Here is a 96,686-nt window from a genome sequence, read left to right as displayed (position 1 = left end):
AAACCTCTAATTTATAATTAATAAATTTAACATATTTAAAGGTTGAAAGCTAGATAACATCTAACTTTCAGTCATCGAAAATTTTATACTTTCCTGTACTTTAAAAAAAAGAGACGCTAAGCATCTCTTAAAAACAATTATTTCCAACTCATTTTATTCATGTAATTTTCAACGTATTCATTACTTATTGCTGGATTAATAGTATCTTCATGTGTAATAGTAATTATTGACATTGCAATTGCATACTTTAATGTTTCAATTATAGATAACCCATTCATATATCCTAATCCTAATCCAGCTACAAACGAATCTCCAGCACCTGTTACATTTTTTATGTCTATCTTATCATTTTGGCATATAGTACCTTCTTCACCTTTTGTAAGATAGTAAATCCCATCTGCATCTAAACTTATAAATACATTTTCAACACCTTGCTCTAAGAAGTATCTTCCTGCTTTTTGCAAATCCTCATAACCATTGATTTTAAAACCACATAAAGCTTCAGTCTCTAATCTATTTGGTTTTATTGTATGGAAATACTTCATCAAGTGGCTTATTTTTGTTGCTTTATTTGCTGAAACTGGATCTAATATAAATTTAGTTTTTCCTTGAAATTTCTTTAAAACATACTCTAATAATTCAGGGTTGTCTGAATCTACAATAGTATACTCAGCATTTTCAAAAATTTCAGCTTTTGAATCTATAAAACTACTTTCCATTTTATCTAAGCTATCCATATCTACTATTGCAGACTCCATTTCACCATGCTCATTTAGTATTGCCATATATGTAGGTGTACATTCATCTTTTAATATTAATGAATTGTCCATCTTATAACCTATTCTCTTAGAATGTTCTAAGATATTTCTCCCATTAGCATCATCTCCCAATATAGAAATGAATTCTGTGTTTATACCTACCCTAGCTAAATTCTCAGCAATATTTCTGCAAACTCCCCCAAGCGAAATCTTTATAGATCCTGGAATTGAATCCTTTGCCTTAAATTCTCTCTTACTAAAACCAATTATATCTACTATTGATGCCCCCAGTACTAGTATATATGGATTATTTTCGTTCATATTATCTCTCCTGCCATTAATTTTCCCTTTAAAACATACATACATTATAGTCAAAAGTCCGAAAAAAATAAAGAGAAAAATAAAAAAATGTCGTATCTTTTTTATTTTTCTCTTATTTCACTGTTAATTATTTAATTTTATTGCAACTTCACTTACTGCTTCTTCATTAATTTCATACTTTTCACTATACTTATTTTCTAAATCTATATTTTTAAATGCCACAGCCAGCATAAGTTTAATTCTATTGATCTGATTTACCTCTGATGCACCAGGATCATAATCAACTGCTACTATATTTGATAAAGGATAAAGTTCCTTAAGTTTCTTTATCATTCCTTTACCTGTAACATGATTAGGTAAACATGCAAAAGGCTGTACACATACAATATTATTTACACCTGTATCAATAAGTTCTAGCATCTCTCCTGTAAGAAGCCACCCTTCACCTGTTTGGTTGCCTAGAGACAATACTTTTGATGCTTTCTTCCCTAAATCCTTTATATGCATTGGATATTCAAATCTCTTACTCTTGCTTAATTCTGTTTTAATTTTCTTTCTATATAACTCTATTATCCTAATTGCTAATTTATTTAACTGCATGGATTTATAGCTTCCAGAAAGATATTTATATTTAAATTCAGCATCATAACATGAATATAAGAAAAAATCTAGAAGATCTGGTACAACAGCTTCAACACCTTCCTTTTCTAATTGTGAAACTATGTCATTATTTGCTGTTGGATGAAATTTAACAAGAATTTCTCCTACTACTCCCACCTTTGGTTTCTTTATATCTAATAATTCTAACTCATCAAAATCTTTTACTATATCTTGAACATTTTTGCTAAATTCTATCCATTTTCCGTTTTTCACATTTTGGCATGCAACATCTTTCCATTTCTTATATAAAGTATTTGCTGCTCCTTTAACTTTTTCATACGGTCTTACCCTATATAAGACTCTCATAAATAAATCTCCATATAATATAGCCATAAGCCCTCTATTAACAAAAGCTGGTGTTATTTCAAATCCTGGCTGCTTTTCCATACCCAAAGCATTTAATGATATTATTGGAATATTATCAAAACCTGCTTCCCTTAAGGCTTTTTTAATAAATCCTATATAATTTGTAGCCCTACAACCGCCTCCTGTCTGACTCATTATTACAGCAGTCTTATTTAAATCATATTTTCCTGACATCAAAGCACGAATCATTTGTCCTACCACAATAATTGACGGATAGCAGGCATCATTATTCACATATTTCAATCCATACTCTATTGCTTCCTTATCAATGGATGGCATTACTTCTACATTATATCCAATACTCTTAGCTGCTGCTTCAACAAAATCGAAGTGTATTGGTGACATTTGAGGACAAAGGATTGTATAATCTTTCCTCATTTCCTTAGTAAAAATATTTCTTTTATTCACTTGTGTCACCGGCTTTAGCTTAATACCTTTTCTTTCTCTTTCTTCAATCGCTGCTTTTAATGACCTAATTCTAATTCTTACTGCTCCAAGGTTACTTCCTTCATCAATCTTTATAAGGGTATACATCTTTCCTGCTGATGATAAAATTTCATTAACTTGGTCTGATGTTATGGCATCAAGTCCGCAGCCAAAGGAAGTAATTTGAATAAGTTCTAAGTTTGGATTATTTTTTACATAAGATGCTGCCCTATATAATCTACTATGATACATCCATTGATCCACAACCCTAAGAGGTCTTTCAACCTTATCTAAATGAGCAACACTATCTTCTGTAAGAACTGCCATCCCATAAGAAGTAATTATATCTGTTAATCCATGATTAATTTCTGGATCTACATGATAAGGTCTACCGCTAAGCACTATCCCTTTTATATGATTTTCTTCAATATATTTAATAACCTCTTCACCTTTTTTCCTTATATCTGTTACAAATTTTTCTCTTTCTTCAAAAGCCTTCTTAACAGCTTCCTTAGCTTCCTTTATAGACACACCAAATTCCTTAAATACTATATATATTCTTTTTGCTAATTTTTCTTCATTGCTTAATGAAAGGAAAGGTGAAATAAAGTTTATTTCCTGCTTCTTTATTTCATCAATATTATTCTTAATAACCTCTGGATATGATGTTACCATTGGACAGTTATAATGGTTGTCTACTGTAGGGTCTTCTTTGTATTCATATGCTACACATGGATAGAATATATTTTTAATTCCCTTTTCTATAAGCCACAATATATGTCCATGAGATATTTTTGCTGGATAACATGCTGATTCTGATGGAATTGTCTCAATTCCTTTATCATATATCTTCCTACTGGATAATGGTGATATCTCTACTCTAAATTTTAAACTTGTTAAAAGAGTAAACCAAAATGGATAATTTTCATACATATTAAGTACTCTTGGTATACCAATTACCCCTCTTTCCGCTTGACTTTCTTCTAGAGGAGTATAGTCAAAAGCTCTTTCTAACTTATATTTAAATAAGTTAGGGATTTCTCTTTTTCCTTTCATATTTCCCAAAGGCTTCTCGCATCTATTTCCTGTAATGAACTTCTTACCATTGGAAAACTTATTAATTGTTAAAAGACAATTATTACCACAGCCACCGCATCTCATAGTATTGATTGCTATTTTTATATCTCCTAGCTCCTCTTTTGATACTAATGTTGTCTCTTTACCTTCTATATATCTTTCCCTACTTATTAATGCTGCACCAAAAGCTCCCATTATACCTGAAATATCTGGACGTACTACATTTATTCCTGTTATCTTTTCAAAACTTCTAAGAACACCATCATTATAAAATGTTCCACCTTGTACAATAACTTTTTTACCTAACTCTTCAAAATTGCGTATCTTTATAACCTTATATAAAGCATTTTTTATTACTGAATAACATAAACCTGCTGATATATCTGCAACTTCATAGCCTTCCTTCTGTGCCTGTTTAACTTTTGAATTCATAAATACAGTACATCTAGAGCCTAAATCTACTGGTTTCTTAGCTTCAATAGAAAGTTTCGCAAACTCTTTAATAGGAAGGTTCAATGATTTACTGAAACTTTCTATAAATGACCCACACCCTGAAGAACATGCCTCATTTATCAAAATATTATCAATATTTCCTTCTTTCATCTTCAAGGCTTTCATATCTTGTCCACCAATATCCAAAATAAAGTCTACCCCTGGCAAAAAAGCCTCTGCTCCTTTAAAATGACATATGGTCTCAATTTCTCCAATATCTATTCCTAAGGCTGTCTTAATTAGTCCTTCACCATAACCTGTTACTGTACTTTTTACTATTTCCACTTCTTTAGGAAGCTTTTTATATAAATCCTTTAATATTTCTATACTCTTATTTAAGGGACTACCTTCATTACTATTATAATATGAATATAACAGTTGACCTTCCTCACCAATAAGAGCTGCCTTAGTAGTTGTTGAACCTGCATCAATTCCCAAAAATGCCTTACCTCTATAAGTGTTTAAATCAGCTCTCTTAACCTTATCATCTTCATGTCTTTTCTTGAACTCTTCATAATCATCATTGTCATTAAATAAAGGCTCCATATGCCCCTTCCCATCATCTTCTACTTTTATGGTACTGATTTTTCTTATTATATTATCAAGCTGTACATACTTTTCGTCTTTTGCCAATAACGCCGCTCCTATGGCCACATAGTAGTGGGATTCCTTAGGGACTATGTACTCACCTTCTTTTAAATTTAAAGTCTTAATAAATCTATTTCTAAGTCCATCTAAGAAATGAAGTGGTCCTCCTAAAAATGCTACTCGTCCTCTTATAGGTTTACCACATGCTAATCCGCTAATAGTCTGATTAACAACTGCTTGGAAAATTGAATCAGCAATATCTTCTTTTCTTGCACCTTCATTAATTAATGGTTGTATGTCTGTTTTAGCAAATACCCCGCATCTAGAAGCTATAGGATAAATTATCTCTGCATTTTTAGATAATTTATTAATTCCTATAGCATCAGTATTTAAAAGTACTGCCATTTGATCTATAAATGCTCCAGTACCTCCTGCACAACTTCCATTCATTCTCTGTTCTATCCCACTGCTAAAATAAGTTATCTTTGCATCTTCTCCCCCTAACTCTATAGCTACATCTGTTTGAGGTATAAAGGTTTCTATGGCTTTATTACAAGCAATAACTTCTTGTTCGAAAGATAACTCTAGCCATTTAGATACAGCTAGTCCACCTGAACCAGTCACCATCATTTTAACATTGCTATTACCTATAAATTTATAACATTGTTCTAGGCTCTCTTTTAAGGTAGTTTTTATGTCTGAAAAATGTCTTTTATAAGTGCTATATTTAATATTATTATTTTCATCAATTACTAATACTTTAATAGTAGTTGAGCCTACATCAATACCTACTTTATACTTCCCCATAATATATCTCTCTTTCTATTTTATATTTATATACAATTATGTATATTATATTCCATTTTTACTATATTATAACATATTTTAATGAAAATTTTTCATTCTATTTTTTTATAATTTTCATAATATACCCTGTAAAATAATATAATTTAATGAATAATATTCCCATATGGAGAACATAATTAAAATATATTTATAAATCATAGGAGGGAAAAATGAATCACTTCAATGAAGGTAATAAATTCTATACTGAAAAACAGTTTCAAAAAGCAATAAATTCATATAGGTTGTCAATTGATTCAAATGTCAATGTTCCATGCTCTTATTATAATATTGGTGTGTGCTATATAAAATTAAGAGATTTTGATTCTGCTATAAAGATGATAAAAAAATCTTTGGAATTTCAAAAAGAAAGTAAATACTATTTTAACCTAGCATATTGCTATGCTATGAAGCAGGAAAGCAACAAAGCTCTAATTTATTTCAATTTAGCTTGGGCCTTAGATAGCTCTGACCTTGACTGCGAAAAGGCAATAAAACTTATTCTTTCCAAAAATAAAAAAGCACTTTAGCTAAAGTGCTTTTCTTATTTACCATTCACCGGCAATTTCTTCTTCTATATGATCTTCTTCAAATAAATTGCTATCAAAATAATCTCCAGAAATATAAAAGGTCGTATCAACATTTATCCATCTTCTTTCATCTGACAGATAAACTTGATTCCAAGCATGAGAACCATAACTCTTACCATCAAATGCCTCTCCCGTAACTAACCTTACCTTTAATCCTGCTGCCCTTGCCATTGATACATAAAGACATGCATAATCAAAGCATATTCCTTTACCACTATGCCAAGCAGTAATTGAGCCACTACCATCTAGCTCCTCTTCATTTAAAGCCTTTGATGCCTTTTCTGAATCATACTGGATATTGGTACCTATCCATGTATATATCCTCTTGGCCTTACTTCTATCATCATCACAAAATTTTATTATTTCTTTAGCCTTATTATCGATTTCCTCATTAGATTGTATACCTTCTTCTAAGGTTACTCCATTATAATAGATAATATTATTAGCTGTAGAAATTGTGTTGTCATTCATCGGATACATATCAGTATTGAAACTACTATTGGTAAATATAATAGTTTTTATTTTATTATAGGATGAAAAATCACTAAATAAATCTATTTTATTATTGGCTCCTATGGTTCTATTGTAAGTAATTACACCAACAAAAACTATTAGTATAATTACTAATCCTTTAATAAACCCTAAAAATCCTGAAATAATGCATAAGGATATAGCCCTCTTTTCATTGCTTTTAAATGCTGAAATAACATGTTGAGATAATAGCTTTAACAATACATAAATAATATTCTGGCTAATACAGAAAAATATAATTAGTATAATGCTATTGGTATACTTTGTATTATATATAAAGGTCAAGTATTGCAATTTAAATCTTATAATTACAGTCATTACTAAATTTAAATTAACAATTACCAGAAAAAATGTCAGCAAAATAGAAAAATAATATAAAACTTTGTATACTGAATATTTCAAAGTTCTTTCTTCAAATGCTGTAAGTATACTTTCCCTTATACCATATAATACAATTATAGCACAAATAATATATGCTACTAACTCTCTCATAAAGGCTCCCTTCATAATTATTCTTAATTAACTATTCTCTTCACTACCCTAGAGACTAAATCATATCCATATCCTCTGCCCATTAAATATCTAGTAAGCTTTTGATATAATTTATATTTATCATTTTCCCTTTTACTTAGAACTTCGTACTTCTTTAATGCTAAATTATAAGCTATATCTTCTAAATCATCATTATTAACCTTATTTAGCTCTCTATAAATAAGCTCCTCACTTATTCCTTTTTGCATCAAACTATACTTTATCTTTTTTTCTCCTTGATTTCTTAATCTATCTTTTACATACATAGATACAAGTTTTTCATCATTTATTAAATTATATTCTTTTAAAAATGATAAAGTCCTATTAACAGTATTATTATCAAATTCCTTTTTTAATAATTTATCTTTTATTTCCTTTTCACTTTTATAAAACCTTTCAATTATTCTTATGGCAGCATTTTTACATTTAATATAATTATCTTCTTCAATAATCTTCTTTAATTTATCATAATCTACTGAATCTTTAACTTTTAATCCTTCTTTATATACAATTTCCATATCCACTGAAAAAGCATATTCTTCATCAATATATATATTAACTCTATTTTTATTACGATTTCCACATTCTATTTTTGTAATTATATTCATAATTATATCCACCTTTTAAGATTTTAATATATGAATAGTTGGATTTTTTAAGACTTTATTAGCTACCTCATAAATTTCATCACTTGTAATATTATTAATTCTCTCCATATCATGTAAAAACTCATAAATATCCTCATCTTCTATGGATTGATTTAAAATATAACTGCATAATTCAGAAGAATCATCTAAAGTTGAAATAACAGCTGTTTTATGAACCTTCTTCATTATATCAAGGTCCCTTTCTCCAATTTCTATCTTCTTCTTCTTAACCCCTTCTAAAATTTCATTTATTGCTTCTATTGTTTTATTAACATCTTCTTCAGCTACAGCGGTATAAATGTATAATGACTTTATATGATTGGTCATATCAAGATGTGAATATATATCATAGGCAAGCCCTCTAATTTCCCTTACTTCTCTAAATAAAAGTGAATTAGAACTTTCTCCTAATCTATGATTAAGTATTCTAAGTGGTAATTCTAAATCCTTTTCTAAATCGTAAAAAGTAAATAGATACATTATAGTACTTAATTCAATATTTTTCTTATAAGTTGTTTTCCTAATGGCCTTATTCTGCTCATCAAATATTTCTACTGCAACTAATTCTTTTGATTGCCAATGCCCAAAGTTTTCTTTTATTTTCTCTAAAGCTTCTTCATGCTCTAAAGATGAAACCATAGTTATTAATGTATTATTAGGTATATAGTGCTTTTCATAATAACTAATAATATCTTTTCTAGTAAATTTCTTTACATTCTTTTCTGTTCCTGCCACATCATATCTTAAACAGCTTTTTTCAAAGGCAATTTCATTAACTCTCTTAAAGCTTAAATCTTCTACACTATCCATACTTGCTTTCATTTCTGCAAGAATTACTCCTCTTTCTTTTTCTATCTCCTCTTTTAAAAATACAGAATTAGTAACCATATCTCCCAATAACTCTATTGCATTTCCCAATTCCTCTTCTAAGCAACTTATAGAGTAAACAGTAATGGAATAATCAGTGTATGCATTATATTCTCCGCCTAATGATTCTAAATCATCATTTAACTTTTCAAAACCTCTTTTAATTGTTCCTTTAAACATCATATGCTCAATAAAATGTGAAATCCCTTTTTCATCCTTACTTTCATTTAATGAGCCAACCTTTATTCCTACATTAATAGAAGATATTTGTGTATCCTTTTTTATTGTTAATACTTCTAACCCGTTTTCTAATTTGTGTTTTTTAACATCAAAATTTAATTTTATCATCTGATAATTTCCTTTCCCATCTCCTATAATTGTTTTAAATGCCTTTATGGACAGCTAAAATCCATTTTTAATCCACTTCTTTTTATAATAATATGTTTAAATATTAATTACAATAATATATTAACATGTTTTTATTTTTAAGTTTTTAGACTATAATTATTATTAAGTATATAATGGAGGACTTATTTATGAATAAAACAATACTTATTATTGAAGATGAAATTAGAATACGTTTTTTACTGAAAGATTATCTATTAAGTGAAGGATTTTCTGTGATTGAAGCCTGTGATGGTGAAGAAGGTCTTAAGGTTTTTAAAAATAATAATGTTGACCTTATCCTTTTAGATATAATGATGCCTAAAATTGATGGCCTAACTGTTCTTGAAAATATTAGAACAGTATCTGATATTCCAATAATTCTTCTTACTGCCAAAAGTCAGGAAGAAGATAAACTTTATGGCTATGATATAGGAGCTGATGATTATGTAACCAAACCTTTCTCTCCTAAAATTCTTGTAGCAAAAGTTAAAGCACTTTTAAAAAGAACTGCTGATCTTTGTGAAAATCAATCTTCTACAAAAAATTATAATGGTCTTACAATAAATAAGCTTTCTCATGAAATAAAAGTTAATAATGTTCAACTTGCCCTTTCACCAAAAGAGTACGAGCTTCTTGTTTATTTATCTGATAATATTGGCATTGCATTAACTAGAGATACTATTCTAGATAATGTTTGGGGAATAGACTATTATGGAGATCTTCGTACAGTAGATACAAATATTAAAAGGCTAAGAGAAAAACTTGGAGAAAAAGCAAATTACATTATAACTGTAAGAGGAAGTGGGTATAAATTTGATGTTAACCAATAGTAAAAGTATCAGCAAAAAATTATTTACCATAACCTTAGGGTTAATATTAGGAGTATTTTTTATAACTTTATTCTTTCAACTTGTTTTTTTTGAAGAATTTTATCTATATAAAAAGAAAGACTATCTTCTTAATCAAGCTAATGAATTTAGATATATGTATTCTTATCAAATACATAATAATGAGGTATTATCTGATGCACTAACAAATTATGAAGAAAAAAACTCTTCTAGAGTTGCTATTATTCCATTAAATAGAAATGATGTTGTTTATGTATCCAATAATCAAAATTCAGATAATACTTTTTCTACACTTACAAATTTTTGTGCTGAACTACTATATAATACTAAACTTATTAATACAGTATTAGATGAAAATGCACCCCTTGCTACTATTTTTACTAATCGCTCTAGCAATACAAAACAAATTGGTATTATTTCACCTATGTCATTACAAAATAACAATGATGCATTATTTATTTCTGTATCATCAATACAGCCAATAAAAGAAGCTAGTTCAGTTATAAAAACCTTTTACTTCTATATGCTGATTGGATTCATTATTGTTGCAACATTTCTTTCAATAGTTTATGCCAATCTTATAGCTAAACCATTGAAAAATTTAAATAATATTGCAAGGAAGATGTCAAACTTGGATTTCAGTGTAAAATGTAATGTATCCTCTGATGATGAAATTGGAAGCTTAGCAATGACACTGAACTTTCTATCAGCTAATTTAAAAAAATCTCTTGATGATTTAAAAGAGAAAAATATAAAATTAGAGGCTGACATAGAAAAAGAACGTGAACTTGAAACTATGCGTAAAGATTTTGTAGCCAGCGTAAGCCATGATTTAAAAACTCCTATTGGCATAATCAGTGGTTATGCCGAAGGATTAAAAGATGGTATTGTTTCTCCTGAAAATGCCCAAATATATCTTGAAACAATTATTGATGAAGCAGGAAAAATGAATACGCTAGTTACCAGTATGCTGGAGCTTTCAAAGTTAGAGTCAAATTCAATGCTTTTACAAATAGAAAGTTTTAATATAGTAAGACTGATAAGTGCTAAAGTTAAAAATCTTAACTTAGAGCTAAAAGAAAAAGACATTACAGTAAACTATATAGCTGTTCCTGACTTTGCTTATGTACAAGGTGATATCCTTAAAATTGAACAGGTAATTCAAAACCTAATTACCAACTCAATAAAATATACTCCCTGTGGAAATTATATAAATATAAGTATCATTGAAAATACTGATAACTTTGAAATATCTATTGAAAATACTGGTACTCATATTCCTGAAGAAGAACTTTCTAATATATTTATTAAGTTTTATAAACTTGATAAATCTGGTGATAGATCTACCAATAGCTTTGGGCTTGGACTTGCAATTGTTCAGAAAATTTTAGAACTTCATAATAGTGCTTATTCCATGACCAATAGCTTAAATGGAGTGTTATTTAAGTTTACCTTATCAAAGGCTAATGATAAACTTAACTAAAAATAAAAGATGCTAAAATCTTAAGCATCTTTTATTCTTCTATCAATCTTTTTAAATACAACTTCTTTTTTTAGCTCTAGTGTTTCACTATCTATTTCAACCTTGAAAATATCTGGACACTCTTCCTGACGCCATTTCTTCATATACTTTGCATTTATCTCAAATGAATAATAATATTTTTCATCATACCTATCTGAAAATTCATAAAATGTATTTTTACTATATCTATCAACCTTTAAATTTTCTTTTTTTATATTCCTGATAATAGGCATAAAAAACCTAAGAGGAATTTCATATTTAAAACTTCCCTTTATCTCCCTGCCTTCCATTAATGCTCGCTTTAAAAACCTTTCTTCTCTTTCATCAATCTTCTTAAAATGTAATTTGAAATTAGGCTCACCTTTTTTATTTTTGTCTATCTTTATTTTTATCATAATATTCCACCATATATTCCTACTATAATTTAAATAAATCCACCATCTATTCTTATTATTTGTCCAGTAAGATATTTACATTTATCCTCACATAAAAAGCTAACCACTCTTGCTACTTCATGAGCCTCACCGAATCTCATCATCGGTATTTCATTCTTTAAAACTTCCTTATCTTCACTATCAAGTACATTATTCATTTCCGTATTAATAACTCCTGGTGCTACTGAATTTACCCTTATATTAAATGAAGCCACTTCTTTTGCTAAAGCTTTAGTAAATAAATTAAGCCCTCCCTTAGTTGCTGAATATATAACTTCACATGATGCTCCTACTTCTCCCCAAACAGATGAAATATTTATTATATTACCACCATTTCTCATCATATTATTAATAGCTAGTTTAGAAAGATATATTGCTCCCATCAAGTTGGTGTTTACTAAATCATTTATTTCTTCTAAAGACATATCCATCAATAATCCAAACTTTGATATTCCTGCATTATTTACTAATACATCTAACTTACCAAAAGTCCCTATAACTTCATCAATAAGCTCTCTGCAATTGTTATAATTAGAAATATCTTTTTTAAAAAGCTTACCATAACCTCCATTCTTAATAACATTTTCCAATGTAGCCTTTGCTCCTTCATCATCTTTTGAGTAATTTATTGCTATTGCAGCTCCCTTTGATGCAAGTTCAATGGCAATAGCTCTGCCAATTCCTCTTGATGCACCTGTAACCAAAATAACTTTACCGCTTAAATTCATCTTCTGATTCTCCTTACATAATTTTATTTATTTTTTCTTTCTTCCTCTTCTGCTCTTCTTAACCTATCTCTTTCATTCCTTGCCCATAACAAATAGTTTTCAATGGATACAGGACCCCCAATAATTGCTTTCTTCACCCAAAGTATACCCGTCTCCTGAGCCTGTACGCTCCACTTCACCAAAGATATCTTTCCTCCTGAAATTTCAATGGCAGTTGCTGCATCTGGAAGTACACAACATCCATCATTAAAATATGGTGGTTCATGAATATCTGGAAAATAACTATTATGAGTATGCCCACATATAAGCATTTTACCATTTTCTTTAACCCATTGTTGTAATTTATTATCAATAAGTGTTCTTTTATTTTTACTTTTTGCTGAATTAGTTGGATCACGAAAACCTGCTATTCCATACATAAATTTCCAAATATATCTCACTAATATTTTGCTTATATCTTTAAATGTAGAATTAGTAATATCTATTTGATGTCCATGGGTTACAAGAAACTTTTCATTTAGTGGATTATATAAAAAATTAATTCCTTCATAAAATATATTATTATCTATAAATTCCATAAACTCATTGCCATATTTTGTGCCAATTTTATTTATACATTTTTCTTGCTTTAATTTAAAATTTTTTTTACTCTTTATTATATCATGATTTCCATATATAATAAAAATCCTATCTTTCTTGCTAAATTTATTAAATACTCTAAATACTGATTCATATGCATATGCTATTTCAGTAAAATCCCTATTTTTCCATAGTTCATCACCATCTCCCACTTCTACATAAATGAAATTATTTCTAAGATAATATCTAAGTGCTGTCAAATATATATTTCTATTATTTAATAAGGCATCGTAATATGTTCCATCACCACGATGCACATCTGACATAAAAACAATTTTATCCTCATCATTAAAAGGTATCGTAAAGGCATTATCATATAATCTACTTAAATCCTTTTTTGACATAATCCTACTCCTTTATATTTAACTTTAATTATTTTATGATTTTCCATTTCCATATTCCACATCATTTACAAGATTAATTTAACACCTATAAAAATTCTATAATTGCATAAAATATAATTAAATATTTGAATTCATTAGTATTTTTCATTCTAAAATGCTATAGAAAGGTTTGATATCTTTGAAAATTAGTTTATTAGTTAAATTAATCTCTTTCTTTTACTTGCTTTTAAATATGTGCTCCATTCCTTGCTACAGTTATAATATACCTAGAGATGATATTACTACCCTGGAGGACGAAAATAATCTCATTGAAGATAACAAAGATTTAAAGTCTCAGTTTAAACCCTTACTAGATAACTTATTTCTCAATAGAAATTCATCTATCTTATCTAATGATAGTGAAGGTTTAAAATCTTTTTATAATTTGGATAAAAAAACTGGTCAGTGGGCTTATGAAAATGAAATCAAGAAAATTAAATACTTTTCCAACTGGTGTGAAAAACAAGGAGCTAATTTTAGTAGGATTAATTCTATTGTGAATATAAGTAAAGCCATTGAAAAAGAGAAAAATTTATATGGAGTTATTTGTTATGTTTCCACAGAATTTTTCTACAAATATGAAGATGAGCCATGTATAGAAAATAGATTTAAACTAGGCACATGCCATTATTTGAATTTAAAAAAAAGTGATGATAACAGATTTATCATTGAAAAAGAATGGTATACAGACCCTTTAGCTGATTCACTAGATTTAAACAACATAAAATCTAATGAAATTAAAAATTACATTTTATCACATAAAGCACCTAAATATACACCTGATGAAAGAACAAAAAAAGCTATTGATTACGCCCATACTTATTGTGGTGTATCCGATGATGAAGAACATTTATTTAAGTATAATAAGAATTACAAAAACTTTAATCCTGATGGTGGTGATTGTGCTAACTTTGCTTCTCAAATACTATATGAGGGAGGAGAATTTAAGAAAAACTCTTCTTGGAGTTATTCTGGAAAGTCTGGTACTAAAGCTTGGGTTAATGCTCAGGAATTTAAAAATTACATGGTTAATAGCGGTAGAGCATCATATATTGCCAAAGGAAGCTATAATGATATCTATAAAGCAGCCTTTAATTTAAAGCCTGGAGATTTTGTAGGTTACGAAAAAAAAGGAAGAATTACACATATTTCTACAGTCACTGGATTAGATTCTAAAGGTTATCCTCTAGTTACATGTCATAATACTGATAGACTACTGGTTCCATATGATTTAGGATGGAGCAATGACAACATTAGATTTCATTTTTTAGATGTTCATTATTAATATTATAAAGGGAACAATATAAAAATTGCTCCCTTTTCACTTAATGATTAAAAAATTGAAAACTTAAGTATTACCATACCAAAAACAATTGCTATTACTGACATAAGCTTAATTAAAATATTTAAAGCTGGTCCTGAAGTATCTTTAAATGGGTCTCCTACTGTATCTCCTACTACTGTTGCCTTATGATTTTCTGAACCTTTTCCTCCAAAATTACCTGCTTCAATATATTTCTTAGCATTATCCCATGCTCCACCTGAGTTTGACATCATAACTGCTAAAACAAAACCACTGGTAGTTGATCCACCAAGCAAACCTGCCACCCCATTGGGCCCTAGGATAAGACCAACTGCAATTGGTGTAATAAGTGAAATGGCTGCAATTATTACAAGTTCCCTTAATGCTGATTTAGTACATATATCAACACATGATGCATAATCTGGATCTACTTTACCTTCCATTAATCCTTTGATTTCCTTAAACTGTCTTCTTACTTCAATAACAATCTTACTAGCAGCCCTACCAACTGCACTCATAGTGAAAGAAGAAAAGGCAAAAGTAACCATGGTACCTATAAGCAAACCTATTAAAACATTAGGGTTTAAAATTGAAAGGTCAAACTGAAAACTTAAATCAGGGTTACTTTCTACTAGTTGCTCTATTGAATCTTTATAAGCTGCTATAAAAGCAAGTGCTGTTAAGGCTGCAGAGCCAATGGCAAATCCTTTTCCTGTTGCTGCTGTAGTATTTCCTAAAGAATCTAGTGCATCTGTCCTTTCTCTTACAGATGGATCTAATCCTGCCATTTCAGCAATTCCTCCAGCGTTATCAGCTACAGGTCCATAAGCATCTGTGGCCAAAGTTATTCCTAAAGTTGAAAGCATTCCCACTGAGGAAATCCCAATACCATAAAGCCCTAAACTATAGCTATCAAGCCCTCCTGCCACCACATAACTTATAAGTATTGATAACCCTACTACTATTACTGGAAAAGCTGTGGATTTCATTCCTACAGATAATCCTGTAATAATTACTGTAGCTGAACCTGTTTCTGAGGATTCTGCAATAGCTCTAGTTGGTTTATAATTATCACTGGTATAGTATTCAGTTAAGAAGCCAATTAAAATACCTGCTATAAGTCCTGAAAGTATAGAAAAATATATGCCTATATATTTACTTCCTAAAACATTAGAAACTAAAAAATATGCTACAATTGCAATAATTATTGCAGAAGAATATGTCCCTCGTCTTAAAGCTGCAAGAAGTGATTTTTGAGACACATCTTCTTTTGCCTTAACAAAAAAAGTACCAATGATTGATGCTATGATTCCAATTGCTGCGATAATAAGAGGAAGTGCTACACCATTACCTTTAAGTCCTGCTGAAATAGCCAGTGCTGAGGAGCAAACTATTGCACCTAGATATGATTCAAATAAATCTGCTCCCATTCCAGCAACATCACCAACATTATCACCAACATTGTCTGCTATAACAGCTGGATTTCTTGGATCATCTTCTGGTATTCCTATTTCTACCTTTCCTACCAAGTCTGCACCTACATCAGCTGCCTTAGTAAATATACCTCCACCTACTCTGGCAAAAAGAGCCATGGCAGAGGCACCCATTCCAAATGTAAGCATTGTTGAAGCAATAGATGATGCATCACCATTATAATACCAATTTAAAATATAGTACCATGCACTTATATCTAAAAGTGCAAGCCCAACTACTACCAAACCCATTACTGCTCCACTAGAAAAGGCTACTCTTAGACCACTGTTCAAACTCTTAGTACAAGCATTAGCAGTTCTTGCATTAGAATTAGTAGCTATTTTCATTCCAAGATATCCACTAAGTGCAGAGAAAAATCCTCCTGTTATAAAGGCATATGGAATAAATATAGATACATAATCAAAATAAGAAAGAATTAAAAGCAAGACAAAAATTGCTGCAAAAAATTTACCTACAACAATATACTGCCTTTTTAAATAAGCATTTGCCCCCTTACGTATACTTTCTGCAATATGCTTCATACTGTCAGTGCCTTCATCTACTTTAAAAATTGTATAAGTAAAATATGCTGCAAATAATAATGCCACCGTTGCTCCTACAGGAGCTAAAACTATTAAATTCATATGATTCCTCCCATTTAAACTTTTTTACAATATAAATATATGTTTCATATTTCCTCATATTACATAGTTGGTAAAAAATATTACTTAACATTTATTTTGTATCACAAAAAAGCTACAGCACTAAATATTTAGTACTGTAGCAATAGCTATTTTAAAATCCTCTTCTTTTAGCTTCTTCTCCACTTTCATTTAAAGCTGGTTCTTGAACATTATTATTAAAGCTGTTTTTTGCATATTGATTTTGTCTCTTAGTTCCATTTCTTAAGTAATTTTCCTTGTTATATGTCCTCTTATTATCATTCTGCATTTTTCATCCCTCCTATATATTAAAAATGAGGATTTATTTCATCTCTTTGAATTCTCTTTAAATCCTTCAATCTTAAATGAGTTTCATCCATTATCTTTTCCCAGGGTTCGCCATCAACAATCATTCTCTTTGCTACTGTCTTTTGCAACGCAATGTCAATCTTTTTCACATCATCATCTCCTTGCTATCATAATAATTTTATTTTGCTTAATTTTCATATTTCTTATTCAATTATTAGATAGTTATGAATATACTTTAAAGAACACTTTTACCATATTAATTAAATTTAAGGAGGTGATACTATGGCAAAACAAAGAAGAGGAAAATATCTTAAAGCAACTACTCCTGACTGGAGAGGTACATGCCCTCTTTGTGGTAGAAAAAGAGTAAAACTTGCATGGACAGCTAATGATAGTGCTGGCAACAAGGTAAATGTATGTAAGCTATGTTTTACTAAAAACACTGATAAATAGCATATAACAAAACTTTTATATAGTAACTAAAAAGGGCTTGCTAAACAACAAGCTCCTTTTTTAATATCTCATTACCTATTACCATCTGCCCTATACTTATTCCTTCATCATTGGCAGGAATTTGTTCATTTATATAGACCTTAAAGCCTTTTTTAATTAATTTTTCATATATATTGATTAGTAGTATTTCATTTTGAAATACCCCACCGCTTAATACAACTGAAGATAAATGATATTCTTTTCTTAATATTTCACATAATACAGTGGTAAATTCAATAACAGTATTATGAAATCTCCTGGCTATAAGTTCTTTATCTATGCCATCTATTATATCAATTACTACAGATTTAATTATTGGCTTGCAATCGATTATATAGCTTCCTTCTTCCAAGCAAATATTATATTGATAAAATGACTCATCATCCTTGCAGGATATATTCTCTAAATCTATAGCTGCTTCTCCTTGAAATGTTATTTTATCGTCAAATCCTAATAATGCTGCAACTGCATCAAAGAGTCTTCCTATACTGCTAGCTTTAGGCGAATTGATATCCTTTTTTATTATCTCAGTAATAATTTTATGTTTCTTTTGTTGTAAATGCTTAGGCAAATAAACAGTATAATTTTCTTTAAAAGTATCATATAAATAACTTATGGCCATCTTCCACGGCTCTCTAATCGCGCCTTCGCCTCCTGGAAGGGCAATATAATTTATATGGGCAAGTCTTTTAAATCTTTCTCTATCACAAATAAAAAACTCTCCTCCCCATAGCTTTCCATCAGTGCCATAGCCTGTACCATCAAAAGCAACTCCTATTACCTCTTCCTCTAAAGAATGTTCTGCCATACATGATACTATATGTGCATGATGATGCTGTATTCCAATTTTCCTAATTTCTATTTCTTTTAATAGTTCATTTTGATAAAAATTCGGATGAAGATCATAAAAATAGCTTTTAGGATTAATCTTATAAATTTTTTTCATATGTTCTAATGAGTTTATATAATGCTGCCAAGTATTATAATTTACTAAATCACCAATATAATTACTTAAAAAAACATTTTCTCCATTAGCTATAGCAAATGTATTATTGCTATTAGATCCTAAGGCAATAGTATATGCCATATTTTTTATTTCCATTGCTTTAGGTGCATATCCACGGGCAATACGCATAACTCTTTCCTTGCCTAAAACTACTCTAGAAACAGCGTCATCTATGGGAATATAGATATCACGATTATTCATTAAATAAAAGTCTGCAATTCCTCTTAGTTTTTCTATTGCTTCATGATTTTTATACACCATAGGCTCACCATTTATATTAGCACTAGTCATTACTAATACATCAATATCCTCGCTAAATAAAATATGATGTACTGGCGTATATGGAAGCATTACACCTAATTTTCCATTTTGATAATTAGTAAGCTCCCTTGGTAAAAGAGAATTTCTTTTTTTATCTAAAAGTAAAATAGGTTTTTTATTACCAAGCAATATTCTTTCTTCCAATTCATTTACGTGACAATATTTTTTAACTGTCTCAATATCTCTCATCATTACAGCTAAAGGCTTACCAGGTCTTTTCTTTCTCTTCCTAATTTCATTTATAACTTTAGCACTTTTTGCAGCACAAGCTAGATGAAACCCACCAATTCCCTTAATAGCTACAATCTTACCATTCTTTATTTCTTTTGCAATATCCTTTATGGGATCTTTAGAGATAATTTCCTGTCCTTCTTTATCACAAATAAAGACTTTTGGACCACACTTAGAGCATCCATTGGGCTGAGCATGAAAACGCCTATCTATAGGATTAGTATACTCTACTCTACAAACAGTACACATTTCAAAAACACTCATGGTAGTATTACCTCTATCATAAGGAACTTTCTTAGTAATTGAAAATCTTGGTCCACAATTGGTGCAATTAGTAAAAGGATATCTATAGCGTCTATTATTTACATCACTGATATCTCTAAGACAATCATCACAAGTAGCTATATCTGGTGAAAGTAACGTTATTGCTTCTTCCTCTTCCACACTTTCAATTATTTTAAAATCCGTGTATCCCTCTATTTCCTTATCTATTATCTTTATATCTGTAACCTTAGATAAAACTGGTGGTTTTTCTCTTATTTCCTTAATAAAAGAAATTATATCTTCATGGTAACCTTCCACTTCAATAAAAACACCTTTACTAGTATTGTTTACAAAGCCCTTTAAATTATTTTTAAAGGCATTCTTATAGATAAATGGCCTAAAGCCAACTCCTTGTACTATTCCCTTTATAACAATCTTTTTAGCTATAATCATTTATACTATCCTCACTTTAATTTTTCAACTTCATATTATTCTCCATTTCTCAAATAATTAATTGCTCTTTGAGTATAAGAGAATAGATTTATTTATTTATTTTAGACTATTCTCCCAATAGACTAATAACATATAGATTATTCATCATATTTCTTCTTATTTTTAATTAATTATACCATATTTTACATTATTTTGTTGTAATTATAAAATACAAAACAAAAAAGACACTATATATGAAAGTCATTTTTCAGTTGACATTCATATGTAGTATCTTTTTGTTATCTGCTTCTTCTATTTTTTGCAGCCTGTCTTTCCTTAAAGCTTCCTCTTGATTTCTTAGGTGCTTTAGTATCTCTTGAATCTCTAGGATTTCTATTATCCCTTGTATCATTTGATTTTTTATTTTTTGAATTTTTTGAGTCTTTATAATTTTTAGAGTTTTTACTTCCTCTGCCGCTATTATCTTTAGACTTTCCTTTGCTCTTTCCTTTGTACCCTAAGCCATGAACATCCATATATCTTTGCTCTTTTGATCTTATTAAGCACTTAGGTCCATTACCAATTAAGTCTTCTCTTCCAGCCTTCATTAATGCATCATAAACTATATTATAATTTTTAGGATTACTGAATTGAAGAAGTGCTCTCTGCATAGCCTTTTCTTCCTTAGTTTTAGGTATATAAACTGGCTTCATAGTTATTGGATCAAGTCCTGTATAAAACATTGTTGTTGATAATGTTCCTGGTGTTGGGTAGAAATCTTGTACTTGCTCTGGTTGATACTTAATATCTCTTAAGTATTCAGCAAGGTTTATTGCTTCTTTTAATGTGCTACCTGGATGGCTTGACATTAAGTATGGAATTATATATTGTTTCTTTCCCAACTTTTCTGTTATCTTAAAGAACTTTTGTCTAAAATCTTCATATGTTCTACCAGCTGGTTTACCCATATATTTTAATACTTCTTCAGATACGTGTTCTGGAGCTACTTTTAACTGGCCACTAACATGATGTTCTACTAATTCTTTGAAGAATGTATCATCCTTATCTGCCATTACATAGTCATATCTGATACCTGAACGTACAAATACCTTTTTAACCTTTGGCAAACTTCTTACACTTCTAAGAACACTTAAAAATTCTTTATGATCAACTTCTAAGTTTCTACAAGGACTTGGACTTAAACATTGTTTAACCTTACATGCACCTATAGTTAATTGATGCTTACATGCTGGCTTTCTAAAGTTAGCTGTAGGACCTCCAACATCATGGATATATCCCTTAAAGTCTGGCATTTCTGTCATTTCTTTAGCTTCTTGAACTATAGACTCTTCACTTCTACTTTCTACAGCTCTTCCTTGGTGGAATGTGATGGCACAAAATGAACAATTTCCAAAACATCCTCTTGAACTCATAATACTGAACTTTACTTCTTCTAAAGCTGGAATTCCACCTGCTTCCTTATATGATGGATGATATTCTTTAGTATATGGAAGTGCATATACTGCATCAAGTTCTTCTCTATTTAAAATTACTTCTGGCTTGTTAACTACAAGTATCTTGTCGCCTTGATCTTGAACAATAGTTCTTCCTCTTATAGGATCTTGCTCTTGATATGTAACTTTAAAAGCCTGTGCATAAACTATTTTATCGGCAGTCACTTCTTTATATGATGGAATAACTATATGTTCTTCGTAAACTTCATCCATTGAGTCTACTAAATAACACGTTCCTGGCACGTGTCGTATGTACTTAGCATCAAAACCTTCATTCATGCATCTAGCTACTTCAACTATTTGCTTTTCACTCATTCCATAAATTAAAAGGTCTGCACCACTATCTATTAAGATTGATTTTCTAACTTTATCAGACCAATAATCATAATGAGCAAATCTTCTTAGGCTAGCTTCTACTCCACCTATACATATATTTATTTTGCCATAAGCCTCTCTAATCTTGTTACAATAAACAATAGTAGCTCTATCTGGTCTTAATCCCATTTCACCACCTGGTGAATAAAGATCCTTTTCTCTTCTTCTTTTACTTACAGTATAATGATTTACCATTGAATCCATATTTCCTGCATTAACAAGGAATCCTAGTCTTGGTTTACCAAGCTTCATAAAATCATCAGTGCTATGCCAATCTGGCTGTGCTATTATCCCTACTTTATAACCTTCATTTTCTAAAACTCTTGAAATGATAGCAGTACCAAAGCTATGATGGTCTACATATGCATCACCAGTTACAATAATAAAATCACACTGCTCCCAACCTCTTTCATTCATATCTTCTTTAGAAATAGGTAAAAATCTATTTTTATCCATTTAATCACATCTCTCATTTCTAATTTTTAATAAAAGTATCTCTAATACTTTATATAACTTATATTAATATACCATTTTATTTTGTTCTTGTTAATATGCAATATCTATTTACCTTCATTATTCATATAAAAAAACAAGAGATATTTATTAATCTCTTGTTTTTTACTAGAATGTAAGCGTATTATTTAAATAAGTATTGAGTTTTTTTAACATAAACATATTCTTATCTATATTTTCAAACATTGATAATATTTCATTTTTGTTTAAAGCCATATTTTCTTCCAAGTCATCGAGCATATTTTCCTTTTCATATTCATCTATTAACCCTTTACCAATCATATTTACATTTTTATAAAATTCTAATTCAAGAAATATTTTGCTGTTTTTATCATTGTATTTATTAATTAATTCTAAATACTTTTTAACTCCTTCAATTCCTAAATTACATTTTTCAACTCTACTTAAAAAATCATATTCCCTATTTACTCTTCTTAATAATTCTCTTTTATCAAAAACACTGGCTCTTTCCAAATACTCCATACACTCATATTTATCTAAAGCATCTAGAAATATTGTATTTTCATCTTTGCCAAATGCCTTTGTTATATATGTTGAAGGTATTACTACACATTTTAAGAAACTTATTAATTTTTCCACTTTTGCAAACGAATACCAATTACAATAATAATCATAACTATATTTATTTACTATACAAAACTTTATAACGTATGCATTAGGTTTAAGTGAGACATCATCTTGATTAGCCAAGAAGTTTTGCCAATAATAAATTAAATTATACCTTTTCACCAAATACCTCCTATACATTATTATTTTGGAAAATAATATTTATCTTATATTTTATCCTCTTTTTATATTTTTATTCCTATTTTTATGCTTTATGAAATAAATTTATCTTTTTATCATAACATTTTGATATTCATCTATTGCTTCAGATACACAATTCATAATCTTTTTTTGATAATTAGGATTAGATAGCATAGTATCTTCATTATAATTACTCATAAACCCCATCTCTAAAATTATAACTGGTACCTTAGACCAATTGAATCCTGTTATATCCTTTCTTTCAAATACTCCATTCACCTTAATATTTCCTTCTTTTAATTTTTCCTGTAGTATTGTAGCAAATGTATAACTATTTTCATATATCTCTTTTGTCCATTCACATTCTTTATTAGGCACAAGAATTGTAGCTCCAGTCTTACTGCTATCTAGTAAACTATCACAATGTATCCTGATGGCAATATCTGAATTATTTTCATTAGCTATCTCTGCACGTTCTATATTGCTAATATTTACATTGTTATTATCCCTTGTCATTATTACATTATAACTTTTATTATTAAGCATTTCTCTTAATAATAATGCTGCTTCCAAATTTACTTCATACTCATTCTTCTTAGTGGCAACTCCTTTTGTACCTGCTGACACTCTAGCTTTCTTTGTACTGCTTCCAGGTGCCACTGGCTCCCCCCTAGAATCATATTTAGCTTGATGACCTGGATCAATACATACTTTAAAATTATTATTAACATTTTCATTAGAAGCTTCTGCAGGCTCATAGGCATATGTAAAAAGAGAGCTAGTACTTACTATAACCAAAGCCAAAACTATTATGAGTTTCATAAGATTTTTTATGCATACTCCATTTCCTTCTCCCCTAATTATCCAATACATCACTTATACCTCCTTAATTTTTTCAAAATCCTCTACTTATTACATAGTTTCAACAAAATATGTTTTTTTATACTTTTTTCTTTCGTTCCATTGACATTTTCCATAAAAATAGACATAAACTAAATTTTAGCTTATGTCTATTTTGAGTAAATTATTCTATTACTAGTTCTACTGGACAATGATCTGAGCCAAGAACTTCTGTGTGTATATCTGCTGAAACCAATCTATCCTTCATATCTTCTGATACTAGGAAATAATCAATTCTCCATCCAGCATTATTCTTTCTTGAATTAAACCTATATGACCACCAAGAATAAATCCCTGTAACATCTGGCTTAAAATATCTGAATGTATCAATAAAGCCTGCCTTTAATAAATCAGTAAGCTTTTCTCTTTCTTCATCTGTAAATCCTGCATTTTTTCGGTTAGTCTTAGGATTCTTTAAGTCTATTTCCTTATGTGCTACATTTAAATCTCCACATACGATTACTGACTTCTTTTTTGAAAGTTCTTTTAAATACTCTTTAAAATCATCTTCCCACTTCATTCTATAATCAAGTCTAGCCAGTTCATTTTGTGAATTAGGAGTATAAACAGTTATAACATATTCATCTTCAAACTCTAAGGTAATTACCCTACCTTCATGATCATGTTCTTCAATTCCAAGACCATATTTTACACTTAAAGGTTTTTTCTTTGTAAATATTGCTGTTCCTGAATATCCTTTTTTCTCTGCATAATTCCAATATTGCTCATAACCTGGAAGATCTAGTTCTATTTGACCTTCCTGAAGCTTACTTTCTTGAATACAGAACACATCTGCATTAACACTATTAAAATATTCTAAAAATCCCTTTTGTACACATGCTCTTAATCCATTTACATTCCAAGAAATTAATTTCATTGTTTCCTCCTATGCTTATATCATTATTAATATAAAGGGTGCTTACTGCATAATGCTTTTACTCTATTTTTTAATGATGATAAGTCTTCATCCTTATTTTCTATTGCATCATTTATTAAAGCTGCCACTTCTTTCATATCCTCTTCATCAAAGCCTCTAGTTGTTACAGCTGCTGTTCCTATTCTTATACCTGAAGTAACAAATGGACTCTTTGTTTCATTTGGCACAGTATTCTTATTCACTGTTATTCCAATACTATCTAAACGCTTTTCTGCATCTTTTCCTGTTATATCCTTATTGTTTAAATCAATAAGAATTAAGTGGTTATCACTTCCATTAGATACTAATTTAAAATCATATTTTACTAATTCTTCTGCTAATACCTTACAGTTTTTCACTACTCTATCTATATATTCCTTAAATTCTGGCTGAAGTGCTTCTTTGAAGCATACCGCTTTTGCAGCTATAGTATGCATTAACGGTCCCCCTTGAATACCTGGGAAAATATTTTTATCTAATGCTTTTGCATACTTTTCCTTACATAATATAAGTCCACCTCTAGGTCCTCTCAGTGTCTTATGAGTTGTTGAAGTAACAAAATCTGCATATGGTACTGGTGAAGGATGTGCTCCTGTTGCTACAAGTCCTGCTATATGGGCCATATCAACCATAAAATATGCTGCTACTTCATCACAGATTTCCTTTAACTTTTTAAAATCTATTATCCTAGAATATGCGCTGGCTCCTGCTACTATAAGTTTAGGTTTATATTCTAATGCTAGCCTCCTTACTTCCTCATAATCTATCCTTTCAGTTTCCTTATTAACTCCATAAGAAACAAAGTTATATAATCTCCCTGAGAAGTTAACAGCTGAACCATGAGTAAGGTGTCCACCATGGCTTAAGTTCATTCCTAATACAGTATCCCCTGGCTGCAATATTGTAAAGTATACTGCCATATTTGCTTGTGACCCTGAATGTGGTTGTACATTTGCATGTTCTGCTCCAAAAAGCTTTTTAACTCTTTCTCTCGCTAGTTCCTCAACTTCATCAACTACTTGACAACCGCCATAATAACGTTTACTTGGATACCCTTCTGCATATTTGTTTGTTAAATATGATCCCATTGCTTCCATTACTGCCTCTGATGCAAAATTTTCTGATGCAATAAGCTCAATACCATCTTGCTCTCTTTCTAGTTCTTTTTCAACTAAACTATAAATCTCTTCATCAACTTTTACTAAATTTTTAAAATCCATATTTTCACCCCATTTTTTATATTTTATTAAAATTATAAATATAATCAATAATATATTCAACTATATTTTTATATATATTACCTATTTATTTTATATGTTATAATACATATAGTTATAAAAAAACAATAGGAGATAAAACCATGAACGAAATTTTACAAGTTGCAACATTTGCAGGTCAAATTATTTTGGAAAGTGGCGGAGAAACTTATCGTGTAGAAGATACTATTTTGAGAATTTGCAAAACCTTTGGAGCGGAACAAGCAGAAAGCTTTGTTACTCCTACTGGAATAATGACCTCTATATTACATAAAGGAGAAATATACTCCTTAACTAAAAGAGTGGTCAGCAGAACAGTTGATTTGAACAAAATAGATAAGGTAAATGACTTGTCTAGAAATATTCTAAGTAGAAATCTAACTGTTGATCAATTTAAAGAAGAGCTCATAAAAATAAATGAAGGGGAAAGATATTCATCTATGGTGACATTATTCTTTTCGGCTTTTGGTGCTGGCTCATGTGCAATCCTTTTTGGTGGCACAATAAAAGATATGTTTTCAGCCTTTATTATAGGGCTATTAATTAGGCTTATTACTCTAAAAGGCAACGAACTTAGAATAAACTTTTTCTTTATTAATGTAATTTCAGGTGCCCTTACTGCCATTTTAGCAGTAATTCTACAAAAGCTTGGTCTTGCTAGTGGTATACATCAAACTATCATTGGCTCTATAATGCTTCTAGTGCCTGGTCTTGCCATTACTAATGCCATAAGGGATACTATAGCAGGTGATTTGGTTTCTGGCCTTACACGAGCAGCTGAAGCATTTTTCATTGCTATTTCTATTGCAGTAGGTACAGGTGCAGGTTTAAGTATTTGTATGAGAGTTCTAGGAGGTATTTAATATGTTATTACGTATGTCTTTTGTTTCATTTATAATAACCTTTGGTTTTGGAATACTTTTTAATATAAAAGGTAAAAAGCTTCTTTTTGCCGCCTTAGGAGGAGGACTAAGCTGGTATTGCTATTCCTTACCGCTATCACTAGGCCTAAGCGAAGTTTCCTCATTATTCATTTCAGCTTTAGTATTTAGTACATATAGCGAAGTTTTAGCTAGAATCTTTAAAACTCCGGTTACTTCTTTTGTAATTTGTGCGTTATTTCCGTTAGTTCCTGGAAGCGGCATGTACTATACAATGCTTGCTACCATTAATGGTGACCTACAAAATGCTGTTCATTTAGGAATAAATACCTTAGCTAATGCTGGTACTCTTGCTTTAGGTGTAATTTTTATATCCACCATTACTTCACTTATTTTCAGAGTTAAAAGAAATCATTCCAGTAAGCGCTTTAATCAGCAATAAGCATTAATGATTTAATAATATAAAATAATGATGAACTATATTTATATAATTCATCATTATTTTATAAATGTATTTATAGTTTTAACGAGCTTTTTTATTCTCGCTTCTTCAATACTATCTTTTTCAACACCCATACAATTATTTGCATAATGCTCTATCATCATACTACCAACTTTATTAATAGCAGATCTTATAGCTGAAATCTGAATAAGTATATCATCACAACAAGCATCCTTTTCTACCATACCTTGTATTCCCTTAACCTGCCCCTCAATTCTCTTAAGTCTGTTGGAAATATCTTTTCTATATTTATCATTATCCATTTTCTTTCACTCCTACACTTAACTATATAGGTTATATTGTATCATTTTTTATTAAATTTACAAATCAATAAAAAATCAATTAATAAATATAGCCCTAGATTTTCTAGGGCCATGGTCAAAAAAACATATTATTTTTTTTTAGTTAATTTCTTATATATTTTAGCATCGGTAATTAAATCTTTAAAGTCTTCTGCCATTTCAACTAATACATTACTTTTTTTCATGTTCTTCTTCATGGCTTTCTTCATCTTATTCATAGAATTGTTCTTCATTATAATCCCTCCTAAGTTTTAGCATAAAAAAGCTTATTAATATTTTTTGCAAATATATTATTTTTATGCTTAAGGATAAAATAAAGAAGCTATGCCTTTAAAGCAATAGCTCCGTTTAAAATTATTCTTCTTTTTTAGCGATTACTAATCCTAATTCTTCAATTTGCTTTTCATCAACTACGTTTGGTGCCTCACTTAAATAACAGAAGGCATTTTGGTTTTTAGGGAAAGCAATAACATCCTTAATATTTTCAGTTCCAGCTAAGAACATTATCATTCTATCTAAACCAAATGCTAATCCACCGTGTGGTGGTGCTCCAAATTTAAGTGCTTGTAATAAGAATCCAAATGATTCCCAAGCTCTTTCTTCAGTGAATCCTAATGCTTTAAGCATTCTTTCTTGGATGGCAGAATCATGAATTCTGATAGACCCTCCACCTAGTTCTTCACCATTTAATACTAAATCATAAGCTTTAGCTCTAACTCTAGCTGGATCAGATTCAACAAATTCTAAATCTTCATCCATTGGTGATGTAAATGGATGGTGACAAGCTTTAAATCTTTCTTCTTCTTCACTGTATTCAAAGAATGGGAATTCAGTAACCCAAGTAAAGTTAAATTCATTTTTATCTTTTATTAAATCAAATTGCTTAGCAAGTTCTAATCTTAATGCACCTAAACTTTGTAATACAACAGAATCTTTATCTGCAACGATGAATATTGCATCACCAGTTTCAGCTCCTATAGTTTTAACTATGTTTTCTGTTACCTCATCTGTTAAGAATTTAGCTAAAGAAGATTTAACTCCCTCTTCTTTTAATTGAATCCATGCAAGACCTTTTGCTCTATAAGTCTTAACAAATTCTCCTAATTTATCAATTGGTTTTCTTCCAAGTGATGCTCCACCTTTTAAGCATAATGCTCTAATAGAACCACCATTTTCTATAGCTGATTTAAACACTACAAAGTCCATATCTTTAACAGCTTCAGTAATATTTGTAATTTCCATACCAAATCTTAAATCTGGTTTATCACTACCGTATTTCTCCATAGCTTCATTAAATGTCATTCTCTTTATTGGTAATTGTACATCTACTCCTACTACTTCCTTAAATACTCTAGCAATTAAACCTTCATTTAATGCCATTACATCATCTTGCTCTACAAAGCTTAATTCCATATCTACTTGAGTAAATTCTGGTTGTCTGTTAGCTCTTAAATCTTCATCTCTAAAGCATTTAGCTATTTGATAATATCTATCAAAGCCAGACATCATCAATAATTGCTTATACAATTGTGGTGATTGTGGAAGTGCATAAAATTTTCCTTGATAGTTTCTTGATGGTACTAAATAATCTCTTGCACCTTCTGGTGTTGATTTTCCTAAAACTGGAGTTTCAACATCTAAGAAATTATTTTCTTCTAAATAATCTCTTATTACCTTAGTAGTTTTGCTTCTTATAGCAAATATTTTATGCATATCAGGCCTTCTAAGATCTAAATATCTATATTTCAATCTTATATTCTCTGCTGCATCTAAATCTTCTTTTATATATATAGGTGGAGTATCTGATTCTGAAAGAATTTTTATTTCTTCACATAATAACTCAACCATTCCTGTTGGCATATTTTCATTAGGAGATTGTCTCTTAACAACTTCTCCAGTAACAGCTATACAGTATTCTGGTCTAACGCTTTTAGCTTTTTCAAAGCTTTCAACATTTATTTCCTCACCAAAAACAATTTGCATTATTCCAGTTCTATCTCTAAGGTCTATAAATTCAAGACCTCCAAGCTTTCTATTTCTTTGAACCCATCCCATAAGAGTAATCTTACTTCCTATGTTTGCTTCTCTAGGTTCACCACACATCATAGTTCTTTTTAAGCCACCTAGTGCCTCACCCATTATAAACTCCTCCTAACTATTTAGTATTGCTACTATTTCTTCTATATTGTTTAAATTCACTTCAAACTGCTCACCATCACTCATTCTCTTAAGCTTTGCATTTCCAGTTTGAAGCTCATCATCACCTAAAACTACAGTAAACTTAGCTCCAATTTTATTAGCGTACTTCATTTCTGCCTTTAAGCTTCTTCCCATATGATTTATTTCAGTTTTTATACCTCTAGTTCTTAAAGTATTTGCCAGCTTAAATGATGCAAGCTTTCCTTCTTCTCCTCTAGCTCCTACATATAAATCATATAATCCTTCACTTGGAATTTCAATACCTTCATTTTTAAGTGTAAGTAGAAGTCTCTCTATTCCAAGACCAAAGCCTACTGCCGGCATTTCTGGACCACCAAGTTGCTCTATAAGTCTATCATATCTTCCTCCACCACAAACAGTAAAATCATCATTTAATATTTCAAAAATAGTCTTTGTATAGTAATCTAATCCTCTAACTATTCCTGGATCTACTGTATACGGTATATTTAATATATCTAAATATTTCTTAACTTCAGCAAAGTGACTATCACATTCTTCACACATATAATCTAATATTATCGGTGCATTTTTTGTAATTTCACCACAATTTTTGTTCTTACAGTCTAAAATTCTCATTGGATTTTTGTCAAATCTACTTTGACACAATCCACATAAATCATCATAGTTTTCTTCTAAGAATTTCTTTAATGCTTCATTATACTTAGGTCTACAGTTAGGACATCCTAAGTTATTTATGTTTAAGCTTAGGCTTTTTAAACCAAGGCTCTTTAAAAATTCCATGGCAAAAGCTATTACTTCAGCATCCATTGATGGCTCTTTAGAACCAAAAACTTCTGTTCCAAATTGGTGGAACTGTCTTAGTCTTCCCTTTTGCACATTTTCATATCTGAAGCATGGTATTGCATAATAAAGCTTTGTAGGCTGTGCCTCATTAAATAGTCTATTTTCAATAAATGCTCTTACTACTGGCGAAGTACCTTCTGGTTTTAAAGTAATACTTCTATTTCCTTTATCATTGAAAGTATACATTTCCTTTTGTACTATATCAGTTGTATCTCCTACACCTCTTAAAAATAAATCAGTATGCTCAAACATTGGCGTTCTGATTTCTCTCATCCCATAAAACTTTGCTATTTCTCTAAATTTATTTTCAACAAAATGCCATTTATACGCATCTTGTGGTAACATATCCTTGGTACCTTTTGGTGCTTGAACTTCCATTTACACTATTCCTCCTTTTATCATATCTACACACTGTGTATATGTTTTTGTCCATAAAAAATCCTCTTATTATTTATATAGGCTATCTAATAACTTAATTTTACCTTCAATCATTTCATCAATTCTACTAATATATTCTCTAAGATCCTTTGCATTACCAAACCTTTCAATTCTATCTTCTTTTAAAAATACAGCTTTAGTAACAGCATCTGCTCCTAGTGCTATGATTGTTTGTTTATCTTCAATCATTTGAATATTATAAATACATTCCTTTCCCTTTTTAGAATACCCTAAATTCTCCATGTTACCTATCATATTTTTTTGTCTATACATATAATATGGCTTTAATCCTAGCTCTGAAGCTAAAATTCTACTTTCTTCATACATATCTGCCAGTTCCTTTTGCTTTTTCACTTGGATACCCTTTTTAAGTATGAAGTTTTCATAAAGAATTGATGCTCTTTTTAATGATAGTCCATGTACTGTAAGACTATCTGGATGAAGCTTAAGTATTTCATCCTTAGTATGCTTAACTTCTTTGATACCTTCTCCTGGAAGTCCTATAATCATATCCATATTTATATCATCAAAGCCCATTTCTCTAGCCATATTGAACTTCTCAATAACACTAGCAGAGTCATGTCCCCTTCCAATCATCTTTAATGTATCGTCATTCATTGTTTGAGGATTAATGCTTATTCTTGTAACATTAAATTTTTTCATTGTTAAAAGTTTTTCTCTTGTTATACTATCAGGTCTTCCACATTCCACAGTAAATTCCACAAGTTTCTTATCTTTCACAAAAGCATCATAAACTTCTGACATTATTTCTTCAAACTCATCATTATTTACTGCAGTAGGAGTACCTCCACCAAAGTATACTGATTCAATTGCTAACCCTTTAAGATTAACATATTCTTTCATTGCTCTTATTTCTTTTGTAATCGCTTCTAGATATGGATTTACCATCTTTTTGTTGCCCATTATTGGGTTAGCTGCAAATGAACAATAGAAGCATCTTGTAGGGCAAAATGCCATCCCAACATAAATAGCTATTTTCTTTTCATCTTTATTTACGAAACTTTCCTCCGCTTTAGCCACTTCAATACATAGCTCTGCTTTTTCTCTTGCTGCTAAATGTTTTTCCTTGAAAATATCTATTATTTCTTCATTGCTTTTTCCTTCATTTAAGTATTTTAAAGCAATTTTAGATGGCCTAATTCCTACAAGTATTCCCCAAGGATATTCTTCGCCTGTAATATCCTTTAAAGATTCAAATACTACCTTTTTAATATCTTCTTTTATATTTTCACCAATTAATCTTTCCTTACAGTATTCCTTAAAAGCAAAGACTATTTTATTTTCTTCAATATTAATTATATATTCACCATCTTCCACAAATTTCAGCTCATCTAAGGCAAAATATATATTAAACATTTGATAAACATCATATCTATATTTATGGTCATTTAACGTTATTTTAATTTCCATTTCTTCTCCTTTGTTTAAAACAAATCATCTTGTAAAAAAGGGTTTCTCATTGCTTCATACATTAAAGTTGAACTTGGTCCATGTCCTGGATATATATTTATTTTTTTATCAAGTATCATAAGCTTTTCATTTATACTGTTAATAAGCTCAGCATGGTTTCCTCCATAAAAATCACTTCTTCCAACAGCTCCTTGGAACAATGTATCACCAGTAAATAGTTCATTATCTATTAGGAAGCACATTCCTCCTAAAGTGTGTCCTGGAGTGTGGATACATTTGATTTTCAATCCTGCAATTGCCAATTCATCTCCATCTTTTATAAAATCATAACACTCTGGTAATTTACCAAACACAGTATTATCATTTTGCATACAAAGGATTTCCTTTTCATTTATATAAACAGGCACATTGAATTTATTTTTTAAATCAACAACTGCCCCTACGTGGTCTGCATGACCATGAGTTAATAAAATCGCTTTTAAGCTACAACCTAGTCTTTCTATATTGGCAATAAGTCTCTCTCCTTCATCACCTGGATCAACAGTAACAGCTTCGTTTACTTCTTCATTTATTATTATATAGCAATTCTCCTGAAGCATCCCTACAGGAAAAGTCTTAATTATCATACAAAACACCATCCCTTTTACTAAAAGTTCTTTTTGCTATCTAATAGTATAGTAACAGGTCCATCATTTTGAATGTCAACTTTCATATCAGCTCCAAAAATTCCTGTTTCAACTTTTATACCATATTCTTTAAGCATTAAAATAAATTTATCATATAATTTTTTTGATTCTTCTCCACCTAAAGCAGCCATAAAATTAGGTCTTCTACCTTTTCTACAGTCTCCATATAAGGTAAATTGTGAAATCACAAGCATTTCTCCACCAATATCCATTAAAGATTTATTCATCTTAAAGTTTTCATCTTCAAAAATCCTTAAATTTATTATTTTATCTTTGATATATTTTAAATCTACTTCATTGTCATCACAACTTATTCCAATAAGCACATTGATTCCCTTATTAATAGATCCTACAATTTTTCCGTCCACCACTACTTTAGAACTTGTAACTCTTTGTACTACTGCTCTCATATTTTTCTTCCTTTAATTATTTACTCTATATACATCAATAACGCCTTTAAGATGCCTTATCTTTCTCATAAGATTCTTTAAAATATCCACTGAATCTATTTTAACTTTTATATTAACATATGCTATTCTACCTTTAGCTGATTTTGCATTTACAGCATTAAGTTGAAGATTAAGCTCTGATATTACTCCCATTATATCAGTAAGTAATTCACCTATATCCTCAGCCTTAACTTGTATTTCAGCAATATAAGCTCTTCCATTTGAACTGCCCCAAGAAACATCGACTACTTTAGCTCCATCTTCCATGATCAAGCTTTTTAAATTTCCACAATCTGCTCTATGTACAGAAACCCCTCTTCCCTTGGTAATATACCCCATTATATCATCACCTGGAACTGGATTACAGCATTTCGCAAATCTTATCATTATATTGTCAACACCTTTTACGGTAATTCCTACTGTATTATCAACAGTTTTTCTTTTTGCCTTAAAAATATTTTCCTCAATAATTTTGTTTGTATTTTCCTCAATAACCTTTTCATCTTTACTTTTATTTTCATCTTTTAGCTTCCATATAAAAGACGATGCTGAAATTGCTCCAAGACCTATCAAAGCATATAAGTCATCCATACAATTAATATTATTTCTCTTAACAAACTTTTCATAAGTTTCCCCTTTTGCAATATCTACAAAATGAACACCTTGTTTCTTAAGTTCTTTTTCAAATACTTCTTTTCCTTTACTGATGTTTTCTTCCTTCTTAGACTTTTTAAACCAAGATCTTATCTTACTTTTAGCCTGATTACTTTTAGCAATATTAAGCCAATCTATATTAGGGCCTTTTGCATTATTTGACGTTAATACTTCAACAATTTCTCCAGTTTTAAGCTTATAATCTAAAGGTACTATTTTACCATTAACTTTTGCCCCTACACATTTATTACCTATATCAGTATGTATTCTATAAGCAAAATCAATTGGTGTTGCTCCATTTGGCAAATCAATAACTACACCTTTGGGAGTAAATAAAAAGATTTCATCAGTAAATAAATCTATTTTAAACCCTTCAATAAATTCCTCTGCATCTGCTGTTTCTTTTTGGAATTCAAGCATATCTCTAAGCCATACTAGCTTGCTCTCAAAGTTCTTTTCCTTAGTTTCACTATTGTTATCGCCTTCTTTATATTTCCAGTGTGCAGCAATACCATATTCTGCTGTTCTATGCATTTCAAAAGTTCTTATTTGAATTTCAAATGTCTTTCCTTGTGGACCAATTACTGTTGTATGAAGTGATTGATACATATTAGGTTTAGGCATTGCTATATAATCCTTAAATCTTCCTGGAATAGGCTTATAAATTGTATGGACTATACCTAAGACTTCATAACAATCTTTCACAGTGTTTACAAGAACTCTTATGGCTGTCAAATCAAATATTTGCTCTATGCTCTTATTTTTATTGACCATTTTCTTATATATACTGAAAAAGTGCTTTGGTCTACCATCAATATCTGAGTCAATTCCAGCTTCTTCAAGCTTATTATACATCTCTTCAATAATATTTTTAATGTATATTTCTCTTTCTGCTCTTTTTTCTGCAACTTGCTTAACTAAGTCATAATATTCTTCTTCATGAATGTATCTAAAAGATAAATCTTCTAGTTCCCACTTAATCTTAGAAATTCCTAGTCTGTGTGCAAGTGGTGCATAAATATCTAACGTTTCCATAGCAGTTTTCTTTTGTTTTTCTTTTTTCCTATACTTAAGTGTTCGCATATTATGTAGTCTATCAGCCAATTTGATTATTATTACTCTAATATCATCAGCCATAGCAAGAAGCATCTTTCTAAAATTATCTGCTTGCTGTTCTTCTTTAGACTTATATTCCATCTTAGTTATTTTAGTTACTCCACTAACTAAATTAGCTACTTCTTCACCAAATATTTTTTTTATATCATCATAAGTATATTCAGTGTCTTCGATAACATCATGTAAAAGCCCTGCTACAATAGTACTTGTATCCATTCCTAATTCTGCCAAAATAGTAGCAACTTCTATTGGATGTATTATGTATGGCTCACCAGAATCTCTCTTTTGTTCCTTATGGGCTTCAAAAGCTAAATTAAAAGCTTTATTTACCATATCCATATTAATATTTACACAGTTTTCTTTAATTTTTTTTACTAACATCTCTAACATTAAGATTTATCTCCTTAAGATAAATTTATTACTCTAAAGTCAATGGCTGGTTAACTAACCAGCCATTTTTTTATTAATATTATATATTATAATTCATTTATTTTCAATAAAATTACACATCATATTGTACTAATGACATAATTTCATAACCTTCTAATTTATCTCTACCTCTTAATTCAGTAAGTTCAATAGCAAAATCTAGTGCTACAACTTCAGCCCCTACTTTTTCAACAAGCTTAGCAACTGCATCAACAGTTCCTCCTGTAGCTAATAAATCATCAACTATAGCTACCCTTTGCCCTTTTTTTATAGCATCTTTATGAATTTCTAAGACGTCAACACCATATTCTAATGAATAATCCACAGAAACTGTTTCTGCTGGTAATTTTCCTTTCTTTCTTACAGGAACAAATCCTACACCTAAAGCATATGCTACAGGCACTCCAAAGATAAACCCTCTAGCTTCTGGTCCTAATATTACATCTACATTTTTATCTCTTAAATGTTCTGCTATTCTATCTATTGATTCTTTAAATGCTTCTCCATCAGCTACTAAAGTAGTAATATCCTTAAAACTTATTCCTTCTTTAGGAAACCCTTCAATGACTCTTATCTTTTCTTTAAGATCCATATAATCTTCCTCCAATATCACTAATATTTATATATACATAATTATATATTCTCTCTGGATTTATTTAAATACTTTGTAATTTGTTGTGCTCGTTCCTTTTTATTTGTTATTAATAATTCAATTATAATACGAGCATTATCCATCATTGTAACTACATTTATTGTTGGTGTAATTACATCCGTTATCTTACAAATAAATTCATCATCTATTTCAACAGTATCATATGCATCCATTATTGCTCTTAACCCATAGTTATTGGTATTTATTAAAAATTTCTTTCCTTCTTTTAATATTACACCATTTTCACCCTTCAATGGTACATTAGCCCATTTTTCTCCAATCAAAATCAAATCTAAATACTTATTTATACTTTTTATATTATAATAAATTGCAATAGCCTGCATTAATTTGAATGTTAGTCCACTTATAGATAAATTTTTATATCTATATTGACATCCTTTTTGACATGGATTTATATATATGTATTCTTTATCAGTATTTATATTTTTATTCTCAATTGAAATAATATCAATTCCAAGATTTTTGCATAATTCTTCTTCTTCTTTTGAATTTAAATCTATTCCTAAATTTATAAGTAACTCTCCACCTAAAAAATGAACATTATTCACTATATCTTGACAATTGATTTTTGAATTTCCCGAAGAATCATCATGGACTACATATTCAATATCTGCATTTAAATATTTCAAAACCAGTATAAGGGATGAAATAGCACATAATCCATCTACATTCGGTATCCCATATAAAACAATTTTTTCTCTAGTATTTATTGCTGATACCATTCGCTCAATTGCTCTATTCATATCTTTAAGTAAAAAGGGATTATATCCACTTATGTAATTTGGACTATATATACTTTCCCAAAACTTACGCATGACAAACTCCTCCACAATATTTAAGAAAACAGTTATATTATAATGTATATTAATGAACTTTACAAATGTTTTATATAAAAAAATAATTTTTTCCCAACTTTCTTACTTATATACTATTTATCTACTATTTTCGCAATAAAAGCAGCCATTCATTTGAACGACTGCTTTTTGTAAATTACCTTAAGTTACTTTTGCTGCATTATGCTTATTCTTTTTTTCCTTAATTAATACCCATAATGGTGATGCTATAAATATTGATGAATATGCTCCTACTGCAATACCAATAAATAATGGGAAAGCAAATTCTCTTACACTTGGCACAAATACATTTACAGCACCAATTATTACTAATGTTGTTAAAGATGTATTAATTGATCTAGATAAAGTTTGATTAATACTCTTATCAGCTATTTCAGTGTAGTTTGATCTTCTCATACCTTTTGAGTTTTCTCTTATTCTATCAAATACAACAATTGTATCATTGATTGAATAACCTACAATTGTAAGCATCGCTGCAATAAATGGAGTATTTACATTTATATCGAAAACTAAATATACAGTTAGTGTTACAAGAACGTCATGTAATAAAGCGATGATTGCTGCAACACCAAAAGCAAGTTGGAATCTTATAGCTATATAAATAAGCATTGCTATACATGATATTCCAACTGCAATTAATGATTTTCTAGTAAGTTCCTTACCAACAGCACCCCCTATTTGATTTTGCTCTACCAATGCTGTATCATCAAGTCCAAAAGTTTCTTTAATTTCTTTTAAAAGTTCCGAAGTTGTTGTTTCATCTAATGCTGTTGATTTTATTTCATACTGAGTATTATTAACAATTTTACAAGATGCGGATGAATCATATTTTTTTATGATTTCATCCAGTGCTGCTGTATCAAGCTTTTCCCCAAGCTCTATCTGTAGCTTAGTTCCTCCTTTAAAATCTATTCCAAAATTTAACCCTCTAGTGAATAATAAAACTAATCCTAATAATATTACTGTAAGGGATATTGAAAACCATATTTTCTTCTTTTCTACAATTTTTATCATTTTCTTACCCCCTCTTTACTCTAAAGTGAGCTGGAGTTTTTAACAATCCCATGTTAACTCCTAATTTCATTAATGTCTTTGTTACAACTAACGCTGTAAACATACTTACCACTATACCAATCATTAATGTAACTGCAAATCCTTTTACAGTTCCAGTTCCCATATAGTAAAGAACTAAACCAGCTATTATAGTAGTGATATTTGAATCCAAAATTGAAGATAATGCATTATGGAATCCTTTATCAACTGCTGTTTTTACTGATAATCCCTTCTTTAATTCTTCTCTTATTCTTTCAAATATAAGTACATTAGCGTCTACTGCCATACCAACTGTAAGCAAGAATGCTGCAATTCCTGGTAATGTAAGTGCAACACCATTTTCTGCAAATATTAAAAGCACTAATGTTGTATACAAAGTTAATGCCATTGAAGCAATAATTCCTGGAACTCTATAGTATACAATCATGAATATAAAGATAATTGCTATACCAATAACCCCTGCTTTAATAGCATTAGGTAAAGCTTCTTCCCCCAATTGAGCTCCAACATTACTAATTGATGCCACTTCTATACTTACTGGTAATGCTCCAGCATTGATTAAACTTGCTAATGTTTTAGCTTCTTCAACATTTGAACTACCAGATATTATAGCTTCACCATCTGTTATTGCACTTTGAACTTTTGGTTTTGATATTAATTCATCATCCATATAAATACTTATTGTTTTACCAATATTTGCAGCTGTTGCTTGTGCAAATTTATTTTTTCCTTCTGCATTAAGCTTTAATGATACTACTGGTTTATTAGTTTGGTTATCCATAACTACACTTGCACTTTCAATATCTGAACCGCTTATAACAACATTTCCATCTGAATCTTTAAATGTTAATTCGCCAGTAGCAGATAAACTGTCAACTAATTGTTTAGAATCATATTGTCCTGGAATTTCTACTCTTATTCTGTTGCTTCCTTCTGTGATAACTGTAGTTTCGGCAACACCCAATTTATTAACTCTTAAGTCAATTAATTCACGAGTTTTTTCTAAATCTTCAGCACTAACATTTTCATTTTTTATTTCCATTAGGACAGATACTCCACCTTGTAAGTCTAGTCCTTTAGTGATACTTTTTTCAAAATTTTTAACTTCCCATCCACCTATTTCAAAACCTTTAAAACCTGCAAATGCTAAAAAGATTATAACAATAAAGGATAGTATAAACAGTATTGTACTTCTGCCTTTTGTTTTCATGTTCTTCCCCCTCTGTTGGTTTCATATCATTATTCATTATATTATGTATATCTTATAATATCAAGCAACATTAATATCTTATGGCATTTTTAGACATTCTATTCTGTAATATTTTAATTTTTTTAAATTTTATTACAGAATATAAAATTCCATCATCTGTAGTTATATCAAATATATCTATACCAATGATGGAATTCATAAAAATTTCAGATAAATTCTATCTACGTTTTAACTAAATGCTGAATAATAAATCTGTATAAGTTGGTAAAGGCCAATACTCTTTTCCTACTACTGTTTCAAGAGCATCAATATCCTCTCTTAAATCATCCATTGCTACAACAACTTCAGACTTATAAGCATATGCTTGTTCATAACTTTCTTCAATACCTTCAACCTTAATAAGAACATTTTCAAGAACTTTTACCTTTTCATCGACACTATTTGTCAAAATACATATTTTTTCTAAAAGTTCATCTTGACAATTTAATCTAAGTGATAATCCAGTAGATTTCATTTCATTAATTCCTTTAGCTAGTTTTCCTGCAAAATTTATTACTGCTGGTAATATCTCTCTCTTAATCATTTGAAGCATAGTCAATGCTTCAATATTAATTGTCTTACTATAGTTTTCTAAGATTATTTCATATCTTGAATGAACCTCTTCCCTTGTAAGCACCTTGTGTTTTTCTAATACTTCAATATTTTTTTTATCTAACAATGACTTTATTGCTTCAACTGTTGTTGCTATATTAGGAAGTCCTCTTTTTGCCGCTTCTTCAATCCAGTCCTCAGAATATCCATTGCCATTAAAGATAATTCTTTTATGCTTCTTAACAGTTTCAATAATTATGTCATTAACTTCAGATTCTATATCATGTGCTCTTTCAAGCCTATCAGCAAATTCTGAAAGTACTTCCGCCACTATAGTATTAAGAATAAAGTTTGGACCAGCTATTGAACCTGATGATGGGCACATTCTAAATTCAAATTTATTTCCTGTAAAGGCAAAAGGAGAAGTCCTATTTCTATCTGTTGCATCTTTAGGAAGAACTGGTAAAGTTGCTACCCCTATTCTTAACTTTTTATTTGTTGTTACTGCAAGCTCGTCCCCATTTTCAATTTGCTCTAGTATATTAGTAAGTTGCTCCCCTAAGAACATAGACACTATTGCTGGTGGTGCTTCATTAGCTCCAAGTCTATGATCATTACCTGCATTAGCTGCTGAAGCTCTTAAAAGTGGAGCATATTCATCAACTGCCTTAATTACAGCCACTAAAAATAACAAGAATTGTTCATTTGCTTCCGGTGACTTTCCTGGCTCTAAAAGATTTATTCCATCATCTGTAGCCATAGACCAGTTATTATGCTTTCCTGAACCATTAACCCCTGCAAAAGGTTTTTCATGTAAAAGACATACAAGACCATGTCTTAATGCTACCTTCTTCATTACTTCCATTGTAAGTTGGTTATGATCTGTTGCTATATTAGTAGTAGTAAATACAGGAGCCAATTCATGTTGTGCTGGTGCAACCTCATTATGCTTAGTCTTAGCATATATCCCAAGCTTCCAAAGTTCTTCATCAACTTCTTTCATATAGTTTGAAACTCTTTCTTTAATAGTTCCAAAATAATGATCTTCTAGTTCTTGACCTTTGGGAGCTTTAGCACCAAATAAAGTTCTCCCGGTTAAAATTAAATCTTTTCTTTGATCATATAATTTTTTATCTATTAAGAAATACTCTTGTTCTGGTCCCACTGTAGTAATAACTCTTTTGGTGTTTGTATTGCCTAACGCTCTAAGCACTCTTACCGCTTGCTTTGAAATAGCTTCCATAGACCTTAAAAGCGGAGTTTTCTTATCTAATGCTTCACCGTTATAAGAACAGAAAGCTGTTGGAATACAAAGTGTATCATCTTTTACAAAAGCAGGAGATGTACAATCCCATGCAGTATATCCCCTTGCTTCAAATGTAGCTCTCAAACCACCAGAAGGAAATGAAGATGCATCAGGCTCGCCTTTAATCAGTTCTTTACCTGAAAACTCTAAAATAACTTCTCCATTACCTGTTGGATTAATAAATGCATCATGCTTTTCTGCTGTAATTCCAGTCATTGGTTGAAACCAATGAGTAAAATGTGTTGCTCCCTTTTCAATTGCCCAATCTTTCATTGCTGAAGCTACAACCTCTGCCACTGATAGCTCTAATTCTTTGCCTTCTTCAATAGTCTTTTTTAGCGCTTTATAAGTAGCCTTTGGTAAACATTCCTTCATTACAGAATCATTAAATACATTTGAACCAAATATTTCATTTAATCTACTCATTACAGTACCTCCATCAAACAAAAAAGGCGTCCTCAAATATTTTAGATATCTATCTCAAAACAAGATACCTAAACATTTGAAAACGCCGTTGTCTTCTAAAATTCTATTCATTTATATTATACTAATATAATATATCTTTATTTTATTAATGTCAATGTATATTATAATTTTTTTATTATAAAAATAATTTTTTCATAAAAGTATACACAATTATTTTTACATCTTAATTATAACAACTTAACTTTAACTATTCTACATATTTTTCTAAGAAATCAACTACACTTGTCCAATACAATTCTGGATTAGTAGAAGAAGCTTTTGCATGTGCTGCACCTTCTATTACAACCTTTTCCTTTTCAGCATTACACGCCTCATATAATTCTTCCTGCATTTCAAAAGGTACAAAGCTATCACTATCTCCATGAATAAATAGTGTTGGAGTCACTGATTTCTTTACTTGCTTAATTGCTGAAGCATCGCTAATAAAATACCCTGCTCTTATCTTACATATAATATCTGCAATATTCATCATTGGAAATTCTGGTAAATTAAACAATACTTTTAACTGATAGGCAAATTGATCCCAAGCTGACGTATATCCACAATCTTCTATAACCGCTTTTACATTTGAAGGAAGCTCTTCTCCTGAAACCATCATCACTGTTGCTGCTCCCATTGAAACACCAAACAGTACTATTTCTGCTTTGCTATCTTCAGCAATTATATAATCTATAAGATTCATGATATCCTTTCTATCATCCCACCCCATACCTATATAATCTCCTTCACTTTCTCCATGTCCTCTTAAGTCTGGAATCATTACATTATATCCCATATTATAAAATTTCTCTGCATAAAAAGCCATCCCAACTCCATTAGATGTATATCCGTGTACTGGTATAACCCACTTATTACTGGTATATTCATTAATAATCTTATAATTATGAAGCTTTAGTCCATCATCTGACGTGATATATACATCACTATATCCACTCTCATCCTCCAGCCAATTTTTTGTTTCTTCAGTAACATCACCACTAGTTTCTTCTTGTGCCACATCATTTTTTGATGAATTAAAAACCATATCTTTCGAAACACTAGGGTTCACAGCAAGATTATATAAATAGTTGCCACCTATTCCTAAAATTAAAGCACAAAGCAATGCTAATATAACAATAATAACCATAATTATTTTCTTCATCCTTATTTCTCCTTATCAGTATATTGTAAAACCTAAACAATGATTACCTTCATAAAAGTAATTATGACTATTATATATTAAAATTTATTTATTTCATAGTTAATTTTATGTTATACTTAAAATCAACCTCATTTATCAAAAATTTTTTCCATAGAATAAAAAAAAGAATATAATTAAGTTTATATTATTTTAAGTTAATAAAATTTTATTGATTAATTAGAAACCATTATATATAATTAAACTACTAATATAATATGGAAAAATTATAGATTTTAATAATAATTATTATAAATTGCGTTAAGAATTGGAGATTATATGAGAACTAAAAAAAGCAAAGTAAAATTAATTCCGTTAGGCGGATTAGGCGAAATCGGGAAAAATATCACTGCAATTGAATATGAAGATGAAATAATTGTAATTGATTGCGGTCTTTCTTTCCCGGACAATGAGATGTACGGAATAGACTTAGTAATTCCAGATATATCTTATCTTTTAGAAAATAGAGAAAAGGTTAAAGGTATCTTTATAACACATGGTCATGAAGACCATATAGGTGCTCTTCCATATATATTAAAGGAAATTAATGTTCCAGTTTATGCAAGTAAATTCACTTTAAGCCTTATCGAAAGCAAGCTAATTGAATTTAATATGGTATCAAGCTGCTCATTAAACGAAATTACCTTAAAGGAACCTATAAAGACAGAGCACTTTGCCTGTGAATTCATCAGAACATGTCACAGTATAGCTGATTCATGTTCACTAGCAATAACAACTCCTCAAGGCGTAATCTTCCATACTGGTGATTTCAAAATAGATTATACACCTGTAGATGGAGAAGTTATCGACTTACAACGTATATCTGAAATAGGTAAGAGACGAGTTCTTTTATTAATGGCTGATAGTACAAATGCTACAAGAGAAGGCTTTACTATATCTGAAACTATAATTGGACAAAATCTTACAAGATTATTTAGAAATGCTAAAGGAAGAGTAATAGTTGCTACTTTCTCATCTAACGTACATAGAGTTCAACAGGTAATTAATTCTTCTATAACATACGGAAGAAAAGTTGCATTTAGTGGTAGAAGTATGGAGAAGATTTCACAAATTGCCATGGATTTAGGATACTTAAAAGTTCCTAAAAATACTATTATAAAACTTGATGATATACATAAGTATCCTGATAACAAGGTTACTATTATCACTACAGGAAGCCAAGGAGAACCAATGTCTGCCTTATCAAGAATAGCATCAGGTAGCCATAAAAATATAGGTTTAAAAGAAGGAGATTATATAATTATTTCTGCTTCTCCTATTCCTGGAAATACAAAACTCATTACAAAGCTTATTGATATATTAATAAGCAAAGGTGCAGAAGTTATCTATGATGCCATGGAAGAAGTCCATGTATCTGGTCATGCATGTAGAGAAGAATTAAAACTTATTCATTCTCTGATAAAACCAAAATATTTTGTTCCTGTACATGGTGAATATAGACATCTTAAAGAACATGCTGAATTGGCAAAATCTTTAGGTATGGACGAAAAAAATATTTTCCTCTTAGATAATGGTGATGTTCTTGAACTTACAGGTAAAAAAGCTGTAAAAGCAAAATCTATTCATACTGGAACTGTTTATGTTGATGGCAGTGGTGTTGGAGATGTAGGAAATATCGTATTAAGAGATAGAAAAGTCTTATCTCAAGATGGTATCCTTACTGCTGTTCTAGCAATAGATAAGGAATCAAAAGAAATCATTTCAGGACCTGACATAATTTCCAGAGGATTTGTCTATGTAAAAGACTCTAATGATTTATTGAGTGAAGCTACTACATTAATAGAACGTGAAGTAGAAAACTGTCTAGCTAATGATATTGTAGATTGGTATTCAATTAAATCTAAGATTAAAAGTTCACTTGGACAATTCCTATATACAAAAACTAAAAGAAAACCTATGATAATTCCTGTAATTGTGGAAAAAGAACAATAAAACAAATAAGTCATATCAAAATAAATTTTGATATGACTTATTTGTTATTAGATTATAATTATATTTATTTCTATTAGCGATTTCAGTTAATAAATAAATATATATAATAATTTATTTTTGTTACTTGTTATCAAATTTCATATTTCCAAGTAAAGCTGCAAATGGATTATCCTCCATTGCTTCCTTTTCTGCTTCTTTTTTCATTTTTGCCATGATTCTTTGAGTCTCTCTTTTATCTACTTTTCCTTTTTTATCAAATCTCTTTTCAAAAGAAGAAGCTTTTTCTCTAAAGTTACAATTAGCTCCCGTACAAACGTATATTTTTCCTTCACCTTGTCCTCTAATTTCTAATTTTTTCTTACATTCAGGACATCTTGCATTAGTAGTTCTAGATACACTTTCTCTATAACCACATTCTCGATCTTGGCAAACGTTCATTGTACCGTTTTTACCCTTAACTTCTAAAAGGTATTTTCCACAGTTAGGACATTTTTTACCAGTCTTATTGTCGTGAACAAACTTAGAATTTGTTGATTTTACATCTTCAACTAAAGCTACAGAGTAATTTTTCATATCTTTAATAAATCCATGATCATTTCTCTTACCTTTAGCTATTTCATCAAGCTGTTTTTCCCATTTAGCTGTTAAAAGTGGTGATTTTAAATCTGCTGGTACAAGCTCTATAAGTTGTTTTCCTTTTGACGTTGGTATTATATCTTTACCTTTCTTTTCTATAACAAAAGAGTTAAATAACTTTTCAATAATATCAGCTCTTGTGGCAACTGTTCCTAGTCCACCTGTTTCACCTAATGTTTTAGCTGCCTCTTTTCCTACATTTATATATTTATGAGGATTTTCCATAGCTGATAAAAGTGTAGCCTCCGTAAATCTTGCCGGCGGTTTAGTTTGCCCAGTCTTTAATTCTACCTTAGTTAAATTAACTTTATCGCCTTTATTAACTTGTGGAAGTACCTGTTCTTTAATATCCTCTTCGCTATTATCCTCCTCTAAATGATCATATAGCTTTTTCCATCCCTTTGATTTAACAACTTTACCTTTAGCTATTAGCTTTTCACCTGATACATTAGCTTCAATGGTAGTTTGCACATATTCAAATGGTGGCAGCATTACACTTAAGAATCTCTTAACTACTAAATCATAGATTTTTCTTTCTTCTGAAGAAAGTAGTGCTAAATTAGGTTTTTGTTCTGTAGGAATAATTGCATGGTGATCGCTTACCTTAGAATTATCTACAAATCCCTTATGACCATTTATCTTAGTTTTAAGTAGTGTATCAGCTGTTGCTCTATATTCTCCAATGGCAATAGCCTTTAATCTATCTGGAATAGTGGCAACTATATCAGTAGTAATATATCTTGAATCAGTTCTTGGATAAGTTAATATCTTGTAATTTTCATAAAGCCTTTGCATTATGCTTAAGGTTTGCTTTGCTGAGTATCCCCAAATCTTATTAGCATCTCTTTGTAGCTCAGTTAAATCATATAAAGCTGGCGCGTATTTCTTTTTATTAGCTTCTGCTATATTTACAATTTTCCCTTCAGCACTTCTTAGCTTACTTTCAATTTTCTTGGCAAATTCTTCATCAAATATTCTTGAGTTATTATCCTTATTAACCCATGATAATTTATATCCATTGGCATTAGCCCCTAAAGTATAATATGTTTTAGGCTTAAAACTTCTAATTTCCTCTTCTCTATTTACTATCATGGCAAGTGTTGGAGATTGAACTCTACCTGCTGATAATTGAGCATTATGCTTACAAGTTAAAGCCCTAGTCACATTTAAACCTACTAACCAATCTGCCTCTGCTCTACAAACAGCTGCTTTATATAGATTGTCATAGTCTCTACCAGGCCTTAAGTTTTTAAAACCATCTAAGATAGCTTTGTCAGTTTGTGATGAAATCCATAATCTTTTAAGTGGCTTATTAACTGCTACCTTTTCAATAATCCATCTAGCTACAAGCTCTCCTTCTCTTCCTGCATCTGTGGCAATAACTATTTCACTAACATCGCTTCTATTCATAAGCTTTTTAACTTCATTATACTGCTTAGCAGTTTTTTTAAGTACGGTAAGCTTCATATGCTTTGGTAGCATTGGCAGTGTTTCCATCTTCCATTCTTTATATTTATTATCATATCCTTCTGGATCCATAAGTCCAACTAAGTGTCCCATTGCCCAAGTAATTATATACTTGTTTCCTTCTATATATGAACCTTTATTTTGATTACATTTTAAAACTCTTGCTAAATCTCTTCCTACTGAAGGTTTTTCAGCTAAAACTAATATTTTACTCATATATTTACCTCTTCGTTACAGTTTTTATTTATTATATCATATTTTATCAATTAGAATCATCAATTAGAACTTTACTAGTAGTATTTATGTAATTAACAATTTCCTTCATGGTTTCATTCATAAATTCATTGTCTATGTATTTTGCTATTTCATTTTTAATTTCTTTTCTTAAAGTACATTTATTTGAACCCATCTCCATATCACATCCTTTATCATTTAACCTTATTATATATTATAAATTATGTTCTGTTATAAACTATATAAAAGACAGCAGTATTTCTACTGCTGCTTCTTATTTATCCATGAAAATACCCTGTTCTTGCATTTACTGTAACATAAGGTACTTCTTTTCCATCCTTTATAACATATGCAGTGTACAAGTCACCTTCTAAATATTCTACTTTACTTATTTTTTCTCCATAAGTACTATTGATTTCTTTCTCAAACATTTCCTGCCAATTATCTGCTATAGGTGCATTAGCTGTTATATATGCTGCAACCCCACTTACATCTTCAACTTCACCTCCATTGGCCACAAACTGTTTATATAAACTATCTATATCAACAGCATTTAAAAATGTAGAACTCCATTTAATCTTAGTTGCTTCTGAACCACTTTGCTCATTAAAGATATAATTTTTTACTTTCTCACTCATTTCTTCATCTAATACAAGTTCAGTGCTTTCCTCAGGCTGAGTATTTTTTATAACTTCACCTCCAGTTGTCTCATTTACTTCTGGAGTAAATCTCTCTTTATCCTTTGAATTACCACACGTACATGTAATCATCATTGCTGCACATAGTATTAAAGATAAAATTGTTTTCTTTTTCATATCCTCATCTCTTTTTTATTACTATGAATATATTATTTTTTATTTACTATTCTTATTCCAATTATTTTTCTTCATAATTGGCTAGTTTTTCAAAGAAAAGTTCAAAAGCAGCATCATCACCTGTAGTACGTGGTATAAGAATTCCACCAGTCATCAGTGCCATGCCTGAATATATTTCACCGGTACCTTTAAGTTTATATTTTGCTAAAGCATCTACGCCCATAAGCTTAATTTTATCTCTCACCATATTAGCTACAGCTCTAAAAACAACTCCTTGCACTAAAACATTGCCATTAGTATTATCATTCCACTGCCATGCTGCTATTCTACTATTATGAGGATTAGTCAAACGATAATAATCTCCATTGTGAATTAATAATTGATACTGACGATACTTTTTAACTTGCTCTTTCATAGTCTCTTTTTCTTCTTCAGTTAAAGTGCTTAAGTCTAACTCATAACCAAAACTACCTGCCATAGCAACTATTCCTCTTGTATCAAGGGAAGTTATTCTGCCAGTTTGATGATTTGGTACTGCTGACACATGCGATCCCACTGTAGAAATTGGATAAAAGAAACTTGTTCCATACTGGATAAAAGTTCTTTCATGAGCATCGGTATTATCACTACACCATATCTGTGGAGAATAATATAGCATTCCGGCATCAAATCTTCCCCCACCACCACTGCATCCTTCAAAAAGAATATGTGGGAAGTCAGTTATTAATCTTTCCAACAGTTCATATAAGCCAAGTATATATCTGTGAGGCTGCTCACCTTGTCTACTGCTTGGTAAACAAGTACTATACCAATCACTAATACTTCTATTCATATCCCATTTTACATATTCAATATTATTGTTTTTTAATATATCACTAATAGAATTATATAAATATTCAATTACCTCTGGATTTGACATATCAAGAACCAATTGATATCTACTTCTCATAGGATTTCTTCCTGGTATCTTAATGGCCCATTCCGGATGTTCTCTATATAAATTACTATCTTCTGAAACCATTTCTGGCTCAAACCAAATACCAAATTTCATTCCTAAATCATTAATTTTAGAAATTAAAGTAGCTAAACCACCTTTAATCTTGTTTTCATTGACATACCAATCACCTAGGCCTGAATTGTCTGAATCTCGTTTACCAAACCATCCGTCATCTAAAACAAACATATCAATACCAATTTTTGAAGCTTCTTTAGCAATATCTAATATTTTCTTTTCATCAAAATCAAAATAAGTTGCTTCCCAGTTATTAATTAAGATTGGTCTTTGAGATAACTGATATTTTCCTCTGCATACATTATGTCTAATTATCTTATGGAATTGCTGTGATAATTTAGCTGTTCCTTCCATTGAACAAGATAATATCACTTCTGGTGTATTAAATCTTTCACTGGCATTTAACTTCCAAGAAAATGTTTCAGGATTTATCCCCATTACAACACGAACTTGCTTTAATTGATCTTTTTCAATTTGTGTTTGGAAACCACCACTATACATTAAGGCTGCTCCTACACAAAATCCACTTGTTTCTGTACATTCTTTTTCACATAAAAGAATAGTTGGATTTTGCTGATGGCTTGATGTTCCCCTGCTACTACTGAATTCTTCAATGCCATGAATTAGCTCACATCTTTCCATTTGACGTTCCATAGCATGTCTTCCATGGAAATGAATGCTTTGCCAGTTTCCCTCTGGTAAATCAAGGCATAAACTATGAGCCTTATTTATGGTAATTGGTGTAGTTCCATTATTGATTATTACCGTACTTCTTGTAATAATATCCTTCTTTGGTAGAACTCCATACATTAATATTACTTCAATATTAGTAGCTGTATCTTCCATCACTATTTCTAAAGTTTCGGCCTCTTCTTCCGTTGCATATACAGCTGGTAAACCATCAATATTATATTTTCCTCTACTTATTTTATGCCCACTGTATCTTAAATCTAACGCCCTACTACCATCATCATGGGTCACAGTAATAGCTGGTATACGAAAATCCCCAACACCGCTAGTTGAATATTCCTGTGGTAATGTATTTAGTGAATAAGTTCTTTGATTTTCTGCTTCATATATATTGCCAGAGAAACCCATATCTGGATAATCTAATAAATAATCCATAGAACATTCAGTTTTTGCACCATACCAAAGATGGGTTAATACGCCATACTTATCTACCTTCATTTGATATGACGTATGCTCTGTTTCAATTTGAAATAATCTATTCTCTATTTTAATAGCCATATATCTTTCTCCCTTACTACTTATTGAATTTCAAATTCATAGTTCATTAAATCTGCTACAAGTACAATTTTATCAGCATTATAAGATCTAGTAATTCTCATTTTTGAGCCTTCACACTGAATCTTAATATCTCCATCTAAATTAAAGGCTGGATGATTGTTTCTTAATTCCATTAATTCTTTTAACTTTCTTACAACAGGTCTCTCTTGCTCAACTTCTATTTCTTCTAACGAATAATAATGTCTATTAATATCACGTCCATTTTTTGTTCTTTCCATAAGCTCTAAATCATTTTCACCAGCTAACATTCCCACATAATATATTTGTGGAATCCCTGGTGCAAAAAAAATAATAGTCTTTTCCAATTTTTTCAATATCATTATAATTTCCAAATGCTTCATCAACTTTATCATAACACATTGGTGCAAAACCTCTATCTGCCGAAGAAGGAAAGAAAGGAAGAATGTGTACTCCTCCCACTGCTTCTTTATAATACTTATCTAATACCGTGTGCAAATCCTTTAAATTTTTTCCTAAGCTATCAGCATAAGTTATCAACATAATTTCATTTTTAAGTTTCATATATTACTTCTCCTTTATCCTTTTACTGCACCATTAGCAACTCCATTTAAAATTTGTTTTTGACAAATTATATAGAAAATTAAAATTGGAATTAAGGCTAATATATATGATGCAAATGCTAAATTATAATTTGTACCAAATTGTGTTTGGAAATTTAATTGTGCTAATGGAAGAGTATTTTCGCCTGTCCCTGACATAATAACTAATGGAGTCATCACATCATTCCATGTTCCAAGAGCTGTTAATATTGCTACTGTTGCATGCATAGGCATCATCATTGGAAAAATAACTTTCCAATAAGTTTTCCAAGTAGTAGCTCCATCTATTTCCGCTGCTTCTTCAAGAGCTGTAGGAATATTCTTCATATATCCTGAATAAAGCAATATATTCATTGGCATATAAAATACTAAATAAAGAATAATAACGCCAGCACGATTTCCTAAATGCATTTGAGCTGTTTGTTTTACGAGAGGCATCATTAAGATTGAAAAAGGAACAAACATACCACTTACTATATAAAAATATGTTAATTTATACCCCTTTTTCTTATTCATACTTCTTCCTATAACATATCCAGCAATACTGTGAATTAATATTGCCAAGATAATAGTTACAACTGTAATCAGAAGACTGTTGGATAAAGAGTGCCAAAAATCTGTTACTTCCATGGCCTTACTAAAGTTACTAAAACTAAATTTTTCAGGAAGTGTTAGCGAACCTGCCACATCATTAGTCATTTCACTAGGTTTCTTAAAAGCAATAATCAATGCCATATATAAAGGGAAGAATACTGTTATAGTTCCTAAAATAAGTACACCGGTTAATAGCCAGTTTGTCTTTCCTATCTTTTTCATTATAGTTGCTCCTCCTTTTTATTTAATACAGTCATTTGAAATAGTGATATACCCACAATAATTAAAAAGAATATCACTGCATTGGCACTTTGGAATCCAAATTGCCCACCTGACATACCATTTTGATAAATCAAATAAGATATAGATTCGGTGCTCTGTGCTGGTCCACCTTTTGTTAAAGACATAATTTGATCAAAGACCATCAGCATATTTTTTGTGCTAAGCACTAAATTTATTGTTACAAAAGGCATTATTAAAGGAAAAGTAACCTTCCAAAATTGTTGCCATTTGTTTACTCCATCTAACATAGATGCTTCATATACCTCCTCAGGTACTGTTTGTAAACCTGAAATATAAATTATTGTATTCATTGCTACAGCCTGCCATACTCCTACAACTATTACTGCAATCCATGCATATTTTTCACTTGCTAAAATACTATTCTGTAGCCATGAAATATTAAATGTATCTCCTACTGCAGGCAATATATAAGTAAAAAAGAAACTAAATATATATCCAACTACAAGTCCTCCTAAAATATTAGGTACAAAATATATTCCTCTTAACGCACTTTTAAAACGAATTTGTGCATTTAATGCTAAGGCCATAATAATACTTAAAACATTTACAAGAACTGTTCCTACTAAGGCATACTTAAAAGTAAATAAATAACTTTTTCCTACTCTGACATCTGAAAATAAATCTATATAATTTCTAAATCCTACAAACTGGTAAGAACCATATCCCTTATAATTTGTCAAACTATATATAAATCCCTTAATCATCGGTAATGTATTAAATATAAAGAAAAGGATTACAACAGGTATAATAATTGCTAAGAATGTTTTTTCTTTATTTGTCATTTTATTCTTCATTATGCTCCTCCTTATAATACTCTTTTACTTTTCTTATTAAATCTCTATTATATCTTTCCCATTCAGAATCAAAACGTTTTAAGAAAGTTTCCACTGCTTCATCGCTTTCATCCATTAAGAAAGTCTGAATTAATGCATCTACACTCATCTCACTTGGATAATGATGATCATGAAAATCTGCTACTTTTCCAGCTTCTATATACTCTCTCATGCCCCCAATCTCATTAGGAACCTTGAAATTTCCTTCCTTACAAGTGATTCCTCCTTGATCATCTAAATAAATCTGAATAGTTTCATCTTCATATAAAAAACTTAATACTTCATAAATTGCCTCTTTTTTCTCACTGCTTTCTTTCATAACAGCAAAGTTAAGATCAATACCTGAATTAAGTACATTGTCTTCCTTTGATTCATTGGCTGGAAATGTAAATGAATTAATATTCATATCCGGATTTACTGATTTAATTTGTGGTACTGCATAACTTCCAATGGTATACATTGCTGCCTCACCTCTTGCAAATGCTGTACATGCATCATTATAACTATAAGCATATGGATTTGGTTCAGCATAATTTAGCAGCATCTTCATTTTTTCAGCAACTTCTTTATATTCTTTTTCAAAAGTGGTGTTTCCCTTATTTACCTGATTATATACATCTGAATCTGTTAATCCAACTGCCAAAGCATTCCATGGTGCAAGGCATGTCCATGTATCTTTAAAACCTAAATAGATTGGTACTATACCTTCCTCTTCTATTGTGTCACATAAAGCTATAAATTCATCCCATGTTTCTGGTATTTCCCATCCATGTTCTACAAACATATCCTCATTATATAAAATTCCTGCTGCATTAGCTGCATAAGGTAAGCCATATATACCTTCATGCGGGGTAAATTCTAGTTCTTTTTCCATATCAAGATAAGACTGTTTTATATTCTTAACTCCTTCAAAATCTGATACATCCATAAATAAATCAGCATCTAAAAAATTGGAATAGTTTACATCACCTCCAATTGCAACAATATCTGGATAATCTTCTTTGATAAATCTTGTCTTTAAAATTGTCATAGCCTCATTAGGTGAATTAATTGTTAAATGAATATTATCATGTGATTCATTAAATTTGTTTTGAATTTCTTCAAAAGCAGCTACAGCTTCTGGTTTATATGATACCATTTCTACTTCAATTACATTATTGCTAATTTCTTGTCCACATCCTATAAATGCAGTAGTTCCCAATAACATTCCTAAAATTGCTATTTTCTTTCTTGCCATATTTACTCTCCTTCCATTATATTTTACCTCTTTTATACATTTTTTCTTTATGATTTTATTTTAACATACCACTATGTGACTTATGAATATCTACATTTTAGATAATTTATACCAAAATGAGTTATTTTATGTTATACTTTAAATTAATGTATCATTTTGGTATATATTTAATTATTACCCATTTAAGGAGGCAATAACATGGAGGATATTTTATTTTCCATATTTCCAAATAAAAATTTTATTGACTTAGGATTATATCAATACGGCTGGGAACATTGTTCTCCTGCTCACTCTTTCGGTCCAAGTTCACGAAATCATTATTTATTTCATTATGTAATTTCAGGCAGTGGAACACTTATGGCAAATGATTCCAAAGGAGTTACTCAAACTTATCAAATTAAAAGCGGACAAGGCTTTTTAATTTTTCCTAAACAAATTACAACTTATATTGCTGATAATGAAGATCCTTGGGAGTATACATGGCTTGAGTTTGATGGTTTAAGAGTTAAAGAGGCTCTTAATTTAACTGACTTGTCCTTAGATAATCCTATTTATAATGATAAATCAACATATTTAAGAGAATCAATGTTCAATGAAATGCTATATATTGTACAACATCCAAAGGAAACTCCTTTTCATCTCATTGGACACTTATTTCTATTTTGGGACTATTTTACTCGTTCTTCAAAATCTAAACGTCTCTTTGAAACAAGCAAGATGAGTGACTACTATATTAAAGAAGCGATTAATTTTATAGAACAAAACTTTCAAAATGATATTTCAATTGAAGAAATTGCTGAAGTATGTGGAATTAACCGTAGTTATTTAGGAAAAATTTTTAAAAAGAACGTAGGTAAAAGCCCCCAAGAATTTTTAATGAATTATAGAATGGTAAAGGCCACTGAATTATTAAAGTTAACAGACTTATCTATAGCAGATATAGGAAAAGCCGTTAGTTATGAAAATCAACTACATTTTTCTCGTGCCTTTAAAACGATTTTAGGTATCTCTCCTCGTCATTGGAGAAAACAAAATAAATAACACTAAGCAAATGAAAAATATGAGACATGTGCTGCTTTCGTACTCCCCTTTCTATTTTAAAGTGATGAAAGCCTCCCATGTCTCATTATATTTTCTTATCTACAAGAAAATCCTCTTTGATTTTAAATAATTTTTCATATAATATTTCATAAAGTCATGCTAATTATAATAATTCTTTATAAAGTCTTAAGACATTTTTAAAAAATATCTTTTCCACTTCATCATAAGTAAATTTATGCTTTAATAGTTCATCTGCCAACATTGGTATATATGAACAGTCTTTCATTTCAATGTTTCCTGGTATTCCATCATAATCAGAACCTAAACCAATACAGTCAATTCCAGCAATATTTCTTATGTATTTTATATGCTCGATGGTATCACTTATAGTTCCAAAAGTATAACCATTCTTTTCTGAGGATATAAAGTCAGCACAAAAATTTATTCCCATAACTCCACCTTTATGAGCCAATTGCTTAATCATCTCATCATCCATATTCCTCACATGGTTACAAATGCTTCTTGCATTACTATGACTTGCTACGAAAGGCTTTTTGCTATGCTTTAAAACATCATAAAAACCTGCATCTGATAAATGTGATACATCTGGTATTATTCCTAAATACTCCATAGCTTCTAATAATTCAAATCCCCATGATGTAAGGCCATTATTCTTATCTGGCTTAGTGAAGTCTGGCTTACCAATTATCTCTCCCTTTTTATCAACATTAATTTTCACGTTGGGATATCCTATTCCATTGGGATAATTCCAATTAAGAGTAATCATTCTAATACCTCTTTTATATATATGCTGCAAATTTTCTAGACTTCCTTCTATTGCTCCACCTTCTTCTAATGTCAAAAGGCTTGATATTTTTCCATTTGCTTCATTTACTACAATATCTTCATATTTTAAAACTTTAGCAATCTTATCTCCATTATCTGATATTTCCTTATCATAGCACTCTATCATCTCCAATAATGTCTTATAAGTATTTTTATATCTTCTAAAATCGATAAACATGGCAAAATTCTGCATAAGATAATTTCCTTGTTCCATCTTATTTATATCAAGGTGTAAATCATTCTTCCTTAAATTACAGACTATTCCCTTACTCCTTTTTTCAAATATTGCACCTATAGTATCACAGTGCATATCAACAACCTTCATAAAATCCCCCTATTTTTCATTATCTTAAATTAATTTAATATTATTTCTTTTCCTGGTCTTCTTTTAACACTCTTGTAATAAATTCTTCTAGTGATGTGCTTCCCTCCTCTCCCATATCCCTACTTCTTAAAGAAATATTTCCATGATTTTTCTCTTTTTCACCTACAATAATCATATAAGGTACTCTTTCATTTCTTGCTTCCCTAATCTTATAACCTATCTTTTCACTTCTATTATCTATTTCACATCTTATACCATATTTTCTTAATTTATCAATAACTTCATGGCCATATTCCATAAAACTATCGGAAATTGGTAGAACCTTTACCTGTATAGGTGAAATCCATACTGGAAATTTTCCTGCAAAATGTTCAATTAGGATACCAATAAATCTTTCAATACTTCCAAAGATTACTCTATGAATAACTATTGGTCTATGCTTTTCTCCATCGCTGCCTATATATTCCAGTTCAAATCTTTGTGGTAATTGAAAATCAAGCTGGATAGTTCCACATTGCCAGCTTCTGCCTAAGCTATCTTCAATATGAAAGTCTATCTTAGGTCCATAAAAAGCTCCATCTCCTTCATTAATCTTATAATCTAGTCCACCTTCATCTAGTGCTTCTTTTAATGATCGTTCTGCCATATTCCATTCTTCATCACTTCCCATGGAGTCTTCCGGCCTAGTTGAAAGCTCTACATTGTATTTAAATCCTAATGTGTCATACACTTCATCAATAAGCTTTATTACTCCGAGAATTTCAGATTTTATTTGTTCAGGTAACATAAATATATGTGCATCATCCTGAGTAAAAGCTCTTACTCTCATAAGCCCATGCAATGCTCCTGAAATCTCATGTCTATGAACCCTTCCAAGTTCTCCTACTCTAAGTGGTAAATCTCTATATGAATGCCCTTCACTCTTATAAACAAGCATTCCTCCTGGACAATTCATTGGTTTTAAAGCAAATTCTTTGTTATCAATCATGGAAGTATACATGTTTTCTTTATAATGATCCCAATGTCCTGATCTAATCCAAAGCTCTTTGTTAAGCATTATAGGAGTTTCTATTTCAACGTATCCTGCTTCATTATGAAGTTTTCTCCAATAATCAATTAAGATGTTCTTTAATATAACTCCCTTTGGTAAGAAAAATGGGAATCCAGGCCCTTCATCCATTATTTCAAAAAGCTTTAACTCTCTGCCAAGCTTTCTATGCTCCCTTTTCTTAGCCTCTTCTATCATATTTAAATATTTCTCTAATTCCTTTTTAGATGAAAATGCCACTCCATAAATTCTTTGCAGCATCTTATTTTTTTCACTGCCTCTCCAATATGCTCCTGCAACAGAAGTAAGCTTAAAGGCTTTAATAAACTTTGTAGATGGAATATGTGGTCCTCTACAAAGATCTGTAAAATCTCCCTGCTCATATAAAGAAATCTTTTCACTTTCATCAAGAGCATTAATAAGCTCAACTTTATAATACTCGCCTTTTTCACTCATAATCTTTAAAGCTTCTTCCTTTGAAACATCATCTCTCTTAAACTTTAAATCCTCATTTATTATTTTATTCATTTCATCTTCTATCTTTTTAAGATCATCCTGAGTAAGTGATATATCTAAATCAAAATCATAATAAAACCCATTTTTAATAGTAGGTCCTATAGCAAGTTTTACATTACCATAAATTCTTTTTACCGCCTGAGCCATTACATGAGCAGTAGAGTGCCTAATTATTTCTATACCATCTTCACTATCTGCTGTAATTATTTCCACTTTATCATCATTTTTAAGGCCATGATTTAAATCTACTAACTTACCGTTAATTTTTGCAGCTATTGCTTCCTTAGCAAGTTTTTTACTTATTGATGCTGCTAGAGAATAACCATTGCTACCTTCCTCTATTTCTTTCATACATCCATCAATTAATTTTACTTTTATCATAATCTATATAATAGCTACCGAAAATAATGATAACTATTATTTTTCACTTCCTTTCTTTTTACAAAATTCTCTTTACCTTTATTTTCTTTTATATTGTTATAACTTTTATTACTTTCTTTTGTTTAATAAATATAAAAAACATCCATCCCAAACAAATGGGACGAATGCTTATATCCGTGGTTCCACCCAAATTAAATTAAAATTTAATTCATCTTATTTTTATAACGGCGTTGCCGATGGCATTTCTCATATGATACTAAACCATAGCTCAAGGATAGTCTTCTTATAAATCATATTTAGAAATGATTTCAGCCAAGTCATTTCCTCTCTGTAAACTGTATTTTTATAATACTCTTCCTTTTCATCGCAATTTACTATTAACTTACTCTTTTATTTATTATTCTCAAAAAATTAATTTTTATAATTATTTTATAATATTATATTATCATTTTTGTATATTTTTTACAATAAATTCTTTATTTTCTTCTCTTTAACTAAATATATTTTATGTCAAGAGTAAATATTTTACTTGAATATTTTAAAATACTTTTGGATATACTTGTAGATAAATTTATTGAAGGAGGGAGAAAAATGAAACATACTAAAATAATTATTGGAATTGTCATAGTCTTAATAATAAGTATACCAGCTTTTCTTTACTTTAATTATAGTGATAAATCGCTTATAAAAAACACTTCATCTACCAGTACTAGTGGAAGTAATGATACTGATACTAATGTTTCCAATAATAGTTCAAATTCTAATGGTTCTAAAAATAATAGCAGCAATAAGAATACTGAACCCACTACCACTGATTCTGAAGCAAGTACCACTGGTTCTTCAGCTTCAACAGTAACAGCTAATATGACTTACCTTTCACTAAATGATTTTGCCTCATCACTTAGTTGTGTAAACTATACAATTAAAGAAGGCGATACACTAACTTCTATATGTAGCAAATATAATACTTACTGCAATTTAAACACCAGCATAAATTTGGTTACTCTTATTAATAATATTACCAACCCTGAAGAGCTAACCATTGGAAATACATTAAAAATACCTGAAAGTACTTTTGTAAGTGGTACTTTATATAAAATTAAGGAAGGGGATTCCTGGTATAAGATAAGAGATACTTATTATAAAAATTATGATATAGATAATTTTATGAACTTTATCATTGATTTAAATGAGCTTCCAAATAATGTGCTTCCTTTAGGAGAAACTATATTTCTACCAGCTTTGAGTGTATAATTTATATTTTTTGTTAAACTTTCTCTAAATATTTTAAGATATTCTTAACAATAGTTGATTAAACTTCTTTTTCCAACTATACTAAGTTATATAAGTATATTAATATATTTAATATTTTAAGGAGAATTATATGAAATATTTATCTGATTTACATACCCATAGTATAGTTAGTGGGCATGCATATACAACATTATTAGAAAATATAAATTATTGTGCAGAAAAAGGTATAAAAGTTTTAGGTACTTCTGAACATGCACCTTCTATGCCTGGTGCTCCACACTATTGGTACTTTGGTAACTTAAAGGTTGTTCCTAGAGTTATAAACGGAGTTACCATCTTAAAAGGTTGTGAAGCCAATATATTAGACATTGAAGGTTCATTAGATATGTCAGATGAAGCATCAAAAAATCTTGATTATATGATTGCTTCATTCCATGAACCTGTATTCAAACCTAGATCAAGGGAAGAAAATACATTAGCCATATTAAATGTTATGGATAAATATGATAAAGTAGAAATCCTAGGACATCTAGGAAATCCTAACTATCAGCTGAATTATGAAGCCATAATAAAAAAAGCTAAAGAAAAAGACATTATGATTGAAATAAATAATAGTTCATTACTTGGTTCATCAAGAATTGGTAGTGATGTAAACTGCAAAAAAGTTGCCCTTCTTTGCAAAGAAATAGGCACAAAGGTAATTTTAACTTCTGATGCTCATATTAACACATGCATAGGGGTATTTAATAAAGGAATTGAGCTTTTAAAGGAAATACAAATGCCAGAGGAACTAGTAATGAATGATCCTGAAAAATTAATAGCGCACCTTAAATCTAAAGGTAGATTGTCAGATTTATAATAACTTGATAACCTCCCTTTTACTTAATATATAAATAAAAAAGATGGAAAAACTTTAATAAAAAGCTTTCCCATCTTTTTTATATAAGCTCTTGGCGGGGGCAGTCGGAATCGAACCAACATTGACGGAGTCAGAATCCGTTGTCCTACCGTTGAACGATGCCCCTATATACCTAATAAAAAAACATAACTTATTACCATTCCATAATAATACATATTTTACATTTTGTAAATATATTTATCTAATTTTATTTACAAAATACAAGATAGCCTAAAAGGCTATCCTATATATTATATTAATCCTCTTTTTTTCTTAAAGATTTTATTGCATGAGTTAATTTTATAGGATTACCATATCTTAAAGTACCCATTCTATATATTTTTGATGCTAATACTCCAACTAATAAAGTTGATACTATTAAAATCAATGCTGAAACTATCATTTCCATTATTGAAATAGATCCTAGAGCTACACGAGTAACTATAGTCATACATGAAGTAAATGGAACATATGATGCCACCTTAACAATTACATTATCAGGATTCATTAATCCAAATAAAGCAATAAAGAATCCAATCACAAATACAAAGTTGATACTTCCAATACTCTTACCAATATCCTCTGTTTTTGATACAAGCGCACCTAATGCTGCATAAATAAATGCATAGAATATATATCCTATAAGCCCAAAGACTGCAAATGTTAGTACTATATTTGCTGGTATAGCAAGAAAGTTATCTAATAACCCATTCCAAGCTACTCCATTGACTTTATAAGTAATAACTCCACCCCCAAGCATTACTCCTACTTGAATAACACTGGCAATAGTACCTGCAATTACCTTCCCAAAAATCAAGCTATTTGTTGATGTACTTGTTACTAATATTTCCATAGCACGGCTGCTTTTTTCTGAAGCAACTGATGTTGCTATAAGCTGTCCATACATGATTATCATAAAGTATAAAACAAACACTAATATATAAGCATAGAAGTAGTTTTCTGAACTATCTTTTCCAAGAACATTAATATCTGATTCTATTGGCATATTATATATTGTATTTATTTCATTAAAATCAAGTCCCTTTTCACTTATAGCTTGTTGCTTATACATATATCCTAAAGCTTGGTCAAAAATAGCTTGTTCTGAATCATGTAATCCTTTATTTTTTACAAAGTATGTATACTTTGTAAGGCTTTCAACTTCAAATCCACCTTCAACTTGTCCATCTTTCACTAATTTTTCCAATTCATCATTACTACTTGCTGTTTGCCATTCTGAATTTGGATAAAAACTCTTTAAATACTCCATATCTATTATATTATTTTCATCATAAATGGCATATTTACTTTTATCTTCCTCTGACTTTGCTTTTTCATCTTCTTCAGCTTTTTCTTCTGTAGCTAGCTGTGGAATAATACCTGATAAATCTACCATTGATGGTAGACATATTCCTACTATCAAAAAAGCTGTAATTAAAACTGTTGTCAGTATATATGCCTTACTTTTAAAATAATTGTTTAATTCAAATCCTACTACCTTAAAAAAATTATTCATTATTATCACCTGCTTTCAAAACAAATATATCAGTAAGGGTAGGCTCATATTCACCAAACTTTTCTATATCTACTCCACTATTTATAAGTGCTAAAAGTAGCTGTTTCTTACTTATATCTTTCTTTAATTCCAATACGATAAATTCCTTTTTAACTTGATTTACACTAACAAGATTAGAAAAATCATTTTCACAAAATTCCTTTAATTTCTCTAATGAATAGTTGCAAGCACTTAATACAAGCCTATTTTCACCAAATTTCTTTTTTATGTCCTTTAGGTTACCACTTAGAATAATTTCTCCCTTATTAACTATGGCAATGTCTTCACAAAACTCTTCTACATAGCTCATTTGATGGCTTGAGAAAATTACTAACTTATTATCTGCAATAAGTTCATTGATACAATCTTTCAATATTTGTGAATTAACAGGATCTAGTCCACTGAAAGGTTCATCAAGTATTACTATTTCTGGATTAGCTACCAGTGTCTGAGCCAATTGCACTTTTTGTTGATTACCTTTTGATAATGTATCTAATTTTCTATCTGCATACTCTTCTACACCTAATTTTTTAAGCCACTTATAAGTATTTTCTTTTGCTTCCTTTTTAGATAATCCTCTTAAAGTAGCAAGATAAATTATTTGTTCTGCAACCTTTCTTTTAGGATATAAACCTCTTTCTTCTGGCAGATATCCTATCTTATAATCCAATGGTTTGAATTTTTTCCCATTTATTAATATTTCCCCACTATTTGCTCTGAAAACATCCATCAATATACGAATTGTTGTTGTTTTACCTGCACCATTTCTTCCTAATAACCCTAAGGCTTTTCCACTTTCTACTGTAAAAGATATTCCATGTAGAACTTCAGTTTCGCCAAAAACCTTCTTTAAACCTTTTACCTCTAATTTTAACGCACTCAAAGTTTTCTCCTCCCTTTTATGTAGTATTGTATAACTCATATTACATTATAAATAACACTTTGTCAACTTTTTCCTAATAAAATTCTATACACATTTTTCAATACATGTATTGAATTTCCATATACTTTTTACATCCATCATAATCATATTTGCCCTCATTGTCAATTTTTCCTATGATTAATTCCCTAAAACACTAAAGCAGCGGTTTGAGATTACTTCCGCTGCTTAATTTTATCTTATGGTATTAAAATTTTTCCTTATTCCTTTTTATCCCATTCCTTTAATGCTTCTTCTACAGACCTTTGCATTTCTTTAGAAAATGGTGCTTTTACCTTAAAATTATAATGCATTTGCGCATAGTTTTTAGCATTATATTTATTCTTTGCAGTAAATAATTGATCCCTTTTTCTAAACATATCATCAATATCTTCCTTGGAAAGCTCATTATATCTTTCTTCAAAGACTACATATTTTTCCGCAAACCTCTCTTTTAATGGCACCATGTAATCTTCTGGATAATATCCTAAAGTAAGCATTGCCACTGGAAACACATATTCTGGCAAATTAAACAATGTCTTATGATATTCCTTTTGTTCCATTATGTCTCCAATATAGCAAGAACCAATCCCAAGACTTTCTGCTGCTATTACTGCATTTTCTGCTGCTATTACTGCATCTTGTACTGCCAGAACAAAGCTTCCAGCAGAAGGCCCAGCAAAGGTTTCTCCTCTATCCTTTTGAAATTCTCTTACACCATTTACTTCATAATATTTATACCATTTGCTATAATCAGCTAAGAAAATCAATATTAAAGGTGCCTTTGCTATAAAAGGCTGATTATCACAGCTTATAGCTAATTTTTTCTTTGTTTCCTCTTTTCTTACAGTAATTATTGAATATGTCATCATATTACCAGCTGTTGGTGCCCTCATGGCAGCATTTAAGATAATATCTAAATGCTCATCTGATATATTTTCTTCCTTATATCTCCTTAAAGAGCCTCTTTTCATTATGGTACAAATTGTTTCATTCATAAATACCCCTCATTTCCTCTTTTAACCACTTATCTATTACTTAAACTAAAAGACATAGTTAATACTATGGCTTTAAATTTTCTGTTGTTAAACTAAATATGCTGTTAATAACTTAATTGTATTCTCAAGAGCTGAAACATGGGTCCTTTCCATACCATGGGAAGCATGTACTCCTGGCCCTATCAATGCCCCTCTAATATCATTTCCACCTCTTAAAGCAGCACTAACATCAGAACCATACATTGGATATATATCCACTGCATAGCTTAATTCATTTTTCTTAGCTAAGTTTACTAGCTCCGTTACCATATTATAGTCATATGGGCCACTTGAATCTTTAGCACAAATTGAAACATCATATTCACTACAGCTTAAATCTTCTCCTATGCATCCCATATCCACTGAAATCATTTCAGTTATATCTGCTGGTATATATGCTGCTCCATGTCCTACTTCTTCATAAGTAGAAATAAGTATCTTGGTAGTATACTTTGGAGTTATATCTTCTCTTTTAAACATTTCAATCATAGCTATAAGTGCTGATACGCTTCCCTTATCATCAATGAATCTTGATTTAATAAAGCCTGATTCTGTTATGGTAGTCTTTGGATCTATAAAAATAAAATCGCCTGGTGCTATACCTAGCTTTTCTACATCTTCTTTTGACTTTACCACTTCATCAATTCTAACTTCCATGTTTTCATCATCTCTTTTTTTAGTGCTGGCATCTTTAAAAACATGGGCAGCAGGACTTGTACTTAAGAAAGTACCAGTATAAAGCTTACCTTCTCTTGTTCTTATAGTACAATATTCTCCATCTAAAGTAGGTACTATAGGTCCACCTAAAAGAGTGAATCTTAATGTTCCGCTACCTGTTATTGAACGAACCATAGCTCCTAAAGTATCCACATGAGCAGAAAGCCCTACAACTCTCTCATTACTTTCTCCTGGTATTGTTATAACTGCACAACCTTTATTAGTTCTTTGAAAATTATATCCATAAGGCTTTAACATTTCTTCAATTTTATCTATTATTTCAAAACAAAATCCTGTTGGACTATTAAAACTTAATATTTCCTTTGACGTATTTAATAGAAACTCTCTATTCACATTATATTTCATAACCATTTCCTCCCAACTCTTCTTTACATAATCTATTTAAAACTATTTTCCTTCTTTGGTCAATAAATATAAATTACATCTATATATTATTTAGAATTAACTAAATAAATCTATTATTTCATCTCTGGAAAGCTTTCCTATGACATTACTTCCTATTTCCTCACCACTTATGACTTTATTAATTAGTTCTCTCTTATCCTCTTGCAGTCTTATGATATTTTCTTCCACAGAATCTTTAGCTATAAGCTTGATTACTTCAACAATATTCTGCTGGCCAATTCTATGAGCTCTATCGGTAGCTTGATCTTCAATGGCTGGATTCCACCAAGGATCAAAATGTAGCACTAAATCTGAAGATGTAAGGTTAAGGCCAGTACCTCCTGCTTTTAAAGAAATTAAGAATATCTTTAAATCTTCACTTTCATTAAACTCCTTCACCATCTCCACTCTTTTATTAGCTTTTGTACTACCATCTAAATATAAATATCCTATATTTTTTTCTGATAATTCACTACCTAATTTCTGTAGCACAGATGTAAATTGTGAAAAAATAAGTACCTTTCTATTTTCTACAATTGCCATATTTACAATATTTAGAGCTGCTTCTATTTTAGCACTTCTCCCTACATAATCATCTAAAATAAGTGATGGATCTAAGCATAATTGCCTTAGCTTAGTTAGATAAGAAAATACGGTAATCTTATTATCTTCTCCGCTATATAACTTTTGCCTCACTTCTTTTATATAAGACTGATAAACGGCCTTTTGATTTTCCTTCATCTCTACCATGAATTTCTTTTCAATCTTATTTGGCAATTCATCAATTACATCCTTTTTTAGCCTTCTTAATATAAATGGCTTAATAAGCTCTTTAAGCTCATCATACATATCTTCTTTAAGATATTTTTCTTTAAATTTTGCCTCACTTAACAAATATCCTGGCATGATATAATCAAAAATTGACCATAATTCCATTAAATTATTTTCCATAGGTGTTCCACTTAATGCTATACGGCAACTAGCTTTTATTGCTTTAACATACTTGGTGTTTTGTGCCTTTGAATTTTTAATATTTTGAGCCTCATCTATAATACAGAAATCAAATTCCTTTTCCTTATAATATTCATAGTCATTTTTTATAAGACCATAGGTAGTTACAATTACATCAAACTCTTTTTCCATCATTACAGACCTGCTTTTTTTATCTCCATGAATTATTCCCACCTTAAGACTTGGTGCAAATTTATTAAACTCATCTCGCCAGTTATATATAAGAGATGTAGGTGTAATAACAATTGATTTTTTACCTTTTTGACTTAATAGAAAAGCTATTATTTGAATTGTCTTTCCTAATCCCATTTCATCAGCTAATATTCCTCCAACCTTCAAGTTGGCAATTTCATTAAGCCAATTAAATCCTTCTACTTGATAGTTTCTAAGTTTGGCATTTAAATCATCAGGTACTTCCCTCTGTTGCCTATTACTTAAGCCTTTATCAAGTTCCTTTATGGTTTCTTCACCTTTATCAAAAGCTGTTCCTTGATTTTTTAAACTTTCATTTATATAAAGCATCTTATTTTTATCTATCGTTATATTATCATCAGATATATCTAAACTATCTAAGATATTTAATATTCTAATTACTGTCTTATCTTTCAAATCAAGATAGTTATTATTTTTTGTCTTATAAAATCCCTTTTTGTTTTTCATCTGGTTTAAAACAAAATTTAACTCTTTAATGGTGAAGTCCTTTACCTTAAAATAATATCCATCCTCCTCTTCAATAAATGAATATTCTAAGTCTTTTCCTTTAATAAGTCTTATATCTTTAAAGGCATTGTTCAGGTATACCTTACCTTCTTTTAAAAGTTCTTTAAATCTAACTGAAAGCAAATCATATATATCTTCATCTTGCCCAATAAATTTAAATTTGTTAGCCTCTTTAATAAATTTAAGTTTTTCCATTTCCATAACAATTTTTTCTTCATATATCTTGTCACGGATAAAACTCAATTTACTTACGTCTTCAAGCAATGTTATTTTTCCTACGGGATAATTTATATCTACCTTGCAATAAATTTCATCATTAGCCTTAATGAAATAAAATTCTGGTTTTATTAAACCTTTAACTAATCTTTTAACTCCTTCTCCTAAGGATATGTCCTCTGTTATATTAGAAAGAATTGTTAAAATTTTCACTAAACTTTCCTCATTATTAGCAATCATAACCTGTCCTTTATCCATCAACGGCTTATAGATTACTTTTAAAAATTTGATTTGCTCTTTAGTAGGAACATATATTTTTCTGTCATATAAAAATACATCTAAAGAATCATTTAAAGGAATTGGCATCTTATTGGTAGTTGTTACTGATATTTTTCCTTCTTTAATCTTTATATTAAAATGTATTGGCAGCACTTTCTTAATAACTTCTGCCTTATAATTAACATAATCATAATTAAAGATGATACTTTTGTTATCCTCTAAAAGCATTAAAAATTCTTTCAACTCATCTGCTTTAATTTCAAAGTATCTTCCTATTATCCTTTTTCCCTTGGAATCTTTGCTGATTATATTTTTATTAATATAACTGATGATTCTTTCTGCCTCTTCATTAAGTATATGTTTATGAGGATTATACACAAAATTATCATTAAGGCTTAAAAATTTCTTATTTTCCATGCAATAAATAAACTCATTAATAGATTTCATAAGTGCTAATGAACTATCACCAATCCACAACTGAGCAATATACTTTTCATGACCATTTTCCTTAATAGCTTTAAGCCTTGGCTCTATTTTAAGGGAAACTTTTTCAATCTTTATAGGCTCCTTACTACCTTTTTTCTTTTCATTCTTTTTTGCTATCATATAAAATTTATAGGCCACAGCCATCATATGCTTACATTTAAAATCTCTATGTACATATTTATTATCTAAGAAATCCTCACAACTACAATTTTCACCTGAAATTTTTTTATTTGGTAAGTCAACTTTTATGTGAACATTATAATACTTCTCAATTTTTTCATCTTTAACTTTTCCATATATATGATATATACTTTCTATCTTCTTACCTTTAATATCACTTACAAATTTATTTTGATAAAGCCTTTTTCCTTCAATTCTACTTATCTTTGATCCTGATAGTAATATAAGGTCAAGCATTTCATTCAAATCCATAAATTTCACCCCGATTCCTCTATATTTTATACACAATTATAGCACAATAAAAATAACTGCATCTACTAATAATCTATCTTATTCTTTATTGGATTCTATAATAAATATATTTTTTTCCATTATATTTTATCAATATACCCTATCTTATTTCTTATAAAAGATTTTTTTATGGGTATTGCATATATATATTAGGTATATTATTTTTTGAGGAATTTAAAATGATTGATATTGTAGTTGAAACAAAACTTATTGCTAACTATATTAAAAACTTAAGGAAATATTTTCATATGTATCCTGAACTAAGTATGCAAGAATTTAAAACAAGTAAAAAAATTCAAGAAGAACTTAAGAAGATAAATGTTCCATATTTAAATGAAGTAAAAACGGAAGTAATTGCTTCCATCGGTAATAATCAAGGTAGAACCATTGCCTTACGCTGTGATATGGATGGTTTAAAAATAACTGAAAATACTGGTGTACCTTATGCTTCAATTAATAAAGGAATTATGCACGCTTGTGGTCATGATGCCCATATGGCTTCACTTATAGGTGCTGCCATCGTATTAAAAAAATATGAAGATCTTCTTCCAGGAAAAGTACTTCTTATATTCCAACCTTCTGAAGAAAATGCCAAAGGCGCAAAACTAATATGTGAACATGGTTATTTAGATAATGTGGATGAAATATTTGGCCTACATGTATTTACTGACATAGACTGTGGAAAACTCTCTATAGAATCTGGTGCTAGAATGGCTGCCTCAGATAAATTCATCATTCATATAAACGGTAAAGCTGGACATGCTGGCACTCCTCACCAATGCATTGACGCTTCTTTAGTTTGCGCTGCCATACTCATGAACCTCCAATCAATTATCAGCCGTGAGATAGATCCTCTTGATAATGCCGTAGTAACCGTTGGCCATATTGAATCTGGCTCAACTCATAATATTATTTCCAGTAAAGCCTTTATTGAAGGTACAGTACGTACTTTTTCCGTTTCCACTGCTAAACATATAAAAGCATCCATTGAGCGTATTAGCTATGCTACTGCCCTAAGTTACGGAGCTACTGTAAATATTGACTATGAATCTTCTGCCCATCCAGCAGTAATTAATGATATAAATGTGGTAAATACCGCTCTTAATGGTGCAAAAAAAATCTTTACTGACAATACTTTCATTAAAACGCCTCCTATAATGCTAGGAGAAGATTTTTCCATATATCAGAAAAAGATTCCTGGTGCTTTTGCCTTTGTAGGTAGTGGCAATGATGAAATTGGCTGTGATCACCCTAACCATAGTGAAAAGTTTAATATAGATGAAAAATCAGTGATTATTGGCACACAATTATACTTAGCTTATGCTTTAGAAGCTTTATCAAAAACATAATAATTTTCAATATTAAAAGGGAGCCTTACTATCTAGGCTCCCTTTTAGAGTATTAAAAAATCATATAGTCATAGCTTTCATATTTTCTATTGTATCCATCATGAATAAGATTTAGTTTTACCTTCATTTCCTCTTCCATTGAAACTTCTATCCTATATTCATTATACTCTCCATTTCTATAATTAAAGCTTTCACCATCATCGCAATAATGAGTATATGCCATATGCTCTACCCCATTATTTGATCCATAGATTTCTAAATGAAGCATATTATTTTCCTTTTCACCTATATAGTTCATTTCCTCCATAATAGGAATTATAGATCCAGACTTTATATAAATAGGACATGTATCTAGCGGTGCATCTTTTATGATATACTGACCACCAGTAAATTCATCCTTAGTCCAATAATCTATCCAACTATCACCTTGAGGTAAATATACAAGCCTCTTCCTAGCACCAGCCTCTACTACAGGTGCTACTAATATATTATCACCAAATAAAAACTCATCATTTATTTCATAAGTATTTTTATCATATTGATAGTTGTATAATAATGGCTTAAATATTGGTGTACCATCAAGCTCGCATTTTCTATAAGCATCATATAAATATGGAATAAACTTATATCTTAATTTAATATATTTTCTATTTATTTCTTCTGTTTCCCTATCAAAAGCCCAAGGTTCCTGATCCCTAGTTGCCAGTGAAGAATGGTTTCTAAAAAATGGTGTAAATGTACCAACTTGCACCCATCTACTTAATAACTCTCCAGTACAATCAAATCCAAATCCACCTACATCAGTACCGCAATATGCTAATCCACTTAATCCTAAATTCATAAGCATTGGTAGTGACATTCTAAGATGTTCCCAAGTACTTTGGTTATCTCCTGTCCATATAGTTGAATACTTTTGTGTACCAGAATAACATGCACGAGTTACGATAAATGGCCTTTTTCCTGTAGCTTTCTTTAAACCTTCATAAGTGGCTTTCGCCATCATATGACCATAAATATTATGAGCTTCTTTGTGGGCCATAGGAACTCCATCATCATTAAACATTACATCATCTGGCAATGGTCCATTAAAGCTTGCTGGTTCATTCATGTCATTCCAGATACCTGATACACCTGAATCTAACATTATTTTTTGATTATTCCCCCACCAATTTCTCACAGCACTGTTCATAAAATCAGGATATACTGCATCGCCTGGCCATACTTTATTAACATAAACCACTCCATCTTTATCAGTGGCAAAATATCCCTTTTTAAGTCCTTCATCATATATACTATAGCCTTTTTCCTTCTTAACTCCTGGATCAACAATTGTCACTACCTTAAATCCCTTTTCCTTTAATTTTTTCATTATTTCCTCTGGATTACTAAACCTGTTATTATTCCAAGTAAAGACTTTATATCTATCCATGTAATCAATATCTAAATATAAGATATCGCAAGGAATATCTTTTTCCCTAAAGCTATTGGCAATTTCCATCAATCTTTCTTCATTGCCATATGACCATCTACTTTGAGCATAACCTAATGTCCAAAGTGCTGGAAGAGGTGTTCTTCCTGTAAGATAAGTATATCGCTCTACCACTTTATTAATTTGTGGTCCATTAATAAAATAATAATCAATATTACCATCTACTGCTGAAAAGTAATAATAATTACTATTTTCCTTACCCATATCAAAATGAGTTTCAAAATGATTATCAAAGAATATTCCATAGGCATTTCCTTTTTCTAATGCTATTAGAAATGGAATAGATTTATATAAGGCTTCAAAGGTTTCTCCATGTGGCGCTGGATTATCTGTATTCCAATTCTTATAATGATATCCTCGCTTATTTAAGGAGCCTGTTCTCTCTCCTAACCCATAAAATAAAGTATCCTCATTCATAGTTTTTTTGACAAATACTTTAAATTCTTCTTCTTTAGCATATTCATGTCCTTCATCCTCTAGTAAAGTGTAATCACCACTACGTCTTATAAAGGGACTTCTTTTTCCTCGATGATCTGAACATATAAGCTCATTTTCTATGGTATATATATCTATCATAAATTCATCATAAACTTTTATTATAAGAGCTTCTGTGATAATGTCGATAACACCTGTTCTTTTCTCCACTGTAAAATTACATATATTATTATCTAAATATTCTATAGCTTTAGATTTTCTTCCCTTGGAAATCTTTGGTACAAAGAAATTTATTATATCTTTCGTAATAATCTTTATATATGCAGTACTTTTCTCATAATTAACGCTTACTGTATTTTCATCAATAGTATAACTTAATAATTCTCCAAATTTTTCTACCATAATACCCTCTTATTCTTATATATTTTCTTTTATTATTTTAGCAGGGTTCCCACCTACCACTACATTGTCTGGCACATCTTTAACAACAACAGCTCCAGCTGCTACAACTACATTATTTCCAATTGTCACACCTGGTGTAATTATACTTCTTCCACCTAACCACACATTATTACCAATGGTAACTGCCTTACCATATTCAGCACCACTACATCTTTTTACTGCATCTAGCGGATGAGTGGCTGTATAAATATGAACACCTGGTGCTAAAAATACATTTTTTCCTATAGTAACTGGACATACATCTAATATTACGCAATCAAAATTGGCATAGAAATTATCACCTACTTTGATGTTATATCCATAATCACACTTAAATGTTGGTTCAATAAATATATTTTCTCCTACTTCTCCCAAAAGTTCTTCTAATATTTCTTTTCTCTTCTCCATTTCAGTTTCAATTGTATTATTATAAATTCTCGTAAGTCTTCTAGCATTTATTCTTTCATTTACTAAAGTTTCATCTCCAGATAAATACATTTCTCCATTAACCATTTTTTCTTTCTCACTTCTCATAATTAGCTCCTCTTTAATAAACAATTTATGTTATTATTAATATAATACTGTAATTATATATTAACTTTTACCTTAATACTTCATTAAAAATTACATTTTTATATAACAAAACTGCTCTAGGAGGATTTATGAATTCAGATTTACTTAATTTAAAAGAAAATAAAAATCATGGAGATTTTAATATTTTGCTTAGCACTTATAAAGGTGAAATAACAGAAGCCTTTCCTCATGTGGTATTGCATTGGCATAAGGAAATAGAAATGACCTTAATCCTAAAGGGAAAAGCTGAATATAAAATAGATTTTGCTACATTTACAGTGAATGAAGGAGATATTGTTATTATTTCTCCTGAAAGTCTTCACGCCATCAATAAAATTAACAGTTATGATATGGAATGGACAACTATAATATTTAGTCTTGATTTGCTTAAAAGTCATCTTACTGATGGATGCTCACTAAATTATATTTCCCCTTTGCTGAATAAAAGTTATAAGCTACCTGTAATAATCAATTCTGAAAGCTCTGGTTATAAAAAAATTTATTCAATTATTAAGGAAATCCTTTCTACATATGATAAAAAAGATATTGCTTATGAATTAGAACTAAAATCCATGCTATTTAACCTCTTTGCAAATTTCTATAAATATAACTATGTCCATAAAGAAAATAACTATAGTGAACTTACTAATGATATTCAAAATAAAATGAAAACCATCCTTAATTATGTACAGGAAAATTACAATAGAGATATTTCTATTAAAGAAATTTCTAAGTTATGTAATTTCAGTGAATATTATTTTATGAGATTTTTTAAAAAATATTCTGGTACTTCTTGTTTAAAATATATTAATAACTATAGATTAGAAAAAGCTGCTGAATTATTAAAATCCACTGCCTATTCTATTACAGATATTTCTTTAGAATGTGGCTTTAACAATTTATCGTATTTCAATAAGTTATTTAAAAGAAAATATCATCTTACTCCAAGAGAGTTTAGGGATAATATATAAATTTTAATATTGCCTTAATATACCTTAATAGGTTATACTAAATGTGCAAAATAAATATACATTTAAATTTGGAGGTACTAAAATGAGTTGTGGATGTTCAAACTTAGGAAATGACGGAAAAGCTGTAGTAGATTTAGTAAGAAGTAAAGGAAAAGCTGATCTTAAATTAAGAAATGCTTATGAGATAAATTGTTCTTGTGGACAAACTTTTACTATGGAAATATTAGTTGATAGATGCCCTCATTGTAATATGACATATGGAGTTACACCATGTAGCCAAGGAGATGTTAATAACATCAAAGCTGCTGGAATTAACTACTAATATTATTTAAGCCCAGCAAATTGTGCTGGGCTTAAATTCATATTGATAAATCTTTTATTTCCTTCATCACCTATATATCTCATAACAATATTAATTTAAAAGATTAAAGTAACTAATTTTAGTTTTTTCGAATATATTAGATATTATATCAATTAAAGGAGTATAAAAATGCATATTTTTTCTTCTATTTTACTTGCATTTTCCTCAAGCATTGACAGTCTGATAATAGGCATTGCCTATGGAGTAAAACAAATTAGAATAAAACTCATCATTAATTTAGTAATTTCCATAATTGTAACGTTAACAACATTTCTTGCTATGTGTTTAGGACACCTTATTTGTGATTATATTCCCACTGGCATTTGCAACTATATAGGTTCAAGTTTATTAATAATAGTAGGCTTATATATTCTTTGGGATTATTATAAAAAAAAGCATAAGCATACGGAAGAAAACTTAGTAGAATTTATTAACTCTTTAGATTATGACGAGATAGTTGATCTTAATAAAACTGCCGACATAAATGGCTCTGGAAACATTGAAATAAGTGAAGCAATAACTTTAGCATTATCCTTAAGCATCAATAATCTTGCTTTAGGAATTGGTGCTAGTATTTCAGGTATAAGCATATTTCTCACCACAATTTTAACCTTTGTTTTTAGCATCATTACAATGAGCATAGGATTAAAACTTGGATCAAGGTACTTATCAAAAATTTTTGGTGAATACTCACCGCTATTTTCTGCAATTATCATAATAGCCATGGGTATATTTGAATTTTTCTTTTAATACTAAAAGACAGCTAATGTAAGCTGCCTTTTTATTTAATCTTTTCCATAAAATTTTTCAGGATATTTTATTTTTTTAAAATTGATAATAGATACTAGATAATTAAATATCTAACTTTCCCCTATATTTATTCCTAGCATTCCTGATAAAAAACCTACTATAACACATAATGCAAATCGTATAAGTTCATAAAGTCCAAACTTTGAGCTGGCACCTAATAATACTCCTGTTATATATAGTGCTATGTAAAAGAATACTCCCACTGCTAGTCCAACTAACCATCCGTTTTTACCATGAAGCTTTGCTGCTAAAATTGTTCCAAATACCAAACCAAGCGAAGTAATAACAACATAAAGGCCACTAAACATAGATTCACTTATTTCAACAAATGTCATAAATAGAGATAATATTGCTGTTAAAATTACTGTTACTGCAATAGAACCTATTAATCCCTTTAAGACACAAGAAAAATAATTCTTCCAGTCCATAAAAAAACACCTCCTATGCTTCATAATATGAAGCAGTAGAAGGTATTATTCCTTACATCTTATGCGTCTTTAGTTATTTTTTGAGCAACAGAATTCTTTGTTACTCTTATTCTAACTCTATCTGGACCACTTTGAATTACTAATTGATCTTCATCTATTGTGATGATTTTTCCAACGATTCCACCTCTTGTTAAAACCTCATCATTAACTTGTAATTCAGCTAACATGTTATTATATTTTTTACTTCTTTTCTTTTCTGGTAATATTAATAAGAAATACATTATTGCAAACATTGCTGCAAAAGGTATTACTATTTGAATTAAAGCTTGTGCCATAATTAAGTTCACCCTTCCGTATTTAATCTACATAACTTTTGTATCACTATAAATCATACTTCATTTTAAATATACTGTCAAATTTAAAATATAAACTTAACATTTTTTTAATATTTATCAAAATATTGCCTATATCATTAATTTAGATATAGGCAAAGTATTTTTATTTATCTTTTTTACATCCCCATGATTCAAGCTTAGCTGCCTTGTATTCTGCAAAAGTACCATTATCAAGATTATCTCTTATCTCTTGCATCATATTATTATAGAAATAAAGATTATGTAATACTGCAAGTCTCATTGCTAGCATTTCTTTTGCCTTAAATAAGTGTCTTATATATGCTCTTGTATAGTGTTTACAAGCTGGACACTTACATCCTTCATCTATTGGTCTTTCATCTGTTTCAAACTTTTTATTCATGATATTTATCTTACCATTGGCAGTAAATAAATGTCCATGTCTACCATTTCTTGCTGGAAGAACACAGTCAAAGAAATCAACTCCTCTTTCCACAGCCTCTAGAATATTTTCAGGTGTACCAACGCCCATTAAGTAAATTGGCTTATCTTCTGGTAAATGAGGAACTACTGCATCAATTACTCTATACATTTCCTCATGTGTTTCACCAACAGCTAATCCACCTATTGCGTATCCATCCATATCTAAACTAGCAAGATGCTTAGCATGTTCAATTCTTATATCTTCATAACATCCACCTTGGTTAATACCAAATAGCATTTGCTCTTTATTTATTGTATCAGGTAGTGAATTTAATCTATCCATTTCTGCTATACATCTATCAAGCCATCTATTTGTTCTTGCTACTGATTGAAGAACATACTCCCTTGTAGAAGGATTTGGTATACATTCATCAAAAGCCATTGCTATTGTAGATGCTAAATTGCTTTGAATTTGCATTGATTCTTCAGGCCCCATGAATATCTTCTTACCATCTATATGAGAACTAAAGTACACCCCTTCTTCTTTTATCTTTCTCATACCAGATAATGAAAATACTTGGAATCCACCTGAATCTGTAAGTATTGGTCTATCCCACTTCATAAATTTATGTAATCCACCCATTTCAGCTACAACTTTATCAGATGGTCTTAAATGTAAGTGATATGTATTTGATAACTCAACTTGACATCCTATTTCCTTTAAATCCATTGATGATACTGCACCTTTAATAGCTGCTAAAGTACCAACATTCATAAAAACTGGTGTTTCTATTGTTCCATGAGGAGTTTCAAATCTACCTCTTCTTGCCTTACCTTCTTTTTTTAATAAAGTATATTTTTTACTCAAAATTTCACGTCCTTTAAATTATGTTACTTTATAATCATCGAATCTCCAAATGAGAAGAATCTATATTTTTCTTTTACAGCTTCATTATATGCATTCATAACTTTTTCTTTTCCTGCTAAAGCAGATACAAGCATTATTAGTGTTGATTCTGGTAAGTGGAAATTAGTAATCAGCTTATCTACTACCTTAAACTCATATCCTGGATAAATGAATATGTTAGTCCATCCACTTTGTGCTCTAACCATTCCATTTTCATCACCAATAGTTTCTAAAGTTCTTGTAGAAGTAGTTCCAACAGAAATAATCTTTCCACCATTTTTCTTTGTATCATTGATAATTTTAGCATCATCATCTTCTAAATGATAGAATTCTGAATGCATTACGTGTTCATTTACATCATCAACCTTTACAGGTCTAAAAGTTCCAAGTCCTACGTGTAAAGTTACATATGCAATATTGACACCTTTTTCTTTTACCTTTTGTAAAAGTTCTTCTGTAAAATGTAAACCTGCCGTTGGTGCTGCTGCTGATCCCTTTTCTTTAGAATATACAGTTTGATATCTTTCCCTATCTTCTAATCTTTCAGTGATATAAGGTGGAAGAGGCATTTCTCCAAGTTCATCTAAAACTTGTTCAAATATTCCATCATAGATGAATTCAATTACTCTATTTCCTTCCTCTACTATATCAACCACTTTACATTTAAGTTTTCCTTCTCCAAAAGTGAATATTGTTCCTATCTTTGCTCTTTTACCTGGCTTAGCTAGACATTCCCATTTATCTCCTTCTATTCTTTTTAAAAGAAGAAATTCTATTTTCCCACCAGTATTCTCTTTTTCACCTATTAGCCTAGCAGGTAACACTCTAGTATTATTTAATACTAGAGTATCTCCTGGATTTAAATAGTTTAAAACATCATAAAAATGTTTATGCTCTATTTCACCTGTAGCCTTATCTAACACCATTAATCTTGAATTATCTCTCTTCTCTAAAGGGTGCTGAGCTATTAGCTCTTCTGGTAAATGAAAGTTAAAATCACTTGTTTTCATCTTTTACTCCTTAATCCTCAAAAAAACTTGCTTGCTGTTTATTCTTCTTATTTACTCTTGTGCGTCCAAGATGTTCATAAGCTTTATCTGTAGCCATTCTTCCTCTAGGCGTCCTTACAATGAAGCCTTTTTGCAATAAATACGGCTCATATACATCTTCAATAGTCCCCAATTCTTCACCTATATAATAGGATAAAGTTTCTATTCCTACTGGACCACCTTTAAAGTTATCTATAATAGCTTCTAATATCTTATTATCAACATTATCAAAGCCTTTATTATCCACTTCCAATAATTCCAGTGCTGCCCTTGCCTCCTTATAGCTTATTAAGGAATCTGAATATACTTGGGCATAATCTCTTACTCTCTTTAATAACCTATTAGCTATTCTTGGAGTTCCTCTTGATCTCCTAGCTATTTCCATGGCACCTTTTTCTGTAATATCACAACTTAAAACAAAAGCAGACCTTACTATTATCTCCTTAAGCTGCTCATCTGTATAATAAACCATATTACACATTACACCAAACCTATCTCTTAACGGAGCTGTAAGCATTCCCACTCTAGTAGTTGCTCCTATTAGTGTAAAATGTGGTAAATCAAGTCTAATAGACTTTGCTGCTGCTCCTTTTCCTATAACTATATCAAGGGCATAATCTTCCATAGCAGGATATAGTATTTCTTCAACATTTCTATTTAACCTATGTATTTCATCTATAAATAAAACATCATTATCTTTTAATGTTGTAAGTATAGCTGCCAAATCTCCTGCTCTTTCAATAGCTGGACCTGATGTAATCTTAAGATCTCCTCCCATCTCTTTAGCAATTATATTAGCTAATGTGGTCTTTCCTAAACCTGGAGGTCCATAAAGCAAGACATGGTCCAAAGCTTCACCTCTAGATTGTGCTGCCTTAATAAATACATTGAGTTTCTCTTTAACTTTATCCTGACCTATATATTCATTGATTTTCTGTGGTCTTAAACTTAATTCACTGTTGCCATCTTCCTTCAATTCAACTGGTGTAATAATTCTCTCCACTATTTCACCTCTATCCCATTAAAACTTTTAAACAATCTTTAATGATATCCTCCAATGATGCAGTTTTATCTACTTGTTTAAGTGCTGTTTCTGCTTCTTTTTCTGAATATCCTAAAGCTAATAATGCACCTAAAGCTTCTCCAACTGTATTTGTATTTACCGTTGGCTGTAAGTCTTCAAATCCTTCTTGAATATCAACACCGCTCATTATATCTTCTTTCTTAATTTTGTCCTTAAGCTCTAATATAATTCTTCCAGCAGTTTTCTTACCAATTCCCGGGGCTCTACATAAATGTTTATCATCTTCCATAATAATAGCATATTTTAGATTATTTATTCTGCTGATAGATAATAAAGATAAAGCTGCTTTAGCTCCTACACCACTAATTGATAATAAAAGTTTAAACATTTCAAGTTCTTCTCTATCTTTAAAGCCATAAAGCCCAATAAAATCTTCTCTCACTATTTGTTCTAAATAAAGCATAACTTCATCATTTATTCCTGGCATTTCTGCCATTGTTGCACCGGAAGTAAATATCTTATATCCTATATTATTATTTTCAATAATTATATAGTCTTTATTTATTCCCATGTATTTTCCTTTAATATATTCGTACACTATATTTATCCTCCTGCCCCACTATTTCGCCTACATTCTACTTTAACATTTTAATATCTATTTTTCAATGAAAAAAGCTGACAAAACAAATAATATTGTTTGTCAGCTTATTTACTTTTATATAATTTTAATCAATGAAACTATTGTCCTGTAATAGAACTACCATATTGTTCCATAACATCAATTGATTGAACATCTCGAAAAATATTATCAATAGCGTAATCGTATGTATTAAACTCTATTTTATGAGCCATTAGTTTTGAAATAACCTCTTCTTTTTCTTCATTAAATACTAATTCATCTTGCAATTTTTCAATTATATTAGATGTATAATATAGTTGACATTCTCCTTCTTCTATACCAATTTTATAACAAACTGTATCTACTATATCATCAAAATCATTGGTTAAATCATCATATGCTTCTACTTCTTCAACTCGTCTAGTTTTATAGTAATAATAATTATTTATATATGCTTTTGCCATTGCATAATCATCAAAACCTTTTACATTACCACTAGGCATAACTAGCAAATACTCATTGCTTGGAACTATATTCATATACTTCCCTCCATTTCATCTTTGCTACTAAATACTTTTGATATTTATTAGTTTTGTTTTTTATTTCTTTTACATTTTTATTGTCCCCCTTTATCATTTTTGTTATACAAACGCTAGGACATATGATAAAGGGAGAATAGCATAAAAATGGGATCTTACTTTCATTAACTAATATATCCACTTAGTATTTCTTTTGCTTCATTCTTAGTATCATAACCAAGCTTAAAATTTTTAATATCTTCTTGATCATTTTCTGGAATTGTATTCACCATTCCACTACTTCTGTATATATCACTTTCATCTTCTATAAATACCTTGCCATTTTCATCACTCTTATATATTGCAAAATATCCATCTTTTTCACCTAAATAGTATTTATTAGGTTCAACTGTTACTTCTTCCTCATCCTTATTTAGCACTACTTTCTTTTCACTTAAACTTTCCACACTATAGCCTTTAGAAGCATAGTAATCTACTAAAAATTGTTCATTTACACTGTCAATTTCATTATCAAGTTTAAAGTCTTTTAAAGTTTCTGATTTTTCTACTACTCCATCTACCTTTAGTATTATCTTCATATCATCACTTAATAAGTTGGTATTATTATATACTGCGGTTTTAGATTGATTATCACTGACATCTTTATATTTACTATTAGTTAATCTATCTACAATAAAATAAGTTGAAAAAAAGCATACTATAAGTAAAACTATAAATAAGTTCACTCTATTTCTTATTCTTTTTTTATTTTCCTTCTTATCTTCGTTATTATATTCTTCTTCATTATAATCTTGGAAATTATTATTCATAATCAATCACTCCTTTTATGAATAATTATTTCCATTTTTTTCTTTGTTATTCAACATTTTTTAATTTTCAAAAGATTTTCTATCTAAAATAATATTCATCAAGATAACTCCTTACCTTATAAGTTTATACAACAGTACCATTTAAATAAAACATAGCAATTTGTATTCTTCTTGCAAATCCTGTTTTGTTTAATATTGAATTTATATATCTTTTTACTGCTCCTTCAGAAATAAACAGCTTCTTTGCAATTTCCTTATTGGTAAGTCCACTTGCAATTTCTTTTACTATTTCCTTCTCTTTTCGTGTAAAATTTAATAACTCTTCTTTATTTTGAAAAATTTTCTCAATAAATACATCTCTATCTGACCAATCTATGCTTTTGTACATTAAATCTTCCAAATAAATATCTTTAATAGTATCTAATATCATACTTGACTCACTACTTTTTAAAATATAACCCTTTGCTCCACATTTCATTGCTTCACCAATATATTCATCCTCATCAAAAGTCGTTAATATAATAACCTTTGTATCGCTTCTTTTCACTATTTCCCTAGTAGCTTGTATACCATTTACTCTTGGCATTCTTACATCTAAAAGTGCTATATCTACCTTTTCTCTACCACAATACTCTATAGCATCCATACCATCACCAAAAGCATTCATCACTTCTATATGTTCATCATAAGAAAGCATTATTTTAAAACTTTCCCTTATAAGACTATCATCGTCTGCCAGTACAATTTTAATGCCCATTTAATAACTCCTTTATACCAATTTGGTTAAATAAAATCATTATCATTTATCAAAAAATTATAGCCTTAAATAAAATTTAATATCTTCACCATTCAATAACTAAAATATTATAATCTTCCTTTATTAAAGATATTCTATATCCTTCTTTTATCAGCCAGTTAATTAATGCTCCTTGTATTATTTCATCTTCATCATCTATAGCTAAAATTGCTGTAATCTTATTCATTCCCATTGATTTACTTTTATTTATATTTTCTATGACCTTTGCCTTATGACTTTCAAATACTTCTGACTTTTCACCTTCTAAATAATTCATAAGATCCCCCTATAATTTTACTTTCCTTTTTATTTATAGTATTTTCCTATACTATTTATTACAAAAAAATTATAGAGAAAGCTAGTACTTTCTCTAAACTCTTATGATATTTCTTCTTTATCCTTTATTAAAGTTAAGCCAGCTAATACTAAATATAAATTTTTATTAAAATAACTATTCTTTTTTACATATTTTGGTAATATAATATAGGTATGATATTTTTTTAAGTAAGGAGTATGATTATGAAAAGAAAATTTTTAAGTATAAGCTGTTGCTTTTTCCTTTCTCTATCACTTATATGCTGTAGCCAAGTAAAGAGTTCTCTAGATGGTAATGATACTAGTATTATCACTTCAGCTAGTGATAATACTAGTATCTCTTCCCAAGATGAAACTTTAATAAACGATGCATTATCTGTTGATGAATCCACTTTGCAAGATAACGAAGCCACTACTAATGTTTCTACATCAACTATCTCTGAAAATCCGAAAGAAAATACTAACACTTCCTTAGCTATTGAAAAAAATACTACTGTTGAAAACTTATCTTCTACTGAAGACTCTAGTTACTCATCACAAACATGTAGATTATTCTTTTATAATTCCGTTGACGGAAGAAGATATTATGTAGATGAAAACATTCATGTTGAAGAAAATGCCCTAGTATCTGCTTTAACTTCTGCATTACAAGATAATAAATACAGCTCTGACTTTATATTATTATCTAATCAAATTGGTGTCAGCAGTGCCACAGTAGATGCTGCTAACAATGCACTTACAGTTAAATTCAATGATTCATTTGAAAAATATATGAATCTTGACCCTGCTTCTTCCTATGAACTTATATATACTTTAATTAATACTTATGCCTATAATTATAAGGTGAATAAAGTTTCTCTTTACTTTAATAATCTTCAATATACAGCAGCTCCAAGTGCTGATGAAAATGGTTGGTATGCTCCATATTTTGATTCTTCAATATCTTATAACAAAAACTAAAAAAATACTCAAATCCTATCCTGGATTTGAGTATTTTTTATAAATCAAATATTTCTATACTTCTATCTAAGATTCCATTTAAATAAGCAAGTATAACACCATAATTGGTTATAGCTACATTTTGTTCCTTGCATCTCTTCACTCTTAATGTAACAGTCTTTCTATTTATCATACATGCACCACAATGAATAACTAAATCATACTTTGATAAATCCTCTGGAAAGTCATGGCCAATCTTATAATGATATTCTAAATCTACTCCCACTGCTTTATTTAATAATTTAGGAATCTTCACTCTTCCTATATCTTCATGGGAAACATTATGTGTACAACTTTCACAAATAAGTATTTTAGAGTTTTCATTTAATTCTTTTATCTTCTCAGTTCCATCTACAAAACTTTTTAAATCACCTTTATGTCTTGCAAATAATATAGAAAAACCTGTAAGATTAATATCTCCTGGTACAATTCTTGATACTTTTTTGAAAGCCTGTGAGTCGGTAACTACCAACTCTACATTCTGAATATCTTCAAGAGCTGATGATAACTCAGTATCCCTTACTACATACGCCTTTATCCCATAATCTAAACAATCTCTCAAACATTGCACCTGCGGCAATATTATCCTTCCCTTTGGTGCTTCTGAATCTACTGGTATTACAAGAACTACTTTTCCATCATAAGGTACAAGATCACCTATTATAGGCATTTCCTCTTCTTCTTCTTCCAATCTTATAGCAATTCCTTTTTTTAATTCCTCAATACCTTCACCGGTTTCTGCTGAAACAAAAAAGGCTCCTGTATATTTTTTTCTTAAGTACTGAAGACTTTCTGTTGACATTACATCAATTTTATTAATTACTAAAATGCTTGAAATATTATACTTTTTAAATTCTATTTTCATATGATAATAGTTGTCTTCATCAATATCATTTACATCCATTACATACAATGCAAAATCAGTTCTTTTTAGCATTTCAATGGATTTCTTCATTCTAATTGATCCAAGCTCCGTCTGATCATCAAGACCAGCTGTATCAATAAATAGCACCGGTCCTACAGGGATTAATTCCATGGCTTTTAACACAGGATCAGTTGTTGTTCCTGGTACCTTTGATACAAGACATAAGTCTTGTCCTAAAATCCCATTTATAAGTGATGATTTTCCTGCATTGGTTTTACCATATATTGAAATGTGTTTTCTATTTGAATTCGGTGTGCTATTCATCATTATCACCTACCTTCATTTGCTCTTTCTTTATCACACTATCTCCCCTACCAATTTCCACTTTATAACCTGATAAATTTATTCTTCTTTCAATGCAATTTCTACATTCGGCTGCTTCATCACCAGTGCATATCTTTCCATCATATAAAGCATATTTATCTCTCACCTGCTTTGGTGATAAGTTTGGCATTACTACATTTGCTCCAGCTTTCAATCCCTTTTCTCTTCCTAATGGATCTATACTTCCTAAGGCAGTAGTTGCTGGTAACATAGCTTTAGGTACCATAAGTCGTAGTAAAGCCAACATTATCATAGTTTTTTCTACAGTACCACCTACTTCATTTCTTAATGGTGTATCCTTTTGTGGAATAAAAGGCCCTATACCACACATATGTGGATTTAGCTTCTTTATAAATAAAAGATCATTTACCAAATCTTCATTACTCTGATTAGGTAAACCAATCATAAACCCTGCACCTACTTCATAACCTATTTCCTTTAGATTATATAAGCACTGTACCCTATTTTCATAACTGGCATTAGGATGCAAGCTTTCATATAATTTCTTTGTTGCAGTTTCATGTCTTAAAAGATATCTGTCTGCTCCAGCTTCAAACATTCTTTTATAAGACTCATAACTTCTTTCACCTATAGATAATGTTATTGCATTTTCTGGATATTTTTCCTTTATAGCTTGTATAATTTTCACCATTCTCTCATCAGTAAAATAAGGATCTTCGCCTCCTTGAAGGACAAAAGTTTTGTATCCAAATCTATTACCTATGGCTGCACATTCTAATATTTCCTCTAAAGATAATCTATATCTATCTGCTTTGCTATTATCGCTTCTTATTCCACAATATTTACAATTTCTTACACAATAATTAGTGAATTCAATAAGCCCTCTCATATAAACCTTATTGTCATAATACCTTGTTCTTAACTTATCACTTTTCTTTATCAAATAATCTTTTTCATCTTCATTTATCTTATCTAGTACATATATAAGTTCCTCTTTTGTTGCATTATTTTCATAATATAACTTATTAATTATATGCTTTATATCCATTTTTACCTCACATAATCCTCTTTAAATTACAACCTCTTATATAATTTATATCTTATTTTTTTTTACTTTTATTGTCAATATAGATGAATATAGTTATAATAATAATTTATTCTCCTCCATTAAAAATACGCATCAAAATGATGCGCATTTTTAATTAGTTGCAATGGATTTAGATAAATCTGATTTTAACTCAACCCATTTTCCTAAACTAGTTTCATTTATTCCTTTGCAAAGTATATAATCACAATTAATATCTGATATACTTAAAATCTTTAAGATTGAAATTAAAGTTTCCTTAAACGTAGCAACTCCAACTTTAACCGCTTCTTTTAATATATCTTCAATATTAGTTTTAACATCTGTAACTACTTGAAGCATTTCTCCTAAAATAACCTTAAGTACTTCTGACATTGATACTTTTTGAGCAAGTAACAGGCCCTTACTAATAACAACATCATAGCTACATGGATATTTTACTTCTATTCCTATATTAATTTTATTCTTTCTAATAAGCATACATGGCATTGGTAATTCTAATGTACTCACTACTTTTTTTAATGCATCTGTCATATTATCTTGTAAATCAGTAACTATTTTCTTCTGCTTACTTACTTTTTCAACTGCTGTATTGGTGGCAGTCTTAATCTTTTCTCCAACTTCTCCAATTTTTTTCTTAGTAGTAGATTCTCTTAAATCAATCCTATTCCAACCTTCATCTTCCATACTGTAATATCTTATTTCTTCATCATCAATAAAATATCGTAATTTTATCATAGATTTAAATTTTTCACAAATTTCATTAATTTTGCTATTTTCTAATGTCATAGTCTTTTTACATAAGCTTAGCTTTAATTCTGGAACTTGTATCTCTGGCAAGATGATTTTAGCTAAACACTGCCCACCTTCTACAGCTTTTTCAGTTATAAAATCACATTTTTCAAGTCCAATTCTAAAGTTTCTATTGTTAATTGCATAAACTGCTTCTTTAATCTCTTCAGCCATAACTCCCATTTCAGCACTTACAAATTCATTATATCCACCAAAATATTCATGTATTTCTTCTATAATATCAGTTATTTCTTTTGCCATTGTATCCTCTTATTAAATGATTGTTTTATAAATATATTATGCTTTTGTAAATTTTTTGTGTTTTTTCAAATAAATAATATTTTCCACTAATTTTCTATACACTTTTAATAAAATCTTCATAAAATATCTTTAATTTTAATTAATAATTTGTTTACATTTATGTTAAAATAATCTTATGAAACTTAATTTCAAATAATTTAAAAAAAGAAGTGATAATAATGTTTTTTGTTAATACTCTCTACTTAAATATTTCAAAGATTAAATCAAAAACATTTAAGCTAAATGAAAAGCAAATGTCATTTTTTAATGACTGTTTAAAAAATATATGTGAAGAAACTAATCTTCTAATGCTTGATAACTTCATACAACATGGAAATACTACTTGCCTTTGGCATAGCATTGCAGTAGCATACTATGCATATTGTTTTTCACAGTTTTTTAATATTAAATGTGATGAAAAAAGCCTTATATATGGTGCGTTGCTTCATGATTACTTCTTATATGATTGGCATATTCATGACAAATCCCATAGGTTTCATGGATTCAAGCATCCCAAAACAGCACTTAACAATGCTTTAAAACATTATTCTTTAAACAAAAGGGAAATAGATATAATCAAAAATCATATGTTTCCTTTAACCTTAGTGCCACCTCATCATCGTGAAAGTATTTTGGTCAATTTATCCGATAAAATTTGTTCTTCCTTAGAAACTTTTAATGGCCACATGTATAAGAATTTAAAGGAGAATACTTCATTGTATCCTAATAAGAGTACTGAGAATTAATTTTAACACTTATCTCTTTTCATTGCGTAAAAATAGAGGTAGCTTACTATGTCCTACCTCTTTGCTGATATTAATAATTATATATTTCTTTATATTTATTATCTAAGTATTCAAGGAAATACTTAGCTTGCAAATCTTCTCCTGTAATCTTTTTAATAAGATCTCCAGGATCATAAAGATTAGCTGCTTCATGAACATTTTCCTTTAACCATTTATGCACTGGCTCAAGGTTTCCTTTGCTCACTTCTTGATAAACCTCTGGTATATCCTTAATCATCTTATTTAACATTTGTGACCCATAAAGATTTCCTAATGCATAACTTGGGAAATAGCCAAATGATCCATCTGACCAATGTACATCTTGTAATACACCTTCCTTATCACTTGTAGGCTCTACCCCTAAATATTCCTTATATTTCTCATTCCATACTTTTGGAAGGTCTTTAACCTCTATAATATCATTAATTAAAAGTTTTTCTATTTCATACCTTATTATTATGTGAAGACTATAAGTTAGCTCATCTGCTTCTGTTCTAATAAGCGATGGTGTAACTTTATTTAATGCCTTATAAAACTCTTCTTCTGAAACTCCATCAAATTGTTCATTAAATTGCTTAATTGCTTCCTTATATAAGTAATTGCTAAATTCTCTACTCTTTCCAATGATATTTTCATAAAATCTTGATTGTGATTCATGAACTGCCATAGAAGAAGCAACATTTAAACCAGTACCTTCCAATAAATCTGGTATATCTTGCTCATAAAGTGCGTGACCACCTTCATGAATAGCTGAAAATAATGCTGAAGTAAAATCATTTTCATAGTAATGATTAGTTATTCTAACATCCTTATTAGTCATATCAAGTGTATAAGGATGCTCTGTTTCATCCATTCTTCCTCTCTTAAAATCAAAACCCATAAGATCTAAAATCTTTAAAGATAAGCTTTCTTGTTCTGATTTAGGAAAATGATTATGGAAGAAGGAATCATCTATTGTCTTTCCTGTGACCTTTATTTTATTTAATATTTCTACTATACCATCCCTTAATTCTCCAAAAACTTTATCAAGCTTATTTACTGTAAGGCCTGCTTCATAATCATCAAGAAGGGCATCATATTTATTATCTTCATAGCCTTTGTATTCTATAGACTTTTTAGTAAGATCCACTATTTTTTCTAAGGCTGGTTTAAACACATCAAAATCACTAGCATTTTTTGCTTTTTCCCATGCCACTTCTCCTCTTGATGCTGCTAGTGAAAATTCCTTGATAAATTCTTCTGGATATCTCTTTTGATTTTCATACTTTTTCTTTAGCTGTTCGGTCATTCTCTTATGAATATAATCAAATTCACCCATATGACTTTCAAAAAATTCTATAAATTCTGCAATTTTTGGTGATACATTCAAGCTATGCACTTCTGTTTGAAAGAATGATAATGTTTCTGCCCTTGATTCTGCCATAGCTTCTGGCATTCCTGTAGTCATATCCCAATACATAAGGTTTCCTGCTGTAGTATAGTGATTTATTTTTTTTAAATATTCAGCAAATTCTTTTAATTTTTTTTCTACTTCACTCATATATATAGCTCCCACTTTAATATTTTTATATGAATCTATACTACCACTTTATATAAAATTTTTCCATTGATTTAAAAAGATGATTCCTGTTCACAGTATTGAAACTATCCTTATATATATGTTAAAATAAGATAATAATAATATATGCTGATATACATAAAAATTAATTTAATATAAATTATAAATAAAGGAGTATGCTTTTTATGAATAAAAATGAAGTAATTAATATATTAAACTTTAGACATGCCTGTAAAGAATTTAATAACCAAAAAAGTATAAGTAAAGAAGATTTAGATGTTATCCTAGAAGGAGGTCGCTTAGCTCCTAGCTCTGTAGGTATTGAACCTTGGCACTTTATTGTTGTAGAAAATAAAAATCTAAAAGATAAATTAAGTGAAGTATGCTTTGGTGGAGCAAAACAAATTCAAACTTGCAGTGACTTTATTGTATTATTAACTAGAACTGCTGATGAAATCAAATCTGATTCTCATTACATCGAATATTTACTAAAAGATGTGCAAAACCTTACTGATGAACATTATAATATGATGAAAGGCTTTTTAAAAAATGTAGATAATATGTTTGATAATGATAAAGCCTTCCAAGCCTATGCAACTGAACAAACATATATTGCTTTATCAAGCATGATGCTTACTGCTGCTATGCTAGAAATTGATTCTTGCCCTATTGGAGGAATGGATAAGAAAGCTGTTACTAAAATTCTTGTGGAGGAAGGTTTGCTAGACACTAAAAAGTTCCAAGTAACCCTTGGTTGTGCTTTTGGTTACCGTGCTAAGCCTGCCACTCCTAAGAAACGTCAACCCCTAAGTGAAGTATCTACCATTGTAAAATAAACATCAACTTTTATTAAATTTATAATTATTAATCAAAAATATATAATCTAAAAAGTAATAGGATGTATTTTTGCATCCTATTACTTTTTTACTTCTAAATTAACTTGATATTTCCATTGGCTCATCTACTGTGATTCTTATTTCTAGAACACATCGCTTAGTGGCCTTTTGGATTACTATCTTAAGATTTTTATATTCAAAACTTTCTCCTACCTTTGGTATCTTTCCAAACTGTTGAATAACCCAGCCATTAACTGAATTCACTTCAAATTCATCTTCCAAATCAACCTCTTCTAATACCTTTTCTATATTAGCGTTACCTCTAACAATATATTCATCTTCACCTATCTTTTCAATATCATTTACTACCTTATCATGTTCATCCCAAATTTCTCCTACCAATTCCTCTAAAATATCCTCTAAAGTTATAATCCCCATGGTTCCACCATACTCATCTGCTATAAGAGCCATATGAGATTTATTATTTTGTAAAACTTTTAGTAAGTGCGATAACTTCATATGAGGTTGTATAACATTAAGCGGTTTAATTATGCTACTTATTTCTTCATTGTTATTATTTACTACAATATTAATAAGATCCTTTTCATTGATTATACCAATGACATTATCTATATTATCATGATAAACTGGAATCCTTGAAAATCCACTTTCAATAAATAGGTTCAGCAGTTCTTCCTTGCTACAACTATCTTTTACGGCAATCATATCAACACGTGGTGTGAAAGCTTCTATAACCTCTTGTTCATTAAGCTCTATGGCACTTTTAATTATTTCTAATTGCTGTGGATTTATTCCACCTTCATTTTCTGCTTCTTCAGCTATTGTTAATATTTCATCTTCAGTTATACCTGAATGCTTTTGTATTTTTAATACCTTGCTTATGAGCTTTTTCCAAAGACAAAATATATGATTTACAGGCTTTAAAATAATGCAAAAAACATTAAGCAATGGTGCTGAAACTATGGCAAAACTTTCTGGAATATCTTTTGCTATACTCTTTGGTGAAATTTCACCAAAAATAAGTATTAGAATAGTCATAACAATAGTTGATACTGTAACACCTGAACTACCTAGTAACTTTGTAAATAAAACTGTTGCTAAAGATGCAGTGGCAATATTAACAATATTATTACCAATTAAAATTGTTGATATCACTGAGTCATACTTTTCAGAAAGCTCTAAAGCAAGCTTTGCTTTTTTATTACCCTTATTAGCTATACTTTTTAGCTTAATCTTATTTAACGAAGAATACGCAGTCTCTGTTGCTGAAAAATAAGCAGACATTGTAATTAATAAAACTAAAATTAAGATACTCGATATACTATCTTCCATATATTTATTTCCCCTCATATTTAATTTAAATCTTCATTCCCTATATCAATACCCTTATTTACATCCTATTCATCAATCCTTTCAAAATATAACCCAAAAAAGACATAACCTCCATTTTAAATAAAAATGCAGGTTATGCCCTATATTATAATTTTCATGTTTATCATATATAACTTAGCCGTTTGTTCATCATTTTCACACGACTTATACATTTAGCTTCCCTTCCTTTTTACCATTTATAATATTCTATTCATATAAATACAAAATATTTCCTATTAATAATATAATATCATATTTCTGTAATTTGTAAAAAAATATAAATAACTCTATGTTCTGAGAACCTTTATGAATCTAATTAAAAATATACTTATAAAAATAAGAGCACCAAAGAAAAGGTGCTCTCATTTTTATGCTGAACATGGCATAAGCTTATCTATTTTCCATTATTAATATGAATCCTTCTATTCCTTCCACATAGGCTCTATATATTCCTTTATCAATTTCATTCTGTCCTTAACCCTTGGTTTAAAATATGAAGCAATAATAATTACCATATTCTCCTTAGGATTAATGTATATAACATTGCCACCATCCCCTAAAGCAGCAAATGAATGCTCTTCTTTATTGTGAAAAATAATATCACCTGGCACCTCAATTTCAAGTGGTTCAAATAAATATTTCTTAGCAAAATTCAGTACAGTCATTGCTGTTGTATTTTCTATAATGCCAGAAAAAATATCTGGTCCTATAACAGGTGCATATCTAAATTCTCCTATCTTTCCTTTTCCCCCAAGTAAATCTAAAGAAGATTTCACCCAATCTTCACTTGTAAAGTACTTTGTATACGGTGCATATTTGTATTTATATGGAGCAGTCATGGTCATCATATGATAAAGTGTAATGCTCTGAATTGTTTTTTCACGTTTCTTTACAATATAATCAGGAAAAAAATCTAAAATTGGTTGATGAATACTCTTTATATACCCCTTATCTATTGCTATACCAATTAAAATCGAAAGAATACTTTTGGTAACTGAAAACACATGAAAGGGACTGTTTTTTGTACATTCATTTTCATAATACTCATACACAGATACTCCATTCTTTTGCACTATAATAGCACCAGTATTCCCATACTTTTCTCTAATGATTTGTTCTAATTTTATTGTATCCATTTAAAATTCCTCCATTTCTTCAAATGAGTTCAATTGGCAAATAGATGTCAACCTTAATTATATGATCTTTTTCTTGCTGAGGATTATTTAAGTACACCTCAAAAGGACAAGCATTTCTTGGAACATATCCACTTGTCATAAGCCATTGTTGATACACATAATCCCATGCATCTTCAAATTTCTCCTGGGTGATTTCAAAATGTCCCACTGCATATAATCCACCTTCTATAGTCATTACGCCAAGCATTCCGTCTTCCTTTGCTGTACAAGACTTAGGAACAGTTATACATAAACTAGTTCGAAACTGTTCTTCCTTTCCGAATTCAGGATTATCATGATACATGGCAAGAACTTGATTTTCATCAGCTTTCAAAAGTTTCTGTTTTGCTGCAGCTCTAAAAAGATTTTCCATTAATCTTGCATATTCCTTAGCTAACGAAGTGTAGTTACCAGTGTGTCTAATATATACCACCTGAAATTCTTCCACTTTTTTAAGTTGAATTTGTCCAGTTATAGAAAACGGATTTGTTACCCATTCTTTCTTTTTCTCAGATTTATTGTACATGGATATAAAAATATTTTCTTTGCATTTCGTGCTATATTTTTTTCTATACTCAAAGGGACTTATTCCATAATAATTTTTAAAAGCTCTTGAAAAAATAGCTGAATCAGTAAATCCTAAATCATATGCAATATCAGTAATATTTCTATCTTCTCTATGGGCCAGCATAAACAAAGCATACTCCATACGAATTCTATTTACATAATGAGATAAAGACTCATGTAATACACTTTTAAAAATACGGTTAAAATGATATTTTGAAAAACCAGCTACATCAGACAACTCTTTGGTAGACATATTCCTCCAATAGTTATTTTCAATATAATCTTGAACCTTATGTATTCTACTAACATACTGACACTTATAATCATCTAACACTTTTCCTCAACCCCTAAAACATGCTTTAAATTAATACTTGTCTTTCAAAGCCATATTCGTGTAATGTAAGATTATCATCAATTATTTCATTCCAAATCTCAATATTATTACAATTCATTTCTTCAATTATCTTTTCATATATCACTTTAAGCTGTGGTAAATCATCCATCTTAGCCATTCTAAAATTCATCATATCTCTCCTTAAATTACCCATTAATTAATATTCAAATTCAATCTATTTTTTCTTTTTATAATCTAAAGTAAGACCAATAGCAGCCCCTAAACATAAGCCTATTGGTATTTGATTGAATATCACACCAAAGATAATTCCTACTCCAGTAAAAAGCGGGAAGTAATAACTATTATTCTTTTTATCATTGTTTTCAATCATAAATTTCACCCCCTATAATTAACAACTATTATCTTATTATACATAATTTATGGATTATAATTCCAGTTGTTATGTAATAAAATAGAATTTATATAAATATCGGTTGTCAGCTTATGTCTCCAGTAAAAAGAAGTTGCAATTAAAATAGATCCTAATATATAAATATTAAGGTAGCCTTACAATATCTATGTAAAGCTACCTTAATTCTATTCTTATTATGATTTTATCTTATTACTTCTATGATTTCATATGTATCAATAAAGGGCACATTAAACACTAAATCTCTTTTAATATATGCTTTAAAAATATTTTTCTTTCCACCTTTGATTCTCTTATAAGTTCTATAAGCTTCAATTTCACTAAACCCTGTATAATATATCTCTTCAGAATCAAGTCCAGCATTCTGCACTACTATAAATTCCTCTATTTTATCATTACAACCATGATTTTCAATACTCTCTAATTTAATTTCTTTTTCATCATTATTCATAATTAAAGTATTCCTTTCTATCCTTTGTATACCATTCACATCTTCTGCAAAAATCATATATATTTACTTATATCATCTGATTTATTATAACACAAAGCATTTAGCTCCTAAAATACCACTTACATGATTATAACTTTTACTTTCTTTTTCAACTATTATTTTCAAATTATAACAATCACATTCTGAACACTTAAAACTTTCGTTAAATTTATTTACCAATATATTTTTTCAGCTTTTCCAAATTTTCTATATACAAAGATACTTCTCCACATTTAGGACAAATGCAAGCTTTGGTTTTTCCTATGCTTTTTGGAATTATTACTTTTAATCTAATGAATAATAAAAACGAAGAAATGATTAAAATTTTATTTTAGTATTTCATTATTAATGGAGCAAAATATACGTTAAGAAAAAAGACACCTTCTATAAAGTAATACCTCATAGAAAGTGTCTATATCACTATTTCTACAACTCCGAGTGTAATGAAGAGTTGTTTCCTTTAGCTATAAGAATAATATAAAGTTGGAGGAAATATCTGAATAAGTCTTAGAAACTCTTTATTCCTGAAGAAGAATATGCGTTAAGAAAATTTATTTGTCTGAGCGACAGCGAGTTATAAATTTTTAGCATATCCTACTGAAAGAATATTAGTGTTTCAATACGAAATAAAAAACACTTCCTATAAAGTTTTCACCTCATAGAAAGTGTCTATATAACTAATTTCACAACTCTGAGTGTAGCAAAGAGTTGTTTCCTTTAGCTATAAAGGATATTATAAAATCGGAGGAAATATCTAAATAAGTTGCTGGAATTTCATTGTTAATGAAGAAGAATATGCGTTAAGAAAATTTATTTGTCTGAGCGACAGCGAGTTATAAATTTTTAGCATGTTTTGCTTCAGTAATAATAGAAATTCCCAATGAAATTTAGTAATTTCCGGAGATTTTATAATCTCCTACTCATCCCAGCCTTCTGGGAATTCTGCATTGTGGTAAACTTCTTGAACGTCATCATCATCTTCAAGCAAATCTAGCATCTTTTGGAACTTCTTAGCATCATCTTCATTGATTTCAGTATATGTATCTGGAATCATTTTTACTGATGCTTCTAAGAATTCTAAACCTTGAGCTTCTAGTTCTTCTCTAACTGCACTGAAGTCTTCTGGTGTAGTAGTTATGATAAATACTTCTTCTTCATCTGCATTAAAATCTTCTGCACCTGCATCTAAAGCCATCATCATGATTTCATCTTCATCTAAATCACCTTTTTCAATAACTATTTCACCTTTTTCTTGGAACATGAAACCAACACATCCACTTGTTCCCATATTTCCGCCACCTTTAGTGAAAGCTGATCTTACGTTACCAGCTGATCTATTTTTATTATCTGTTAAAGTTTCAACTATTACAGCAACTCCTGATGGACCGTATCCTTCATATACTATGCTTTCGTAGTTAACTGCCGCTAACTCTCCTGAAGCTTTCTTAATAGATCTTGTTATTGTATCTCCTGGCATGTTTGCTGCTTTAGCTTTTGCTATAGCATCTCTTAATTTAGGGTTATTTTCAGGAGCAGGACCTCCATTCTTAACTGCAAGTACTATTTCCTTACCTATCTTTGTGAATATCTTTCCTCTTTTAGCATCTGCTTTCCCTTTTTTATTTTGAATATTATGCCATTTTGAATGTCCTGACATTGTTATTTCCTCCTAAATTGCTATTTTTTAAACTGTATCAATTATACCATATTTATTCTAATTTAACAATTTTCTATTTCAAGTATTTACTTTCAACTTTTTTCTTCCACTATTTCATCATATAAGGATTTTGTTTTTTCAACTGTAGGTAAATTTAGATAATATTCATCCTTTGCTGTCTTAATATAAATATAAGGGCCTTCACTATTATATAAATATAATCTTACATTTTTATCATCTAGTTTAAAGTATCCTTTTTTCTTGCCATTGCCAAGGATAATACCATTAACTACCTTATTAACCATCGGAATTTTTTCTTCTAGTGAAAGTTCTTCAATATCTGCTATATCTATCTTATTGCCATAAAGCCCATAAACCTTGATGTAATCATTCTTTACAGTAGTATTTAATATGTTAGATGAAATAAATAAAACTAGCCCCATACATATAGGCAAAGAGATTATAATCTTTGCTATATTACTTTTACTTTGCATAATACCACCTCATAATTATTATCCCTTCCTTAACTTTACACTTTTCTATATAATATATTACTAATTTTACTTATATAAATATGACTAAAACCATGTAATTACTTAATATAAAACACATTGCTAGAAACAATATATTATGGCTTTGTTTTAATAAACTGTTGAAATTTGATTAACCTCTAT

At 29.9% G+C, this 96,686-nt stretch carries 89 protein-coding genes and 1 other annotated feature; of the genes, 18 read left to right on the top strand and 71 right to left on the bottom strand.

Annotated features, from left to right (window positions below):
• Positions 1-137 precede the first annotated feature (137 nt).
• Both Q5O29_RS04325 and Q5O29_RS04320 read right to left on the bottom strand, forming a co-directional pair.
• A complete protein-coding gene (locus Q5O29_RS04325; protein ID WP_022211775.1) occupies positions 138-1,079 on the bottom strand; it encodes a carbohydrate kinase family protein in 942 nt (313 codons plus the stop codon).
• 123 nt (positions 1,080-1,202) lie between these two features.
• Entirely contained in the window at positions 1,203-5,495 is a 4,293-nt protein-coding gene (locus tag Q5O29_RS04320) for a 2-hydroxyacyl-CoA dehydratase (RefSeq protein WP_022211774.1), read from the bottom strand.
• Between the two features lie 209 nt (positions 5,496-5,704).
• On the opposite strand from Q5O29_RS04320, the gene Q5O29_RS04315 reads away from it, so the two are divergent.
• Positions 5,705-6,061 (top strand): tetratricopeptide repeat protein, encoded by a 357-nt coding sequence (locus Q5O29_RS04315; RefSeq protein ID WP_022211773.1) that lies wholly within the window; start codon positions 5,705-5,707, stop codon positions 6,059-6,061.
• A gap of 18 nt (positions 6,062-6,079) precedes the next feature.
• Here Q5O29_RS04315 and Q5O29_RS04310 read toward each other — a convergent pair whose 3' ends face one another.
• The 3 genes from Q5O29_RS04310 to Q5O29_RS04300 are packed head-to-tail and all read right to left on the bottom strand — an operon-like array spanning position 6,080 to position 9,045.
• Positions 6,080-7,144 carry a transglutaminase-like domain-containing protein gene (locus Q5O29_RS04310; RefSeq protein ID WP_022211772.1) on the bottom strand — a complete coding sequence of 355 codons (1,065 nt, stop codon included), beginning with the start codon at positions 7,142-7,144 and terminating at the stop codon, positions 6,080-6,082.
• Between the two features lie 23 nt (positions 7,145-7,167).
• On the bottom strand, positions 7,168-7,791 hold the full coding sequence (gene recX / locus Q5O29_RS04305; RefSeq protein ID WP_022211771.1) for a recombination regulator RecX: 624 nt from the start codon (positions 7,789-7,791) through the stop codon (positions 7,168-7,170).
• Between the two features lie 15 nt (positions 7,792-7,806).
• Positions 7,807-9,045: a pitrilysin family protein gene (locus Q5O29_RS04300; protein WP_022211770.1), complete on the bottom strand. Its 1,239-nt coding sequence runs from the start codon at positions 9,043-9,045 to the stop codon at positions 7,807-7,809.
• A 188-nt stretch (positions 9,046-9,233) separates the two neighbouring features.
• Here Q5O29_RS04300 and Q5O29_RS04295 point away from each other — a divergent pair, with 188 nt between their 5' ends.
• Both Q5O29_RS04295 and Q5O29_RS04290 read left to right on the top strand, forming a co-directional pair.
• Positions 9,234-9,914: a response regulator transcription factor gene (locus Q5O29_RS04295; RefSeq protein WP_022211769.1), complete on the top strand. Its 681-nt coding sequence runs from the start codon at positions 9,234-9,236 to the stop codon at positions 9,912-9,914.
• Positions 9,901-11,415 carry a HAMP domain-containing sensor histidine kinase gene (locus Q5O29_RS04290; RefSeq protein ID WP_302623507.1) on the top strand — a complete coding sequence of 505 codons (1,515 nt, stop codon included), beginning with the start codon at positions 9,901-9,903 and terminating at the stop codon, positions 11,413-11,415. Before Q5O29_RS04295 ends, Q5O29_RS04290 begins: the two co-directional genes overlap by 14 nt.
• Before the next feature lie 20 nt (positions 11,416-11,435).
• Here Q5O29_RS04290 and Q5O29_RS04285 read toward each other — a convergent pair whose 3' ends face one another.
• From Q5O29_RS04285 to Q5O29_RS04275, 3 genes are read right to left on the bottom strand one after another with little or no spacing between them, the layout of a single operon-like run.
• Positions 11,436-11,849, bottom strand: coding sequence for a hypothetical protein (locus Q5O29_RS04285; protein WP_022211767.1), 414 nt, complete (start codon positions 11,847-11,849; stop codon positions 11,436-11,438).
• A 29-nt stretch (positions 11,850-11,878) separates the two neighbouring features.
• On the bottom strand, positions 11,879-12,616 hold the full coding sequence (gene ymfI, locus Q5O29_RS04280) for an elongation factor P 5-aminopentanone reductase (RefSeq protein WP_022211766.1): 738 nt from the start codon (positions 12,614-12,616) through the stop codon (positions 11,879-11,881).
• A 23-nt stretch (positions 12,617-12,639) separates the two neighbouring features.
• Complete coding sequence (locus Q5O29_RS04275) at positions 12,640-13,599, bottom strand: metallophosphoesterase (RefSeq protein ID WP_022211765.1); 960 nt, start codon at positions 13,597-13,599, stop codon at positions 12,640-12,642.
• Between the two features lie 232 nt (positions 13,600-13,831).
• Here Q5O29_RS04275 and Q5O29_RS04270 point away from each other — a divergent pair, with 232 nt between their 5' ends.
• A complete protein-coding gene (locus tag Q5O29_RS04270) occupies positions 13,832-14,923 on the top strand; it encodes an amidase domain-containing protein (protein WP_302631735.1) in 1,092 nt (363 codons plus the stop codon).
• Between the two features lie 47 nt (positions 14,924-14,970).
• Here Q5O29_RS04270 and Q5O29_RS04265 read toward each other — a convergent pair whose 3' ends face one another.
• From Q5O29_RS04265 to Q5O29_RS04255, 3 genes are all read right to left on the bottom strand, one after another.
• A complete protein-coding gene (locus tag Q5O29_RS04265; RefSeq protein WP_022211763.1) occupies positions 14,971-17,058 on the bottom strand; it encodes a sodium-translocating pyrophosphatase in 2,088 nt (695 codons plus the stop codon).
• A 151-nt stretch (positions 17,059-17,209) separates the two neighbouring features.
• Positions 17,210-17,365: a hypothetical protein gene (locus Q5O29_RS04260; protein WP_022211762.1), complete on the bottom strand. Its 156-nt coding sequence runs from the start codon at positions 17,363-17,365 to the stop codon at positions 17,210-17,212.
• Between the two features lie 19 nt (positions 17,366-17,384).
• The gene (locus Q5O29_RS04255) at positions 17,385-17,534 is read right to left on the bottom strand and encodes a hypothetical protein (RefSeq protein WP_022211761.1); all 150 of its coding nucleotides are present in this window, start codon (positions 17,532-17,534) and stop codon (positions 17,385-17,387) included.
• 133 nt (positions 17,535-17,667) lie between these two features.
• On the opposite strand from Q5O29_RS04255, the gene Q5O29_RS04250 reads away from it, so the two are divergent.
• Positions 17,668-17,838 carry a hypothetical protein gene (locus Q5O29_RS04250; protein ID WP_022211760.1) on the top strand — a complete coding sequence of 57 codons (171 nt, stop codon included), beginning with the start codon at positions 17,668-17,670 and terminating at the stop codon, positions 17,836-17,838.
• Positions 17,839-17,878: 40 nt separating this feature from the next.
• On the opposite strand, the gene hypF is transcribed toward Q5O29_RS04250, so the two are convergent.
• The 6 genes from hypF to glyA form a co-directional block, all read right to left on the bottom strand.
• Positions 17,879-20,152: a carbamoyltransferase HypF gene (gene hypF / locus Q5O29_RS04245; RefSeq protein ID WP_022211759.1), complete on the bottom strand. Its 2,274-nt coding sequence runs from the start codon at positions 20,150-20,152 to the stop codon at positions 17,879-17,881.
• A 278-nt stretch (positions 20,153-20,430) separates the two neighbouring features.
• Positions 20,431-22,476 (bottom strand): YgiQ family radical SAM protein, encoded by a 2,046-nt coding sequence (locus tag Q5O29_RS04240; protein ID WP_022211758.1) that lies wholly within the window; start codon positions 22,474-22,476, stop codon positions 20,431-20,433.
• Positions 22,477-22,641: 165 nt separating this feature from the next.
• Positions 22,642-23,283 (bottom strand): hypothetical protein, encoded by a 642-nt coding sequence (locus Q5O29_RS04235; protein ID WP_022211757.1) that lies wholly within the window; start codon positions 23,281-23,283, stop codon positions 22,642-22,644.
• A 102-nt stretch (positions 23,284-23,385) separates the two neighbouring features.
• Positions 23,386-24,174, bottom strand: a complete 789-nt coding sequence (locus Q5O29_RS04230; RefSeq protein ID WP_022211756.1) for an N-acetylmuramoyl-L-alanine amidase — start codon at positions 24,172-24,174, stop codon at positions 23,386-23,388.
• A gap of 151 nt (positions 24,175-24,325) precedes the next feature.
• A complete protein-coding gene (locus Q5O29_RS04225; protein ID WP_022211755.1) occupies positions 24,326-25,078 on the bottom strand; it encodes an exodeoxyribonuclease III in 753 nt (250 codons plus the stop codon).
• A 26-nt stretch (positions 25,079-25,104) separates the two neighbouring features.
• On the bottom strand, positions 25,105-26,337 hold the full coding sequence (gene glyA / locus Q5O29_RS04220; protein ID WP_302631730.1) for a serine hydroxymethyltransferase: 1,233 nt from the start codon (positions 26,335-26,337) through the stop codon (positions 25,105-25,107).
• Positions 26,338-26,477: 140 nt separating this feature from the next.
• On the opposite strand from glyA, the gene Q5O29_RS04215 reads away from it, so the two are divergent.
• Complete coding sequence (locus Q5O29_RS04215; RefSeq protein ID WP_022211753.1) at positions 26,478-27,236, top strand: threonine/serine exporter family protein; 759 nt, start codon at positions 26,478-26,480, stop codon at positions 27,234-27,236.
• A gap of 1 nt (position 27,237) precedes the next feature.
• On the top strand, positions 27,238-27,696 hold the full coding sequence (locus tag Q5O29_RS04210) for a threonine/serine exporter family protein (protein WP_022211752.1): 459 nt from the start codon (positions 27,238-27,240) through the stop codon (positions 27,694-27,696).
• A 56-nt stretch (positions 27,697-27,752) separates the two neighbouring features.
• Here the strand turns inward: Q5O29_RS04210 and Q5O29_RS04205 are convergent, their stop codons facing one another.
• The 14 genes from Q5O29_RS04205 to Q5O29_RS04140 all read right to left on the bottom strand — a co-directional run bounded on the left by Q5O29_RS04205 (position 27,753) and on the right by Q5O29_RS04140 (position 43,599).
• Complete coding sequence (locus Q5O29_RS04205) at positions 27,753-28,019, bottom strand: metal-sensitive transcriptional regulator (protein WP_022211751.1); 267 nt, start codon at positions 28,017-28,019, stop codon at positions 27,753-27,755.
• A gap of 128 nt (positions 28,020-28,147) precedes the next feature.
• Positions 28,148-28,291: a hypothetical protein gene (locus tag Q5O29_RS04200; RefSeq protein ID WP_022211750.1), complete on the bottom strand. Its 144-nt coding sequence runs from the start codon at positions 28,289-28,291 to the stop codon at positions 28,148-28,150.
• Between the two features lie 121 nt (positions 28,292-28,412).
• On the bottom strand, positions 28,413-30,197 hold the full coding sequence (gene aspS / locus Q5O29_RS04195) for an aspartate--tRNA ligase (RefSeq protein WP_022211749.1): 1,785 nt from the start codon (positions 30,195-30,197) through the stop codon (positions 28,413-28,415).
• A 12-nt stretch (positions 30,198-30,209) separates the two neighbouring features.
• Positions 30,210-31,460 carry a histidine--tRNA ligase gene (hisS, locus tag Q5O29_RS04190; protein WP_022211748.1) on the bottom strand — a complete coding sequence of 417 codons (1,251 nt, stop codon included), beginning with the start codon at positions 31,458-31,460 and terminating at the stop codon, positions 30,210-30,212.
• 69 nt (positions 31,461-31,529) lie between these two features.
• A complete protein-coding gene (locus Q5O29_RS04185) occupies positions 31,530-32,951 on the bottom strand; it encodes a coproporphyrinogen III oxidase (protein ID WP_022211747.1) in 1,422 nt (473 codons plus the stop codon).
• Positions 32,952-32,965: 14 nt separating this feature from the next.
• Positions 32,966-33,577, bottom strand: coding sequence for an MBL fold metallo-hydrolase (locus Q5O29_RS04180; protein ID WP_022211746.1), 612 nt, complete (start codon positions 33,575-33,577; stop codon positions 32,966-32,968).
• A 20-nt stretch (positions 33,578-33,597) separates the two neighbouring features.
• Positions 33,598-34,047, bottom strand: a complete 450-nt coding sequence (dtd, locus tag Q5O29_RS04175) for a D-aminoacyl-tRNA deacylase (protein WP_022211745.1) — start codon at positions 34,045-34,047, stop codon at positions 33,598-33,600.
• A 12-nt stretch (positions 34,048-34,059) separates the two neighbouring features.
• A complete protein-coding gene (locus tag Q5O29_RS04170; RefSeq protein ID WP_022211744.1) occupies positions 34,060-36,246 on the bottom strand; it encodes a bifunctional (p)ppGpp synthetase/guanosine-3',5'-bis(diphosphate) 3'-pyrophosphohydrolase in 2,187 nt (728 codons plus the stop codon).
• A gap of 112 nt (positions 36,247-36,358) precedes the next feature.
• Positions 36,359-36,877, bottom strand: coding sequence for an adenine phosphoribosyltransferase (locus Q5O29_RS04165; protein ID WP_022211743.1), 519 nt, complete (start codon positions 36,875-36,877; stop codon positions 36,359-36,361).
• Between the two features lie 41 nt (positions 36,878-36,918).
• Positions 36,919-37,773: a DHH family phosphoesterase gene (locus Q5O29_RS04160; RefSeq protein ID WP_022211742.1), complete on the bottom strand. Its 855-nt coding sequence runs from the start codon at positions 37,771-37,773 to the stop codon at positions 36,919-36,921.
• Positions 37,774-37,953: 180 nt separating this feature from the next.
• The gene (gene secF / locus Q5O29_RS04155; protein WP_022211741.1) at positions 37,954-38,826 is read right to left on the bottom strand and encodes a protein translocase subunit SecF; all 873 of its coding nucleotides are present in this window, start codon (positions 38,824-38,826) and stop codon (positions 37,954-37,956) included.
• Between the two features lie 4 nt (positions 38,827-38,830).
• The gene (gene secD, locus Q5O29_RS04150; protein WP_022211740.1) at positions 38,831-40,075 is read right to left on the bottom strand and encodes a protein translocase subunit SecD; all 1,245 of its coding nucleotides are present in this window, start codon (positions 40,073-40,075) and stop codon (positions 38,831-38,833) included.
• A gap of 232 nt (positions 40,076-40,307) precedes the next feature.
• Positions 40,308-42,398 (bottom strand): glutamine synthetase III, encoded by a 2,091-nt coding sequence (locus tag Q5O29_RS04145; protein ID WP_186834776.1) that lies wholly within the window; start codon positions 42,396-42,398, stop codon positions 40,308-40,310.
• A 247-nt stretch (positions 42,399-42,645) separates the two neighbouring features.
• On the bottom strand, positions 42,646-43,599 hold the full coding sequence (locus Q5O29_RS04140; protein ID WP_022211738.1) for an alpha/beta hydrolase: 954 nt from the start codon (positions 43,597-43,599) through the stop codon (positions 42,646-42,648).
• A 315-nt stretch (positions 43,600-43,914) separates the two neighbouring features.
• On the opposite strand from Q5O29_RS04140, the gene Q5O29_RS04135 reads away from it, so the two are divergent.
• Entirely contained in the window at positions 43,915-45,588 is a 1,674-nt protein-coding gene (locus Q5O29_RS04135) for a ribonuclease J (protein WP_022211737.1), read from the top strand.
• A gap of 120 nt (positions 45,589-45,708) precedes the next feature.
• Here the strand turns inward: Q5O29_RS04135 and Q5O29_RS04130 are convergent, their stop codons facing one another.
• The 9 genes from Q5O29_RS04130 to Q5O29_RS04095 all read right to left on the bottom strand — a co-directional run bounded on the left by Q5O29_RS04130 (position 45,709) and on the right by Q5O29_RS04095 (position 54,587).
• Positions 45,709-47,907, bottom strand: a complete 2,199-nt coding sequence (locus Q5O29_RS04130) for a DNA topoisomerase III (RefSeq protein WP_022211736.1) — start codon at positions 47,905-47,907, stop codon at positions 45,709-45,711.
• 46 nt (positions 47,908-47,953) lie between these two features.
• A complete protein-coding gene (locus Q5O29_RS04125; RefSeq protein WP_022211735.1) occupies positions 47,954-48,106 on the bottom strand; it encodes a hypothetical protein in 153 nt (50 codons plus the stop codon).
• A gap of 97 nt (positions 48,107-48,203) precedes the next feature.
• The gene (locus Q5O29_RS04120; RefSeq protein ID WP_022211734.1) at positions 48,204-48,740 is read right to left on the bottom strand and encodes a hypothetical protein; all 537 of its coding nucleotides are present in this window, start codon (positions 48,738-48,740) and stop codon (positions 48,204-48,206) included.
• Positions 48,741-48,801: 61 nt separating this feature from the next.
• Positions 48,802-51,000, bottom strand: coding sequence for an alpha-galactosidase (locus tag Q5O29_RS04115; RefSeq protein ID WP_022211733.1), 2,199 nt, complete (start codon positions 50,998-51,000; stop codon positions 48,802-48,804).
• 20 nt (positions 51,001-51,020) lie between these two features.
• A complete protein-coding gene (locus Q5O29_RS12050; RefSeq protein ID WP_022211732.1) occupies positions 51,021-51,308 on the bottom strand; it encodes a hypothetical protein in 288 nt (95 codons plus the stop codon).
• A complete protein-coding gene (locus Q5O29_RS12045) occupies positions 51,295-51,582 on the bottom strand; it encodes a hypothetical protein (protein ID WP_022211731.1) in 288 nt (95 codons plus the stop codon). Before Q5O29_RS12045 ends, Q5O29_RS12050 begins: the two co-directional genes overlap by 14 nt.
• A gap of 14 nt (positions 51,583-51,596) precedes the next feature.
• Entirely contained in the window at positions 51,597-52,436 is an 840-nt protein-coding gene (locus tag Q5O29_RS04105; protein WP_022211730.1) for a carbohydrate ABC transporter permease, read from the bottom strand.
• Complete coding sequence (locus tag Q5O29_RS04100) at positions 52,436-53,299, bottom strand: sugar ABC transporter permease (protein ID WP_366461205.1); 864 nt, start codon at positions 53,297-53,299, stop codon at positions 52,436-52,438. The genes Q5O29_RS04105 and Q5O29_RS04100 overlap by 1 nt, the downstream gene beginning before the upstream one ends.
• A 1-nt stretch (position 53,300) precedes the next feature.
• Positions 53,301-54,587, bottom strand: coding sequence for an ABC transporter substrate-binding protein (locus Q5O29_RS04095; protein WP_022211728.1), 1,287 nt, complete (start codon positions 54,585-54,587; stop codon positions 53,301-53,303).
• Positions 54,588-54,785: 198 nt separating this feature from the next.
• On the opposite strand from Q5O29_RS04095, the gene Q5O29_RS04090 reads away from it, so the two are divergent.
• A complete protein-coding gene (locus Q5O29_RS04090; protein ID WP_022211727.1) occupies positions 54,786-55,628 on the top strand; it encodes an AraC family transcriptional regulator in 843 nt (280 codons plus the stop codon).
• Between the two features lie 163 nt (positions 55,629-55,791).
• On the opposite strand, the gene Q5O29_RS04085 is transcribed toward Q5O29_RS04090, so the two are convergent.
• Positions 55,792-56,799: a dipeptidase gene (locus tag Q5O29_RS04085; protein WP_022211726.1), complete on the bottom strand. Its 1,008-nt coding sequence runs from the start codon at positions 56,797-56,799 to the stop codon at positions 55,792-55,794.
• A 40-nt stretch (positions 56,800-56,839) separates the two neighbouring features.
• On the bottom strand, positions 56,840-58,744 hold the full coding sequence (gene thrS, locus Q5O29_RS04080; protein WP_022211725.1) for a threonine--tRNA ligase: 1,905 nt from the start codon (positions 58,742-58,744) through the stop codon (positions 56,840-56,842).
• Positions 58,745-58,897: 153 nt separating this feature from the next.
• Positions 58,898-59,118: a binding site (T-box leader), on the bottom strand.
• 217 nt (positions 59,119-59,335) lie between these two features.
• On the opposite strand from thrS, the gene Q5O29_RS04075 reads away from it, so the two are divergent.
• Together Q5O29_RS04075 and Q5O29_RS04070 are read left to right on the top strand one after the other, a co-directional pair.
• The gene (locus Q5O29_RS04075; RefSeq protein WP_022211724.1) at positions 59,336-59,998 is read left to right on the top strand and encodes a LysM peptidoglycan-binding domain-containing protein; all 663 of its coding nucleotides are present in this window, start codon (positions 59,336-59,338) and stop codon (positions 59,996-59,998) included.
• Between the two features lie 130 nt (positions 59,999-60,128).
• On the top strand, positions 60,129-60,857 hold the full coding sequence (locus tag Q5O29_RS04070; RefSeq protein WP_022211723.1) for a phosphatase: 729 nt from the start codon (positions 60,129-60,131) through the stop codon (positions 60,855-60,857).
• 295 nt (positions 60,858-61,152) lie between these two features.
• Here Q5O29_RS04070 and Q5O29_RS04065 read toward each other — a convergent pair whose 3' ends face one another.
• The 5 genes from Q5O29_RS04065 to Q5O29_RS04045 all read right to left on the bottom strand — a co-directional run bounded on the left by Q5O29_RS04065 (position 61,153) and on the right by Q5O29_RS04045 (position 68,673).
• Positions 61,153-62,412, bottom strand: a complete 1,260-nt coding sequence (locus Q5O29_RS04065; protein ID WP_022211722.1) for an ABC transporter permease — start codon at positions 62,410-62,412, stop codon at positions 61,153-61,155.
• Positions 62,405-63,334 (bottom strand): ABC transporter ATP-binding protein, encoded by a 930-nt coding sequence (locus Q5O29_RS04060; protein WP_022211721.1) that lies wholly within the window; start codon positions 63,332-63,334, stop codon positions 62,405-62,407. Before Q5O29_RS04060 ends, Q5O29_RS04065 begins: the two co-directional genes overlap by 8 nt.
• Positions 63,335-63,591: 257 nt before the next feature.
• Complete coding sequence (locus Q5O29_RS04055) at positions 63,592-64,368, bottom strand: nitroreductase family protein (protein WP_022211720.1); 777 nt, start codon at positions 64,366-64,368, stop codon at positions 63,592-63,594.
• Between the two features lie 87 nt (positions 64,369-64,455).
• The gene (locus Q5O29_RS04050; protein ID WP_022211719.1) at positions 64,456-65,490 is read right to left on the bottom strand and encodes a M42 family metallopeptidase; all 1,035 of its coding nucleotides are present in this window, start codon (positions 65,488-65,490) and stop codon (positions 64,456-64,458) included.
• A gap of 96 nt (positions 65,491-65,586) precedes the next feature.
• A complete protein-coding gene (locus Q5O29_RS04045; RefSeq protein WP_302631112.1) occupies positions 65,587-68,673 on the bottom strand; it encodes a DEAD/DEAH box helicase in 3,087 nt (1,028 codons plus the stop codon).
• A 218-nt stretch (positions 68,674-68,891) separates the two neighbouring features.
• On the opposite strand from Q5O29_RS04045, the gene Q5O29_RS04040 reads away from it, so the two are divergent.
• Positions 68,892-70,061, top strand: a complete 1,170-nt coding sequence (locus Q5O29_RS04040) for a M20 family metallopeptidase (protein ID WP_022211717.1) — start codon at positions 68,892-68,894, stop codon at positions 70,059-70,061.
• A 52-nt stretch (positions 70,062-70,113) separates the two neighbouring features.
• Here the strand turns inward: Q5O29_RS04040 and Q5O29_RS04035 are convergent, their stop codons facing one another.
• Together Q5O29_RS04035 and Q5O29_RS04030 are read right to left on the bottom strand one after the other, a co-directional pair.
• Positions 70,114-72,387, bottom strand: coding sequence for a glycoside hydrolase family 31 protein (locus tag Q5O29_RS04035; protein WP_022211716.1), 2,274 nt, complete (start codon positions 72,385-72,387; stop codon positions 70,114-70,116).
• A 15-nt stretch (positions 72,388-72,402) separates the two neighbouring features.
• On the bottom strand, positions 72,403-72,960 hold the full coding sequence (locus Q5O29_RS04030; RefSeq protein WP_022211715.1) for a maltose acetyltransferase domain-containing protein: 558 nt from the start codon (positions 72,958-72,960) through the stop codon (positions 72,403-72,405).
• 128 nt (positions 72,961-73,088) lie between these two features.
• Here Q5O29_RS04030 and Q5O29_RS04025 point away from each other — a divergent pair, with 128 nt between their 5' ends.
• From Q5O29_RS04025 to ytaF, 3 genes are all read left to right on the top strand, one after another.
• On the top strand, positions 73,089-73,970 hold the full coding sequence (locus Q5O29_RS04025) for an AraC family transcriptional regulator (RefSeq protein ID WP_022211714.1): 882 nt from the start codon (positions 73,089-73,091) through the stop codon (positions 73,968-73,970).
• 82 nt (positions 73,971-74,052) lie between these two features.
• A complete protein-coding gene (locus Q5O29_RS04020; protein WP_022168123.1) occupies positions 74,053-74,292 on the top strand; it encodes a hypothetical protein in 240 nt (79 codons plus the stop codon).
• Between the two features lie 168 nt (positions 74,293-74,460).
• A complete protein-coding gene (gene ytaF, locus Q5O29_RS04015) occupies positions 74,461-75,081 on the top strand; it encodes a sporulation membrane protein YtaF (protein WP_022211713.1) in 621 nt (206 codons plus the stop codon).
• Between the two features lie 110 nt (positions 75,082-75,191).
• Here the strand turns inward: ytaF and Q5O29_RS04010 are convergent, their stop codons facing one another.
• The 10 genes from Q5O29_RS04010 to Q5O29_RS03965 form a co-directional block, all read right to left on the bottom strand.
• Positions 75,192-75,569, bottom strand: coding sequence for a TIGR04086 family membrane protein (locus Q5O29_RS04010; RefSeq protein WP_022211712.1), 378 nt, complete (start codon positions 75,567-75,569; stop codon positions 75,192-75,194).
• Positions 75,570-75,628: 59 nt separating this feature from the next.
• On the bottom strand, positions 75,629-75,904 hold the full coding sequence (yajC, locus tag Q5O29_RS04005) for a preprotein translocase subunit YajC (protein WP_022211711.1): 276 nt from the start codon (positions 75,902-75,904) through the stop codon (positions 75,629-75,631).
• Positions 75,905-76,067: 163 nt separating this feature from the next.
• Positions 76,068-77,216 carry a tRNA guanosine(34) transglycosylase Tgt gene (gene tgt / locus Q5O29_RS04000; protein WP_302623478.1) on the bottom strand — a complete coding sequence of 383 codons (1,149 nt, stop codon included), beginning with the start codon at positions 77,214-77,216 and terminating at the stop codon, positions 76,068-76,070.
• 20 nt (positions 77,217-77,236) lie between these two features.
• Positions 77,237-78,262 (bottom strand): tRNA preQ1(34) S-adenosylmethionine ribosyltransferase-isomerase QueA, encoded by a 1,026-nt coding sequence (queA, locus tag Q5O29_RS03995; protein ID WP_022211709.1) that lies wholly within the window; start codon positions 78,260-78,262, stop codon positions 77,237-77,239.
• 10 nt (positions 78,263-78,272) lie between these two features.
• Positions 78,273-79,304: a Holliday junction branch migration DNA helicase RuvB gene (gene ruvB / locus Q5O29_RS03990; RefSeq protein WP_022211708.1), complete on the bottom strand. Its 1,032-nt coding sequence runs from the start codon at positions 79,302-79,304 to the stop codon at positions 78,273-78,275.
• 10 nt (positions 79,305-79,314) lie between these two features.
• Positions 79,315-79,923, bottom strand: coding sequence for a Holliday junction branch migration protein RuvA (gene ruvA / locus Q5O29_RS03985; protein ID WP_022211707.1), 609 nt, complete (start codon positions 79,921-79,923; stop codon positions 79,315-79,317).
• A gap of 140 nt (positions 79,924-80,063) precedes the next feature.
• Complete coding sequence (locus tag Q5O29_RS03980; protein WP_022211706.1) at positions 80,064-80,483, bottom strand: hypothetical protein; 420 nt, start codon at positions 80,481-80,483, stop codon at positions 80,064-80,066.
• 164 nt (positions 80,484-80,647) lie between these two features.
• A complete protein-coding gene (locus tag Q5O29_RS03975; RefSeq protein WP_022211705.1) occupies positions 80,648-81,292 on the bottom strand; it encodes a hypothetical protein in 645 nt (214 codons plus the stop codon).
• A 124-nt stretch (positions 81,293-81,416) separates the two neighbouring features.
• Positions 81,417-82,049 (bottom strand): response regulator transcription factor, encoded by a 633-nt coding sequence (locus Q5O29_RS03970; protein ID WP_022211704.1) that lies wholly within the window; start codon positions 82,047-82,049, stop codon positions 81,417-81,419.
• Positions 82,050-82,134: 85 nt separating this feature from the next.
• Positions 82,135-82,365, bottom strand: coding sequence for a hypothetical protein (locus Q5O29_RS03965; protein ID WP_022211703.1), 231 nt, complete (start codon positions 82,363-82,365; stop codon positions 82,135-82,137).
• A 242-nt stretch (positions 82,366-82,607) separates the two neighbouring features.
• Between Q5O29_RS03965 and Q5O29_RS03960 the strand changes: the two genes are divergently transcribed.
• The gene (locus Q5O29_RS03960; RefSeq protein WP_022211702.1) at positions 82,608-83,363 is read left to right on the top strand and encodes a GerMN domain-containing protein; all 756 of its coding nucleotides are present in this window, start codon (positions 82,608-82,610) and stop codon (positions 83,361-83,363) included.
• Positions 83,364-83,400: 37 nt separating this feature from the next.
• Here Q5O29_RS03960 and hydF read toward each other — a convergent pair whose 3' ends face one another.
• The 3 genes from hydF to Q5O29_RS03945 form a co-directional block, all read right to left on the bottom strand.
• Positions 83,401-84,591, bottom strand: a complete 1,191-nt coding sequence (hydF, locus tag Q5O29_RS03955; RefSeq protein ID WP_022211701.1) for a [FeFe] hydrogenase H-cluster maturation GTPase HydF — start codon at positions 84,589-84,591, stop codon at positions 83,401-83,403.
• Complete coding sequence (gene hydE / locus Q5O29_RS03950; RefSeq protein WP_022211700.1) at positions 84,584-85,660, bottom strand: [FeFe] hydrogenase H-cluster radical SAM maturase HydE; 1,077 nt, start codon at positions 85,658-85,660, stop codon at positions 84,584-84,586. The genes hydF and hydE overlap by 8 nt, the downstream gene beginning before the upstream one ends.
• Positions 85,661-85,810: 150 nt before the next feature.
• Positions 85,811-86,749, bottom strand: coding sequence for a hypothetical protein (locus tag Q5O29_RS03945; RefSeq protein WP_022211699.1), 939 nt, complete (start codon positions 86,747-86,749; stop codon positions 85,811-85,813).
• A gap of 218 nt (positions 86,750-86,967) precedes the next feature.
• On the opposite strand from Q5O29_RS03945, the gene Q5O29_RS03940 reads away from it, so the two are divergent.
• Positions 86,968-87,534, top strand: a complete 567-nt coding sequence (locus Q5O29_RS03940; RefSeq protein ID WP_022211698.1) for a hypothetical protein — start codon at positions 86,968-86,970, stop codon at positions 87,532-87,534.
• 70 nt (positions 87,535-87,604) lie between these two features.
• Here Q5O29_RS03940 and Q5O29_RS03935 read toward each other — a convergent pair whose 3' ends face one another.
• Complete coding sequence (locus Q5O29_RS03935) at positions 87,605-89,113, bottom strand: carboxypeptidase M32 (RefSeq protein ID WP_022211697.1); 1,509 nt, start codon at positions 89,111-89,113, stop codon at positions 87,605-87,607.
• Positions 89,114-89,316: 203 nt separating this feature from the next.
• On the opposite strand from Q5O29_RS03935, the gene Q5O29_RS03930 reads away from it, so the two are divergent.
• On the top strand, positions 89,317-89,967 hold the full coding sequence (locus Q5O29_RS03930; RefSeq protein ID WP_022211696.1) for an NAD(P)H-dependent oxidoreductase: 651 nt from the start codon (positions 89,317-89,319) through the stop codon (positions 89,965-89,967).
• A gap of 99 nt (positions 89,968-90,066) precedes the next feature.
• Here Q5O29_RS03930 and Q5O29_RS03925 read toward each other — a convergent pair whose 3' ends face one another.
• The 8 genes from Q5O29_RS03925 to Q5O29_RS03890 form a co-directional block, all read right to left on the bottom strand.
• Complete coding sequence (locus Q5O29_RS03925; RefSeq protein WP_022211695.1) at positions 90,067-91,320, bottom strand: HlyC/CorC family transporter; 1,254 nt, start codon at positions 91,318-91,320, stop codon at positions 90,067-90,069.
• A 461-nt stretch (positions 91,321-91,781) separates the two neighbouring features.
• Complete coding sequence (locus tag Q5O29_RS03920; RefSeq protein ID WP_022211694.1) at positions 91,782-92,495, bottom strand: serine hydrolase; 714 nt, start codon at positions 92,493-92,495, stop codon at positions 91,782-91,784.
• Positions 92,496-92,514: 19 nt separating this feature from the next.
• Positions 92,515-93,435: a GyrI-like domain-containing protein gene (locus tag Q5O29_RS03915; protein WP_022211693.1), complete on the bottom strand. Its 921-nt coding sequence runs from the start codon at positions 93,433-93,435 to the stop codon at positions 92,515-92,517.
• A gap of 25 nt (positions 93,436-93,460) precedes the next feature.
• Positions 93,461-93,625, bottom strand: coding sequence for a hypothetical protein (locus Q5O29_RS03910; protein WP_022211692.1), 165 nt, complete (start codon positions 93,623-93,625; stop codon positions 93,461-93,463).
• 45 nt (positions 93,626-93,670) lie between these two features.
• Entirely contained in the window at positions 93,671-93,826 is a 156-nt protein-coding gene (locus Q5O29_RS03905; protein ID WP_022211691.1) for a hypothetical protein, read from the bottom strand.
• Positions 93,827-94,049: 223 nt separating this feature from the next.
• On the bottom strand, positions 94,050-94,316 hold the full coding sequence (locus Q5O29_RS03900; RefSeq protein WP_302631716.1) for a hypothetical protein: 267 nt from the start codon (positions 94,314-94,316) through the stop codon (positions 94,050-94,052).
• 955 nt (positions 94,317-95,271) lie between these two features.
• The gene (locus tag Q5O29_RS03895; protein ID WP_022211690.1) at positions 95,272-96,012 is read right to left on the bottom strand and encodes a YebC/PmpR family DNA-binding transcriptional regulator; all 741 of its coding nucleotides are present in this window, start codon (positions 96,010-96,012) and stop codon (positions 95,272-95,274) included.
• 92 nt (positions 96,013-96,104) lie between these two features.
• The gene (locus tag Q5O29_RS03890; RefSeq protein WP_022211689.1) at positions 96,105-96,506 is read right to left on the bottom strand and encodes a hypothetical protein; all 402 of its coding nucleotides are present in this window, start codon (positions 96,504-96,506) and stop codon (positions 96,105-96,107) included.
• Positions 96,507-96,686: the final 180 nt, after the last annotated feature.

It is taken from the genome of Clostridium sp. CAG:265 (genome assembly GCF_000436575.1).
Lineage (GTDB): Bacteria > Bacillota > Clostridia > Clostridiales > Clostridiaceae > Clostridium > Clostridium lentum.
This window is presented reverse-complemented; position numbering and strand designations above follow the sequence as displayed.

Coding starts and splice junctions, on each gene's coding strand:
- Q5O29_RS04325 (WP_022211775.1), bottom strand. CDS start 1,079: ATGAACGAAAATAATCCATATATACTAGTACTGGGGGCATCAATAGTA.
- Q5O29_RS04320 (WP_022211774.1), bottom strand. CDS start 5,495: ATGGGGAAGTATAAAGTAGGTATTGATGTAGGCTCAACTACTATTAAA.
- Q5O29_RS04315 (WP_022211773.1), top strand. CDS start 5,705: ATGAATCACTTCAATGAAGGTAATAAATTCTATACTGAAAAACAGTTT.
- Q5O29_RS04310 (WP_022211772.1), bottom strand. CDS start 7,144: ATGAGAGAGTTAGTAGCATATATTATTTGTGCTATAATTGTATTATAT.
- recX (WP_022211771.1), bottom strand. CDS start 7,791: ATGAATATAATTACAAAAATAGAATGTGGAAATCGTAATAAAAATAGA.
- Q5O29_RS04300 (WP_022211770.1), bottom strand. CDS start 9,045: ATGATAAAATTAAATTTTGATGTTAAAAAACACAAATTAGAAAACGGG.
- Q5O29_RS04295 (WP_022211769.1), top strand. CDS start 9,234: ATGAATAAAACAATACTTATTATTGAAGATGAAATTAGAATACGTTTT.
- Q5O29_RS04290 (WP_302623507.1), top strand. CDS start 9,901: ATGTTAACCAATAGTAAAAGTATCAGCAAAAAATTATTTACCATAACC.
- Q5O29_RS04285 (WP_022211767.1), bottom strand. CDS start 11,849: ATGATAAAAATAAAGATAGACAAAAATAAAAAAGGTGAGCCTAATTTC.
- ymfI (WP_022211766.1), bottom strand. CDS start 12,616: ATGAATTTAAGCGGTAAAGTTATTTTGGTTACAGGTGCATCAAGAGGA.
- Q5O29_RS04275 (WP_022211765.1), bottom strand. CDS start 13,599: ATGTCAAAAAAGGATTTAAGTAGATTATATGATAATGCCTTTACGATA.
- Q5O29_RS04270 (WP_302631735.1), top strand. CDS start 13,832: ATGTGCTCCATTCCTTGCTACAGTTATAATATACCTAGAGATGATATT.
- Q5O29_RS04265 (WP_022211763.1), bottom strand. CDS start 17,058: ATGAATTTAATAGTTTTAGCTCCTGTAGGAGCAACGGTGGCATTATTA.
- Q5O29_RS04260 (WP_022211762.1), bottom strand. CDS start 17,365: ATGCAGAATGATAATAAGAGGACATATAACAAGGAAAATTACTTAAGA.
- Q5O29_RS04250 (WP_022211760.1), top strand. CDS start 17,668: ATGGCAAAACAAAGAAGAGGAAAATATCTTAAAGCAACTACTCCTGAC.
- hypF (WP_022211759.1), bottom strand. CDS start 20,152: ATGATTATAGCTAAAAAGATTGTTATAAAGGGAATAGTACAAGGAGTT.
- Q5O29_RS04240 (WP_022211758.1), bottom strand. CDS start 22,476: ATGGATAAAAATAGATTTTTACCTATTTCTAAAGAAGATATGAATGAA.
- Q5O29_RS04230 (WP_022211756.1), bottom strand. CDS start 24,174: ATGTATTGGATAATTAGGGGAGAAGGAAATGGAGTATGCATAAAAAAT.
- Q5O29_RS04225 (WP_022211755.1), bottom strand. CDS start 25,078: ATGAAATTAATTTCTTGGAATGTAAATGGATTAAGAGCATGTGTACAA.
- glyA (WP_302631730.1), bottom strand. CDS start 26,337: ATGGATTTTAAAAATTTAGTAAAAGTTGATGAAGAGATTTATAGTTTA.
- Q5O29_RS04215 (WP_022211753.1), top strand. CDS start 26,478: ATGAACGAAATTTTACAAGTTGCAACATTTGCAGGTCAAATTATTTTG.
- Q5O29_RS04210 (WP_022211752.1), top strand. CDS start 27,238: ATGTTATTACGTATGTCTTTTGTTTCATTTATAATAACCTTTGGTTTT.
- Q5O29_RS04205 (WP_022211751.1), bottom strand. CDS start 28,019: ATGGATAATGATAAATATAGAAAAGATATTTCCAACAGACTTAAGAGA.
- Q5O29_RS04200 (WP_022211750.1), bottom strand. CDS start 28,291: ATGAAGAACAATTCTATGAATAAGATGAAGAAAGCCATGAAGAAGAAC.
- aspS (WP_022211749.1), bottom strand. CDS start 30,197: ATGGGTGAGGCACTAGGTGGCTTAAAAAGAACTATGATGTGTGGTGAA.
- hisS (WP_022211748.1), bottom strand. CDS start 31,460: ATGGAAGTTCAAGCACCAAAAGGTACCAAGGATATGTTACCACAAGAT.
- Q5O29_RS04185 (WP_022211747.1), bottom strand. CDS start 32,951: ATGGAAATTAAAATAACGTTAAATGACCATAAATATAGATATGATGTT.
- Q5O29_RS04180 (WP_022211746.1), bottom strand. CDS start 33,577: ATGATAATTAAGACTTTTCCTGTAGGGATGCTTCAGGAGAATTGCTAT.
- dtd (WP_022211745.1), bottom strand. CDS start 34,047: ATGAGAGCAGTAGTACAAAGAGTTACAAGTTCTAAAGTAGTGGTGGAC.
- Q5O29_RS04170 (WP_022211744.1), bottom strand. CDS start 36,246: ATGTTAGAGATGTTAGTAAAAAAAATTAAAGAAAACTGTGTAAATATT.
- Q5O29_RS04165 (WP_022211743.1), bottom strand. CDS start 36,877: ATGGATCTTAAAGAAAAGATAAGAGTCATTGAAGGGTTTCCTAAAGAA.
- Q5O29_RS04160 (WP_022211742.1), bottom strand. CDS start 37,773: ATGCGTAAGTTTTGGGAAAGTATATATAGTCCAAATTACATAAGTGGA.
- secF (WP_022211741.1), bottom strand. CDS start 38,826: ATGATAAAAATTGTAGAAAAGAAGAAAATATGGTTTTCAATATCCCTT.
- secD (WP_022211740.1), bottom strand. CDS start 40,075: ATGAAAACAAAAGGCAGAAGTACAATACTGTTTATACTATCCTTTATT.
- Q5O29_RS04145 (WP_186834776.1), bottom strand. CDS start 42,398: ATGAGTAGATTAAATGAAATATTTGGTTCAAATGTATTTAATGATTCT.
- Q5O29_RS04140 (WP_022211738.1), bottom strand. CDS start 43,599: ATGAAGAAAATAATTATGGTTATTATTGTTATATTAGCATTGCTTTGT.
- Q5O29_RS04135 (WP_022211737.1), top strand. CDS start 43,915: ATGAGAACTAAAAAAAGCAAAGTAAAATTAATTCCGTTAGGCGGATTA.
- Q5O29_RS04130 (WP_022211736.1), bottom strand. CDS start 47,907: ATGAGTAAAATATTAGTTTTAGCTGAAAAACCTTCAGTAGGAAGAGAT.
- Q5O29_RS04125 (WP_022211735.1), bottom strand. CDS start 48,106: ATGGAGATGGGTTCAAATAAATGTACTTTAAGAAAAGAAATTAAAAAT.
- Q5O29_RS04120 (WP_022211734.1), bottom strand. CDS start 48,740: ATGAAAAAGAAAACAATTTTATCTTTAATACTATGTGCAGCAATGATG.
- Q5O29_RS04115 (WP_022211733.1), bottom strand. CDS start 51,000: ATGGCTATTAAAATAGAGAATAGATTATTTCAAATTGAAACAGAGCAT.
- Q5O29_RS12050 (WP_022211732.1), bottom strand. CDS start 51,308: ATGTTAGCTGGTGAAAATGATTTAGAGCTTATGGAAAGAACAAAAAAT.
- Q5O29_RS12045 (WP_022211731.1), bottom strand. CDS start 51,582: ATGAAACTTAAAAATGAAATTATGTTGATAACTTATGCTGATAGCTTA.
- Q5O29_RS04105 (WP_022211730.1), bottom strand. CDS start 52,436: ATGAAAAAGATAGGAAAGACAAACTGGCTATTAACCGGTGTACTTATT.
- Q5O29_RS04100 (WP_366461205.1), bottom strand. CDS start 53,299: ATGACAAATAAAGAAAAAACATTCTTAGCAATTATTATACCTGTTGTA.
- Q5O29_RS04095 (WP_022211728.1), bottom strand. CDS start 54,587: ATGGCAAGAAAGAAAATAGCAATTTTAGGAATGTTATTGGGAACTACT.
- Q5O29_RS04090 (WP_022211727.1), top strand. CDS start 54,786: ATGGAGGATATTTTATTTTCCATATTTCCAAATAAAAATTTTATTGAC.
- Q5O29_RS04085 (WP_022211726.1), bottom strand. CDS start 56,799: ATGAAGGTTGTTGATATGCACTGTGATACTATAGGTGCAATATTTGAA.
- thrS (WP_022211725.1), bottom strand. CDS start 58,744: ATGATAAAAGTAAAATTAATTGATGGATGTATGAAAGAAATAGAGGAA.
- Q5O29_RS04075 (WP_022211724.1), top strand. CDS start 59,336: ATGAAACATACTAAAATAATTATTGGAATTGTCATAGTCTTAATAATA.
- Q5O29_RS04070 (WP_022211723.1), top strand. CDS start 60,129: ATGAAATATTTATCTGATTTACATACCCATAGTATAGTTAGTGGGCAT.
- Q5O29_RS04065 (WP_022211722.1), bottom strand. CDS start 62,412: ATGAATAATTTTTTTAAGGTAGTAGGATTTGAATTAAACAATTATTTT.
- Q5O29_RS04055 (WP_022211720.1), bottom strand. CDS start 64,368: ATGAATGAAACAATTTGTACCATAATGAAAAGAGGCTCTTTAAGGAGA.
- Q5O29_RS04050 (WP_022211719.1), bottom strand. CDS start 65,490: ATGAAATATAATGTGAATAGAGAGTTTCTATTAAATACGTCAAAGGAA.
- Q5O29_RS04045 (WP_302631112.1), bottom strand. CDS start 68,673: ATGGATTTGAATGAAATGCTTGACCTTATATTACTATCAGGATCAAAG.
- Q5O29_RS04040 (WP_022211717.1), top strand. CDS start 68,892: ATGATTGATATTGTAGTTGAAACAAAACTTATTGCTAACTATATTAAA.
- Q5O29_RS04035 (WP_022211716.1), bottom strand. CDS start 72,387: ATGGTAGAAAAATTTGGAGAATTATTAAGTTATACTATTGATGAAAAT.
- Q5O29_RS04030 (WP_022211715.1), bottom strand. CDS start 72,960: ATGAGAAGTGAGAAAGAAAAAATGGTTAATGGAGAAATGTATTTATCT.
- Q5O29_RS04025 (WP_022211714.1), top strand. CDS start 73,089: ATGAATTCAGATTTACTTAATTTAAAAGAAAATAAAAATCATGGAGAT.
- Q5O29_RS04020 (WP_022168123.1), top strand. CDS start 74,053: ATGAGTTGTGGATGTTCAAACTTAGGAAATGACGGAAAAGCTGTAGTA.
- ytaF (WP_022211713.1), top strand. CDS start 74,461: ATGCATATTTTTTCTTCTATTTTACTTGCATTTTCCTCAAGCATTGAC.
- Q5O29_RS04010 (WP_022211712.1), bottom strand. CDS start 75,569: ATGGACTGGAAGAATTATTTTTCTTGTGTCTTAAAGGGATTAATAGGT.
- yajC (WP_022211711.1), bottom strand. CDS start 75,904: ATGGCACAAGCTTTAATTCAAATAGTAATACCTTTTGCAGCAATGTTT.
- queA (WP_022211709.1), bottom strand. CDS start 78,262: ATGAAAACAAGTGATTTTAACTTTCATTTACCAGAAGAGCTAATAGCT.
- Q5O29_RS03980 (WP_022211706.1), bottom strand. CDS start 80,483: ATGAATATAGTTCCAAGCAATGAGTATTTGCTAGTTATGCCTAGTGGT.
- Q5O29_RS03975 (WP_022211705.1), bottom strand. CDS start 81,292: ATGAATAATAATTTCCAAGATTATAATGAAGAAGAATATAATAACGAA.
- Q5O29_RS03970 (WP_022211704.1), bottom strand. CDS start 82,049: ATGGGCATTAAAATTGTACTGGCAGACGATGATAGTCTTATAAGGGAA.
- Q5O29_RS03965 (WP_022211703.1), bottom strand. CDS start 82,365: ATGAATTATTTAGAAGGTGAAAAGTCAGAAGTATTTGAAAGTCATAAG.
- Q5O29_RS03960 (WP_022211702.1), top strand. CDS start 82,608: ATGAAAAGAAAATTTTTAAGTATAAGCTGTTGCTTTTTCCTTTCTCTA.
- hydF (WP_022211701.1), bottom strand. CDS start 84,591: ATGAATAGCACACCGAATTCAAATAGAAAACACATTTCAATATATGGT.
- hydE (WP_022211700.1), bottom strand. CDS start 85,660: ATGGATATAAAGCATATAATTAATAAGTTATATTATGAAAATAATGCA.
- Q5O29_RS03945 (WP_022211699.1), bottom strand. CDS start 86,749: ATGGCAAAAGAAATAACTGATATTATAGAAGAAATACATGAATATTTT.
- Q5O29_RS03940 (WP_022211698.1), top strand. CDS start 86,968: ATGTTTTTTGTTAATACTCTCTACTTAAATATTTCAAAGATTAAATCA.
- Q5O29_RS03935 (WP_022211697.1), bottom strand. CDS start 89,113: ATGAGTGAAGTAGAAAAAAAATTAAAAGAATTTGCTGAATATTTAAAA.
- Q5O29_RS03930 (WP_022211696.1), top strand. CDS start 89,317: ATGAATAAAAATGAAGTAATTAATATATTAAACTTTAGACATGCCTGT.
- Q5O29_RS03925 (WP_022211695.1), bottom strand. CDS start 91,320: ATGGAAGATAGTATATCGAGTATCTTAATTTTAGTTTTATTAATTACA.
- Q5O29_RS03920 (WP_022211694.1), bottom strand. CDS start 92,495: ATGGATACAATAAAATTAGAACAAATCATTAGAGAAAAGTATGGGAAT.
- Q5O29_RS03910 (WP_022211692.1), bottom strand. CDS start 93,625: ATGAATTTTAGAATGGCTAAGATGGATGATTTACCACAGCTTAAAGTG.
- Q5O29_RS03905 (WP_022211691.1), bottom strand. CDS start 93,826: ATGATTGAAAACAATGATAAAAAGAATAATAGTTATTACTTCCCGCTT.
- Q5O29_RS03900 (WP_302631716.1), bottom strand. CDS start 94,316: ATGAATAATGATGAAAAAGAAATTAAATTAGAGAGTATTGAAAATCAT.
- Q5O29_RS03895 (WP_022211690.1), bottom strand. CDS start 96,012: ATGTCAGGACATTCAAAATGGCATAATATTCAAAATAAAAAAGGGAAA.
- Q5O29_RS03890 (WP_022211689.1), bottom strand. CDS start 96,506: ATGCAAAGTAAAAGTAATATAGCAAAGATTATAATCTCTTTGCCTATA.